We start from the raw sequence: 115343 nt of genomic DNA, 5'->3' as shown, positions 1-115343 counted from the left end.
ATAATTTTAATTCAGAAGCAGAATATTTAGATAGATATCCTGGAGATGGTTATGTAGATATTTTTGGAATGGATAATTATGGAGATTTTAATAATCAAGGTCTTTTTGGAGTAAATAATGCAAATGCAAAACTTCAAATACTAACAACTTTAGCAGAAGAAAAAGTTAAAATTGCTGGTTTTACAGAAACTGGTTATAGAGTAACTAGTAGCAACGCTCCTATTGAAAATTTTTTCTCAACAAATATGTATAATGCAATTACAGAAAATAATAATCAAATTGCTTTTATGATGTTTTGGAATAATGATAGTAATGGTTATTACACACCTGCTCCAGGTTTGCCAGACACAGGCGATTTTATTGAATTTGCAAACAAGCCAAAATCGCTTTTACAAGACAATTTACCAAACATCTATAAATTACCTAATTAAAATGAGTATCAAAAAAACATTACTAATCGTTGTTGTCTTTACTTTTTTTTACGCCTGTAAAAGTACAAGTGTAAAATCAAAAGTTAAACCCACTAAAATAGAAAGAATTACTGTTAAAGATTCTAAATTTTATAAGGGTGAAAAACCTTATTATTTTGTCGGAGCAAATTATTGGTATGGTCCATTATTAGGAGCTAAAAATACTGGTGACAGAAAACGTCTTATTAAAGAGTTAGATTTAATGAAATCCGCAGGAATAGATAATCTTAGAATTTTAGTTGGAGCAGAAGGAGATGGAGGAGACTCAAGAGTTCACCCTGCTTTACAGCCAAAACAAGGTGTTTACAATGAAGATTTATTAGATGGCTTAGATTTTCTGATGGCAGAAATGCGTAAAAGAAATATGTATGCAGTTTTATATTTAAATAACAACTGGATTTGGTCTGGAGGTATGTCTGAATATTTAAAATGGAATGATTATGGTGATATTCCAAACCCGTTCTTAGAACAATATTCTTGGGATGAATTCATGACATATACAAGTAAATTTCATAGCTGTGAACCTTGTAAAGAAGCTTTTTACAAGCATATTAAATTTATTATTGGAAGAACAAACCCTTATACTGGTATAAAATATTCTGAAGACAATATAGTAATGTCTTGGCAAGTTGCTAATGAACCAAGAGTTTTAATGACGCCCAAACACGAAAAAGCATTTGCTGGCTGGTTAGATAAAACTGTAAGTTTATTTAAAGAATTAGCTCCAAATACATTAGTTTCAACAGGAACAGAAGGGAAACATGGTTTTTTACAAGATACAGATATGTTTCAAAGGTTACATACTAATAAAAATATAGACTTTTTAGACATGCATATGTGGCCAAAAAATTGGGGATGGTATGATATTGAAAATGAAGAAAAATCTACATATGAATCTATTGATAAAGCAATAGAATACATGAACGAACACATTGTAGTTGCAAACAACATAAATAAGCCAATTGTAATGTCGGAATTTGGTTTTCCAAGAGCAAAAGAAAGTTTATCTCCTACAGCATCTGTGAAATATAGAAATATATTTTACAAAGCAATTTGTGAAGAAATAGTAAAAAGCAAGGCCAATAATGGTGCTTTAGCTGGCTTAAATTTCTGGGGATTTGCTGGTTTCGCAAAAACAAATCCATTAAATGGAAAATGGCAACATGGAGATGATTTTAGTGCAGATCCACCACAAGAACCACAGGGTTTAAATTCTGTATTTGCATCTGATGTTTCAACATTGCAACTCATTAAGGAAGCAAATATCAATTTAATTAAATAATTTAAAAAAGTCAAAAACTAAGTTTTTGACTTTTTTTTTATTAATTACTATTCGTAATAAAAGCAATTCTTCTGCTGTCTTTTGACCAACTTGGAACATTAATTGATCCTTGACCTCCATAAATATAAGCAATAATCTTAGGATCAGAACTTAAATCTGTAGGCATTAAACGCAAAGTACACTGTTTGTAAAAAGGATGATCACCAAAACTTATATCTGGTGGAAATGATATAAAAACAATCCATTTTCCATTTGGAGAAATGTGTGGGAACCAATCTTTATAATTGGTATCAAAAGTTAATTGTTTAGGGTTTTTACCATCAGAATCCATTCTCCACAATTGCATGTTTCCTGTTCTGTTGGAATTGAAATAAATATATTTTCCATCTGGTGAATATTCAGAACCATCATCTAAATCTTTTGTGTCTGTTAATTGAAATTCTTTTTTAGTGTCAACATCAATTCCATAAATATCATATTTTCCTTTTCTATGAGCTGTATAAATTAACGTTTTATTGTCTGGAGAAATTCCATGTAAATAAGAGTTTCCTATTTTGTCTAATGTTATTTTCTTTGGATTTTTTTCTCCTTTCGGATTCATAACATAAATTGAAGAATCTCCATAATCATCTTTATTATGATGACTGATTCCTAACAACTTCTCATCAAAAGAAAACACATGATCATTGTTATTTTTATTTGCAAAACCAGTTTCTATTTGTGAAACTTCTTTTGATTTTAAATGAAATTTATAAAGAAATCCGTTGGAATTATAAACCATTTCTTTGTCAGAATTTATCCAATTTGGAGCTTGAATAGAATGTGCAGAATGCAAAATAGTTTTTCTTAAACCTGTTTTTATATTTAATATCTCTAAGTTACTACCAATATAATATTGATAAGGTATAAAATCTTTTTTAGCAGGTGTTATGATTCTTACATTGGTAAAGTTTATTTCTATTGGTTTTTTTGATGTAATAAATAACCCAACAAAAACTTCATTAAATAAATGTTTGTCTATAATTTTAATTGTTGAAAAAGGGTCTCCAAATTTAGCAATAGATAAAATATAATTATTTCCTATCCTTTCTAACTGAATAACATTTGGAACATAATTTTCTATATTTACTTTCTTTGATTGATTGTTTTTATCATCATTAAAGTTTAAAAAATAATTTCCTTTTTCATCAATAAAAGCAGAAATATTTGAGGAGTTTAAGCTTAAATTGTTACGAATATTCCAACCAATTTTAACATCAAAATTTATATTTGTAATAGTAAAATGTGCTCTTAATATAAAATCTCCTTGTATAGATTTATATAAAAAATGAGAAGATTCTTTTTTATCGGTTTTTAAAAAATTGTAAGATTGGTTTCTCTTAATGTAGACAAAATCTGCTTTATTTTTTTTATTGTTAAAGCTAGTTTTATTTTCAAAAACGCCAAAATTTTCATCAATCATAAATACTAATTTTATATAAAAAAAACCTCTATAAAAATTTATAAAGGGTTGTTTTGGAATATAAAAAAGGTTACTTTTTTATAAATTTAAATTGCTTTTTATTATCCGTAGTTAAAATATAAATTCCTTTCGAGAAACTAGAAACATCAATAGATTTTATGTCTTTAGTATTAGAAATCGATTTAACTGTTCTACCCATAATATCGCAAATCTTAATAGATGTAGCTTCTAATTTACTATTTTTAATAAATAAATTATCAGATACTGGATTTGGGTACATAACTATTCCATCTGCATTAATGTCTTCTAAACCAGCAACTGTTGGAGCCGTAATAATTAATAAGTTCTGCTTATCCGTAAATGATGCCCATGAAGGATCATGTAGAGATACATAAACTCTGTATAATTGATTTGTTAAATCTGCACTAGCAGTTGTAGCTTCAGGTATTAATAAAGTTCTAGTAACATCTGTTCCATCTGAATCTGTTGCTGGTGCTGGGTTTAAATATTCAGCAATTATTTCACCTCCATTATCATCGCCAATCCAGTCCCATTCATTATCATATTTTCTAACGGCAAATTTTAAAATACCTTCAGCAAGTAAAGTATAATTAACAGAAACCTCAATACTTTCTCCTGCTTCTACTGTAGCAGAAGGTGTGCTAAGAAATGTAACAGTATTTAAAACTGTACTAGCTGCATTAATTGTAACAGTATTATTAGCTTGAATACCATAACTATTTAATTGAGCTAAACTTGTACTTCCATCTTTCAATTGCAACATTACAGCATAAACTTCAGGTGCAATATCTGCACTTGTATCAGCTATTCCAGTTAGAGTTATAGTTTCATTAACGGTAGTTGCTGTTGCTGCAATATCAACAGATATTGTGTGCCAATTTACACTTGTATTCCAATCAATTTCTGAACCACTGTTTTGTGATTTATACAAAGCAATTTCAATAGTCCCTGCAACAGTTGAGGTATAATCAAAAGAAATGTTTAATGTTCCTCCTAATTCAATAGGATTATTGCCCATACTAAAATTAGTAATAGTACCTGTTTGTGCATTAAGGCTTAAAACACTTAACATAAAGATAAATAGATAAAGTAATTTTGTTTTCATAAGATTTTTATTTTTAATAAGTTAATAGTTACTAAATATAATAAAAATAATGCAACCGATTGTTTTTTTGCAGAATAATATATGAAAATGATAATATACTTTAGATTATAACAATATGAAAATAAAAATTATTTTAGCTCAAAACTCGTTTCATGCACTGTAATAGAACTTCCACCAACAAAAACTTTAAAATCTCCAGGTTCAACAATGTATTTTCCATCATTATTATAAAAACCTAAAGTTTCTTTATTTAAAGTAAAATTAATTGTCTTTGTTTCCCCAGCTTTTAATGCTGTTAATTCAAATCCTTTTAATTCTCTTACAGGTCTTGTTATACTTCCAAATAAATCTCTTATATAAAGTTGTACAACTTCTTTTCCATCAACAGAACTTGTGTTTTTAACGTTTACAGAAACGTTAATGTCATTTCCAATTTCAAAAGATGTTCCGTTTAATTTTAAATCAGAATATTCAAAAGTTGAATAACTTAAACCATACCCAAAAGGATATAAAGGTGTTTTTTCAACATCCATATAATGAGACCAAAATACATTACCATCTTTATCAATAGGTCTTCCTGTATTTTTATAATTGTAATAAATAGGAACTTGACCTACATTTCTAGGAAAAGACATTGGTAATTTTCCACTAGGATTATAATCTCCATATAAAACTTGTGCCACTGCATTTCCTGTTTGAGTTCCTAATTGCCAAGCTTCAACAATTGCAGGTATGTGTTTATCTGCCCAAGTTATTGCCAATGGTCTACCATTATTTAACACTAAAACAATGTTTTTATTTACCTTATAAACTGCTTCTAATAATTCTTGTTGAACACCTGGTAATTGAAGGTTTGTTCTACTTCTTCCTTCCCCTGTTTGAAAACCATGTTCTCCTAAAACCATTACTACAACATCAGATTGTTTTGCAATTTTGATAGCTTCGTCAAAATCACTTTTATCTGTTGTGTTTACTACCACTTCATTAAGAAATGATTGCTTACCTATAAAAAATTCTGCTCCTTTTGCAAAGGTTAATTCATTGCCTTTATAAGCTTGCATTCCTTCTAAAACTGAAACTGCTGTTTCATCATCAGATGCAATTCTCCAACTTCCTAGAGGACTCGTTTTATCATTAGCCAAAGCACCAATTAAAGCAATTTTTTGACCTTCTTTTTTAAGTGGTAATAAATTGTTTTCATTTTTTAATAAAACAATCGATTTTTTTGCCATATCTAATACTGCTTCATGATGTTTTGGATTTCCAATCATTTCTTTTTCACGAGCTTCATCACAATATTTATATGGGTTTTCGAATAAACCAAGTTCGAACTTAACACGTAAAATTCTACGAACAGCATCATCTAGAATAGCTTCTTTAACAACATCGTCTTTTACTAATTGTGCTAATTCTTCTATATAAACATTCCCTTCCATATCCATATCAGAACCTGCTATAGATGCAATTTTTGCTGCTTCACGTTTGTCTTTTGCATGTCCCCAATTAATCATTTCGTTTATAGAAGCCCAATCTGAAATCACAAAACCATCAAAATTCCATTTTCCTTTTAAAATATCTCTTTGTAAAAATGAGCTTCCTGTAACAGGAACTCCATTTATTTCATTAAAAGAATTCATTACAGTTCTAAGATTGGCATTTACAGCTGCTTTAAATGGTGGTAACACAATATTGTGTAACGTTGATGTTCCAATATCTACTGTGTTATATTCTTTACCTGCTTCTGCAAAACCATAAGCCGCAAAATGTTTTGCACATGCTGCAATTGTATTTGTTGCTGATAAATCATTACCTTGAAAACCATGAACACGTGCTTCTGCAATTCTACTTCCTAAAAAAGGATCTTCTCCTGCACCTTCCATAACTCTTCCCCAACGTGCGTCTCTTACAATGTCTACATTTGGTCCAAATGTCCAATTAATTCCAACTGCAGAAGCTTCTGCTGCTGCAACTTCTGCCGATTTTTTTATAGCTGCTAAATCCCAACTTGCAGCTTCTGCTAATGGAATTGGACTTAGTGTTTTATAACCATGAATTACATCAAAGCCAATAATTAACGGAATTCCTAAACGCGATTCTTCTACAACAATTTTTTGAACTGCTCTTACTTCTTTAACGCCTCTAACAGACAACATAGAACCTACCCAGCCTTTGCGTAAATGTTCGTATTTTTTTTCTGCACTTCCACCTTCTGGAATAGGACCAGTTACATCCCAAAAACCATTATATTGATTCATTTGACCCACTTTTTCTTCAATAGTCATTAATTGTAAAAGTGAATCTACTTTACGCTCAATTTCTTGTTTTGTATTTATTTTTTTTTCTTGACCTTTTATAGTTTTACATTTCATTGAAACTAAAATAATTACGCTCAATATTAATAGTTTTTTCATTTGTATATTTATTTAAAAAGTTTGATTGTAAAAATTACCAACCTTTATTTGTAATGATTTTTTTAAACCATAAAGCAGATGCTTTTGGAATTCTTTTTAGTGTTTTATAATCTATGTAGTTAATTCCAAAACGAACAGAAAAACCAGAAGCCCATTCAAAATTATCAAAAAGACTCCATGCAAAATAGCCTTTTAAATTGATTCCATCTTTAATTGCTTTGTTACAGGCTTCTAAATATTGTCTGTAATAATCTAATCTTTCTAGATCATTAACTTCTCCATTTTCTAATTTGTCATTACAAGCAAAACCATTTTCTGTAATATAGATATCAGGGTTATGATAACGTTTGCTAATCCATTCTAATAAATTATAACATCCCCAAGGCACAACAGCCCAATTAAATGCAGTTAATGGCCAGTTTTTATCTTGTGATAAAATTACATCTTGATCTTCAGAAATACCTCCATTTCCATAAACACTACTTTTTTTTCCTGAATGATCATCTTCTGCTGCATACATGGTTGTGTAATGATTTAAGCCAAAGAAATCTGAAGAATTTTTAATCAATTCTTTTTCTTCGTCTGTAAATTTCGGCAATCTATCTCCAAGTCTATCTTTCATTACTTGTGGATAATCTCCAAAATATATTGGATCTGCAAACCATCCTAAGAAAAATAGTAAAGCACGTTCTGCAGCTTCAATATCTGCAGGTTTGTCTGTAAATGGTTCTCTCCAATCGCAATTATTTGTAATTCCAATGAAACCTTTTTGATGTTTAAAGCTTGTTTTATAAAGTTTTACAGCTTTTGCATGGGCTAAAATTAAATGATGTGCTGCCAAATATGGTTCTGTATTAGAAACTCTTCCTGGAGCAAAAACACCTTGTCCATACCCTAAAATTGCAACAACCCAAGGTTCGTTTATAGTAATCCAATTTTTAACACGATCACCAAATCTTTCAAAACAAAGTTTTGCATATTCTTCAAAAACATCAACAATATCTGGTTTTAACCAACCATCATTTTCCATTTCAAGAGCCAAAGGCAAATCCCAATGATATAAAGTTACCCAAGGCACAATATCGTTCTTTAATAATTCATCTATAAGATTTGAATAAAATTGAATGCCCTCTTCATTTACTTTTCCTTTTCCTTCTGGCATAATTCTGGCCCAAGAAATTGAAAAACGATAGGCTTTAAAACCTTGCGATTTTAACAAGGCAACATCTTCTTTATATTTATGATAATGATCTATGGCAATATTTCCGTTTTCGTTATTTTTTATTCGGTTAGGAATAGTGCAAAAGCTATCCCAAATAGAAGGTCCTTTTCCATTTGCATCATGAGCTCCTTCAATTTGATAAGCTGAAGTTGCAGTTCCCCATATAAAATCATTTGGAAATTTAATCATATAGTAATTAGGTGGTTAATTGGTTTAGTTTTCTGTAGTAAAAGTTGATAGAGGAAGATTCGCATTATTAAATACGTTTGACTGGGAAGTATTTTTCCAAGCAAATCGAACATATTTTGGGTTTTTAACTTTTTTTGATGAAAGGAGAATTTTTTCATCTTTTAATTTCGCTTTAGCAGTATAAAAAACTTTATTATCATCAGATATTTCAAATAATGATTTTTTATCTTTTATGCACAAACCCTCTGCATTTTTAAAATAAAGAATTGCTTTTTTTCCTTCAAAATCTATCTTATCTATTTCTGGACTTTCTACTAATCCACTAATTTTTTGATAGTGATTTTTCAATGCTATATTTGCCAATCTAACTCCAACTGTTTTTTTATCTTTTGGATGAATATCATCAATAGTTGAAACATCATCTATAATTACCATTCCTGTTTTATCAACAGCTTTAGAGACAACTCTTTGTGCGTTTCTAACCTCTGCTCCACCAAAATGATCATCACCATATTTATAAGGTGCAATTTGAACAAAGTAAAAAGGGAATTCTTTTTTCCATAATTTTCTCCATGAGTTTATTAATGTAGAAAATGTTTTATCGTAGTTTTTTGCACCAACATTACTTTCTCCTTGATACCAAAGAGCGCCAGCAATATTATAACCAACTAGTGGATTTATCATTGCATTAAAAGCACGTGCAGGTTCAGTTGGTCCCCACTCAACAGGTTTTAACTTTTTAGCGGCTTCATTTACTAAAGAATTATTTTTTATAGCTTCTTCTGGCATCCAAATTTCTGCTGGAGTTCCTCCCCAAGCAGAAATTATTAATCCAACAGGAATATCTTTATATTCTTCCTGGATTCGTTTTGCAAAAAAGTACGCTATTGCACTTGAATTTTTCATGGTTTCTGGCGAAGAAACTTGCCAGTTTGCAGGCATATTTTGTTGTAGAGATGTTGCCGATATTTTTGGAACATTAAAAAAACGAATATTAGGCTGATTTGCTTTTTCAACTTCATCCATGTTTTTAATTATCCAAGAAGCAGACATTTCCATATTAGATTGTCCTGAACACAACCAAACTTCACCAATTAAAATATCTTTTAAAACGATTTCATTATAACCTTTTATTGATACTGTATATGGTCCTCCATAACTAGGAGTTTTTATAATTAGCTCCCATTTTGCTTGATTGTTAGTTTTTGTTTTATAAATTTCATTGGTCCAAGAAGGCTGAATTGTAACTTCTTCATTTGGATTTGCCCAACCCCAAAATTTAACCTCATCATTTTGCTGTAAAACCATATGATCTGAAAAAACACTTGGTAAAATTACATTTGCCAAAGAAATTTGGGATAAAAAAAATAAAAAATATAAAATCTGTTTCTTCATTGATTATTGATTTAATACCTGTTTAAAAAAAGGTAACAATTGTGTTGCAATTTCTTTATGATCTTGAATACTTGGATGATAATTACAACCATTTACAAGAAGCTCATCGAACTCGAAAATCTTAATTTCTTTGTCTTTAAAATGGTCTTTTACATTTTTTAAACAAGATATTAAAGTCGTGTTTTTATCACCAGAAACCATTGGGCTATTTAATAAAACAACTTGGGTGTTTGGGTAATGACTGTAAATCGTTTCAACAAAATTAATGTAGTTTTCAGTGTATTTTTCTTCATTAAAAGGCAAGCGATTTTTAACTCCATCTCCATCAGACATGTCATTTGTTCCTAAACAAATACTTACCATATCTGGTTGAGTTTTAAAAGCGTATTTTTTTGAACTATCTGTATTTAAATACAAGTTTTCGTAAACTTGAGGCATAATTGGTTCCTCAATATTTTCATCATTCCAGTTTCTATACATTCCCATTCCTGAAACTGAACTTAAAATAAAATCTGCATTTAATGTTCTTGCCAATCTTGGGCCATAAGCCAAATAAGCATTGTGTTGATCTATATATTCACCTTCATTACAATCAATATCACTATTATCTGCCAAAGCACCACAGGTTATAGAATCGCCAATAAACTCAATTAAAAAAGGTTTTTCATCCGTTGAAATTAAATCAAATGCATCAAATCCATGAAAAATTATGTTTCCACTAGAAGCTTCTGTTGCTTTATAAATTCCTATTTTATTGCTTTCTTTTTTAGGTGTTTTTAATGTGATTTTTTGAATACTATCTCCTTCTAATTTATATCTTTTTTGATATTCATCATTTATTGCAATCACAAAATAGTTGCGAACGGTGTTTTCTGATTGTACATATATAGTTACAGAATCTCCTTTTACAGTAAATTCTGCAGATGATGCAGAACTAATTAATGCAGTTTTGGTATCAGAAATTTTCTCAAACCTTCCTGAATATTTTATTAACTTGTTTGTTGAATTGTACATTTTTTGACTTTTTTCTTTGCAAGAAAATAACAGCAAGAGAAAAACGATTGGTAAAAAAGATTTAGACATTTGTTATATATTTTAACAGGATAAAATTAAGATAAATATTTGCTGAATTTTTACAGTAAATTATCAAAATTTGGTATTATTTATACATTTAAAAATAAAACTTATTTGAATCGTTGTATTGATTTAAATTCTGATTTAAATTTACTTGGTGTAATATTTTTAGATTTTTTAAAAAATCGATTAAAATTTGCAATGCTATTAAAACCACATTTATAGCCTATTTCTCCAATTGATAAATCTGTTTCTACTAAAAATTTTGTTGCGTAACTAATTCTTGTATCATTTGTAAACTCGATAAACGTTTTTCCTGTTCTTTTTTTTATAAAGCGATTAAAAGAGCTTTGACTCATATTTACCAAATCAGAAATTTCATGTAAAGAGATTTTTCGCGCATAATTTTCGTTTAAAAAATCATGCACTTTTTTAATTTTTTCACTGCCTTCAAATTGGTTGTTTCTTTCTATATTAGTAGAAAGTATAAGTTGGTTTTTTGAATTGGCTAGTTCTTCAAGAAGTTTTAAAAGTTTTACAAAATCATCAATACCATTTTTTGATGAAAGTGCTTTTATTTTTGACATTAAATGTATGGCTGTTTTTTCATCAAAAAGCACACCTTGTTTAGATCTTGCAAATAAATCTTTTATAGGTTTAAAGTTTTTTAAAGAGAGTAATTTTTCACTAAATAAATTTTCATGAAACTGAATGGTAATTTCATAAATTTTATTTCTTTTACAGTTATATGTTTCCCAACCATGCTCTAAATTAGAACCTACTAAAACGAGTTCAACATCGCCAATTTCTTCCATAGAGCTTCCTACAACTCTTCTAATTCCTCTTCCGTTTAAAATAAAATTTAACTCGTATTCTGGATGAAAATGAATTGGAAAATCAAATTTTTGCTTTACGCGATCAATTATCAAGAAAACATCTTCTGGTTTTAAGAGTGTAATTTCTCGATTAATATTTTCGGTCATTTTAGTGTATTCAGGGTTACTTTTTGTTGTAATTATAAGAATTTATTTTCTTTTTAAAATATTTACCATGTCTAGATGGTGTGTAAGTTTCAAAATCTTCAAATAATTTTGGCGCCCATTGTGCATCAAAAACCCAAATTACATAAGAAATTTCCTTTTCATCACAATAATTAGTTATTGCATCTCCATAAGTGTCATCATCATTAATAACAGGTTGGTGAGAACCTTCATCCTCTGTATGAGAAAACCCTATTTCTGTAAGAATTACAGGATATTTTTGTTTTACAAATCCCCAATCTTCTGTCCATTTATCTTCCCAAGGTTGTTCTCTTTTTTGTGGATAAGGATGACTTACATATCCAATTCCTGTTGCATTTATTGGGTTTTCTTTTACTGGCGTTAAATCATAAGCCCAATTAAAACCAGCAACTAAAGGTATTCCTTCTCCACCATTTGCTCTAATAATTGTAATCATTTCTTCATTCATTTCTTTCCATTCTAGCCAAGAAATTGTACCTAAAGTGTTGTTATACATTGTTGGCTCATTAAACAATTCGTAAAAAGCAACGGTTTTATTTTTACCATATTTTACAGCTATTGTACGCCAAAAATCAAATGTTTGTTTTAGAGTTGTGTCATATCTATCATGATGATACATTTGGGTTTTTAAATTACCTATACTATGCCAATCAATAATAACGTGCATTTGTAATTCTGTTGCCCATTTTATTCCATCATCTAAAAGACTTAAATAATTTTCTTTCCCTCTTTCTGTCCAAGCACTTGGATGCACAGGAAAACGAACAATGTTTCCTCCCCATTTTTTTATTTCTTTAAAGTACGATTTTTTCCACTGATTTTGTTTTTCAAGTTTATCAGGATCACTAGTGTTATATCCTCTAAAAACAATTGTGTCATTTTTTTCATTGATAAAACTATTGCCTTTTACAGAGATTCTATCTAAAGTTTTTTGTGTAAAAGCAATATTAAAAGTTAAGCAAAAACTAACTAAAAGAATAAATTTATTTTTTGAAATCATTTGTATTTATATTATACGTTACAAGTTATCGGAATAATTTTCAATTGAAAAATAAATCTTTGAATTTGATTAAATACTAAAAGAAATTGACAATATTGTATATTATTGTAAGACACTGCACTATGTTTTGAGGTAAAGTTTGTATGTAAGAGTACCAATCTTATAAATTTTTGTGCTGTAATTTGATGCGATCATGCTTTCAGTACTATTATTATGATAATTTCTTATATTGAGTTTTATGATTAGCTGCTTTAAAAGTAGCTGTTAAAAATTAGCTACCCTTTTATATTTGGTTTTTTTTTATTTGTTTAATTTTTTATTATTTTCTGTTTATTCCACAATAATTATTTGAATTAAACAAACTCATATTAATTACTTTAACAAAAAACTTAAAATAAAAGAAAAAAAATCAGGTTTTCTTATTATATATTTTATATTTGTGCAATCGATTACATCTGTATTTTAGAAAAGATAAATCTAGAAATGAAGTAGCTGTTTTAGAGTTAGAATTAACTAAAACTGTAAATTCTAGAACACTTAGAGAATATATAGTAAATGGAAAAATCCATATGATTTAGCAGTTGTAGCTATAATTTTATCAAGTAAAGCTAGCTATTTTTATAAACGGATATATTTTGTATTTTGATGGTGGGTTTTTAACAAAAATAGGTAATCCATTAAACGAAGTTTAAAATTTTAAAAAAGAGATAATGAAGAAAAGTTTTATAAACGATAACTTTTTATTAGAAAATAAGTACGCTGAAGAATTATACCATAATTACTCTAAACAACAACCAATAATAGATTATCATAATCACCTATCTCCACAATTAATTGCAGAAGATAAAGTATTTGATAATTTAACTCAAGTATGGATAAATGGCGACCATTATAAATGGCGTGCAATGCGAACTTTAGGTATCAATGAGAAATTTATTACGGGTGATGCTTCTGATAAAGATAAATTTATGAAATGGGCAAAAACAGTGCCTTACACCATGCGTAACCCTTTGTATCATTGGACACATTTAGAGCTAGCACGTTATTTTGATGTGTATGATTTATTAAATGAGAAATCTGCAGAAAAAATCTACGAACAAGTTTCAGTAAAAGTAAACACAAAAGATTATAGCACACAAAATTTATTACGCAAAGTAAATGCAGAATATGTTTGTACCACTGAAGACCCAACAGATACTTTAGAATATCATCAACAGATTAGAAAAAATAATATTGATATTAAAGTTGGTACCTCTTTTAGACCAGATAAAGCTATTTTAATTTCTAATGATGGTTATAACGACTATATCAATGCTTTAGGGAAAGCCTCAAATTTATCAATAAATAGTTTTGATGATTTATGTGATGCTTTAAAAAATAGAATTGACTTTTTTGATAAAAACGGATGTAGCGTTTGCGACCATGGTTTAGATCAAATTTATTTTGAAAACTTTACAGAAAGTGAAGTAAAAGCGATCTTTAAAAAGAAAAGAGAAGGCAATAATTTAACACAAGATGAAGCTTTAAAATTCCAAAGTGCACTTCTAATATTTTTAGCAGAAACCTATCATCAATATGGTTGGGTGCAACAATTTCATTTAGGAGCTTTAAGAAACAATAATGCACGTATGCATCGTATTTTAGGGCCAGATACAGGTTGGGATTCTATAGGCGATTATCCACAAGCACAAAAATTATCAGCATTTTTAAATGCTTTAGACAGTAAGGATAAATTAACCAAAACAATCATTTATAACTTAAACCCTGCCGATAATGAAGTTATGGCTACTATGATTGGTAACTTTAATGATGGGAGTGTTAGAGGTAAAGTTCAGTTTGGTTCTGGATGGTGGTTTTTAGATCAAAAAGATGGAATGACCAAACAATTAAACGCTTTGTCTAACATGGGTTTAATAAGTTGTTTTATTGGAATGCTAACAGATTCTAGAAGCTTCTTGTCTTTTCCAAGACATGAGTATTTTAGAAGAATCTTATGTAATCTTTTAGGTGATGAAATTAAAAGAGGAGAATTACCAAAAGAAGAAATGGAATGGATTGGTAATATGGTAGCAGATATAAGCTACAATAATGCGAAAAACTATTTTAAAATATAAATCAAATAAAAATTTTTAATATATGCGTTTTAAATTTTTTTTATTAATAATTATGTGTGTAAGTGTTATTTCTTGTGAAAAATCAAGAGATACTAAAGTGCTTTATTTAGCGCACACTTTACCCCAAACACACCCAGTGCATAAAGGTATTTTAGAGTTTCAAAGATTATTAGAATCAAAATCAAACGGAAAATTAAAGGTCAAAATTTTTCCTGATGGTCAATTAGGTTCTGAAAGAGAAAGTTTAGAATTATTGCAAATTGGAAGTGTTGCTGCAACTAAAGTGAGTGCATCTATATTGTCTAATTTTGTGCCAGAATACAATGTTTTAGGAATACCCTACTTATTTAAAGATAGAGAACATCAATTTAGTGTTTTAGAGGGACCTATTGGAAAATCAATTTTAGAAAAAGGTTCTAAATTCTGGCTACGTGGATTATGTTATTATGATGCAGGAAGTAGAAGCTTTTACACAAGTACCAAAGCTATTAGAACACCAGGAGATTTAAAAGGACTTAAAATAAGAGTACAAAATAATCAAATGGCAATTAATATGGTAAATTCTATGGGAGGAGCTGCTACACCTATGGCCTATGGAGAATTGTATGCTGCAATTCAACAAGGAGTTGTAGATGGGGCAGAAAATAATCCTCCATCCTTTGTTTCTTCAAATCATTACGAAATAAGCAAATATTACACGCTCGATGAGCATTCTTCTGTACCCGATGTTTTATTGATTGGAACAAAATATTGGAATAAATTATCTAAAGAAGAAAGAGTTTGGGTGCAAGAAGCAGCAGATGAATCTGCACAAGCACAAAAAGAATATTGGAGAGAATCTGTTAATGAATCTATGAAACTAATTAAAGAGAGAGGTGTAGAGGTTATTATTCCAGAAAAATCTTTGTTTGCTGAAGAATCAAAAAATGTTGTTGTAGAATTTATAAAAGAATTTCCAGAGATGGCACCTTTAGTAAATGAAATAAAAAATAATTAAAATGAATACATCTAAACTTATTTTTGATAAGGTTAATAAAACTCTCGAATGGTTTATGATAACTATTTTTGCTTTATTAGTCTTAGACGTTTTATTTCAAGTATTTTCTAGATACCTGATGGGTACTTCTTTCACTTGGACCGAAGAATTTGCAAGGTTTTCTTTAATCTGGATGACTGTTTTAGGTGCAGCATACCTTAATGCAAAAAGAGAGCATTTATCTATGGATTTTTTGTATCAAAAACTATCACTAAAGAATAAAAGAAAAGCCTCAATAATAATTGAAGTATTTGTGTTTCTTTTTGCACTTATAGTAATGGTTATTGGTGGTTTAAATTTAGTTTACACAACATTACACTTAGATCAATTATCTGGAACTTTACGTATTCCTTTAGGTTATGTATATGCTGTATTGCCATTTAGTGGTTTTTTAATCATGTGCTTTTCTGTTTACCACATGGCAAATATTTATTCTAATAAAAACAATATTTAATTATGAGCATCGAGATAATAAGTATTATCGTTTTATTTGTAAGTTTCTTTGCGCTTTTACTAATAAAAGTGCCAGTTGCATATAGTATTGGAATTTCTACAACATTAAGTCTTTTATTAAATATCGATAAACTGCCAGGAATAACAACGATTGCTCAACGAATGACAACTGGTATTGACAGTTTCGCTCTTTTGGCAATTCCATTTTTTGTTTTGGCAGGAGAAATTATGAAGCAAGGAGGTATTGCAAATCGACTTATTAATTTTGCAAAATCTTTAGTAGCAAGTCTTCCTGGAGGATTAGCGTATGTAAACGTTTTGGCATCAATGCTTTTTGGAGCTATTTCAGGGTCAGCAGTAGCTGCAGCTTCTGCAATAGGTTCTATTATGACAGACAGAATGGAAGAAGAAGGATATCCAAGAGCATTAAGTGCTTCAGTAAACATAACCTCATCAACTACAGGATTATTAATTCCGCCAAGTAATATTTTAATTGTTTATGCATTAGCGAGTGGAGGTACTGCTTCAGTTGCAGCATTATTTATAGCAGGTTATTTACCTGGAATATTACTAGGTTTTGCAATTATGGGCTATATCGCATTTATTGCAATTAATAGACGTTATCCAAAAGGAGAACGTTCAACTTTTTCAGAAATTTGGACCTATTTTAGAAAAGCCTTTTTTAGTTTATTATTACTAATAGTAGTTGTGGGTGGAATTGTAGCAGGAATTTTTACAGCAACAGAAGCTTCTGTAATTGCTGTATTATATGCTGCAGTATTATCTTTAGTTTATGGCGATATCAAAGTAAAAGATTTTCCAAGTATATTATTGTCTAGTGGAAAAACCACTTCAGTAGTTATGTTTCTAATATGTACTTCTATGGCAATGTCTTGGTTGTTTTCTTTTGAAGGAATTCCAGAAATGATCAGTTCATTTTTATTGGATTCTTTAAACAACAAATTTGCCATCTTTTTAGCAATTAACATCATCTTATTGATTGTTGGAACCTTTATGGATATGACACCAGCAGTCTTAATATTCACACCCATATTTTTACCAGTAGTAACAACATTAGGGATGGATCCTGTTCATTTTGGGATTGTAATCGTATTAAACTTATGTATAGGTATCTGTACACCTCCTGTAGGAACTTTATTGTTTGTTGGAAGTGGTGTTGCTAATGTTTCAGTCACAAAAGTAATAAAGTCATTAGTGCCTTTTTTACTAATCATGATAGCTGTACTAATGCTAATTAGTTTTATACCAGAAATCTCAATGTTTTTACCAAATTTATTTGAATTATAATATATAAGAAATGCAAGAATTAATAGAAAAAAAGAAAGTTTTAAATAGAGAAAATGCAAATCTAAAAGTAGTTTCTCCTATAAAAATAATTCAATTTGGTGAAGGTAATTTTTTAAGAGCCTTCATTGGTTATGCTTTCCAAGAATTAAATAAAGCAGTAAATTTTAATGCTGGTATTGCTGTAGTTCAGCCAATTGATAAAGGTTTGGTAAAAATGCTAAACGATCAAGATGGCTTGTATACCTTGTTTATGAAAGGTGTTAAAAAAGGTGAAGAAATTCAAGAAATTGAATTGATTGATAACATCGTTAAATGTGTAGATCCGTATTTAAATTTCAAAGAATATTTAAACTTAGCAAAAGAAGAATCTTTAGAATTTATAATTTCTAATACAACTGAAGCAGGTATTGCTTACGTGGCTTCAGACACATCAGAAATGCAACCACCAAGCTCATTTCCTGCAAAATTAACATTGCTTTTACACGAACGTTTTACACATTTTAAAGGCGATAAAAGCAAAGGATTAACCATAATTCCTTGTGAGCTAATCAATCATAATTCAGAAACATTAAGAGAAATCATTATAACATATATTTCTGATTGGAATTTAGGCGATGATTTTAAAACATGGATTTTAGAAAGCAATTCTTTTCATAGCACATTGGTAGATAGGATTGTACCTGGTTATCCAAGAGCAGAAATAGAAGAATACAATGCACAATTAGATTATAAAGATAATTTAATTGTTTCTGCAGAAGCTTTTTTACTGTGGGTTATTGAAGGTGGTGAAGAGTTAAAAGCAAAATTACCATTCGAGAAAACCAAATTAGATGTAAAAATTGTGGACGATATGCAACCCTTTAGAACAAGAAAAGTTCGTATTTTAAATGGTGCACATACTTCATTAATTGCTTTTTCTTATTTATATGGAAATAAAACTGTTAAAGAATCTGTAGATAATGAATTTACAGGAGGTTTAATCAATCAAATTATTTTTGATGAAATTATACCAACATTAGATTTTGATAAAGATCAAATTGAAGAATTTGCTCATGAAATTTTAGACCGTTTTAGAAATCCTTTTATCAAACATAACATATCAAGTTTAGCCTTAAACTGTATTTCTAAATTTAAAGTTAGAGTTTTACCTAGCATTTTAGAATACATTAAAATTTATGATAAACTACCGACAAATTTAACTTTTGCTTTTGCTGCATTAATTCGATTTTATAAAGGCACTTACAATGGAGAAGGTTTGCCTATAGATGATAATAAAGAAATAGTTGAAAATTTTGTAGAAATCTGGAAGCATAACGATTACACTACAATAACTAATGCTGTTTTAAGTAATGAAGAATATTGGGGAGAAGATTTAACTAAGGTTAAAAACCTAAGTAATGCAATTTCTTTTGCTTTAGAAGAAATAGATACAAATGGTGTTGAAAAAGGTTTTGAAAATTTCAACAAAAAATATTAAAAAATTTAGCTAATATATAACTATTAGGATGCAAAATAAAATAATAAAAGTAAACTCATCAGACAATGTAGCTGTAGCTTTGGTAAATCTAAAAGCTGGAGAAATTGTTTATTTCGAAGGAGAGAATATCACTATTTTATCAGACACAAAATCGAAACATAAAATTGCATTACAGCAATTTGATTCTGGAGATAGAATTATTATGTACAGTGTTTTAGTGGGGTCTGCAAATGGAGTTATTAAAAAAGGAGATGTTTTAACTACGGAAAACGTAAAACATCAAAGTGAAAAAGTATTTGGTAAAACAGCTTCATTTTCATGGACAGCTCCAAATGTTGATAAATGGAAAGAGAGAACTTTTATGGGCTACCATCGTGAAGATGGGCAAGTTGGTACAGAAAATGTTTGGCTATTTTTTCCCTTGGTTTTTTGTGAAAATAGAAACATAGAAACTTTAAAAGAAATCTTTGAGAAAGAACTTTTAAAACAACAACAAAGTCCACATCAAATGCTATTACGTTCTTTAGTGAATAATGGTGGATTAGATACTACAGTTGCAGAAACATCAACCAAAGTTTTTAATAATATTGATGTTAAGTTTATTACACATCCAGGAGGTTGTGGAGGTATTAGACAAGATTCTGAAAGTTTAGCAAGATTGTTAGCAGGTTATGTAAATAACCCTAATGTTGCAGGAGCAACAGTATTAAGTTTAGGTTGTCAAAATTTACAAATAAATATTTTTAAGGATGCTTTAAAAGCTATAAATCCTGATTTGAAAAAACCTGTTCTAATATTTGAGCAGCAACAAATGGGAACTGTGGACAATATGTTATCAGTTATTATAAAAGACTCGTTTGAAGCGATAAAAAAAGCAAATAATATAGAGCGTAAACCAGCTCCTTTATCAAAATTAAAAGTAGGTTTAGAATGTGGTGGTTCTGATGGTTTTTCAGGAATATCTGCAAACCCAACTTTAGGAGCAGTTTCAGATTTGTTAGTTGCATTAAAAGGTACAGCTGTTTTGGCAGAATTTCCAGAATTATGTGGTGTAGAACAAGAATTAGTAAACAGATGTGTAGATGATAAAGATGGAGAAAAATTTTTAACTTTAATGAAAGCTTATGAAAAATCTGTGATTGATGCTGGTTCTGGTTTTGACATGAATCCATCACCAGGAAATATTAAAGATGGCTTAATAACGGATGCAATGAAATCTGCAGGAGCAGCTAAAAAAGGAGGAACATCTCCAGTTGTTAGTGTTTTAGATTATGGAGAATACATTACAGAACCAGGTTTAAACTTATTATGTACACCTGGAAATGATGTAGAAAGCACAACTGCATTAGTTGGTTCTGGTGTAAATATGGTATTATTTACCACAGGTTTGGGTACGCCAACAGGAAACCCAATTGCGCCCATTATAAAAGTTTCTTCTAATACAGAACTTGCAGAAAGAATGCCTGATATTATTGACATTGAAACAGGTGCAGTAATTCGTGGTGAAAAGTCAATTGAAGAAATGGCTGAAGAAATGTTAGAGTTTATGGTTGAAGTTGCAAGTGGAAACATACAAACCAAAGCAAAACTGTTAAATCAAAATGATTTTATTCCTTGGAAAAGAGGTGTATCACTTTAAATCAATTTGATTTCCTATTTTAAATAAACTACTATTAATCCCCTAAAAATAAAAAAAGCCTTTGAAATTTTCAAAGGCTTTTTTAATAGAATAATTTTGTCTCGTCACAATTATTTATTTTACTCTTTAATAATTATTTTATTTACAGCACTATTCTCTCCATAAAATTTGATCAAATAAGTTCCTTTTTTAAGATGAGATAAATCTATTTTCTCAGTATTTATTTCGATTGTTTTAACCACTGCACCAAGCATATTATATACTTGTATTTTACTTATTTTGTTTGGAGAAGACAGTCTTAAATAATCTTTAACGGGATTTGGATATAAAACTAACGCTGATAACCCTAACTTTTCAACATTAAGAGCAGCTGTTGATTTTACACTCATATAGTAAAGATTTGTAGTAACATCTTTAGTAAGGGTATAATTACCTGCAGGTATTATAAGATCTAACACTCCATTTACAATGTCTTTTTTCTCTCCATTTAATTTTATAGTACCATTAAAGCCATCGTTAAAAACTAAAATCATTTTACTTTCTTCAGTAGTTGCAAATGAAATACTTGTGCTAGACTCCATTTTTAAACATTGTGTTAACGTAAGATTATTATAATGGGCATCACCTTTAGAAGTTGATAAATTTCCTGCAATTGTATAAAAAGTACTTGTTGTTCCAGATGTTGTAAAATTATGTACTTCATCTCCAGGAGTGCTTCCTGAATCTCCTCCATCATCACCATTTCCAGAACCTTCTCCATCACCTTGAACAGAAACCAAATTAGTTTTGTAATTTGTTAATAGAGCTTTCAAAGCAGAATTTACAGAGGATGATGTATCTTCAGAAGCATTGTTAAACGTAAATTTTAAGTCACCTCCCTGAATTCTTCCAGAATACTGTATCACATTATCTTTTGCATTTTCTGGTGAATCTGGACTATATGAATACATTATAGAAGCGTTTGTATCAAAGTTATTGTAAGAATTTGCTCCGAAATTAGATTTTATAGTACTCTCAATCGTTTCGTTTCTTGTTGATGCAACATAGGCATCAAAATCTTTTGTACCATCAAATGCAGCAGAACTAGCATCACCATAAGCTATAAACCTATTTGCTCCAGAAATAAAATTATTAAAAGCTTTGATGGTACCACCATCTTCTTTTGAAAAAGTTGGGTAATTATTGTAATCATTCTTTTGTGTTCCTGTATTAAAAACATCAGATCCTTGCATAGAAGTTAACATCGGAAATTTACAGTTTCTAAAATAATTTGCTTCTACAAATACAGAGGAACCTTCTGTTGAGCCAACACCATATTTAGAGTTTCCATCATAATAATTATTATAAACATGTGCAGAATAAAAACGTACTCTTGGATGACGTGAATCTGAATGATCAAACCAATTATGATGATATGTTATGAATAAACCTTCTGTTGTTCCTTCACTCAAACCCAATAAATTTGCTTTTCCAGAATCCCAAAAATGGTTGTAAGAAAATGTAACATAGGTTGATTTTTTACAATCTAAAGCACCATCGCCTTTTGCTTGATCAGCATCTCCTCCTGCATCACCATAAAAGAAATCGTTGTTATGAATCCAGATATAATCATTTCCTTGTTGCAGGCCAATATTATCTCCTTCATCGCTATTGCAATTCATAGTTGCAATGTTTCTAACTTCTACATTAGACGCATTTTTAATACGAATTCCCCAACCATCAGCAACAGCATCATCACCAACACCTTCTAAAGTAATATAACTAGCAATATTATTGTTGTTTTCTATAACAATATCACCTTTATCCATATATGCTAAATCAGTTATTTGACCTATTAACCTTATAATTAAAGGTCTATTGTCTGAGCCTTTTTTATACCCTTCTAAGATAGTTTCTAAACCTATACAAGGATTTGCATTCGCTCCATTTACATCTAAAGAAATTGTATTTTTCGTGTTTTGTGTAATATATAAAACAACAGCGTTATCTTTTGGAGTACCATCTATTTTATACGCACCAGGAACTCTACTATTAGAAAAAGCAAAACCTGTTCTATCATAAGCTTGTACGTTAATTACACTTGAAATTGTAGCGGTTTGCTCAGTTCCAGCAATAACGGGTGCTACTTTTAAGGTATAAGTCCCAGCTTTTAATCCTAAGGCATCTGCTCTATAGTAGGTTCCATAATTACGAATAAGTTGTGTATCTATTTTAACATCGGTTTTTCCTTCACCAGTAAAATACACATTATAACTTTCTGCGTTGGCAATAGGTTCCCATTTTATAAATCCAGATTCTAACCAACCTTCAGCTTCTGTAATATTCACAGATTGTGAAAATATTGAAGCAGTTGTTCCTATAAACAACAATAAAGTAAGTATATTTTTTTTCATGTTATTTTATTTTTTTGATTAATGTAATCGATTACGCAATATTAATCAATTTTTTAGTTCTAAAATTATTGTTTTTTTAAATTTATCTGAAAATGAATTAATTAACTATTTTATTTGGCTTTTTTTAATGAAAGCATGTATTCTGTAATAATTTTTTAAAAATTTAACATCAAAACCACCTAATAATAGGAATACTATTTTTTGGCACTAATAATTAGTAATATCTCATTAAAGCTATTAAAAATTTAACAAATAATATTTTATAGTAAAAAAAGTTGCGAATTTCTTTTTTTAGAATATATTTGTGTAATCGATTACATTTTAAATACTTTATTATGAAAAAAAATTACACAATTTTTATTTTTTGCTTACTATTTATTTCCTTTTTTACAAAAGGACAGATTGTAGGTGCAATTAACTATGATTTTACAGATGGATCAATTATTTCAGCTAATGAAAGTACAGATGGCAAGCTTACATTAGCTGGTGATTATACTTATCATGGATCAAGTTATGGCCTTCAGCTGAAAGTTGATCAAGAGATCAATATTACTGTAGATGGAAGTTGTACAATTAGATTTCTAGGATCCAAACATTCTGGATTAAATATGATAGGTACTGCAAATACTGAGGGAGATTTAGGTACAATAATAACTAAAGTGGCTGTCGACAAAGTAGATACTTTTGATTTTGTATATTCAGGAACAGCAACCACACTTAACTTTAAAACAGTTGCAGGTACTGGAAATGATGTTTATTTACCATTAATTACTGTAATTCCTGTTCAATTAGGGAAAGACTTTACAGCAGTAGAAAAGAATATTTCCTATGCTTTTGATTTACGAGATGAAAGTATTATTTCTAGCACATATCCTGGAAACGTTTATGAACAAGGTTTGTTTAAAATAGATGCAGGTTGTTGCAATGCTTACTCTTATCATGGAACGCAACATGGAATTAATTATAAAACAGGAAATAAAATAACGTTGCAAGTTGCTGGGAATAGTAAAATTCGTTTAGGTGGCGATCAATATTCTGGAGGAACAATTATAGCTTCTAGTGAAACTGGTGCGTTTGATATTACTTCACAAAATCATCAAACAGGGGCAACATATAGTGATGGAACTCCTGTTTGGGTAGATTTTACATATGTTGGTTCTGCAGGAACAGTAACTTTTGAAGCTGCTGGCTCAAGTCAAAATTATTTGCCTTTTATAGAAGTTTCTCCTATTCCTTATAATGTAAATTTAACTCCTTGGGTTCAAAAATCTGGAACAGTAACAGTAAATGGTACTCAAATAGATTTCATTTCTGGTGTAGATGCAACAAGTAATGCAACTGTTTCTGTGAGTGCAGGCACTGTTTTTAGTGCAACAAATGAGCTGGCAACTTTAGAAATTGATTTGGGAGGAAATTCCTTATCTTCATATATACCAACAGTTACAGGAGATATTGCTTCTGCAATTATTAATAATGATGAAATAATACTTGCATTTACTGATATCAATACAGATCCAGTTTCTTACAAATTTAAAATTACAGATAACAGTGTAGTAGTTACAGCAGAAGCTGGAAAAACATATACTTATAATTTTTATGATGGTTCAGCATTGCCACAAACAAGTTATTCAACTTTAAGATATTCATCATTTGTAACTAGTGATGGTATTTTAAAAATAAACAGTAATACAACAGATGAAGAATTACAATTTGGATATCATGATGCAACTCATGGAGGTGTGTTTTACTCAGGAAACTCATTCGATGTTATTGTTGCAGGTGATGCAATTATTACTTTTATTGTTGATCAATATGGAAGTGCAGAAGATGCTATTTTAGAATTTACAGATTCAAATGAGAATGTATTAGGTTCTATAGCAGCACAAAATATTGCTGCTGGTGTAGATGCTTTTGCTAGTAGTTTTTCTTATACAGGTAATGCTGGAGTAATTACTGCAACTTTAAAAAGTACTAATTACTCAACATCAGAAATTTATTTACATGGTTTAACCATAGAAAATGCTGCAGCTGTAGATCCTTCTAATGGTAAAATTGATGTTTGGGATTTTGGAGCAGAACAATTAGATGAAGCTATTTACAATAATAATTTAGATGAAACTGCTATAAATGCTTGGTATGATTCAGGTATAACAGCAGGATCTTCTGGAAATGTATTACCTTCTTTTACGTCTGGTGTTTTAAGTTGGATTGGTGGTGGAAATGATAGATTAAGAACATCAAATACAAACCTAACAAGATATGATGAAAACATAGGATCAACAGGATATTCAGGTAGAGTTTATGTAAATGGAGGTGGAGCAACTGGCAGATATATGAGCTTAACATTAAGTGAAAATGATGAAGTTTCTCTTTGGATGCTAACACAATCTGGAACTGGAAACATACATTTTGAATATGTTGCAGATCCAACAGCGCAAGATGATCAAGTTGCAGTAGGTTCTGATATTCAAGAAGTAAAATTTGTAGCAAAATCTGCAGGAACGTATCATATTTATGATGATAGCGATAAACCAAGTTATTACAGAATTTACAGAAAAGACGCAACTTACAAAACTTTAACGGGTACTGTAGATGTTTCTGCTGCAACAGGTTTAGAAAGTAATTATTCAATTGTTTTTACAAATGAAGCTGGTAAATCTTGGTCTACTCAAGTTTCTGGAGGAAGTTATAGTATCGATTTACCAGAAGGATATACGTATAATTTAAGTTTAACAGATGCTAATGGTTATGTAATTAGTAGTGATACTTCTATCGAAATAATTTCATCAACAACAACTTTTGATATTACAATTATTCAAGTAGAATTATATACTGTTACTGGTAATATTACAGGACTAGGGTCTGAAATTTCTAACTTAACATTAAAATATACGCCAGATCCTTCTGCAAATAAAGTTTTTATTCCTTCACCAATAATAGATGTAAATGCAAACACGTATGCTGTTATATTAGAACCAAATGTAACATATACAATTACTGCAGAAGGTGTAAACGATTTTTCTATACCTGCAAATACAATTACTTTAGGTAACTCTAATACTACTTCAGATATTATATTTCAAGAAAAAACAAAATACGATATAACAATTAATGCTCCTGTTTTAGAGACTACTCAACTAGCGAAACTTACTTTAACATTTACCAATTTAAACGAAACAGGATACAGCTATTCTTTTTCTGATGTTACTGCTATTCGTTTACGAGATGGAGTTTATAGTATTAATTATGATGGCTTAGATGAATATGCCTTAGAACTGGCTTTAACATCAAACTTAAATGTTTCTGGAGCTAATGAGTCTAAAACGTTATCATTTAATCCTGTAAAAAATTGGACTTTCGATGATAAAGTAATTACAAACGCAACACCTTATTATAAAGGTTTAGCATTTACAGGCTCAATATCAAATGAAATTGCAAAAGGTCATTTGGTTGGAGGAACTGATGCAACAATTTCTATTCCTTTAAAACCTGAAGAAAAAATGATAATAACGTATTATTATGAGGCAGATTTTTCTATTGATGGAGGAGCAACAATTACCACATCTAGTGGAAGTACATCAAACTTAGAAACTACAGAATTTATATACGAAGGAAACTCTGCAGGAATTGCAACTATCACTTTTAATGCAAGTTCATATATTACAAACATCGCTGTGAAAACAATTGTAGCGTATGCACCAATAATTAAAGTAGGTGCAGACAAAGATTACCAAACAATAAATGCTGCTTTAAATGCGATTGCAGAAATGGATAGGCCAAATAGTGAGAGAGTTACTGTAATGATTGATCCAGGAAATTACGAAGAAATGATTGTTATCAATAGTGAAAACGTAACTTTAAAAAACGCATCTTCAAATCCAAGTATTGCACTAGCAAATAAAGGTGTAGATATAGATGCAAATGCAGTAAGAATAACATCTTATTATGGTTATGGATATCATTATTACAGCCAAGGAAATGATAATAAATGGAATGCAGAAGTCTTAGCGATAAATAAAGCAAATGGTTCTCAGCCTTATAACAATGTTTCTGGTTCTACAAATGGTTCTTATTGGAATGCTACAGCTGTAATTTATGCAAATGGTTTTGTTGCAGATAATATTATCCTAGAAAACTCATTCAATCAATACATTTCTAAAAAAGAATCAGAAGATGTTGTTGTTTTAGGAAGTGGTAATAAAGGCACAAGACCAACTACAATAGGTAGTACAGCTGTTCAAGATAGAAGTTTTGTAGAAAGAGCTGCTGCAATTGGTATTGCAAATAATACAGACAAAGTAATTTTAAATAACTGTAGAGTTGTGGGTAGACAAGATACATTTTATGGAGGTTCAGGTTCTAGAGTTGTTGTTTACAAAGGTGCAATGATGGGTGCAGTCGATTACATTTTTGGAGGTATGACAGCTGTATTTTATAAAACTGATTTTGTTTTAAATACAAGTGATGTTTCTAGTGATGCTGCATATATTACTGCAGCACAACAAGCTAGTGGTAGAGGATTTTTAATGTATGAATGTACAGTAAAGTCAGCAATTCCTAGTGTAGAAACAGCTTCTACAAACAGCTCAAAACCTGGATATTTTGGTCGTCCTTGGTTAGCAACAACGAGTGAGGTTGTTTTTTACAACACAACGATTGATGAATCTTCTTTTCCTGGTTATGAGGGAGAATCTTTAATATCTCCAGTTGGTTGGACTAGTACTTTAGGAGGAGAATCTGCATTTATGTATGAGTATGGAACCACAGAAAACGCAACAGGAGTTGATAATTCTGGTAATAGAGCTTCTTGGTCTACTGTTTTATCAGCAGCAACTTTAACAGACGGAACAGCTATTACAACGTTCAATTTTACGAAAGGAAATGATGATTGGGATCCTATTAATGAGCTGAACACATTAAGTTCAAATTCTTTAAATTTAATTGAAAACAAAATTAAAGTAAGAGCATTTAACAATAAGGTTTATATATCAAATATAAATTCTGACTCAAAAGTTAGAGTTTATAGTATAACAGGAGCTTTAATAAAATCTTTAGATACTAAAAAGGATGTAAATTTTACAATTAAAAATGGTCTTTGGATTATTGCTGTAGAGAACATTGATGGAAAAAAAATAACGAAAATTTTATCACACTAAAAAAATAACTTATTAATTAAGAGTGAGTTTTTTAAAATACTCACTCTTAATTATATTCATAGAAAAAATGTTAAAAAAACAATAGATTAAGTTTTTTTTCATAAATTAGGCAATCGATTACATTAATTAAATATTAACTAAAAACTCAGTACAAATGAAACAAAAATTACTTTTTTTAACTTTATTATTAGTAGCTAGTGTTGCTACAACCAATGCTCAAACTAAAGTTTGGGATTTTGGAGGAGATCCAAATTATACAAGCGCAGCTCAAATTGCAATGTGGCCAATAGTTGCTTATAATGCAGCTGAAGGTGAAACCGTTAAAAAGGATAACTTATTTTTAGTAGGTGACAGTGAGGGTAACAAATTTGGTAAAATTGAAAATTCTGGAGGTAAAACTTGGGATGCAGGAACCGCAGATGAATATACAGCAGTTAACCGTTTTAAATTTGATGGAGGATCAAACCCTGATGAAAATAATCTTAATCCTACTCATAGTCACCTTTACTTTAACGTTTCTGGACCTGTTACTATAAAGATTTGGTACAGATCAGGAGGTAGTGATAAGCGTGAGTTATACGTATCTGATGAAACTAATGTAATAGCCTCAGTTTCAAAAGAAAGTGATGACGCACCTTATATTCTTACTGCAGAATATACTGGCTCAGGTGAAAAAATTAGTATTTATGACTCCAATTCTTTTAACTTATATAAAATAGAAGTAACTGGTGCAGGTGCAGATGTTCTTGCTGTTGATAAAGCTTCATTAGTTACCACTAATATAAATGCTAATGGGCAAAGAATTTTTGTTACCAATGTAGATGCTGAAACAGAGATTAATATTTTTAGTATTACTGGAGCTTTAGTAAAGCAAATAAAAACGAATAGCAATACAGATTTTACCATGAAACCTGGATTGTGGATCGCCCGAATTAAAACAAGTAAAGGAGAGAAATCTATAAAACTAGTAACCTATTAGACAAAAATTTAAAAAAAGGGATATGTTCTAAACATATCCCTTTTTTATTGAACTTAGTAAAAACAAAAAATATCTCATTGATAATGATCAAATTAAACAAAAAAAATAATTTTATTTTAATCTTATTTTTATCAGCTATTATAGCTTGTGGAACAGATGCTGACCAAGAAATAGACAGTTCTCTGGTTACTTCAATAACCATTGAAGGGAACACAATTACAGATGGTGGAACATCTCAATTAACTGCAACTGTTTCACCAGCAAACGCCCTAAATCAAGAAGTTATTTGGAGTGTTACTAAGCCCTCAGTTGCTTCAGTTTCACAAACTGGTCTTCTAACAGCAGTTTCGAATGGGGAAGTAACAGTAGTTGCAAAAGCTTCAGATAATTCTGGTATAAAAGCCGAAAAAAGCTTTCTTATTTCTGGAGTTACAGTGGCAGCTATTCCTGTTGAAACTATTACTATTATTGCTGTAGATATTACCAATGGAGCTTCACAACAATTAGCTGTTAATATTTTACCATTTAATGCAACAGATAAAACTGTAACATGGTCTATTTCTGATACTGCTATTGCTGAAATTTCAAGTGATGGTTTATTAAGCCCAAAAGCAAATGGCACAGTTACAGTAACTGCTGTAGCTACTGATGGAAGTGGGGTTTCTGGTGATGCTCAAATAAATATTTCTGGAATTAATGCAAATCTTCAGGGAGCAGTTGTTAGTACTCCAGAAGAACTTTTAGCTGCAATTGCAACTGTAGCTGCAGGCGAAAATATATATGTTATAGATGGTAATTATACGTTTAATTCTACAATAAATTTATCTCAAAATGGAAGTGCTTCAAATCTAATATCATTATTGGCACATCCAGATAATACTGGAAGACCAAGTTTTAATTTTTCTTCAATGTCAGAAAATTCATCCAATAGAGGTATCTCTTTAGCTGGTGATTACTGGTATGTAAAAGGTATAGATGTAGTTGGTGCTGGAGATAATGGTATGTTTGTTAGGGGAGATAACAATCTTATAGAATTTTGTTCTTTCAGCGAAAATAAAGATACAGGTTTACAAATTGGTAATGGTGGTAGCAACAATACCATTTTAAACTGCGATTCCTTTTTTAATGCAGATTCTTCTTTAGAAAATGCTGATGGTTTTGCATGTAAATTAGATGCAGGAACAGGCAATAAATTTATAGGCTGTAGAGCTTGGCAAAATTTAGATGATGGTTGGGATGGTTATTTAAGAGGTAATGATAATATTACTACAACTTACGAAAGCTGTTGGGCTTTTAACAATGGTTATTTACAAGATGGTTCTAAAGGGAAAGGTGATGGAAATGGATTTAAATCGGGTGGAAGTGATGATAAATTATTGAAACACAATGCTATATATACAAACTGCATCGCTGCTGGAAATATTTATGATGGTTTTGATCATAATAGTAATAGAGGAGATATAGAGATATACAATTCTGTAGCTTATAAAAATGGTAGAAACATCAACTTTAGTGGTTCTAACATTGCTAATTCTTTAACAATTAAAAATACAGCGAGTTTTGCTGGTGAAAGTGAAGATAGTTATAGAGCTACAACTCTAGATATTACCAACAATGGTTGGCAAGATGGTATTACAACAAATGCTAGCGATTTTGTAAGTATAGATTTAACGTTGTTAAGCAGTCAAAGAAATGCTGATGGTACTTTACCAAATATCGATTTCTTAAAATTAGTTTCTGGAAGTGATTTAATTGATGCTGGAGTTGATGTTGGACTTTCCTTTAATGGCTCTGCACCAGATATTGGAGCTTTCGAAAAAGAATAAAAAATAACTAAAAATCACTAAAAAGGATTATTCCTTTTTAGTGATTTTAAAATATTCAATATCAGCATAACCTCCAAGATTTGCTTTTTGAGTACTTACTGAGAACAACCCAACTTTTGCTCCTATCCATTTCCCTTCTTTTGCTTTAAATGGCTCACCAATTTCTTTAAAATCTATTCCATTTTCTGAATATAAAAATTGACACATGGCATTGGGTGATGAAACGATTACTTTAAAATAAGCTGCATTTGTTTTTAATCTAACAATTTCATTAGTTTTTTCTTTTCCATTTTTTATGGCTTCCAAAGCTTGTGTTTGCTTTAAAATATACCCTTTTTCATCATGAGAAATACTTAAGGTAGCATAATCCATTCCCATAATAATTAAACCCGCAGTTTTACCGGTTTTGGCTTCTTCTGGAAATAATGATATTTTTGTTGATGCTGTAAAATTTGGTGCTGGAAATTTTTGCAACAATAAATTAGGGACCATCCAAAGATTAGAAGAATCATCTACAGATTTTATAGAAAATAATCTTAAAAAATTATTTCCAGGTAATTTTGCATGCCAAACAACATCGGAATTTGCTTGCCATTGCCATTGTAAGCCAATATTAAAATTATCAAAATTATCTGTTTCAGCAGGAGTTTCTATAGAATAAGTTTTGCTGATAGTTGGCTTTTTCGATGTTGAAACAGGTTCACCAATTCCATTTCCATCAAAATCAGTTCCCATAATTGGCCAATCATTTTTCCATGACATAGGTTGCAAATGAACAATTCTTCCATAAGCATTTAAATCTTGAAAGTGATAAAACCAAGACTCTCCATTTGGTGTATCTACCCAAGCTCCTTGATGAGGTCCATTGATATTGGTTGTGCCTTGTTCTAAAACTATTTTTTCTTCATAAGGCCCATAAATATCTTTAGAACGTAAAACCAATTGCCAGCCTGTAGCTACACCTCCAGCAGGAGCAAAAATATAATAGTAGCCATTTCTTTTGTAAAACTTTGGACCTTCTATGGTGGATTGATTTTTATGCCCATCAAAAACATGAATTCCTTGATCTATAACTTTAGTACCCTCAGAATTCATTTTGTTAATTGTAAGTAAACTTTTTACACCTCTTCTGCTTCCAGCATAAGCATGTACTAAATAAACATCTCCACTATCATCCCAAAGTGGAGAAGGATCTATGAGTCCTTTTCCTTCCATTACTAAAATAGGTTTATCCCAAACACTCCAAGGATTTTTTGTTTTAACCATATAAATACCAAAATCTGGATCTCCCCAATAAATATAAAATTCATTTTTATGATACCTTATACTTGGTGCCCAAACACCATTTCCATGTTGTGGTATATTAAAAATTGTTGCTGGTAATTGTTGCTGAATTGCGTAATTGACTAACTCCCAATTTACCATATCTTTAGAATGTAAAATAGGTAAACCTGGAGAAGCATTAAAGCTTGAAGCAGTCATGTAATAATCCGTTCCCACTCGAATTACATCTGGATCTGAATAATCCGCATGTAAAATAGGATTTTTATAGCTTCCATTACCTAAGTCTGCCACCCAAACTTCTGATAAATAATTTTCAGGAAGAGTTATATTTTTAGCTACGCTTTTTATTTTAACTAAAGAATTGGTATACACTTCAATATTGGTATAATTTTTATCTAAAGTATTTAAATAAGCATCTACTTTTTCAGGATTTAGTTTATTTTTAATTTCCCATTCATCAGGCATTCCATCTTCATCAGAATCCTTTTTACTTTTTTCTGATGTTAAAATTGGCCAACCACCAACTTCTTCTTGGGAGTCTATAATTCCGTTTTTATAAGAAGTTTTTCCTTCTTTGGTATCTTTAACAACTCTTAAATCTGCACGATCTCTAAAAATACTAGCACCTGCATTTTCAAGAACTTTAGTATAAGCTTCTACTGCTAAAGAAGTTTTGATATTGTTAGCTATTGAAATTTCTTTTTCTAGTTTTGTTGCTTCTAGATCATCACATTGTACACCACCATTCCAATTATTTTTGGTAATATTTTCATAACCAACCACGAAATTCCCATCCACATAAAATTTACCATATGGTTTTGATGGACTTACAATTCTATCTAATTTGGAAGAGGTTGTAGCAGGTCCTGATTTAAAGTAATTATTTATCATATTATAGGTTCCGCTTTCACCTCCATAAATACTGTTATCTCCCCAATTATAAATTACGTTATTTCTGAAATCTACAAATTCATTTTCTGAATTTGCTGTCGTTTTTGAACCACTAAATCTAGGATTTCTACTATTATTATTTACAATTAAATTATGATGAAAAGAGGCATTTACACCTCCCCAAATACCTCCATAACCATGAGCACCTTTGTTATGAACTGAATTATTTAAGGCTTCAGAAATAATACACCATTGAAGGGTAAAGTTTTTATTGTTATAAAAAGAGGCATTTTCATCTGTTCCCCAACTTATAGAACAATGATCTATAATTACATTCTTTGAGTTTCCACAACCTAAAGCATCTCCCTGAATCTTATTTACATCTCCCATTCTAAATCTTAGATAACGAATAATTACGTTATCTCCTTTAATGGTAAAAGGGTATCCTTTAATGGTAATTCCTTCTCCAGGGGCAGTCTGCCCTAAAATACTTACATCTCCTTTTCCTTTATTAATATCTAATTTTGATTTTAATTCGATAGTTCCAGAAACATCAAAAACAATAATTCTAGCTCCTTTCTTTACGATTCCTTTTCTTAGGCTTCCTTCACCATCATCATTTAGGTTGGTTACTTTATAAATGAAGCCACCTTTACCTCCTGTTGTATATTTCCCAAAGCCTTCTGCTTCAGGAAAAGCTAAATTTTGAGCATTATTAACATTGCTAAAAAGTAATAGTATTGTTGCTGTAAAGAAAATATTTTTTATCATGTTAAGCCTAATTAAAAGAGGTATGCATTTTTATTTTGCATACCTCTAATTATTTATAAATTAATTCACTAATTTTAGTTTATTGTCTCCATCTTGGATCTCCAACTTCATTATCTATAATGGTTTGATTTGTTATTGTAAAATCACCATTTGCTGCATCTACATAACCAGGGTCTAATAATGTGTAAGTTCCTGAACCGTCAAAAATTGTTTGTGTAGTATCATAAAATCCATCTGCATTAAAATAATTATTATTTGAAAAAGTTGGATTTTGATCTGTTCTACTTTGGTCTGAATAACCTTCTGATGCAGTATTTGTGATTAAGGTATTTTGAACCGTAATTTTATTTTCTTGAAAACGAACATACATTAATCTTCTACTTGAAGAGTCTGAAATTCCATTTAAAGTACAGCTACTCATAACAACGTTGCATATCAAACCAGATTGTGTTGAAGTTCCAGCATCATCTATTCTAAAAAAATCACGACCTGGAGCACAGTTGTTAAACGTGCTTGTATTTACATCAACATTTAATACATCCGAATTTCTAAAGTCAATAAAATCTCCACCATTAGTTACTACATTGGTTACAATTGAATTCTCTACTGTTAATGTGTTTAGAATCCCATCTGTTGTATTTCCTCTAATAAATGAACGGTCATAATCATGAACATTACATCCGCTAATTAAAAGAGAATTATAGTTACCTACATCTCCATAGCTTACAGCATCTACTAATTGGGTAGCTGTATCTCCTGTAATATCTAAATCAATTAAACTAAAATTTGTAGCTCCAGAAGATACTGAAAATCCTATTTTTAATAAAGGTTTGTCAAAACTTCTTAATCCTCTAATTGTTATAGATTTACCTATAGTTGCTGTACCTATTTGCGCTGTGTAATCTCCAGGTTCTAAAACTAAAATAGCATCTGGAGCTGCATCTGCAATCATTTGAAATAAATCATCAGTAGGTGTTACTAAAATACCAGTTCCAATATCTATACCTGTAGTAAATGTTAAAACACCTCTAGTTTTTGCATTATTTAAAAGCAAGGCAGTATAATCGGTTTCTGCACTTAAACCAGTTACAACAGCTATACCATCTATTTTTTCTTGATCAGTAATGTTATAAACTATATTTCCAGGTGTTAAAGATATTTGAGTAACATTACTATTTGGGGTCCATCTAAAAGTTGCCTCTTTTGCTAAAACATCACCAGGTTGAATTGGTAGAAAAATTTGTTCTGTTAAAGTTGTTGCTGTTACTAAAGCGTAAGTAGAATCGTCTAAACCTCTAGAACTTATAGCCTTTACTCTAATAGAATAAACAGTTTCACCTTCTAGTGCAATTTGATAAGGTAATTGATCTGCAGTAATTTCTGCTGTTTTAAAAATAGTACCAAAAGAAGGGTCATCTGCGCTAACCTCAATTAGAAAATTATTTACATTTTCACGAACAGTCCAATTTAACTCAACAGTAGTTTGATTTCTAACTCTAGCAGTTAATGCTACAGGAGCAAATTCTCTATCTATCTTTAATTCTTCTAATACATCTACATCATAACTTCCAGTACAATTACCAAAAGTCAAGGTTAATAAAATAACGGTTAGCCCTTTTAAAATATTTTTTGTTTTCATAATTGATTATTTTTTATATTATTTTTAGTAACCGTAATCGTTTTGTAATTTACCATTACTTCCATCAATAAAAGTTTGCCAAATAGGCCAAAATTGTCTATCATCTGGGTTAACACCTACTTTAAAAAGAGAGTTTACTTTCTCATCTTCTAAAGTGTTCCAATTAACTTGAGAATAATCAGCTCCTGGATCATTATTTTCTCCTCTATTTAAACCATAGATATCTAATGTTTCATTATCTGCCTCATATTTGTAATATAAAACAGTAGGAACGTTTGCATACTCTCCAGTACGATTTTTTAAGTTAAACATTTTCTGTTTCCCTTCTTCTAAATTTTTACCTAATAAATTCCAACGAATTAATGCTTGTTTACGCTCCATTTCTCCAGTAAACTCATATTTATGCTCCTTAACAATGGCATTAAACATTTGGTCTTTACTTCCTAGAGCATTTACATAAGCATTTACTTTTTGTGCTTGATCTGCTGATGAAAAAGCTCTACTTCTAAGTTGTTTTAAATACGTGGCAGCAGAACCAGGACCTTCTAATTCGTTTGCAGCTTCTGCTGCTATTAAAAGAACTTCTGCATAACGCATATAAATTTTATTAAGGCCATCATCATTTGTAGAAGTTACACGTCTTGTCATCCATTCGTATCTATATTTACCAAAATACCAAGTTTCCATATTATCCAATTCTTGTTGAGCAATACCATCTACAGGAACTCCCCATCTATAAGGAACACATGTAATGTCTCTTCGTAAATCTGATTCATCATAATCATAAAAAGTTGTAGGAAGTGGACCTGCTGTTCCTCCTCTTGGTTGAGCTGTGTATTGATCTGCACCTGCATGTCTTACAGCGAAAGAAAAAGCAACACGTCCTCTACCAGCTGCAAAAGGTATTTCCCAAAGAGATTCTCCTCCAGCATTTATATTTTCTTCGTTGTATTTTCTCCAAAAGCCTTCAAAAGATGGCTCCAAAGATGCTCTTCCACTAGAAATTACTGCTTTAGTTTCATCTAGTGCTAATTTGTACATTTTATCAACAGATAAATCAGGATCATTACTTCTTCTTATTCCATCAGGATATTGTTGAAAACCACTAGCTACCATTGCTATTTTAGCTCTAAAACTTTTTACAAAAGCTTTGTTAATTCTTTCAACAGTTGTTGTAGCTGCAGTTTCATTTGGCCACGCAACTAAAGTTGCTGCTTCTCCTAAATCTGCTATTAACCTTTTATAAATAGTATCTCTACTAGATTTTTCTATATATAAAGTTTCAGATGTAATTGGTTCAAAACGAGCTGGTACATCTCCCCAAGCTTTTGTTAAATCTGCATAATAGACTGCTCTTAAAGTTAAGGCTTCTCCTAATAACTGACCTAATTCATTTCCAGGTTCTGGGTTTCCATAAGTTCTTATTCCTCTAATACAAATATTTGCACGTTCTATACCATTATACATTTGAGCCCAGGCATTGTTGCTCGTGTTCATTTGTGTATTTGTAGGAGTAGCATCATATATACATAAATCTGCTGCTGCATCGTTTTCTTTATCAGAGTTATTATTCCATTCACTATCAGTATTAAAACCATAGTATGGAATAAAACGACCTCTATAAGAATTTGTTTGTCCAAAGGGTTCTTTAATGCCATCTACAGCTCCTTCAGCTAAACCTGCATTAGAGAAAATTATAGATTCGTCTAGCGTTGATTGTGCTGGAGCGTCAAAAAAATCACCATCTTCACAAGAAACAAAAAGTAGAGCGATAAATATTCCAGAAATTATTAATATTTTTTTCATCTTTTATTAAATATTTTTTAATTAAAAATTAAGATTAACACCAAAAACTATTGATCTACTTCTTGGAAATGCTGAATAATCAACACCAGGTGTTAGTGGAGTTTTTCTTCTTGTTGATACTTCTGGATCTGGTCCAGAATAATTTGTAAGAATAAAAACGTTATTAGCAGTTGCATAGAATCTTAAATTTGAAGCTCCAATTTTTGAAGCTACTGTTGGTTTAAGAGTATATCCTAAAGTAAGTGTATTTAATCTTAAGAAAGAACCATCTTCTACAGCCCAATCACTAAAAACGTAATTTTGTGAATATGGAGACCATAAAGTTGTGTTTTGATTTAAAGCTGCTAAGTCTGCAGGCTCTGTAACTAATTCACCAGTTGTTGGATTTAAATTTGTCCATCTAATACCATCAGACATTTCTGTACTTAAGTTTCTATATTGTCCATTTTGATTAGAGGTAGTAAACTCTACCTTATTTGCATTGTAAATGTCGTTACCAACAGTATAGTTAAAAGCAGCTGAAAGATCAAAACCATGTGCATTTGCATTGATTACAAAACCTCCTGTAACCCCTGGATTTGCATTACCTATTAAAGTAATATCATTTTCATCTACAATTCCATCTGGAGTTCCATCTGGACCGCTAATATCTTTTAGCTTCATATTACCTGGCATTGGATCTCCAACAATTCCACTGTTGTTAGCAACTCCAGAATTTAATGTATAACCTTGTGTTAATGGATCATATGTAAAGTCTGATATTTCATAACGACCATCACTCATATATCCATACATTTCTCCAATTTCTCCACCCTTTCTAATTTTGAAATCAAAAGGGATTTGAGATGATGCCCACCCAGAAGCGAAATTAAAATCCTCTAAAGAACCTAAAGAGTTAATACGGTTTTTGTTAACACTTGCATTTAAGTTAAAACTTAACCCATAATTTTCTTTTTCTATAGCTGTAATATTAAGTGATGCCTCAAAACCAGTATTTTGTACTTCTCCAATATTTTGAAACTGAGTACTATAACCTGTTCCTGGTACTGGAAATTCAAATAATAAATCTGTAGTTAAGTTTTTGTACGCTTCTATAGAACCACTAACTCTATTATTTAAAAAGGCGAAATCTAAACCAATATTTTGTGTAACTGTAGTTTCCCATTTTAAATCTGGGTTTGCTAATCTATTTGAAGCTGCCCAATAATTATTAACATTATTTATATAAGTAGTTGATGATGATTGAAAATTCTGTACAGTTTGTCCTGTTGGAATATTGTTGTTTCCAGCTTCACCATAACTTAATCTTAATTTAAGTGCGTTAATCCAAGTTACATCTTTTATAAAGCTTTCTTCGTTTATTTTCCAAGCTACAGCAGCTGATGGAAAGTAACCCCAAATATTGTCTCCTATAAATTTGCTAGATCCATCTGCACGAAAAGTAGCTGTTAAAAGATATTTATCTAAAAAACTATAGTTTGCACGACCAAAGTAAGAAAGTAATTTATCATCTGGACTGTAATAATTATCTACAGATGCCACTCTGTTTCCTTGTGATGTTAGTTTTAAAGCAGTTTCAAAATCAAAAAACTTTGGAAAACCTTGTATTTCAGAGGTAACTTCGTTATTATTTGTAACAATTAATTCTTGACCTACTAATAATTTTAAGCTGTGATCTTGACCTATAATGTTTTTAAAATCATAATTGATTGTATTTGCATTTCTAAATCTTACTCTTTTTTGATCACTTAGAATAATAGAAGGCAATCCTTGATCGTCTACTGAAGGTCTATTTCTTGCGTAATATGTAGATCTTCCGTAAAAACGATAATCAGTTGTATTAAAATTATCTAAACCAAAATCTGATTTGAGTTTTAAGTTTTCAATGATTTCCCAAGAAACACTTCCAAGTAAATTAAAATTCTTTCTTAATTTTCTTCTTTGATTATCTGCTACAGAGATAAATGGATTTGTTAAATAGTTAGCCAAAGCTTCATCTGTATCTACTGTTGTAACTCCAGGAATTGGAATTGGTGAGTATCCAACAGCATCTTTTAATCGAGAATCTTGTGAAGAAACCTCATTTTGTTCGTTTGCTCCACCTCCATTTACCTCTGTATCTGAATAACGAATTGTAAATGCTAAATCTACTTTATCACTTGCTTTACTTTTTAAAGATAAAGACAAATTGTTTCTTTTAAAATCTGAGCCTAACATGATTGTTTTTTCATCATATACAGCGTAATTAAAATTAAAATTTACTTTTTCGGATCCGCCTCTAATAGATAAATCTCTACTTTGAACCTCTCCTAAACCACCGTAAATTTGTTGCTGCCAATTGTTTCCTTGCAAACCATTATATTGATCTCTATCTTGATAAAGACCAAAAACACTTTCGTAAGAATCTAAACGATCTCTAAGAAGAGAGTATTCATATTGCCATTTTACGAAATCTTCTGCATCTTGAACGTCTATAACTTTTGAGATTTTCTTAAAGCCGTGAAACATGTTAAAATTAACACTTACCTTCCCTAATTTACCACTTTTTGTGGTTACAATAATAACTCCATTTGCTCCTCTAGAACCATAAATTGCAGTTGAAGAAGCATCTTTTAAAACAGTCATATTTTCAATATCAGAAGAACTAATATCGCTTAGACTATTAACAGGAAATCCATCAACAATAATTAATGGAGAGCTGTCTTGTGTTAAAGAACCACCACCTCTAACTCTAATGTTAATTTCAGCATCAGGTGAACCTTCTGTAGAGCTAACTTGAACTCCAGGTAAACGACCTGTTAATGCTTCAGCCACATTAGAAATTGGTTGTTTTTTAATATCATCACCTCCAATAGTAACCACAGATCCTGTTAAATCTGATTTTTTTGAAGAACCATAACCAATAATTACAATTTCATCTAATGATTGTAAATCTGTTGCTAAACCAACATTTATAGTACTTCTTCCATTAATACTTACTTCTTTGGTTTTATAACCTAGATAAGAAAATATTAATATATCTGTTGATTTATTTACTATAATTTCAAAATTACCATCGAAATCTGTTTCAGTTCCCTTTGTTGTACCTTTAATGATAATAGAAACTCCAGGAAGTGTTTCTCCTAACTCACTATCTGTTACGTTACCAGTAACTTTAAAGTCTTGAGAATATACATTTGTTCCTAATAATGCTATAAAAATAAAAATACAGACTTTAGTAAATTTGCTTAAGAAATAAAATTTCTTATTAAATTCTAAGGGTACATAATGGTTATTGTAATTTCCCATAAATAGTTTAATTAAAATGGTTAAATAATTAATAAATTTATAAAAACATAAAAAATGAATTCTACTGAATTATTTTAAAATGCAATTTAAAATGTAATCGATTGCACAAATATATATATTTTTTTTTCTTAACAAAATATTTTAACTATAAATGTTATAATAAGTTAAAATATTAAGCATCTATAAAATAATAACTAATAAATTATAGATATAGCAAATCTTAATAAACAGTCTTTGTAATATCTATATATTATTTTTGCTATTAATAACGTAGGAAAATTAAATCTTTAAAGATGATTTTCTTGCAATTAATGTAGGGGTTAACACAACGTGTTTTTCTAATTTTACTTTAACTTCACTCGCAACTTCATCAAGAAACATACGTGCAGTTATTTTACCCATTTCCATTGGTGATTGATCTATAGAAGATATAGAAAGTTCCATAAACTTTGTAAATGGTTCATTACTAAAGCCAACAACACAAATATCTTCTGGAATTCTCAATCCACTTTCTTTAATCTCCTCAATAGCTCCTAGTGCAGAAAAATCACTAGAAGAAAAAATAGCGTCTGGAGGATTATCCATTTGTAACAAAAGTCTCGTTTTTTCTCTACCTTCTATAACTTTACTAAAAGTTTCCACAACTAAACTTTCATCAAAAGGTATATTATTATCTAAAAGTGCTTGTTTATATCCTAAATATCTATTTTTAAAAATTTCTAAATTACGGTTATTTGATAAATGAGCTATACGTTTGCAACCTTGCTGTATTAAGTGACTTGTTGCTTCATAACCACCTTTAAAATCATCAATTGTTATAGAACTAACATTTTTTATGTCTTTTTTTCTATCAAAAAAGATAAGAGGTACGTTTTTTTTAACAAGATTATTAAAGACAGCATTCTTTTCTAACTTTGCATTCGAGATAGACATTAAAATTCCATCTACTTGTGCGTTTAAAAGAGAATTTATATTCTTTATCTCTAATTCTTGTTGATCATGAGTTTGACAAATAATTACATGATAACCTTCTGGATATAATTCTTCTTCAATTCCACGAATTACAGAACTAAAAAAATTGCTATCAATTCTTGGAACAATTACACCAACATTAAAACTTTTACCACTTTTAAGAGCTTGAGCAAGTTTATTTTGCTCATAATTCATTCCTGAAGCAGTTTTAAAAACTAATTCTTTGGTTTTTTCACTTATTTTAGGATTATTATTTAAAGCTCTAGAAACAGTTGCTGCAGTAATGTTTAGTTTTTTAGCAATATCATAAATTGTTGTTTTTTTTGTCATTCTATTAATTTATAATTACAGTTACCCTAAAATTTAAAAACGTTTATTTGTAAAATAATAGGGTGTTATTATCAAAAAATTTTTCAAGCTTATAATAACGAGGCGAAAATACTATATTATTTAATATTAAAAACGAATTATTATTCTCGGAATTCTATCCTATGCTTTTTTGCTCGAAAAAATTGCATATAAGTTACAAATTAATATATTTGTAATCGATTACATTATTTAAACTAATAAATTTCCTTCTACTATGTTAAACCAATATTTTTCAATCAAAACTCTTAAAGTAAATTTTTCCATTTTACTTTTTTTATTCTTTTACATTTCCTGTAAGCAAGAACCTAATAAAGCGTTAACATCTAATTCTGTTTGGGATAAAATGGATACTATTGTTGCAAGTGTAAAAGAACCTACTTTTAATGATAAAGTTTTTAATATTATTGATTTTGGTGCTATTGCTGATGGAGAAACCTATAACACAGAGGCTTTTGCAAAAGCAATTCAAAATTGTACTAATAGTGGAGGAGGTACTGTTTTTGTACCAAAAGGAAAATATATTACAGGTGCAATTCATTTAGAAAACAATGTTAATCTTCATTTAGAAGAAGGTGCTGAAATTTTATTTAGTACCAATCCAAAGGACTATTACCCTTTAGTTGCTACCTCTTATGAAGGTGTAGAACTCATGAATTACTCTCCATTAATCTACGCAAACAATAAAACAAATGTTGCAGTAACAGGTAAAGGAGTTTTAAACGGACAAGCTTCAAACGAGAATTGGTGGGCTTGGTGTGGTAAAGAAGTTTATGGTTGGGAAAAAGGTTCACCTATGCAAAGAGATAGCCTTAACCTTCCTAGATTAATGAAAATGGGAGATGATGGTGTTCCTTTAAAAGATAGAGTTTTTGGCGATAATCATTTTTTACGTCCAAATTTTATTGAGTTTTATGAATGTAAAAATGTGATGCTTAAAGGTGTGAAAATTATAAATGCTCCTTTCTGGATTATTCATCCTTTTAAATCTAATAATGTAATTGTAGATGGAGTAACTGTAGAAAGTCATGGGCCAAATAATGATGGTTGTGATCCAGAATATTCTAAAAACGTAATTATAAAAAATTGTACTTTTAATACTGGTGATGACTGTATAGCTATTAAAGCTGGTAGAGATGGAGATGGAAGAAGAGTGGCTATAAAAACAGAAAACATTGTTGTTCAAAATTGTAAAATGATAGATGGTCATGGAGGTGTTGTAATTGGAAGCGAAATGTCTGCAGGAGTTAGCAATGTATTTGTAGAAAATTGTACGATGGATAGTCCAGAATTAGATAGAGCAATTAGAATTAAAACAAACTCTAGAAGAGGAGGAACTGTAGATGGCGTTTATGTAAGAAACATTGAAATTGGTCAAGTAAAAGAAGCGGTTTTAAAAGTAAACATGCATTACGCAACTTACACAAATCAAACAGGTGAATTTATACCTAAAATAAGAAACATTCTATTAGAAAATGTAAAAGTTAAAAACGGTGGTTCTTTCGGAATTTTAGCAAATGGTTATGAAGAATCTCCAATCGAAAACATCACTTTTAGAAATGTAAAAATTGATAAAGTTGATGAAGCTTTTTCTTTAAAACATGTAAAAAATTTAAAATTAATAGACACCTATATCAATGGCTCTTTAATGCAAAGCCCTGATTAAAAAAAAACATTTAAAGTGTATAAATTAATTATTTTTTGGTTTTTATTTTTGATGTGCTCATCAACAGTATTTGCTGTTCAAGAAATTAAAAAAGATACAAGTTACACAGTAAATAGTTCGTTTTTAAAATACAAAAAGAAATTCCCAGCAATAGAAATTGTAAAAACAAAACGGTTTAAGAATGTAACTGAAAAAGCAACTATTACATACAAAACTTTAGAAAACAGAAACCTGTATTTAGATGCTTTTATCAATGATTCTGATAAAAACCCTGCAGTAATTTTAGTTCATGGTGGAGGGTGGAAATCAGGGAATAAATCTCACATGAAACCCTTAGCTCAAGTTCTTGCTTCTAAAGGATATTCTTGTTTTGTAATTGAATACAGATTGTCTGATGAAGCAAAATATCCTGCAGCAATTTTTGATGTAAAAAAAGCAATACAATTTATCAAAGAAAACGCAAAAGAATTTCATGTAGATACTACTAAAATTGCAATTTTAGGTGCTTCATCAGGAGCGCAAATGGCAACATTAATTGGCACAACAAACAATAATTTAAAGTTTGAAGAAAATCATCAAAACCAAGTTTCATCAACCGTAAATGCTATCATAAATTTAGATGGAATACTAGCTTTTAAACATCCAGAATCTAAAGAAGGAAAAGTAGCAAGTTTATGGTTAGGAGGCACTTTTAATGAAAAACCAACAGTTTGGCAAGAAGCATCTGCATTAACACATGTAGATGAAAAAACGCCACCAATTTTATTTATCAATAGTCAATATGAACGGTTTCATGCTGGTAGAGATGATATGATTAAAATTCTAGATAAAAACAATATTTATAATCAAGTAGAAACATTTCCAAACAGTCCTCATACTTTTTGGTTATTTCATCCATATTTTAATAAAACAGTTCATTACATAACTAAATTTTTAGACAAAACTTTAAAAAATAAATAATGAAAACATTACAATTTATAGCAGTATCATTTTGCTTTTTAGCAATTGTTGGATGCAAAAATGAACCAAAAAAGGAAACTATAAAATCAGAAAAGGTTGCTGAAAAAGCTAAAACTTACGCAGAAATTTCAATAGCTGAAGGAGGAAAATGGATTGATGGAACTAGAGGTCATGAAGAATATGATGGAGGAACATCATTTAAAAACGTAACAAATTTAAGAGTTCCAGATAAACATACAGACCATACTTGGTATATTCGTTATGAAGGTCCAGGTTGGGAAAGCAATAAAGTAGGTTACAGATTGTATTTAGATTGGCGAAATGCAATTGATATTTTTGGTAAAAAAACAGATTCTATGGTGCTATCTAAAGTTGGGCAAGATGGGTTTGATTCTTACCATGAACCTGAAGCTTGGGGACAAGATATTTTAAAAGTTGGTAGTGGATTAGGTGTTGGTTCTATTGGTAGATTAGTAAATGATAAAATGTTTCATTTTAAAGAAGTAGATTCTACTTTTGCTTCTATAGAAAATGGCGCAAAACAATCTTCTATCACTATAGATTACCATGGATGGAAAACAGCTGATGATAAAATCGATTTAAAATCTACATTAAGTATTCAGCCAGATTCACGTATTACAAAGCACACTATAATTCCATCAAAAGAAATTAACGGAATTGTTACTGGAGTAATAGACCATAAAGTAGCGTATTTTGCTAAAGAAAGTGATAATAAAAAATGGGGATATATTGCAACTTATGGTATACAAACTTTAGTGCCAGATAATTTAGGAATGGCTGTTTTTTATAAAACAGATGATGCTTCAGAAGTTAAAAAAGGGGAGTTTGATTATTTAGTTGAATTTAAACCCACAACAAAACCAATAGAATTTTATTTTTTAGGAGCTTGGGAGCAAGAACCTAATGGAATTAAAACACAAGAAGAATTTCTAAAATACTTAGATGATAAATTGTTAGAACTAAACAACAATAATAAATTTTAGAGATGAAAAGTTTGTCTCAAAAGAATATTTCTGTCATTTTTTTCTTTTTTCTTTTGGTTAGTTTTAATGTAAAAGGGCAAGAAAAAACATACACTATACAAGAATGTGTAAATACTTTTTCTGAAGATAAAACAGTTAAAACCAAAGTTGGTTATCAATATTGGTTTGCGGATAAAGATTTTTTAGACGGACGAACTATAAAAATGAGTGTTGTTGCTCCAGGAAAATCTACACATGCACCTCATAAACACATAGAAGATGAGTTTTTTTATGTTTTAGAAGGTACTGCAAAGTTTTATTTAAATGGTAAAGAGGTTATTGTAAAAGAAAATACAAGTTTATACTGCCCATCTTTTAGTATGCATGGAATAAGCAATGCAGGAGTAACAGAATTAAAATATCTAGTCATCAAAAAATATCAAAAAAAATAAAATCTTTAAGATGAAAAAAATAATAATAATAGTTTTAGTAGTTTTTGGTCTTTTTACAAGTTGTAAAAAAGAAGTAAAAAAAACAGAAACAAAAGAAGATTTAATAGTTTCTAAAGATTTAAAATGGTCAGAAAGAATGGCGTTGTCAGAAATTAATCGTTTTCCAGATCCTACTTTGCTAGATTTTAATAAAAAACCAAAATGGACTTATACCCCTGGTTTAGTTTTGCAGGCTATATCTAGAGTTTATGAACAAAATAAGAATCAAGAATTATTAGACTATATCTATAAATATACTGATAAAATTATTGAAGAAGATGGTACCATAAAAACATATAAAATGTCTAATTATAACTTAGATATGATAAAATCTGGAGATATTATTTATTATCTATACAACAAAAAAAATGAGCCAAAACTTTTAAAAGTTATGGATACGCTTCACAAACAATTAGAAGGGCAACCAACTACATCAGAAGGAGGTTATTGGCATAAAAAGGTATATCCATATCAAATGTGGTTAGATGGTGTATATATGGCAGAACCTTTTCATACAAAATATGCAACTACAATTATTAAAGATGAAAATGTTAGAAACAATATTTATGATCATATTGTGAAGCAATTCGATTTAATAGAAAAGCACAGTAAAGATAAAAGTACAGGGTTGTATTTTCATGGTTGGGATGAAAGTAAAGAACAACGTTGGGCAAATAAAGAAACAGGACTTTCGCAACATTTTTGGTCTAGAGGAATGGGTTGGTATAGCATGGCTTTAGTTGATGTATTGGATTATTTACCAAAAGAACATGAAGGTTACAATAAACTTATTGGCTATTTAAACGGTTTTGCAGAAGCAATTGTAAAACATCAAGATGCTAAAACTGGTACTTGGTATCAAGTAGTTAATTTACCAAACAAAGAAGGGAATTATATAGAAGCAACAGGAACATCAATGTTTACTTATACTTTAGCAAAAGGTGTTAATAAAGGATATTTACCAGCAAAATATTTAGAAAATGCAAAAAAAGCATATCAAGGAATTTTAGATAATTTTATTTCTGTTGAAGAAAATGGAGTTGTAAATTTAAATAGATGTTGTGCAGTTGCAGGTTTAGGAGGAAACCCATATAGAGATGGAAGTTTTGAGTATTATATTGGCGAAAAAATTAGAGCAAATGATCCTAAAGGAACAGGTCCTTTTATAATGGCTTCTTTAGAACTAAATAAATAAAAACAATTTTATGACATCTATAAATGCAGCATTATGTTCTTTTGGTATGAGTGGCCATCTATTTCATGCGCCTTTTATTGATGTAAATCCTAAATTAAATTTATATGGGGTTTTAGAACGCACAAAAAATGTAGCTGAAAAAAAATACCCAAACATCAAAACATTTCGTTCTTTAGATGATTTGTTGAATGATGATGCAATAGATTTGGTTATTATAAACACCCCAAATTTAACACATTTCGATTTTACTAAAAAAGTAATTGAAGCAGGGAAACATGTTGTTGTAGAAAAGCCTTTTACAGTTACAACTGCACAAGCAGAAGAACTAATTGCTTTAGCAAAAAGTAAAAATGTAAAGCTTTCTGTATATCATAATAGAAGATGGGATAGCGATTTTAAAACGGTTCAAAAAATACTAAACGAAGGTGTTTTAGGTGATATTGTTGAAGCTGAATTTCATTATGATCGTTTTGAACCAGAATTAAGTTATAAAACGCATAAAGAAAAACCCACAGAAGGTGTGGGTAGTTTGTATGATTTGGGTTCGCATTTAATAGACCAAGCATTACATTTATTTGGGATGCCAAAAAGCGTTTTTGCTACTTTAAATAGTTTTAGAAACAACTCTAAAGTGGCAGATTATTTTGACGTAAAACTGTATTATAAATCACATTATGTTACTTTAAAATCTAGCTATTTTGTTCTAGAACCACTTGCAGCCTATAGCATTCATGGTAAAAATGGTTCTTTTATAAAATCGAAAGCAGACATACAAGAAACAACACTTCAAAAGGAAATAAAACCCGATTCTAAAAACTGGGGAATTGAGCCAGAATCTCAAAAAGGGATACTTCATAGTATAAAAAATGGAGAATCTAAAAAAGAATTAGTATCCACAGAAAAAGGAGATTATATGGAATATTATAATCTTATTGCAGAGGCTATTCTAAATGATAAAAAATTGCCTGTAAGCGCAAATGAAGCAAAAAATGTTATCAAGATTATTGAAGCTGCTTTGTTAAGTAATCAAGAAAAAAGAGTTGTAGATTTATCATAAACAGCCCTTTTTGTAATTAAAAAGGGAGTGAAAATAGATAGCAACTAAAGTATAAAGACAAGTATAAAAGACAAGGTTATTATTACCCGAAATCTTTTATTCGAAACGTTTTTTTATACTTATCACATGTCAAAATAAAAAAGATATAGAATTTCTTAAAATACCTTTGGTTAGTTTAACCGTAAAATAATTCTATTTAAATTTAACATCATAAGAAAATGAAACTGATAGAAAATACTTTAAAATTCATATTTTTAATAATTGCTTTAACGTTTAGTGAATCTCTTTTTTCACAAGTTCATAATCAATCTTGGAAAAATATAATTCATCAAAATAAAGATGATTGGTTTAAAACGAATGAAGCCAAAGAAATTGCAGAAAATGTATTATTGTATCAACGTGAAATTGGGGGTTGGCCAAAAAATATTCAGATGCAAAACCCTTTGTCTGAAGCTGAAAAACAACATTTAAAAGCATTAAAATCTAGTACAAAAGAAATTACTACAGATAATGGAGCAACCATTCAAGAAATGCTTTTTTTATCTAAAATGTATGCGCAAAATAAAGATAAAAAGTATGAAAATGCATTTTTAAAAGGACTGGATTATCTGCTAGCAGCACAATATGAAAATGGAGGTTGGCCACAATTTTATCCTCTAAAAAAAGGCTATTATACTCATATTACGTATAATGATGATTCTATGGTAAATATTTTAAATTTATTAAAAGAGATTAAAAATAACACCAATTTTTACGCTATAAAACCTGCTGATGACGTACTTAAAAAAATAGAAATTGCTTTTCAAAAAGGTATTGATTGCATCTTAAAAACCCAATACAAGCAAAATGGAATTTTAACTGTTTGGTGTGCGCAACATGATGAAAATACTTTGCTGCCTGCAAAAGCAAGAGCGTATGAATTACCTTCTTTAAGTGGTGCAGAATCTGCAGAAATTGTAATGTTGTTGATGTCGATAGAAAACCCATCTAAAGAAATTGTAAACGCAGTTGAAAGTGCTGTTTCATGGTTTGAAAAAGTAAAAATTACTGGTTTAAAGGAAGTGAAAACCTATAATGAAAAAGGGAGAATAATAGATAAAAAAATGATTCCTGATGAAAATGCTCCTGCAATTTGGGCACGATTTAGTGAATTAGAAGATAACACGCCTTTTTTTTGTGATAGAGATGGTATTAAAAAAGCTACGTTAGCAGAAATTGGTTCAGAGCGCAGAAATGGCTATGCTTGGTACAAAACAACTCCACAAAAAGTATTAAATAAATATCCAAAATGGAAAGAAAAGATTTCTAAAAGTAAAACTGTAAAAATTAAAGATGAATATAATGTTACTGTTTCTAAAAACGGAAAAGGAGATTATACAACTATTCAACAAGCCATAAATAACTCCAAATCTTTTCCTTATAAAAGAGTTACAATTTTCATAAAAGATGGGATTTATTATGAAAAAGTAAAAATTCATGAATGGAATTCAAACATTACTTTAGTTGGTGAAAGTAAAGAAAAAACCATTATTACTTTTGATGATTATTTTGATAAAATAAATTTAGGTAGAAATAGCACTTTTTTTACACCAACACTTTTGGTAGAAGCAAACAATGTACTCCTTAAAAATTTAACCATAGAAAACGCAGCAGGAGAAGTTGGTCAAGCTGTTGCTTTGGCTGTTTCTTCAGATGAAGTTGCTGTTATTAATTGCAACCTTTTAGGCAATCAAGACACGTTGTATGCTTCAGGAAAAGGCAAGCAATATTATAAAGATTGTTACATAGAAGGCACAACAGATTTTATTTTTGGAAGTGCAACTGCGTTTTTTGAAAACTGTCAAATACATAGTAAAAAAGATTCTTACATTACTGCTGCATCAACTTTAAAAGAGAGTGAATTTGGCTATGTTTTTAAAGATTGTAAAATTACATCCGATGAAAATGTTACCAAAGTTTATTTAGGAAGACCTTGGCGAATTTATGCAAAAACTGTTTTTATAAACAGTAATTTAGGAAAACATATTTTGGCTGTTGGATGGCATAATTGGTCAAAACCAGAAGCAGAAAAAACTACATTTTATGCAGAATTTAAAAACTTGGGTGATGGATTTCATCCAAATGAAAGAGCAAAATGGTCTCATCAGTTAAATGATGATGAAGCAAAAAAGTATACTCTTAAAAATGTTTTAGGTACATTTAAAAATTCATCAAAAAAAGAATGGTATGAAAATTTATAAAATAGGATTTCTAATAGTATTAATGATTTTTTCTTCCTTTAAAAAAGAAGATTCAAAAAAACAAATAAGTATTTATACAATTGGCGATTCTACAATGGCTGATAAAATAAACCCCGATGAAAATCCAGAGCGTGGTTGGTGTCAAGTTTTACCACAGTTTTTAAATGATAATGTTGTGGTAAAAAATCACGCAGTAAATGGTAGAAGTACTAGAAGTTTTATTGATGAAAAAAAATGGGATGCTGTATATCATCAGCTAAAAAAAGGCGATTATGTTTTTATTCAATTTGGTCATAATGATCAAAAGGAAAAAGATCCAAAAAGATATACAAATCCAACTACAGCTTACAGAAATAATCTTATAAAATTTGTTAATAAAAGTAGAGAAAAAGGCGCAATTCCTGTTTTATTTACTCCCATTGTTAGGCGTAATTTTAATGAAGAAGGTACTTTAGTAGATACGCATACGATGTATCCTTTTGTAGTTCGTTTTGTTGCAAATGAGCTTAATGTTCCTTTTATAGATTTGCAATATTTAACTGAAAAACTTGAGGAGTCTTATGGTGTAAAAGGTTCAAAAAAATTGCATTTACATTACCAACCAAATGAAACTTCATATTATCCAAAAGGGAAAGAAGATAATACACATTTATCTGTTTTAGGAGCAACAGAAGTAGTTAAATTGGCAGTTTTGGAGTTGAGTAAAAATGTAAAAAACTTTAGTAATTTCATTAAAAAAGACTAATAATATGAAGTATTTTAAACCATTATTAATTGGCTGTTTTTATATGATGATTTTTTCTATTCAAGCTCAAAGTACTGAATTCAATTTATGGGAAGATGAAATACCAAATTCTATAAAAAATGAAAATTATAAAGAAATAAAAATTTATAAAGATTCCATTTTAGATAAAACGAGTCAGGTTTCTGAGCCAACAATTACTGTTTTTAAGCCAATAAATCCAAATGGAACAGCTGTAGTTATTTTTCCTGGTGGTGGCTATAAACATTTAGCAATAAATAAAGAAGGAACTAAAGTTGCAGAATGGCTAAATTCTTTAGGAGTTACAGCATTTGTTTTAAAATATAGATTACCAAATGATGCTGTTATGGTTGATAAATCAATTGCGCCATTGCAAGATGCACAAGAAGCAATTCGTTTTGTAAGAAGAAAATCGAAAGAATTTAATCTTAATGAAGATAAAATTGGAGTTTTAGGATTTTCAGCTGGTGGACATTTAGCAGCAACGCTTTCTACACAATTTAACAGAAAGGTGTATTCTTTAAGTGATGAAACAAGTGCAAAACCCAGTTTTTCAATACTAATTTATCCTGTAATTTCTATGGATGAAGCTATCACTCATCAAGGATCAAAAAATAATTTATTAGGGATTTCACCTTCTAAAGGAAAAGCAGCAAAATTTTCTAATGAAACTCAAGTTGATAATACTACTCCAAAAACTTTTTTAGTACATGCAACAGATGACAAATCTGTTCCAGTAGAGAATAGTATTCACTATTATTTGGCATTAAAAGCTCATAAAATTCCAGTAGAAATGCATGTTTATGAAAAAGGAGGGCATGGTTTTGGTTTAGGAAAAGAAAGTACTAGTAAGTTTTGGATACAAGCTTGCGAGAAATGGTTAAAAAGTAATGCGCTTATTAAAATATAACCTGAAATTTAAAATGATAGAAGTAACTTCATCAACATAGGAATAACTCACCATATTTTTATGGGAGTTGCATTCTAGTTTCTTATAATTGATTTTTAGTGTTTTACTAATTGATAATTTAATTCCTTAAGTTTTGTATTATAGAAAAAGCATCGTAATTATTTACGATGCTTTTATATTTTAAATATAATTTATGAACTATTTTTTCTGAAAATATTTACTAAAAATTAAGAATAACACTCCACATAAAATCCAAGCAGGTAAGGTTACAAATGATAAGAAAACATCAAACTGAATAGATATAAAATAGAAGATTCCAAAGCTAATTGCCCAAGCCCAAAATACAGCATTGTTAAAAGATAAATTTGCTTTTTCTGCATAGTTTTTAATAATTCCAGCTTTTTTATGGAAGAAATGTTCAAAAACGATAATTGCTCCAAATGGTGCTAAAATAAATCCATATAAGGCTACAAAACCTAACAGTTTCATAGCAAATGCTGGAAATAAACCTGCAATTGTAGCAACTGCACCTGCTAAAATAGTAACTTTTGCAGTTGATAATTTGGGTAAAATTGCCTGAAAAGCTAAACCTGCTCTATAAATAGTTGGGTTTGCAGTTGTCCAACCCGCTAAAACTACAGCTATAATACCGAAAACACCAATGGCATTATAGGCCATTGGTCCAGGAGCTACAGGTGGTGCATTTCCATTATCTAAAAATGATAATGCTTCTGGAGATTTTAAATAGACTGCATATAATAAAGCTGCTGCAATCCAAGCCATATAATGACCTACATACATACCAGCTGCTGTTGTCCAACCTGCTTTAGCTTCTTTTGCAAATCTAAAAACTGATAAATCAGACATTCCAATGTGCATTGCTCCATTCGCAAACCAAGACCAAATAACAACGTGCCAAAATGTAAATTTTGTTTGTCCAGGAAATGGTTCTCCACCATCACCCCAAATTGCCCAAAATTTAGAAAAACTATCTACACCTAATTGATTTAGAGCTACAATTCCACAAGCTACAAATGCGAGTACAATAACTGGCGACATCCAATTTGCAGCTTTCGTTACTGTATCATAACCTTTTGCAGCAATTATAGAAATTGCGGCTCCAATAGCGATTACAATTATAATCCAAGTCATTCCATTAGGTAACGTATCATCTAATTTTGGCATTGGCATATCAAAAGGAATACCAACTGCAGTTGCAGAAACTGTAATCATAGAACCTGCAAGAAAACAGAATAAAATTCCATTTGCTAAATTATAACCTGTTACTAATTTTTTTCCGCAAATTTTTTCTAACTGAAAGTATAAAGTTAGTCTATTTTTAACAGCGATTTCTGCTGTTAAAAAACGCCAACTTAAAACGGCTAAAAGATTTCCAATAAGTAAACCAATAATTAAATCAAAAGCACTAACACCAGCTGTTAAGAAAAGTGGTCCAATCATAAATTCGGTTCCTGCAGCATGCTCTCCAGCATACATACCAATAAAATTTTTCCAACCTTTTAATTTGGATTTTGGTACAGGTTCTCTTTCAAATTCACCACCAGCAATTTCCTCTATTTGGCTTTGTTCTATGCTTACTTGACTCATAAATTTGTTTTTTGATTGATTATATTAAATGATTTGGAAAATCCTCTACTTTTTCACAGCAAATTTGTTCCATTACCTGTTGTAATTCTGTTTTTAATAAAGAGATTGTATGATTTCCACCATTTTTACCTAAAGCAGCAACTCCATACATAAACGAACGTCCCATAAATGTAAATTTTGCTCCAGAAGCTAAAGATCTTGCTACATCAACACCAGAACGAATTCCACTATCCATCATTACTTCTATTTGATTTCCATATTTTTCGGCAATAGAAGTTAAAGGTTTTATGGTAGATTCTCCTGCATCTAATTGTCTCCCTCCATGATTTGAAACAATAATGCCATCTAAACCTAAACGAATTGCTTGTTCTGCATCATAATGAGAAGCTACACCTTTTAAAACAATTTTACCTTTCCACATATCACGAATTGGCTTAATTTTTTCTTCATTTAAACGTCCAGAAAATGTTTGATCCATAAATTTACCCAATTGTTTTAAATCTAAATCCTTAGGCATATATGGTAGTAAATTTGCAAATCCTGGAACTCCATGCTTTAATGTTTGTAAACTCCAATGTGGTCTTCCAAATGCTTGTAAAATATTGCTGATGTTCATTTTTGGTGGCATTGCCAAACCGTTTCTAATATCTCTTGGTCTAAAACCGAAACTGGGCACATCACATAAAATAACTAAAACAGGACATTCTGCAGCCTCTGCTCTTTTTAAAATATCGTCTCTTAATTCGTCTTTTGTAGGATGATATAATTGAAACCAAGCTTTACCTTCTGTAATTTCTGCTGCACGTTCTATACTAGTTGTAGTAACTGTACTTAAAATAAAAGGAATGTTATGATCGAAAGCAGCTTTGGCTAATATTTCTGGAGAATTTGGCCACATTAAACCCTGTAAACCAACAGGAGCAATTCCAAAAGGAGCATCGTATTCAATACCAAATAATTTTGTTTTAGTTGATGAACCTCCATGATTTCTTAAATAATTAGGCTTTAATTGTACTTCTCTTAATTCTGATGTATTTCTATGAAGATTTACATCTTCATTACATCCTCCATCTAAATATTCGAAAGCAAATTTTGGTATTTTTTTTCTTGCTTTATTTCTTAAATCGTCTATAGATGGATAACGTGTGTCGATTTTTATTGCCATAATTTATTTTTTATGATAAAAATTTTGCTCTTAATTTTTCTACTTAATTATCATTAATAGGAACCATTTCTCCTAGAAAATTTCCGTGAATATGACCAATAATGGTTATTAATTTATATCTCTGATGGATAAAATATAGTTTATTTTTCATTCTTCTATTTAACGATAAAAGGAACATGCTTTTTTAAAGCATAATTCTTTTTTAAGAATTTTGAGTTTAGTTTTGAGTCTGAGATTGCAATTGCTGCACCTAAAGCAGAACCTAAAGAGGCTTTTGTAGTTCTTAATTTCATACCTCGTAAATAGTAAGATAATAATTTTATATACAAATCATTATCTGTAAAACCACCATCTACATACAAGCGATCAATTTGTTGAGTATCTGCAATTCTCTTAATACCTTGTACTTGAAGTTGCACTAATTCTATCATTAATTGATGATAAGCGTGTTCAAATAAATTATAAGAATAACTTGTTTTATTTGGCATATTTTCATCTGTAATAGATTTCCACTTAAAACAGTATTTAAACTCTTTTATAATTTCGAAATATACATCGTAATCAAATTCTATATTTTTATGATAGTCTTTATCAACATGAAAATTTTTTGATAATTCTTCTACCTGAAGCTTGTATTCATTTCCTAAAAATAATCGAGAAGATTTAACTGGTTTTCCATTAATTCTCATATAATTTATGCAACCAGCTTCTGTTTCATCTACTGTTAACGGACCATCTGAAAACGGATTTAAAGCAATAGACCAAGTACCTGTAGAAACCAAAACGAATGGTTTTTTTACACTTCTTACATAAGGAAGTAAGGCAGAAGAACTATCGTGAATACCAACACCAACTTTAATTCTTGTACCATTATAATTCATATTAATACTTGTTTCTGTAGAAACAATTGGAGGCAAAATTTTGTTGATTCCTTCCTTATAAACCCAATTATGATAGTCTTTGGTTTCATAATTCCATAAAGAAGTATGGCAGCCAATACTTGTATATTCACTAACAGGAATTCCTGAAAAAACAAAACTTAGATATTGTGGTAAATGTAAAGAATACTTGATTTTTTTAAAAATTTCTGGTTTGGTATGCTTTAACCAATATAATTGCATGCCAGAATTTAATAAACCTGATTTAGGTGAACCTGTTGTTCTTGTAATTTCTAATTCTGGTTTATACTTGTTATAAAACCCATCTTGTAAATCTGAGTCGATTTCTTTTGTATAATTATATAATGGGGTTAATGGATTTCCGTTTTCATCAATATGTACAAAACTTGCACCATAAGTAGAGAAGTTAATGGCTTTGATTGTAAATTCTTCACTTTTTAGAACTCTGTAAAAAACCTCCTTTAACCAAGTTTGTAATGCTGCTAAATTTTCTGTAGGATAACCGTCTTCATCTTCAATTTCTTCAAAACTGGTATACTCCCTATATACTTCTTTGTATTTATTGTCAAATAGAAAAAACTTTTTATTTGTTTTTCCTATATCGAAAATGGCAGTTACTTTTTGCTTCATAATTAAAATATTATAACCCTGTTGCTATTGTGTGTTTACCTCTTTCTTTTATCAAAGTTTCTCTTACTGCTAAGTTTCTATAACTTTGAATTGGATTAATAGCACCACCATTTTTTAGTCTTGCAGCTGCTAGCAAAGGTCTTACATCCGTTCTAAAAGCATTTTGTAAAATTTCTTGACATTTTGTTACATCGTTTTCTAACTGAGCAGTTCTTAACTCTTTTTGATCTACCAATAACGCTTTTGCATACGCTTCTTGAATCGCTTCTAAAGATTGCAATAAATCTTCTAATGGATCTTTTATGTTATGACTGGCATCAATCATCCAAGCCAAGTCTGGATTTTGCGGATTGCTTTCCATACCATAAACAAGCTCGTTAAAAATTAAGAACAGGGCATAAGGTTTAATACTTCCAACAGTTAAATCGTCATCACCATATTTACTATCATTAAAATGAAAACCTCCTAATTTACCTTTCAACATTAAAATAGAAACAATTTGCTCGATATTTGAGTTTGGTAAATGATGTCCTAAATCTACTAAAGTAAATGCTTTATCTCCACAGCCATTTGCTAACATTAAAGAAGCTCCCCAATCTTGAATTACAGTTGAATAGAAATTTGGTTCATAAGGTTTGTATTCGATTAAAAGTTTCCAATCTTCTGGTAAACCTGCATAAATATCAATTAAGCTGTTTTGTGTATTTTGAAAAGCAGTTTGAAAATTATTTTGTCCAGGAAAAGAAGAACCGTCTGCTAACCAAACTGTTAAGCTTTTAGAACCTAATTTATCTCCAATATTAATGACATCTAAATTATGCTGAATAGCTTGATCTCTAACAGCTTTACTTGTGTTACTTAAAGAACCAAACTTATAACTTTCTTTTGCATTTTTTTGATCTTGAAAAGTATTCGAATTTACAGAATCGAATTTTATATGTAAAGCATCTGCTTGTTCTTTAATTGCTTTATAATCGGTTGGAATATCCCAAGGAATATGCAAAGAAACAGCTCCAGCAGTCTGAGTTAAAGCATGCAAAATTCCTACATCTTCTATTTTTTCTTGTAAAGTTGATGGTTCTCCATAAAATGAAAAACGACCAAAACGTGTTCCTCCTGCACCTAAAGCCCAACTTGGAACCGCTACTTGAAACTCTGATAATTTTGATAAAATAGCATCTACATTATGACCTTTAGAAGTTAAAGAGTCTGCTAAAAAGTTATAACTATTATTTTGAGAAGCAAGACTTTTTTTATTGTCGTCTTCTATATGTTGTTCTGTTAATTTCATAAAGTTCATTTCTAATAAAAAACTTCCATAAATTTTTTCTCTATGGAAGTTTTAAAAATAATATATTTTAGATAATCTTAATTATCTTACAAAAGCATTTGCCATTCCACCATCAACATTAATAATGTTTCCAGTAGATTTATCCAGAATACCTACTAGAGAAAAAACTCCGTTTGCAATATCTTCTGGTCTAATAATTTCGTTTAAAAGATTTCTTTTTGCATAAAAGGCTGGTAATTCTTCTACAGTAATTCCGTTTGCTTTTGCTCTACCTTCTGCCCAAGCACCTTCCCAAATTTTACTTCCTACAATAACACCATCAGGATTTACGGTGTTTACTCTAATTTTATCTTTCCCTAATTCTGCTGCTAATAAACGAACCATGTGTTGTTGAGCTGCTTTTGCAGTTCCATAAGCCACATTGTTAGGGCCAGCAACCAAACCGTTTTTACTTGCAATAGCAATATAATTTCCACCTAAACCTTGCTTGCGCATAATTGCAGCAGATTGTTTTGCTAAATCAAATTGACCTTTTACTAAAATACTTTGTAAAATATTCCAGTCTTTATCAGTTGTATCTTCTAAAGATTTAGAAATTGCTAAACCTGCACTGTGAACCACAATATCTACTCCACCAAATTCTACACAAGCTTTGTTGTAAGCAGATGCAATGGAATCTGGGTTTGTAACATCGCAAATTGCGTAGGTAGAAACATCTCTTTTATAAGTAGCATTCGCTTCTTTTAAACTTTCTTCGTTAATATCTGTTAACACAACATTTGCGCCTTCAGCAGCTAATTTATCTGCAATTGCTTTACCAATTCCACCACCAGCTCCAGTAACAAATGCTACTTTTCGAGATAAGGGTTGTTCTTTTGGCATACGTTGTAACTTTGCTTCTTCTAGCAACCAATATTCAATATCAAAAGCTTCTTGTCTTGGTAAAGATGTGTAAGAAGTTATTGCTTCTGCACCTCTCATTACATTAATTGCGTTGGTATAAAATTCATTCGCAACCCTTGTAGTTTGTTTATTTTTTGCAAAACTAAACATTCCAATTCCTGGATAAATAATTATTACAGGATTTGCATCTCTAATTCCTGGACTATTCTCTTTTTTACATGTATTATAATAATCTACATATTCTTGTCTATAGGCTTCAAATGCTGGTTCTAATTTACTTCTAATTACATCAGTATCTGATAAGTCTTCATTTTTATCTAATGATAAAACTAAAGGCTGAATTTTGGTTCTTAAAAAATGATCAGGGCAAGAAGTTCCCATTGGTGCCAAACGCTCTAAATCATTACTGTTAATGTATTCTAAAACAACATCTGTATCAGAAAAATGACCAATCATTCCATTTTCTGAAGAGCACAAACCTCTTAATATAGGCATAATTTGCGCTGCTTTTTCTTGACGCTCTTTTGCTGGTAAACTTTCAACTTTTTGTCCGCCAAAAACTTCATCATTTTCTTTTATTTTTTTCTCGATAAATTCAGAAGCCATTTCAATAACCTCTAAACTATTTATGTAAGATTCGTAAGATGTATCTCCCCAAGTAAATAAACCATGAGAACCTAAAACGATTCCTCTAATTCCTGGATTATCTTCTAAACATTTTTCTAACTGCAAACCTAAATCAAATCCTGGTTTTTGCCAAGGTACCCAACCCATTGTGTCTCCCCAAATTTCTTTGGTTACTTTTTCACTATTTTCAGCAGCAGCAACTGCAATTAATGCATCTGGATGTAAATGATCTATATGTGCAAATGGTAATAAACCATGTAAAGGAGTATCAATTGACGGAGCTTTACTATCTAAATCATAAATACAGTGATTGAATAAACCAACCATTCTATCTTCATCATGCAAACCTTGATATACATTCTTTAAATCACGTAATCTGCTAGTGTACAAACCAGCAATTCCTGCTCTGTTTAGCGTTCCAATATCTCCACCAGAACCTTTTACCCACATTACTTCAACATCTTCATTTGTTAATGGATCTTTTTCAATTGTTTTACAGCTCGTATTTCCTCCACCATAGTTGGTAATTCTCAAATCTGCTCCTAAAATATTTGAACGGTATAAAAATAAGGCTACTTGATCATCTCCTAAAGCGTCTGCTTTTTCCTGATTCCATAAATAATCTACGTACTTGAATGTTTTTGTACTATTTTTCATAAACTTAATTAGTGAATTAAAAAGCTAAAATATTTTAAATTATATATTCTCCTATCCTGTACTGTACTGTAGAAAAAAAAATGTAATTATTTATATTGTTATACTAAAGTTATTGTTTTTTATAGAATTTACTTTACTTTGTGTAGAGATAATAAATATAAATAACTAAAAATAAAGATTCTATATATGTTCAGTTTTATTAACATTAATGATAATTCAAGAATACCAAAGTATCAACAGATTGTAAATGTTATTATTCAAAATATTTCGAACGGTAATTTAGTTATTGATCAAAGAATACCTTCAATAAATAAATTTAGTGAAGAATTTTATTTATCAAGAGATACAGTAGAAAAAGCATATAATATTTTAAAAGAACGAAATATAATTTCCTCTGTAAGAGGTAAAGGATATTATATTACTAGAACAAAACTAATATCTAAAGTAAATGTTTTATTTTTAATAAATAAGCTAAGTTCATACAAGCTAAAAGTTTACAATTCTTTTATAGAAAATATTGGGGCTAATTCTCATACAGATTTACATATTTATCATTGTGATGAAACTGTTTTTTTAAATTTAATTTCTAAAAATAAAGCTGCTTATGATTATTTTATAATCATGCCACATTTTAAAACAGATGAATTTGTTCATGTAAGTTATACAGATAAAGTTATAAAAGCTTTAAAAGAAATTCCGAAAGAAAAATTAGTTATTTTAGATAATTTTAAAGAAGGTGTTGAAGGTGGTTCTATTGAGATTTTTCAAGATTTTGAAAACGATATTTATACAGCTTTAAATGAGGCTTTTCCTAAAATGAAAAAGTATAAGAATCTTACGCTGTTTTATCCAACAATAACTATTTATCCTTATCCAAAAAGGATTTTACATGGTTTTAGAAAATTTTGTTTTGAGCATTCAATTGAATTTGAATACCTAGAAGAGGTATATGAAGATATTATTATTAGAAAAGGAGATTTATTTATAACAATTCAAGAGTCTGATTTAGTTAGTTTGGTAAAAAGAACTAGAGAAGAAAATTTTGAACTGGGTAAAGATGTAGGTATTATATCTTATAATGATACACCTCTTAAAGAATTATTAGGTATTACTGTGGTTTCTACAGATTTTAATATTATGGGAGCAACTGCAGCTAAAATGATTTTAGAACAAAAGAAAGGGAGATTTAAAGTTCCTTTTAATTTTATTGATAGAAAATCTCTTTAATTTAATTAGTAATTATCTCTATTGATTAGTTTCAAAAACTCTTCATTTGAAATAGTAAAACAACTGCCATACTTTGCGCCTTTTGTAGAAGATATTTATACTGAAATATTTTTATTAAGTTTGATTCGTCTGGAATTTCAGTTTTGTCCAACCAAGTTCCATTTACGTGTCTAAAGAAATCGTCTGTAGGTTTTACAGAAGTATCCATATTTTCTAATACAATACCTGCTGATTTTTCTTCATTTATTTTTTCTTCTTTACAAGCTACAAAAGCAAGTGAAGCTATTGCTGCTGAAAAAAACACTTTTTTAATAGTTTTCATTGTTTTTAAATTTTATTAATTAATTATTAGTTGTTTTATTTTAATGATGTTACAAATTTTAACTTTTTAAATTTACACAAAACTATGTGTTATATAATCAGACGTTTATAATTTTTAACAATATATATTTGGTTTTACTGCTTTCTTGTAAGATATTGAGATTAATTTCGACTAAAATTATACTTAAATTAAGAAACAATGACAGAGAATTTAACAAAAGAAACATTTTTAGAAAAAGTATTCAACTTTGAAAAAAATAAAGACTGGAAATTTGAAGGAAACAAACCTGCATTAATAGATTTTTATGCAGATTGGTGTGGCCCATGTAAAGCATTAGCACCAGTTTTAGAAGTACTTTCTGAAGAATATAAAGACAAAATAGATATTTATAAGATTGATACTGAAGCAGAACAAGAATTAGCTGCAGCATTTGGAATTAGAAGTATTCCATCTATGTTATTTTGCCCAGCAGAAGGCGAACCACAAATGGCAAATGGAGCTTTACCAAAAGCCGAATTAGAACGTATTATTGCTGATGTTTTAAAAGTGACAAAATAGCCGATCCTAACCTTCCAAAAGGGAAGGAACTCTAACTCTTATCAAATAATACAATTCCGAAAATTTAATTTTTCGGAATTTTTTTTGTCTTAAATTTATACATAATATTCTTATACATAAGAAAATTATGTATATTTGATTTTAATATATGTTGATAAAATTTTAAAGATGCCTTTTTAAGCATCATAACTTTCGAAATTTATCTAACGCTAGGAATAATAAAGGTACAAAAATGGGAACACAAAAATTATACAAAGGCTCTTTACAAACCATCATTTTAAAATTATTAGAAAGTAATGATAAAATGTATGGATATGAAATTACTCAAAAAGTAAAAGAGCTCACAAAAGGCGAACTAAACATTACAGAAGGCGCTTTGTACCCAGCTTTGCACAAGTTAGAAGCTGATGGTTTACTAGATGTTGAGGTTGCAAAAGTGGGCAACAGGTTGCGTAAATATTACAAACTTACAGAAAGTGGGAGCAAAGAAACTGTAAATAAATTAGCAGAAATGCAAGAGTTTTTAAAAACGATGCAACATTTGGTAAATCCTAAATTTAGCTTGGAATAAGATGGAATTAACTACACAACAAATACAGAAAATAGAGCATTATTTAACTAAAAATAGAGTTGATTTTGTTGATATCCGTTTGGAGGTTTTAGACCATATTGTATCTGACATAGAGGTTTTAATTAAAAAAGAAAATATAGAATTTGATACTGCATTTTATAAAGTTACAGATAAATGGAATCTTCAATTAAAACAAACGTCTAGTTTTTATTTTGGAATTATGTATTCTGAATCTAAAATTGTTGTTAAAAAAGCAGTAGAAGTTTTTAAACCTTATTTCTTATTATATTTTTCAGCATACTTTTTACCCTTTATTTTATTAGAATTATTTCCTGTTCAATTAAGTAATAGTTTAGCAAGTTTTACAAATGGTTTTTTAATTATTACTTTATCTCTTGCTATAATTTATATGTTATTTATTATTGAAAAAACTAGTCAATCTAAAATAAATACAACGTATCGTTTTATTTTAAAAACGCAATTTTTAGGAATAATTTTGCTTGTTTTAGGACTACTTACAGAAATATATAAGACTTCTACAGAAATAAATCCAGTATATACAGGTTTTATGTGCGCAGGTTTTTCTGTAGTTTTTATCTGTAATCAATTTTACAAAAAACACAAAGAAGCAATAAAAAAATATAATATTTCATAAGTTATGGAATTAACAAAAGAACAAATTAAATTTATAGACCATCGTTTAGATAATGAAGGCATAAAATATTGGGACATCAGAATAGAAATGTTAGATCATGTAGTTTTAGATGTTGAAAGCATTTTAAAGCCAGAAAATTCAGCATATGAATTTAAAGAAATTGTACAACAATCATTTGAAAAATTAGGTTGGAAAGAGAATTTTAATGGTGGAGGTTTTGATACAGTATATCTTGAAAAATTAAAATATTTCAACAATAAAACTCAAAACGAAATTAGAAAAGTATTTATAGAAGAGGTTAAAAAAACACAAACAATAATTTATACATTGTTGTTTTTTAGCTATTTATTCATTGTGAGAAATAATTCAGTTATCGTAAATTACACTTCTATTTTAATGATTATTGTAGTTGCAATTTTTTTTATTGGTTTTCTTTTAAATCTTAAGAGGTTAAAGTCAGCTAAATTTAATGCTTTACTACTTTTTACCTCATTACCTCTAGGTATTTTTAATATTTTTATGTTTACTCCAAAAACATTTTTTGGTTATGAAAAGTTAGCAAGTTCTTATACAGCGTTAATTTTGAGTTTTACTTTACCGTTTTTAGTAATTATAATAAAGCTTTTATATCAAGAAATTAAATCAGCACAAAAAACTTACAATAACTTAATTGAGTAATGAAACTAACAAACCTCCAAATAGATAATCTCTACAAATTTACGCGTCAACATTATGTATATCATTATGATGTGCAAACTGAATTGGTAGATCATTTAGCAAACGATATCGAAGAAATTTGGAAAGAAAATCCAAAAATTACTTTTGAAAACGCAAGAGACAAATCCTTCAAAAAATTTGGCATTTTTGGTTTTATGGATGTTATTGAAGCCAAACAAAAGCAAATGAATAAACGTTATTGGAAAATTTTGTTGCGTTTTGCAAAAGAATGGTTTACGTTGCCAAAAATTATAACAACTTCCTTAATTTTTCTGGGTTTCTTTTTTCTGCTTCAAATAAAATATTCAGAATATATTTTTTTAGGAACACTTTTAATTTTGATCATTTTTGAAATGATTGCCATTTATAAAATAAGAAAAGAGCACAAAAAGAAGGAACAAGAAAATGAAAAAATTTTCTTGTTAGAAGCCATGATTGGTACTACAAAAAATGGTTTTACAGGCATAACTATGGTTAATCTATTTAATTTTATCAACCTAACAAGTTTTAATTTTTCGGGATTAGAAACTTACTGGCTTGTTATAATTTCTTTCGTGATCACTTTATTATGCATTTTCTTTTACGTTTCTAATTATGTAATTCCAGAAAAAGCAGAAGAATTATTGCAAGAAACCTACCCAGAATATAAAATGGTAAAAAGTTTGTAACAAAAACAATTAACCAACTACTTATAATCAAACTAATTAACTAAACCTATGATTTCACATTTTTTAAACCTAGAATGGAAACAATATTTTAGATCTGCAAATTGGCAGAAAAGTATTTTTCTAAATATTCTTCTCATATTTTTTGCGCTTTGGTTTATTGTTTCTTTTTTAATACTGGGTATTTCAGGATATTATGGACTTAAAGAAATGTTCCCAGATCAAGATCCATTAGTAGTTGTAAATTCATTTTTAATGTATGCCATTGTTGGTGATTTAATCTTCAGATATTTAATGCAGAAATTGCCTGTCATGAATATTAAACCTTTGCTAACATTACCAATTAAAAAGAATAAAATTGTTCATTTTATTTTAGTAAAATCATCGTTCTCATTTTTTAATATTATGAGTTTGTTTTTTTACATTCCTTTTGCAGTTGTTTTAATAGTGCAAGACTATAATGTAGTAGGAGTTTTAGGTTGGTTATTTACTATGATTTTATTGATACAATCTGCCAACTTTTTAAACTTTTTAATCAACAAAAATAATGTTGTTTTAGGAGTTTTGGTAGCGTTGCTTTTAGGTGGTTATTTAGTGCAATATTTCGATATTTTTAACTTACCTGCATTTATCGGTTATGGTTTTGATTTTGTGTATCAATACCCAATTACTGTAATTCTTTTCGTAATAATTTTGGTTCTTTTATATGTTACAAATTATAAACAACTGCGAAATGAAGTGTATTTAGATGCTCTAATATCAGAAAAAACAAAAGAAGTAAACGCATCAGATTTATCATTTACAGAAAAACTAGGAGATTTAGCGCCATTTATTAAAAATGATTTACGTTTAATGTGGAGAAATAAGCGAACAAAATCTGGTATTTGGATGTTGGCTCTTGGCTTGGGCTATGGTTTAATTTTTTACACAAACCCAATGTATGCAGAAATGCAAGTAATGTATGTTTTAGTGGGAATTTTCTCAACAGGAACATTCTTAATTAATTTTGGGCAATTTATTCCTGCTTGGGACAGTAGTTATTATAAAATGTTAATGAGTCAGAATTTTAAATACGAACGTTATTTAAAATCAAAATTTACAATTATGACAATTAGTGTGGTTGCCCTTTTCCTTTTAGGAATTCCTTATGTATATTTTGGATGGAAAATTTTATTAGTCCATTTTGCAGCCATGATTTATAATATTGGTGTAAATACACATGTAATTTTATATGGGGGAACTTTTAACAGAAAAAAGATAAATTTAGATGAAAAAGCAGCCTTTAACTTTCAAGGAACAGGAGCAGTTCAGTGGCTTATAGGTTTGCCTTTAATGATTTTACCAATGATAATTTTCGGGCTTATTAATTGGTTAGTAAGTTTTGAAATAGCAGCCTTAACATTGGCAATTTTAGGCTTTATAGGTATTGCATTGCATAAAAAGTTAATGGCAGCCATCACCAAAAAATACATTACAAACAAGTATGTAATGATTCACGCATTTAATCAAGAAAACTAAACACATAATGATACAAACTACGCAACTTTCAAAAAAATACGGAAAAGCAGAAGTATTACATATAGAATCTTTAGAAATACCAACAGGACAAAGTTTTGGTTTGGTTGGTAATAATGGAGCAGGAAAAACTACTTATTTTAATATTTTGTTAGATTTGATAAGACCAACTACTGGCGCTATTGTAAATCACGATATTCAGGTAAACGAAAGCGAAGCATGGAAATCTTTTACAGGTTCTTTTATTGATGAATCTTTTTTAATTGGTTATTTAACTCCAGAAGAATATTTCGAATTTATTGGCGATTTAAGAGGAATGAACAAAGCCGATGTAAAAACCTTTCTAAGCAAGTTTGATGAGTTTTTTAACGGAGAAATTACAGGTAAAAAGAAGTTTTTAAGAGATTTAAGCAAAGGAAATCAGAAAAAATCAGGCATTGTTGCTGCAATGATGGGAAACCCACAAGTGGTAATTTTAGATGAACCTTTTGCAAATCTAGACCCAACAACGCAAATTCGATTAAAAACAATTATCAAAGAATTAACTGAAAATAGAGAAGTTACTGTCCTAATTTCTAGTCACGATTTAACACACGTAACCGAAGTTTGCGAGCGAATTGTAGTTTTAGACAAAGGAAATGTGGTAAAAGACATAGCAACATCAACTGAAACTTTAAAAGAACTAGAGAGTTATTTTTCGGTATAAGCACGCTATTCTTAATTTATTACTATTTTTACACTCTTATTTATACTATTTTCGTTAGAAATTAGTTGTAAATAAGAGTTTTTAGTTTTAAAAAACATTTTTTTAATTTAGATTTATCTGTGTGAAAAACACTCAAAAAATAGTTGTCATTTTTATACTTTTTGTAGCTATATATTCTTGTAGCACCAAAAAGGATACAGTCATTAACAGAAATTATCACGCCTTAACTACAAAATATAACGTTTTATTTAATGGTGAAAAAGCCTTTAACGAAGGTATTGATGGTATTAAAGAAGGTTATAAAGACGATTATTTCGATATTTTACCAATTGAACCTGTAGAGTTTGAGGAAGATAAAATTGTAATGCCCAAATTTAATAATGGTCCAGGAGCAGGTTTTGGTGGAAATAACAAAAATAATAATAATGCAAATAAAGCATTAACTCCGTTTGAAAAATCCGAAGAAAAAGCTGTTAAAGCTATTCAACTTCATAAAATGAATATTGATGGAATTGAGAGAAATAGCCAAATGGACGAAGCCTATTTATTGCTTGGTAAAAATCGCTATTACTCACAACGTTTTATCCCTGCAATAGAAGCTTTTAATTATGTAATTCTTAATTATCCTAATGCTAGTTTAATTTCAGAAACTAAAATTTGGAGAGCAAAAACGAATGTAAGATTAGATAATGAAGAGTTTGCCATAGAATCTTTAAAACTACTTTTACAAGTAAATGATACTGTAGAAAAAAATTTGCCAGCCGAAATTAAAGAAAAAGGACACACAGCTTTAGCAATGGCTTACACAAAAACAGATAGTCTTCAAAAAGTTAAAAAACACTTACATTTAGCGACAAGAACTTTAAATGATGAATATCAAGCAGCAAGAAATTTATTTATTTTAGGTCAACTGTATGCATCTGAAGATAAAAAAGATTCTGCCAATGTAGTTTTTAGAAGATTGGCAAACTTTAAAAAAGCTCCTTATAAATACAAAATTCATGCACGTATAGAAATTGCTAAAAACAGTAAAAAAGATTCTACTATTGTTTCTTTAATTGCTGATATGAATAAACTGATTAAAGACAGAGATAACAGACCTTTTTTAGATGAATTGAATTATCAAGTTGGGTTTTTACATGAAAAAAACGATAGTTTAAAACAAGCAATTGCCTATTACAATAGTTCGTTAAGAGCTAAAAATGCTGGTGATAAACAGAAAACATATACGTACGAAAAATTAGGAAACATCTACTTTAAACAAGATGCTTATCAAAAAGCAAGTTCGTATTATGATAGTGTTTTACAAGTTACAAATGATACGTTAGATATCAGAATTAGACGCATCAAAAGAAAACATAAAAACTTAGCTTCTTTAATTAAGTTTGAAGATATTGTTACTGAAAACGATAGTATTATAAAAATTGCATCCTTATCAAAAGAAGAGCAAACACAATTTTTTGAAAACTATATAGAAAAAATTAAAAAGGCAGATGAAGATGCTGCACAATTAAGGTTAAATCAAATGGCGTTTGGTAACCTTAATAATGGTTTAAATTCTGCTGATCAAGGAAAATGGTATTTTTACAACAACCAATCTTTAAGTTTTGGTAAAACCGAATTCCAAAAAATTTGGGGCGCAAGAAAATTAGAAGATAATTGGAGATGGGCAGAAAAAGCAACCATTGGTGGAGCAGCAAAAGATTCTGCGCAAGTTTCTAAAATAAATTTAAAATACGATTTGAATACCTATTTAAGCGCAATTCCTACAGAACAAGTTGTCATAGATAGTTTAGTAACAAGCAGAAATCAAGCTTTATATGAATTAGGGTTGATTTATAAAGAGCAATTTAAAAATCAAAATTTAGCAAAACAAAGGTTGGAAAGAGTTGCTTCTTTACATCCAAATAAAGAGTTAATCTTACCCATAAACTGGCATTTATATCAAATTTATAATAATTTGGGTGATGCTCAAAATACCGAAAAACATAAAAATGTTATTCTAACAAAATATCCAGAAACAAAATTTGCACAGATAATTTTAAATCCAGAAATACAATTCGAAGAAGAGCAAATTGAAGAAACTGAAGTAGAAAAAACCTACAAAGAAATTTATTATTTATATAAAGAAGATAAATTTCAAGAGGTTATTACAAAAATTGATGAAGTTTTACCAACCATTCCAAAGGCAGATTTAAAACCAAAATTCGAGCTTTTAAAAGCATTTGCTATTGGTAAGTTTCAAGATAAAGAAGCCTATAAAACTGCTTTAGAGTATGTAGCAGTAAGTTATGGTAATACAGAAGAAGGTAAAAAAGCAAAAGCAATTGTAACACAATTGACCAAATAAATGTCAGAAAAGCAGAAAGAAGAAACTTCTAAAAACAAGAAGCCAAGAAAAATGGAAAGAAATGTAATTGCAAAAAACACAACCATAAAAGGAGAAATAATTTCTGATGGAGATTACAGAATTGATGGTGTTTTAGAAGGAGATTTAAAAACAAAAGGAAGAGTTATTATTGGTTCTGGAGGCGTTGTAGACGGAACTGTAGAAGCTTCAAATACAGATATTGAAGGTACGTTTTCTGGAAAATTAATTGTAGAAAAAATTTTAACAGTAAAAGCAATAGCAAAAATTTCTGGAGAAGTTGTAGTTGGTAAATTATCTATAGAGCCAGGAGCAGCTTTTAATGCTTCTTGCACTATGAAAGCTATTGTAAAAGAAGTACATAAAGAAGATGGAAAAAAATCAAAAAAAGAAGGAGACAAAAAAGCCTTTAAATAAAGCCATTCAACTTTCTGGGGCTGGCTTGCAAATGGGACTAACAATTTATCTTGGTTTTTTGTTAGGAGAATGGTTAGATGTTAAATTTGAAACTACTTATTTAGAGCAAACAGTTACACTTGTCGCGATTTTTATATCAATTTATTTACTAATAAGACAAGCGAAAAAAATTAATGATTAAGAGCATTTTTCTTTATTTTGTAACATTCTCTTCACTTTTTTTGTTGAGTTTTTTTTTGCATCAATATTATCTTGATGTAAATGAGTTTGTATTGCCTTTTTCTTTACAAAAAGTATATCTGTTTCATGCTGGTTTTTCCTTGTTAATTTGTGTTAATTTTAGGCTGTTAGCAAATGTTGATAAAGTATTCCCTCAGCTTGGTTTTATCTACTTAGGATGTTTGTTTTTTAAAATTATACTTTTTTGCGTAGTCTTTTATGAGTCACTCTTTAACGATACTATTTTAACAAAAATCGCCAAAATTTCGTTGATTTTACCCATGTTTATTTTTTTATTAACAGAGGCTGTTTTCATCGCCAAAATTTTAAATAAAAAAGATTAATAAAAAAGGCTTGTGTTTTTGAATAATTACATACCTTTGCGCCGAATTTAGAAAGCGTATTTTAACAATGGAGATTGCACAAAAATCAATCAAATTTCTTACAATAGCGATAATAGCACTTTTTTCTGCTACAATTTTTGCTTCGGAAATAGATAAAGAAACAGGTCATCAAAATGATGATGGTCGAGTTAATACTGGTGAAGAGGTAAAAGCTTACATTCAGCATCACCTTAAGGATTCTCACGATTTTTCGTTTTTTTCTTATACTTCAGATGAGGGTGAAAGAAAACACTTTGGTTTTCCATTACCAGTTATTTTATGGACAAGCGAAGGTTTGGTGACTTTTATGTCATCAGAATTTCATCATAATGATGATGGCCATGTAATTGTTGATAAAAAAGGATTAAAGTTTGCTAAAATTCATTCTAAAATTTACGAATTAGAAAACGGAGCAACTTCTGTTTCTTTTGATGAAACACATCATGCAACAAATGCAGCTAAAGTTTTAGATTTCTCAATCACTAAAAGTGTTGTAGGTATTTTATTTGCTGGTTTTTTAATGCTTTTAGCTTTTTCTAAATTAGCAAAACAATACAAAACTAGACAAATACCAAAAGGATTTAGTAGAGTTTTAGAGCCTTTGGTGATTTATGTTAGAGACGAAATAGCAAAACCAAATATTGGAGAGAAAAAATATAAAAAGTTTATGGGCTTTTTATTAACTGTATTTTTCTTTATCTGGATTTTGAATTTATTAGGCTTAACTCCATTAGGGTTTAACGTAACTGGGCAAATTGCAGTAACTGTAGGTTTAGCGTTGTTTACAATGGTAATTTATATGTTTAATGGTAGCAAAGATTTCTGGGCACATACATTATGGATGCCAGGAGTTCCATATGTATTAAGACCAATATTAGCAGTAATAGAATTAGCAGGTTTTATTTTAATTAAACCATTTTCATTATTGGTGCGTTTATTTGCAAACATCACAGCAGGTCACTTTGTTGTAATGAGTTTAATTGCATTAATGGTAACAATGAAAGAGGCTTTTGGGCCAGTAGCCTCTACAGGGATGTCTTTAGTGTTGGCATTATTTATAATGGTTATTGAAATTTTAGTAGCATTTTTACAAGCATTTATTTTTACGATGTTATCATCGTTATTTATTGGAATGGCTGTAGAAGAGCATGAGCATCATTAATAAAATGTTAGATTTGTAATAATCTAGGTCGTTTTATTAATTCTGATGAAAATCGGAATCTCTTAAAAGGAGAACATAAAAGAGAATTAGTATTTGTTTAATTATTATATAAAAATCAGTTAGTATGTACAATTTAATTGGAGCAGGATTAATCGTAATCGGAGGTGGTATTGGATTAGGTCAAATTGGTGGTAAAGCAATGGAAGGTATTGCTCGTCAACCAGAAGCATCTGGAAAAATTCAAACAGCGATGATCATCATTGGTGCCTTATTAGAAGGATTAGCATTTGGTGCATTAATCTTAGGGAAATAATTCCTTAAAAAAGTAAAAAACACATTTTATAACGGTTGGTTATAGAATGTGTTTTATTTCTCTTTTTAAGAGAACAAAATTATCCAGAAAAACTGAAAGGTGTTTTTCTAATTAAACAAAATAAATAAATAATTAGTTTATAGAATGGAAACTTTATTAAACGATTTTTCACCAGGTTTGTTTTTTATGCAAATTGTTATCTTAATAATTTTATTATTTTTGATGGCAAAATTTGCTTGGAAACCAATTTTAAAGTCTTTAGATGAAAGAGAATCTGGTATCGAAGATGCTTTAGCAGCTGCAGAAAATGCACGTAAAGAAATGCAAAATTTACAAGCAGACAATGCAAAGTTAATAAAAGAAGCTAGAGCAGAAAGAGAAGCAATGATGAAAGAAGCTAGAGAAATCAGCGATAAAATGATTGCGACTGCTAAAGAAGAGGCAAAAGAAGTAACAAGCACTTTGATTGAAAAAGCTCAAGCTTCTATTCAACAAGAAAAGCAATCTGCATTAGCAGAATTAAAGAAGAATGTTGCAGAATTATCAATTAGTATTGCAGAATCTGTAATTAAAAAAGAATTATCTAATAAGGAAGATCAATTAGCTTTAGTTGAAGGAATCTTAAAAGAAGTTACTTTAAAATAATTTTATGAAAGACGCAAGAGCAGCATTACGTTACGCTAAAGCAATTTTAAATCTTGCAAAAGATTCTAAAGATGAATCTGCTGTTAATTTAGATATGCAGTTAATTGCTTCAACAATTGCAGAAAATAAAGAATTAGCAGTTGCTTTACAAAGTCCTATAATTAAATCTGGTGATAAGATGAATGTCTTAAAAGCCATGTTTGCAACCAAAGTAAATAATATTACTTTAGGATTATTTAATTTATTGCAAGAAAATAAAAGAATCCCAATGTTAGGGTCTATTGCAAAACAATATACGCTAATCTATGATTTTTATAAACATATACAAGTAGCTAAAGTTACAACTGCTGTGCCTATTTCACCAGAAATTGAAGCGCAAGTTTTAGCTAAAATTTTAGCTTTAACAGGCGAAAAAGCTAATTTAGAAAATGAAGTAAATCCTGCAATTTTAGGAGGTTTTATTTTACGTGTTGGAGATGTGCAGTATGATGCAAGTATTTCTAACCATTTAAACGAATTAAAAAAGGAATTTGACAATAGTCATTATATTTCAAAACTATAAGTAAAGTTTAAAAGTTTTATATAAAAAGTAATCGACTTAAAAAGATTTAACTTTTTATATTTAATATCTAATATCAAAATAAATGGCAAGTATTAAACCAGCTGAAGTATCAGCAATTTTAAAAGAACAACTAACTAATTTTGAAGCTCAGGCTTCATTGAGTGAAGTAGGAACTGTGCTACAAGTGGGTGATGGTATTGCTCGTGTTTACGGTTTATCTAACGTACAATATGGTGAGTTAGTAGAATTCGAAAACGGGTTAGAAGGTATTGTTTTAAACTTGGAAGAAGATAATGCAGGTGTTGTATTATTAGGTGCTTCTACTTCTGTAAGAGAAGGTTCTACTGTAAAAAGAACAGAACGTATTGCTTCTTTAAGAGCAGGTGAAGGTATTGTTGGTAGAGTTGTAGATACTTTAGGAAGTCCTATAGATGGAAAAGGTCCTATTGAAGGAACTACGTATGAAATGCCATTAGAAAGAAGAGCACCAGGAGTTATCTTTAGAGAGCCAGTTACAGAACCATTACAAACTGGTATTAAAGCTATTGATGCTATGATTCCTGTTGGTAGAGGTCAGCGTGAGTTGATTATTGGAGACAGACAAACTGGTAAATCTACAGTTGCTTTAGATACTATTTTAAATCAGAAAGAATTTTACGATGCTGGTAATCCAGTATATTGTATATACGTAGCTATTGGTCAAAAAGCTTCTACAGTTGCAGCAATTGCAAACATGTTAGAAGATAAAGGAGCTTTAGCTTATACTACTATTGTAGCAGCAAACGCATCAGATCCTGCAGCAATGCAAGTATATGCACCATTTGCTGGAGCTGCAATTGGAGAATTTTTTAGAGATACAGGTAGACCAGCTTTAATTGTTTTTGATGATTTATCAAAACAAGCAGTTGCATACCGTGAAATTTCTTTATTATTAAGAAGACCTCCAGGACGTGAGGCATATCCAGGAGATGTATTTTATTTACACTCAAGATTATTAGAAAGAGCTGCAAAAGTTATTAATGATGACAAAATTGCTAGTGAAATGAACGATTTACCAGATTCTTTAAAAGGAATTGTAAAAGGTGGAGGTTCTTTAACTGCATTGCCAATTATTGAAACACAAGCAGGAGATGTATCCGCATATATTCCAACAAACGTAATTTCGATTACTGATGGACAAATTTTCTTAGATGGAGATTTATTTAACTCAGGAGTAAGACCAGCAATTAACGTAGGTATTTCTGTATCTAGAGTTGGTGGTAATGCACAGATTAAATCAATGAAAAAAGTATCTGGTACTTTAAAATTAGATCAAGCTCAATATCGTGAATTAGAAGCGTTTGCAAAGTTTGGTTCTGATTTAGATGCAGCTACAATGAATGTAATTTCTAAAGGACAAAGAAACGTTGAAATCTTAAAGCAAGCACAAAACGATCCTTTTACAGTAGAAGATCAAATTGCAATTATATATGCAGGTTCTAAAAACTTGTTAAAAGATGTACCTGTAAATCAAGTTAGAAAATTTGAGAAAGATTACATCGATTATTTAAACGCAAAGCATAGAGATGCCTTAGATATTTTAAAATCTGGTAAATTAACAGACGATGTTACAGCTACATTAACAGCTGCAGCTGCAGAAATTTCTAAGCATTTTAATTAGAAGTTAGGTTTTAGATTGTAGGTTTTAAACCTATAGCTAATAACTAATTACTAACAACTAATTACTTAAATATGGCAAATTTAAAAGAAATACGTAACAGAATTACCTCAATTAAATCTACAATGCAGATTACTTCTGCAATGAAGATGGTTTCTGCTGCAAAATTGAAAAAGGCACAAGATGCAATTGTTGCAATGCGTCCTTATTCATCTAAATTAACAGAACTATTACAGAATTTAAGTGCAACTTTAGATAGCGATTCTGGTGGAGATTATTCTGTACAAAGAGAAGTAAATAAAGTATTGTTAGTTGTTGTAACTTCTAATAGAGGTTTGTGTGGTGGTTTTAACTCATCAATAACTAAAACTGTTACAAGAACAATTGCAGAGAAATATGCTGATAAACAAGTAGATTTATTCGCAATTGGTAAAAAAGGAGGCGATGTTTTATCTAAAACTCGTAAAGTTGTAGAAAACAGAAATGATATTTACGACGATTTAAATTTTGATAATGTTGCAGAAATAGCTGAGCATTTAATGGATTTATATGTTTCTGGAAGCTATGATAAAATTGAATTGGTGTACAATCAATTTAAAAATGCTGCAACTCAATTGCCACAAGTAGAACAGTTTTTGCCAATAAAACCTATTGAAGGTGGAGATGTAAATGCAAACTCTGATTATATTTTTGAGCCAACTAAAGAAGAAATTGTTTTAGCATTAATTCCAAAGTCATTAAAAACACAATTGTACAAAGCAATTAGAGATAGTTTTGCTTCTGAACATGGTGCAAGAATGACTGCAATGCACAAAGCAACTGATAATGCTAAAGATTTACGTGACGATTTATTGTTAACGTATAACAAAGCAAGACAAGCTGCAATTACGAATGAAATACTTGAGATTGTAGGTGGTGCTGAAGCATTGAAAAATTAAGAATTTTAAATATTTTTCAGAAAATATTTTATACTATAGGAAAGAGCTTATCAATTTTTGATAAGCTCTTTTTTTATATCTTGGCATAAGATTTGAAACTGATTTAGAAATTATCAATATGAAAACAGGGAAATTTTTTGCAGTTTTATTAATTATACTAGTTTTTTATAATTGTGCAACTACTCAGTTCGAACAAAATCCACCATTTACAATTACGTCTGCAGTGTATAATAATTGGTATGTAGAATCAACAGCTAATAAGGGAAAAATTGTAAACATTGGATATGATTCTAAATATGTGGTAAAATTCGATAGTATTTATTTTTCCAAAAGAGCAGAAAAACTTACAATGAGTAAAGTAAAAGATAAGAAAATGATTTCTGCTATTTTTTCATCAACAGAAAAACCAGCTATAATTTTGCATGAAAATAGCACAAAAGAAATACATAATCCACTTCCAGAACTTAAAAAAATGCCTTTTGAGTTGAAGAAAAATGAGGCGATTATCAGCTATAAAATAAAAGATAAAACAAAATACTTTAAAATAAAATCTATTAAAAAAGGGAAAACAATTTTTTATGATTCTATTCCCAAACAATAGAAAATCAATTAGTTAGTCCATTCTTTTTAGAGTGGATTTTTTTATGGCACACAATTTGATTATTTATAAGCGTAACCATTAAAATGAACGCTTATGAAAGCCTTAAAACTACTTTTCACGATTATAATTACAGGAACAATCTTAAGTTCTTGTACAACAATTACCAATGATGGTTTTGTGGAATATCAACCAACATTAGAAGAAGTTGTTTCTGGATACGATTTATGGTATGTAGATTATCATAGAACAACTGGAACAGGAGATATTCCTTATGTTTCTAGAGCATTTACGTTAAGTTTTATCAATGGTATTTTATATGCCAATAATAATATAGTTGATATTGGAAGAACTGGAAATGGTTTAGGAATTGATGTTGGAACGTATAATTCTTTTAACGGTTTGTTAGAAACAAATCATGATTTAGATGGTTTTAACGATTTTGAAGTAACAATTTTAGCGAATAACGAAATAGAAATCTACAATTATAATCAAAATGTAAGCTATTATTTAATTGGTTACAATGTTAATAATTTCGATTACGATCAGTTATTTTACGAAAACATAGAATACTTTTTACAAGAGTATGTGGCTTGGGAAAAAGTTGATGCAAGAGGAGGAACTCCAAACGCATTTGACGATGAAAATTATTTAGAATTTACACCAGATAATTTAACAACTTTTAGGAGTTCTCAAGATAACTTTGGCACACAAATTGCAAATATAAATTGGGATTATGTAGGAGGATATGAAGTATTTGATGTGACAGGTTTTGAAGACCTAAAAATTTTAGCATTAAATTATGATAATGGAGATATAGAAGAATTTGAATTGAGCGTTATTAATGATGGAAAGGTTAGTTTATATCATTACAATTCAGAGACAACATACGATTTTTCTGGAAGAGGATTTATACAATACTTAAAAAGTGAAAAAAACGTTAAAAGTGCCAAAGAAGTTGTAAGGAATAACAACAGAAAACGTACTAAAGTAGAAAGAAAAACAAAGGTTAGAAGAAATTTAAAATAAAGTTTGGTTAGTTGATTTTTGGTTGGTTATTTCTCAATAACCAATTGAAAGAGGAACCACCCTGAGGAGGGTGGTTTTTTCTTGTTTAAAACTTTTTTTGAATACGTAATAAGTCATTCTAATATTTAATTGTTTTTATGATATTTTCAAGGTAAATTGGTGCAGAATATCAACATTAATAGTAGCATATATTTTTATGATAAAAACAGCATTTATAACAGGCGCAACTTCAGGAATAGGAAAAGCAACAGCAGAACTTTTTGCAAAAAATAATATTCGGTTAATTCTTTGTGGTAGAAGAACAGAAAGACTAGAAAAATTAAAGCAAGAACTTAGTAAGCTTACAGAGGTAACTACTTTACAGTTTGATGTTTCTAAAAGAGAAGAAGTATTATCAACAATAAAATCGCTTCCAGAAAATTTTAAACAGATTGATATTTTAATCAATAATGCTGGGAATGCACATGGATTATCAACCATACAAGATGGAGATATGGATGATTGGGATGCTATGTTAGATATTAACGTAAAAGGATTGTTATATGTGTCAAAAGCAATTATTCCTCAAATGACTGCTAGAAATAGTGGCTTTATTGTGAATATTGGCTCTATTGCTGCAAAAGAAGTATATCCTAATGGAAATGTTTATTGTGCTTCAAAACACGCTGTAAACGCTTTAAATAAAGCTATGAGAATCGATTTGAACAAACATAATATTCGTGTTTCAGCAATACATCCTGGAGCTGTGGAAACTGAGTTTTCTGATATTCGTTTTAAAGGTGATACAGAAAAAGCAAAAACGGTTTACGCAGGCTATAAAGCTTTGCAAGCAGAAGATATTGCAGATATTATCCATTTTGTGGTTACAAGACCTTATCATGTAAATATCGAAGATTTAGTGGTGTATCCAACAGCACAAGCAACACCAACAATTTTAAATAGAGATTCTTAGGATGATCAACAAACGCTTACTTATCAAAAATCTACTATCTCATAATGATGAGAATAGTTTTTATGATAAAAAGCAAAAATTATCCTTAGATTCTAAGGATGGAAAAGCCAAGTTTTTAAAACATATTTGTGCGCTTTCAAATTCAAATCCCGCCAATAATTCTTATATAGTTATTGGTATTGAAGACGTAGAAAATAAAATAATTGGAGTTGATTTTTTTGATGACAGCAAAATTCAAAACTTAGTAAATGCATATTTAAATAATCCTCCAAAAATTGAATATGAAAACGTGCCTTTTCCAAGTTTACCACGTCATAAAGTGATTGGTTTGGTTACTATTCATCCTAACAATCTAATTACATCTCTTTTAAAAAATGCTTGGAAATATAAACGAAAAACCATTTTTTACAGAAGAGGAAGCAACTCTATGCCTTTTTTAGGAGAAGGTTTCGAATTGAGAAATACTAATAAAGAAATTGTTGAATCTATTGAGAAAAATGCTAGAAATAATATTGAACTCACTCTAAATGGTGTGTTTGATTTTATAAATAATCACAAACCAGAATACAACCCTCAATACAAAGTTTTTAATGAACAATTTGTATTGTGTTGGGCAGGTGAAAAGAAAATAATACAACATCAAGAATTTTTTTCTAGAGTAGATATTGAGTTAATTAACGAACAAGTTCGATTATTTTTTTCTGCTTTAGACGAAGTTCAAATTAGTTATAATAAACATTCTTTTATAATTACAGAATATATTTTACTGGGTATTGAAAAAGAAGAAACGCATTATCCATTAGAAAAAACCATCATCAACTTTAAGAATAATGGGAAACATCATATTGTAAAAGAGTTCTTGTTTCAGCCACCTAAATATAATGCTACTATCATTAATCATATATACACAAATTGTAACAAAATAGTTTCTAAAATTACTAGTGATACTCCACTTTCAGTTAGTGAACATGAAGATGTTTTTAGATTGCCTACCAACTATTTATTGTGTTATTTAAATGGGTTTTTAGAGGCTTCAGAGTTGCTTAAAAAAGCAAAAAACTATATTAAAAATTTGCAGGATAAAACTACCTACGTAAATTACAAAGAGGTTATGAGAGTAATTCGAAAAGTAAAATATAATTAAGATTTTTTACACTTTTAATTAAAAGATTAGTCTTTTTTGAAACCTTTTAAATTCAGTTTCGTTTTTAAGAATAGAAGCAACCCACAAGAATGTCTAAAGAAATTAACTTTTTAGTTATCGAAAGTAAAAATGGCAACCAAAAGGCACAAATAAAATTGTACGATTTGCATTGCAATGCCATGTTTGCTATTTCTTGTAGATATTTAAAAAATAATGAAGAAGCTAAAGATGTAATGCAAGATGGTTTTTTAAAAGCATTTTTAAATTTAAAGAACTATGTTGATGGTACCAATTTTAGTAGTTGGTTAAAAATGATCATCATTAATACCTGTATTGATGCTTTAAAAAAGAAAAAATTAGAAACGATTTCTTTAGAGAAATATCCGTTAGAAATTTCTAATGATGATGCTTGGAATTTCGATTCAAAAATTAGCAAACAACAAATTATTGAAGCAATTGAAAAACTAGATTTAAAATATCAATTGGTTATAAAATTGTATTTGATGGAAGGTTATGATCATCAAGAAATAGCTGCTATTTTAAAAATACCAGTAAAAACATCGAGAACCCATTTAAGAAGAGGAAAATTAGCTTTGAGAAACCTTTTAAAAGTAGAAAAATATGGAACGTGATATAAGAGATTTATTTTCTAAAGATGATGTTGATAAAATGAAAATTCCAAAAAATCATCGTGAAGATTTTGTCAAGAAGTTAGAGGAAAATCAACCTAAAAAAGAACGCAGAAAGAGTTATAAACTCTTAAAAATTGTTGCGTCATTTTTACTGATAATTACGTGTGTTTTTGTTTATAAAAACACAGTAGCTTCACCTCAAAAATCGGCAATTGAAATACAGATGCAAGCTATTGAAAAAGACTATTTAAGCTCTATAGATAAAGAATGGAATAGTTTTAAGGAAATTGCAAAAGACACGTTTTTGATAAAAAAATATGAAGAAAAATTAAAAGAATCAAAAGCAGATTATCAAAAAATTACAAAACAATTAACAGCGTTTCCAAACAATATAAATGTGTTACAATCTTTAATCGATAATTTGCAGAGACGTTTGCAGTTAATCAAAGATATTAAAGAACATATTAATGAGTTGAATCAAAAAAACATCAGTAATGAAACCATATATATATAGTATTTTATTTCTATTTTCAGTTACTATTTCTTTTTCACAAACTAAAGAAATTATATTAAAAAAGAGTTTTAAGGTTGATGAAAACACCATTTTAAATTTAGATTTGGACAATGCAGATGTTCATATTATAGCTTCAGCAGATGGTAAAATTCATTTTAATTATGAAATTACTTTTTACAATTATTCAAAAAGAAAAATAAATAATCTTTTGGATGAATCTGTAATAAAGACTTCTAAAAAGAATAATCAAATATTTTTAGAAGCTAAAAACTCAAGATATTTAAATATTGATTTAATGTATAGACCTAATGTTGATTATAAAAATTTCGAAAACCCAATTAATAAAGTTTATAAAGATTATCTTAAGAATTACTTTAAAACTTTGAGAGATATAGAAAAATTACATATCACAAAGGATTCTTTAATAGAAGAGATTGATTTTAGTTTAGGTAGTGATTTTAATAGTTATATTAAAAGAAATATTGATAATTATCCATTAAGCAAACCTTTAAAAACCGATAAAAAAATACAAAAAAAGTTTGTAATTGCTGTTCCAACAAATGTTCGGTTAAGAATAAATGCTATTGAATCTGATATTAAATGTGATTTTGATATAACAACAGAATTTAGAATGGATAGCTTTAAAGGTAATTTTAAATTTAGAAGAATAATTGGGAAAAACAACAAAATAACTTCCTCAAATGGTATTTTAGAGACGGATGGAATAAGAAATACAAAAATTGACCTAAGAGATATGTCAAAAGTAAATATTGGTTCTATTTCTAAATCTAATATAAAATTAGAATCTTCTAGAGTTCAAATTGGAGAAGTAGGAGAAAATGTTGAAATAAATGATTTTAGCAGTAAACTTTATCTTTATAATTTCAACGAAAACTTCACAAAATTTAATTTAACAGGAGATTATTCTGAACTAAATTTCTATAAAGTAGTGGAAAATAATTTCTCTATGGATATTTTTGGTCATAATACTGTTTTAAATATGAATAATACAAAAACTTCTTTTGGCGTAAATAAAGAAAAAGAACTTATAAAAATACTTCAAAAGAAAAGAAAAGAAAATGAGCCTTTTTTAGGGAATATAGAAGTTGTTCTTAAAAACGGAATTTTAAATATTAAATAGATTAAGCTAAAATTAATTTATTATTTACAAATAAAAACCCAACTTAGAAAGTTGGGTTTTTTGCTATTTAAAAATATTTAAAATTTCTTAAAGGTCAAACTTAATTCCTTGTGCTAAAGGTAATTCGTCTGAATAATTAATGGTGTTTGTTTGTCTTCTCATATATACTTTCCAAGCATCAGAACCAGATTCACGTCCACCACCAGTTTCTTTTTCGCCACCAAAAGCACCACCAATTTCTGCACCAGAAGTTCCGATATTTACATTGGCAATTCCACAATCTGAACCAGCATAAGACAAGAATTTTTCTGCTTCTTTCAATTCATTTGTCATAATTGCAGATGATAAACCTTGTGCAACACCATTTTGTTTTGCGATGGCATTTTCTACTTCTCCAGCATATTTCATCAAATATAAAATAGGTGCAAAAGTTTCATGTTGTACAATTTCAAAATGATTTTCAGCTTCAATAATTGCAGGTTTTACGTAGCAACCAGATTCATATCCTTTTCCTTCTAAAACTCCACCTTCAACCAAAACATTTCCACCTTCAGCTTTCGCTTTTTCAATAGCAGCTAAATAGGTATTTACAGAATCATGGTCAATTAATGGGCCAACATGATTATTTTCATCTAAAGGATTCCCAATTTTTATTTGTTTGTAAGCACCCACAATTGCGTCTCTTACTTTATCATAAACAGATTCGTGAATAATTAATCTTCTGGTGGATGTGCATCTTTGTCCACAAGTACCAACAGCACCAAATACAGCTCCAGGAACTACAACTTTTAAATCTGCAGTTGGTGTAATAATAATGGCATTATTTCCACCTAATTCTAATAAAGATTTTCCAAAACGTTCAGCAACTTTTGCGCCTACAATTCTACCCATTCTTGTAGAACCTGTTGCAGAAACTAAGGGGATTCTGGTGTCTTTTGTCATCATTTCACCAACTTTATAATCACCATTAATAATTGATGAAATTCCTTCTGGTAAATTATTTTCTTTTAAAATTGCTGCTATAATATTTTGGCAAGCAATTGTGCATAAAGGTGCTTTTTCAGAGCCTTTCCACACACAAACATCACCACAAATCCAAGCTAAAGCTGTGTTCCAAGCCCAAACAGCCACAGGAAAATTAAAGGCAGAAATAATACCAACAACACCAATTGGGTGCCATTGTTCTCTCATTACATGACCTGGTCTTTCAGAAGGAATCGTTTGTCCATTTAACTGGCGAGATAAACCCACAGCAAAATCGCAGATATCAATCATTTCTTGTACTTCCCCATAACCTTCTTGTAAAGATTTTCCCATTTCATAAGAAACCAATTTTCCTAAAGGTTCTTTTAAATCTCTTAATTTATTACCAAATTGGCGTACAATTTCGCCTCTTTGTGGAGCAGGTTTATCTCTCCAAACAGTAAAAGCGTTGGTAGCTTTTTCCATTACTTTATCGTAATCTTCTTTGCTTGTAGTTTTTACTTTTCCTATTAGTTTTCCATCCACAGGAGAAAAACTCTCAATAATTTCTCCGTTAGAAAAATTATCTTGTCCTGTAGAAGTTCCGTTATTTATATCTTTAATTCCTAAATCTTTTAGCGCTTTTGCTATTCCGAAATTATCCATTTTGTAAATCGTTTTTTTGTTGCTTAAAATAAAAAATGTACCTGTTAAGGTTTCCATTAAAATGTCTTTCCCTTAAAAAGGAAATCTAAAAATATAGGTTTTTAGAAAAATTTTTTTCTCAAAAAAAATCTTTATTTTAGAGCTTCGAATTTACGAATAATTTAAGACTTAATTAAATTAAACAGAAATAACTATTTTTGTTTGATATTAAACAATATTTTATGAAAAAAGCACTTTTTATTATTGCAACATGTATTATTTTCTTTGGATGTAAAAACTCTACAGAAGTTACATCCAAAGAAAAAAAAGATGATTTAAAAGTAAATGATTTTGCTATTATAATTCATGGTGGAGCAGGTACTATTTTAAAGAAAAATATGTCTGATGAAAAAGAAGCTGAATATCAACAAAAACTAGAAGAGGCTATAAAAGTTGGTCATACAATTCTAAAAAATGGAGGAACAAGTCAAAAAGCAGTGATGAAAACCATTCAGGTTATGGAAGAATCACCCTTATTTAATGCAGGTAAAGGTGCTGTTTTTACACACGAAGAAACCAATGAATTAGATGCTTCTTTTATGGATGGAAAAACGTTAAATGCTGGAGCTGTTGCAGGTGTTAAAAATGTAAAAAGCCCAATTGAATTAGCGATAAAAGTAATGACAGATTCAGATCATGTAATGCTTTCAGGAGAAGGAGCATCGATTTTTGCAGCAGAAAAAGGTTTGGAAATTGTAGATCCAAGTTATTTTTATACAGAAAATCGTTTTAAATCACTTCAAAGAATAAAAGATAGAGAAAAAACAGAATTAGATCATGATGATAAAAAAGCTGCTTTTTATGATGCAGATATTAAAGACAGTAAATTCGGAACAGTAGGTTGTGTGGCTTTGGATAAAAATGGAAATATTGCTGCAGGAACATCAACAGGAGGTATGACCAATAAAAGATGGGGTAGAATTGGAGATGCACCAATTATTGGTTCAGGAACGTACGCAAACAACAAAACCTGTGGAGTTTCTTCTACAGGTTGGGGTGAATATTTTATAAGAAACCAAGTTGCGTATGATATTTCTGCACAAATGGAATATAAAAATGTCTCCTTAAAACAAGCCACTCAAGATGTAATTCAAAATAAATTAACCTCACTTGGTGGAACAGGTGGAGTTGTTGCTTTAGATAAAAATGGCAACATGTCTTTTGAATTTAATACAGCTGGAATGTACAGAGCATCAATGGACGATAAAGGCAAATTAATTGTAAAAATTTACAAAGAATAAGCCAACCATTTTTCTGGCAAAGGTTCTAAATTAATATTTTTAGGAACAGAATTTAATTTTTTCTTTATCCCTATTTTAGAAACTTTAGTAATCGATAAATTAATATTATTCCTTTCGTTAATTACTTCTAAAACATCTCTGATAGATTTTTTAGCACATAGTACTAAACTATTCATCATTGCATTAGATTCTATAGATAAATCATATAAATCAACATAAAATTTAGGTTCATTATCTTGATTTATAATCCATTGTGTAGGTTTTCTTTTGGGGATTTCTAAAACTGTTTTAGTTCCGCTCAAAGTTCTATATGTTGTCTCTATAAGCTTCATTTCGTCATCTTTTATGTCCATCAAATTCGTAGCAATCATTTTCAAAAGAATTTATTTGTATTAAACTTTAAAAGGAGGGCAAATATAATTATTTAACGAGTATTGTTCTTTTGTTTTCGTTAAATCGTTAAAATTTATCGCCAAATTGTTAAAGTATATACGATGTTTTAGGTTTTGGTTTTTTAAAATTGGTATTTAATTCCTGAATAAATACCCAAGTTAAAAGGTGCGAAACCGTTAGCTTCTGTTTTAAAAGTGTTAAGTTGTACTTTAAACATCGGGTTTATGTTTAAAGACCAATTTCTATTTAAGAAATAATTAAAATCGAAGCCTAAATTTCCACTAAAATTAATGTTATTTAAGTTTGTTAATTCACCTGTTCTGGTTGTGTTAAAGGTGTTTAAAACCACTTTATTTTTATCTAAAAAAAGCGAACTAAAACCTGTAACTAATTGTGCTTCAATTTTAGTGTTGTTAGAGAAGTTGTATTTCATTTCTAGGGGGATTTCTATGTAGCCGAAATTTTGTGATAAATTTCCTGTACTTTTTACAAAGTTAGTAAATAAATTAGACATAATGCTCAAATTTTCAGATACAGAATTGTTAAAGGAAACAGCACCATTATCTTTAAAAGCCACAGATTGCAAGTTTGCAATTTCTGAAGGGTACACAGCAATTTGATTGTTAGAATATTTCATTTCTTGCAGATGAATTCCAGATTGAATCGTCCATCTTTTATTGAGTTTGTAACCAACTTGCAAACCGTAAGAAAATGAATTTTCGCCAGTTGTTGTATTGGCTAAATCCTCTGCAATAGGAGAAGTATTAGAAAATGAATTAGACTGTAAAACTCCAAAAGTAGGAGCTACAGACCAATTTTTTACTATTTCTTTATTCTTTATTTGTGTTTCTTTTGTTGCTAAAAAAGCATTAAAATCCATTTTTTCAGAAGCGTTTTTAATAGTAATATTTTCAATATATATTGTTGTTATTTGTTGATTTGAAGTCAGATTTGCATCAATATTAAAAGGTTTTAAAAATGTTGTTTTTGCTGGATTTTTACGTGCAACAAATTCTTTTTTAGTGTTGTTAGTATTCGATTTTTCTTCTTTTATTTCTGTTTTTACAAATGCATTTTGATTCGTTTTTAAAACTTGTTCAACTTTATTATTTTGTAAAATTAAAGTATCAATTGTAGTATTTATTAAAGGTTTTTTTGTTGGGCTTGTTGTAATAACTTCATCAATTTTAGGAATTATGTGTTGGTTTTCATTCGTAGAAAATGGATAGAAAAATAAACCTAACACCAAAATTGCTGCAGCTGCACCAGAAAATAGCCAAAAAGGAAGAACTCTACGTTTCTTTTTTTTGAGCTTGGTTTCTATGGAATTCCAAACTTTTTTATTTGGAGAAACCTCAAGGTTTTTCAGTTGATTTTTAAATAAATCATCTATTTTTTTATCCTCCATTAAAGTATTTTTTTTTGATGGATTTCTAATTTTTCTTTTAAAATTTTTCTGGCTCTGGAAACATTCGACTTTGATGTGCCTACAGAAATATTTAATAAACTGGCAATTTCTTTATGCGAATAATCATCAAGAACAAAAAGATTAAAAACCAATCGATATTGGTCAGGTAACTGCTGTACACATTCTAGCAAAACATCTATATTAAAAACGGTGTTTTCTAAGGCTGAATCTTCGTTTTCTATATTTTCGGCAACTTCTTTTACAATTTGTAAAGGCGCTTTTGATCTATATGTTTGCAGGGCTGTATTTATGGTAATTCGTTTTAACCAACCTTCAAAAGAACCTTTGTGATTGTATTGTTTAATTTTATCGAAAATTGTTAAAAAACTATCTTGCAGATTGTCTTCTGCATCTTGATAATTCCTAGAATACTTTAAGGAAACAGCAAAAAGTCTATCAGCAAAAAGTTGATAAACTTTAGATTGAGCAGCTAAATCTTGCTCACAACATTGCTGTATAAGTTTTTTAAGTTCGATGATTTTAATTTACAGGAACTACAACTTCTTCGAAAATATTTTCACCATTTGCATCAACACCTTTGTAAAATTTAAATAAATAATCTTCTCTTTGTGTTGCAGTTACAATAAGTTCGTATTCTTTTTGTGTTTCCATCTCTGTACAATTTTCATCTGCATACACAATAGCTCTAACTGCCACAATTCTTGCTGTATCTTGGTATTCATAATAAATATTATCAAAATTATAACAGCCATTTAATAATGTATATTTTACTTTAACAGTGTCTTTTTCGCCAAAGGTAAAAGATGCAGGAACTGTATATTCATCAATTGGTAAAATTTCGTAGCCATAATTTACTTGATCGTCGTTATTTAAACATGCGTAAAAAAGGAATAAACCTGCAAATAATAATAAGATTTTTTTCATAATATAAGTTTTAATGTTATTGTTTTTTTTAATTTATTAATAGTTTATTTGTGTATTCCAGCCTTCTAAATTTAAAATTATTGAATTTTCGTTTTCTTTCAATTTTTGAATATCAAACGTAAAATCTTTCTCAAAAACAGCTAAACAAGCTTCATTATTTTCAAGCAAAATCTTAGTGTTTCTTTGAATAGGATTCGATTCTAAAATTTGATTTTCGTCCACCAAAGTTGCTTTCCAACTATTTTCACTACAACCACTTGCGCTAATTGTTATGGTTAAAGAATTATCAGCTAAAACTACATTATTAATAGCGTAATTATTTGTTTGTGTATCGTCAAATAAATTTTTGTCGATAATTACACATTCGTTGCAAATATCTAGCGTTTTTTCTGCTGATTCAGAACATGCAAAAAATGCAAAAAAAGTAATAAAAAAAATGCTATTTAGTTTCATGCTGGTAAATTTTCAGATTTTTTTTTTAAATTTTAGTTTAAATTAATATTTTATTTAACACTACATACATTAGATACAAAAATTTTAAAAAGGTTGCGTGTATTAATCTTATTTTTGTAGCATAAAGATTTTTTAACAAAAACGCTATATTCACATTCCATTTTTACAGGAATAACAAGTGAATGAAACCCCAACAAAAATGTGGTGGTAATTTTTAGACTTTATGCAAAAAAAAATATTTAACATACAAACTCAAGAAGAGTTTACAGCAGTTGCTTTAGAGATTTTTAAACATCAGTTTAATAATAATAAAGTGTATCGTTCTTTTTGCGATTTATTATACATTCATCCATCAGATGTTACTAAAATTGAACAAATTCCGTTTTTACCAATTCAGTTTTTTAAAACGCGAGAAGTTCTTTCATCCAAAGAAAAAATAGCAGAAATTTTTACAAGTTCTGGAACTACAGGGAGTATTACCAGCAAACATTTAGTAACCGATATTAACTATTATAAAGAAAGTTATTTAAAGGGATTTGCACATTTTTATGGAAATATAGAAGACTATGTTGTGTTGGCTTTATTACCAAATTATTTAGAGCGAAAAGGTTCTTCTTTAGTTTTTATGGTTGATGATTTAATTGCGAAATCTAAAAATTCAGAAAGCGGATTTTATCTAAATAACCTTGATGAGCTTGCAAAAAAACTCATCAACTTAGATAAAAATGGACAAAAAGTTTTGCTTATAGGAGTTTCTTTTGCGTTGTTAGATTTGATTGAAAAACATCAATTTAATCTTAAAAACACCATTGTTATGGAAACTGGTGGTATGAAAGGAAGACGAAAAGAGTTGATAAGAAACGAATTGCATCAATTGTTAAAAAGTGGTTTTAAGGTTGATGAAATCCATTCAGAATATGGAATGACAGAATTATTAAGTCAGGCATATTCTAAAGGAAATGGCATTTTCGAAACCCCAAATTGGATGCAGATTTTAACCAGAGATACAGAAGATGCTTTAACTATTTTAGATAAAGAAAAAACTGGCGGAATTAATGTAATTGATTTAGCAAATTATAATTCCTGCTCATTTATTGCAACTCAAGATTTAGGAAAAGTTCACAAAAACGGAACGTTTGAAATTATAGGTCGTTTTGATAATTCTGATATTAGAGGCTGTAATTTGATGATGCTTTAAGAAAGGGAGAAAATAGATTTAAGAGTAGAGAAAAAAGAAAAAAGAAAACAGGATAAAAGAGAACCAAGAACCAAGATTCAAGAGAATATAGATTTCGCAAAATCTATGTTTTCTATATCTTTAAGTGGTATTTTTTTAGTTATAAGAAACAAGAATAAAGGGAAAAGAGTAAAGAAACAAGAATAAAAAAAATGATGAAATTTAAATTACTTGAAGATTTTAAAGACTTTGCTGTAAAAGGAAATATGATTGACATTGCTATTGGTGTTATTATAGGAACTGCTTTTAACAAAGTTGTTAATGTTTTAGTTAAAGAAGTTTTAATGCCTCCTTTAACATATTTAACAGCTGGCGCAAATTGGGAAAATAAAAAATATATCATTAGAGAAGCAGTTATTACAGATGGTACAACTAAATTTGAAGAGGTTGCCATTGGTTATGGAAAATTAATTGAAGCAGGTGTAGATTTTCTAGTGATTTCTTTTACTGTTTTTATGGTGGTTAGAGTAATGAATTCGATGAAGAAAAAAGCAGAAGATCCAAAAAATAAAACTGTGGCAACTCCAAAAAATATTGAGTTAATGAACAAGACAAATGAGCTTTTAGAAAAGCAGAATGCTTTTTTAATGAAAGTTTTGGCAGAGAAAAAGTAAAATCAAAAAAAATATTTATTTTAAAAGAGTTAAAGAAGAAAGGTATTAAGGTCTTTATAAATTTATATCAGTATTATTTTTGGTTTAAAAATTATGAACATAGAGATAATTGGGTTTTTGGCAGGTCTTTTTACCACAATTGCCATTGTTCCTCAAATAATAAAAGCATATAAGACTAAAAAGGTTGCTCATTTATCACCTGTTTTTTTCTCTATTTTATTAATTGGTGTTTTTCTTTGGGCATTATATGGTTTTTTAAAGGAAGATTATCCAATAATAATCACAAACTCTATTTCCTTTCTATTAAATGGTTATATGTTGTTTCTATATTTTAAGTATAAATAGATGTTTAGATCCTAACATTCATCAACAGTTAAAGTTGATTCTATATATTTACTAAAACAAAAAAGCGCTGAATTTTTAAATTCAACGCTTTTTTTTAAAACAATATTTTTAAAGGTTACTCAACAATCAATAAATAATTTGTCTTTTTTCCTCTTTGTAAAAGCACATATTTATTAGCGATTAAATCATCAGTAGTAATTATAAAATCTTCTTTTACCTTTTCTTTATTCACAGAAATTGCATTTTCTTTTAATGCTCTTCTAGCTTCTCCATTCGATTTTAAAAAATAGGTTTTGGCAGCCAAAGCAGCAATCATATCTAAACCTTCAGTGAATTCTTCTTTTGGAATGGAAGCCATTGGTACACCATCAAAAACATCTAAGAAAGTTTGTTCGTCTAAAGATTTTAAATCAGAAGCTGTAGATTTTCCGAACAAAATATTCGAAGCTTTTAACGCGTTTTCATACGCTTCTTTTCCATGTGTTAAAATGGTAACTTCTTCTCCTAATTTTTTCTGTAAAGAACGTAAATGAGGATTTTCTTGATGTTCAGCAATCAAGTTTTCAATAGTTTCTTTATCTAAAAAAGTGAATTTCTTTATAAAATTTTCGGCATCCTCATCAGACGAATTTAGCCAATATTGGTAAAATTTATAAGGAGATGTTCTATCTGCATTCAACCAAATATTACCACCTTCTGTTTTTCCGAATTTTGTTCCATCTGCTTTGGTAACTAAAGGAACTGTAATTGCATACGCTTTTCCTTGCGCTTTTCTACGAATTAATTCGGTTCCAGTTGTAATATTTCCCCATTGATCTGAACCACCCATTTGCAACTTGCAATTTTTATGCGTGTATAAATGGTAAAAATCATACCCTTGAAATAATTGGTAAGTAAATTCTGTAAAACTCATTCCCACAGAAGATTCAGAGCTCAAACGTTTCTTCACAGAATCTTTGGCCATCATGTAATTTACAGTAATGTGTTTTCCTGTATCTCTCACAAAATCGATTAAAGAAATATCCTTCATCCAATCGTAATTGTTTACCAATTCTGCTTTGTTTTCTGCAGCATCATCAAAATTTAAAAAACGCTCTAAATTTTCTCTAACTCCAGCTACATTTTTTGCCAAAGTTGCTTCATCTAATAAATTACGTTCAGCAGATTTTCCTGAAGGATCTCCAACCATTCCTGTTGCTCCACCAATTAAAGCAATTGGGTTATGGCCAGCAATTTGAAAGTGTTTTAAGATAAAAATTTGCACCAAACTTCCAATATGTAAAGAGTCTGCAGTTGGGTCAAAACCAATATAACCAGCTGTTTTATTTTCCAATAAATATTCTTCAGTATCTGGCATTATATCACTTAATAATCCTCGCCAACGTAATTCCTCAACAAAATTTGTCATTATAAATAGATTTTTTTTAAACGGTTACATTTCTTTTAATGCCAAACGAACATCAACATAAAACTAGTAACGTATTTTTTATGGCGACAAAGATAAACTTATCAATCAAAAAACTATAAATTAGCAGTATGATTTTAGTTACTGGAGGCACAGGTTTAGTGGGTTCGCACTTATTGTATCATTTAAGTTTAAAAAATGATAACATAAGAGCTATTTATAGAACAGATTCTTCTTTAGAAAAAGTAAAAAAAGTGTTTTCTTTTTATACGGATGATGCTACATTTTTCTCGAAAATAGAATGGTTTCAAGCAGATATTACGCAAGTTCCTGCAATGATTCCTGCTTTTGTGGGTGTAAAACACGTATATCATTGTGCTGCATTTATTTCTTTTAATCAAAAAGATTATAGAGAAATGAGAAAGGTAAATATTCATGGAACTGAAATTATTGTAAATCTTTCTGTGGATGCCAAAGTTGAGAAACTTTGCTTTGTAAGTTCCATTGCTGCTGTTGGTAAATCTTTAGATGATAATTTAATTGATGAAGAGTGTGAATGGAATAAAGAGCTAGATAATAGTGGTTATTCTATTACCAAATTTGGTGCAGAAATGGAAGTTTGGAGAGCCAGCCAAGAAGGAGTGGAGGTTATAATTGTAAACCCTGGCGTAATTTTAGGAAGCGGATTTTGGAACGCTGGTTCAGGCAAGTTATTTAGCCAAGTTTATAACGGTTTTAAATATTATACTGAAGGAATTACAGGTTTTGTGGCTGTACAAGACGTTGTAAAACCCATGATTCAATTAATGAATTCAACTGTAAAAAACGAGCGTTTTATTTTGGTTTCAGAAAACAAATCTTTCAAAGAAATTTTCTTTTTAATTGCAGATGGTTTTGGTAAAAAACGACCATCAATAAAGATAAAACCTTGGCAAACAGCTATTTTTTGGAGATTTAGTTGGTTGGTTTCAAAAATAACAGGAATTGCTCCTTTAATCACTAAATATTCAGCGAAATCAGCTCATTCTGTTTCTAAATATTCATCAGAAAAAATTAAAAATACAATTAATTATGAATTTGAACCTGTTGATAAATCGATTGAAAGGGTTTGTGAAAACTATCCTAAAGAGTAGGCTTTAAAGAATCTTCTTGTATTAATTTTTTTCTTGTTTTTAAAGAGTCTTTAGGAATTTTATTCGTTTTAAAATCTTTAATTTTTTTAATAGAATCGGCTCTTAAAGAATCGGTTCTTTTCTTGATTTCATCAAATACAGATTTTTGCTTTTCTAAATTGTTTTTTGCGTTCGTAAAAATTTCTTGATACAAATCAATTTTAGACATGTAATATAAATTACTCGTTTGAAAACGAAGAGAATCAATTCCAAAACGATCATAAACCAAAGGCATATAGTTTACTCTTTTCTCTAAATTTTTATTGTTCATATATTTTGCAGAAGTAGCAATCGACATTTCTTGCACCAAAAGACTCATGGTGTCTTTAGGAATTAAATCTTCTGGTTTTTCAAAAATGGTATTACTTGTGCAAGAAACCAAAAAAATAAGTAAAAATATATAAAGTGAATTTTTCATATTATCGATTAAAAGTAATTCGTTTTCCTTTAATATTATCATTAAAAACACCATTATTATACATTAAATTTCCATTTATAAATGTATGTGTTATGGTTGATGAAAATGTAGTTCCTTCAAAAGGAGACCAGCCACATTTGTATAAAATATTATCTTTAGAAACGGTTTGTGCTTTATTTGCATCAATTAAAACCAAATCTGCATAAAAACCTTCTTTTATAAAACCACGCTTTTCTATTTGAAATAATTTTGCAGGATTATGACTCATTTTCTCCACCAATTTTTCAATCGGAATTACGCCTTCTTTTACTTTTTCTAAAAGTGCAATAACTGCATGTTGTACCAAAGGTCCTCCACTTGGAGCATTCATATAATTGTTACTTTTTTCAGCTAATGTGTGTGGTGCATGGTCTGTTGCTAAAACATCAATTCTGTCATCTAACAAAGCTTTCCATAAACCTACTCTGTCTTTTTCTGTTTTTACAGCAGGATTCCATTTTATATGCGTTCCTTTTTCCTCATAATCTTTATCATTAAACCATAAATGGTGCACACAAACTTCAGCTGTAATTTGTTTTTCTTCTAAAGGAATATCGTTTCTAAAAAGGTGTGTTTCTTTTTCGGTTGATATATGAAAAATATGCAAACGTGCTCCAGTTTTTTTCGCTAATTCTATGGCTTTTGAAGACGATAAATAACAAGCTTCTTCGCTTCTAATAATTGGATGGTATTTTAATGGAATATCTTCTCCGTATTTTTCTACGTATGCTGCTGTATTTTTTCTGATGGTTGCTTCGTCTTCACAATGCACAGAAATAATCATTTTTGTTGATGAAAAAATCTTCTCTAAAACAGCTTCATTATCTACCAACATATTTCCTGTAGACGAACCTAGGAAAAGCTTTATGCCTGCTACTTTTTTTGGATCGGTCTTTAATAATTCATCTAAATTATCATTCGTTCCACCAAACATAAAAGAGTAGTTTGCATACGAGTCTTTAGCTGCAATTTTAAATTTATCTTCTAATAATTCTTGTGTAGTTGCTTGAGGAACTGTGTTTGGCATTTCTATAAAAGTAGTAATTCCGCCAGCAATAGCAGCTCTACTTTCAGAAGCTATATTTGCTTTGTGAGTTAAACCAGGTTCTCTAAAATGCACTTGATCATCAATAAAACCAGGAATTAAGTACTTTCCATCAGCATTAATAATTTCTACGTTTTCAGTCGGTACAATTTCCAAAGAAATTTGTTTTATAATTTCGTTTTCAATCAAAACATCACCTGTAAAAGTGGTATTTTCATTTACTATTGTTGCATTTTTTATTAAGTACGATTTTGTCATTTTATAAATTTTATTTCACTGATAAAACTAATAAAGGTTTACACAGTTAAGAAATTACATGTTATTTTGGTAATCCCTTTAATCTCATTTTTATCACACCAAAAAGCGCTTCAGAAACAATATTTCCGCTCATTTTTGAAGCTCCTAAATCTCTATCAGTAAAAATCACTGAGACTTCTTTAATGGTAAATTTATGTTTCCAAGCTTTAAATTTCATTTCAATTTGAAAAGCATACCCAATAAATTTAATTTTATCTAAATTGATGGTTTCTAAAACGTTTCGTTTCCAACAAACAAAGCCAGCTGTGGTATCAAACACAGGAATTCTTGTTATAAAACGCACGTATTTTGAGGCAAAATAAGAAAGTAATAGGCGCTTAATATCCCAATTCACAACATTTACTTGGTTATTTACATATCTAGAACCTACAGAAACGTCTCCACCATTTTTATGACATGCATTATACAGACGAATTAAATCCTTTGGATTGTGAGAAAAATCGGCGTCCATCTCAATGATGTATTCATATTTTTTTGCCAAAGCCCATTTAAAACCATGAATATATGCAGTGCCTAAACCATTTTTACCTTTTCTTTTTTCTATAAAAAGTTTTGTAGGGAATTCTAGCATCAATTTTTCTACAATTGCAGCAGTGCCATCAGGAGAATTATCATCAATTACTAAAATATGGAATACTTTTTTTTGATTGAAAGTAGCTCTTATGATAGCTTCAATATTTTCTTTTTCGTTATAAGTGGGAATAATAACTAAAGCGTCTGACATAAATTAATTTTCAGTAGTAAGAAAACAAATATACATTAATTAATGACTAATTTTGCGGGTATCATTCATAAATGAAAATTAATTGCAGGCAGTAGAAAAAATATCATTGGCTAATAATTGGATAACAGGAATTTTTCTGTTTTTGTTTTTGAGTATAGTTTTGTTAAAATTATTAGATTCAAAAAGATTAAAGGAAAGTTTTTTTACATTTTTTAATTTGAGTTTTTTAGAAGATGAAGATACTGAACCAACCAATTTTTTTGATCCATTTCAGATTGTCATATTCTTTTTTTCGATAGTAGTTTTGTCGTTACTAACCCATAAGATTATCGTCTTTAAAATTGTTAATTTTCAAAATACTTTTTCTACATTTTTACAAGTATTTATAGCTTTGCTTATTTATTTCTTATCAAAAAGAATATTAGAATATTTTTTATCACTATTATTTTTGATTAAAAAGGGGATTCATTTTTTTCTCACCTCCAAATATAATTACTTATATAGTTTATCTTTTTTAACATATGTAGCTTTAATTATAAATGAATATGCTGCTATTAATGAACTCTATATATTCTATTTTACTGGCTTTCTGTTTGTAACAAGATTTATCTTTTTTGCGATAAGAAATAAAAAGCTGATTTTTAACAAGTTGTTTTATTTTATTTTGTACATTTGCACCTTCGAAATAGCACCGCTATTTGTGCTCTCTAAATTGATGTTTTAAATACAAAATTAACAGTCTATGAAAGTGAAAACGATATTGGTTTCTCAACCAGCACCAAAGACAGAAACATCTCCTTATTTTGATTTGTCTGATAAGCAAAAAGTAAAAATTGATTTTAGATCTTTTATACATGTAGAAGGTATTTCTGTTAAAGAAGTTAGAGCAGAAAAAATCGATTTAAAAAACTTTACAGCTATTATTCTTACAAGTAGAAATGCAGTAGATCACTTCTTTAGAATTGCAGAGGAAATGCGTTTTAAAGTGCCAGATGCCATGAAATATTTTTGTCAATCAGAAGCAGTTGCTTACTATTTGCAAAAATATGTGGTTTATAGAAAGCGTAAAATTTACGTTGGGAACAGAACATTTACCGATTTAACAAAATTAATCAAGAAACATAAAACTGAAAAGTTCTTATTGCCTTCTTCTGATAAATTAAAGCCTTTAATTCCTGAAGAATTAGATAAACTAGGTATTTCTTGGAAAAGAGTAGATTTATATAGAACTGTAATTAGTGATTTGTCTGATTTAGAAAATGTTTTTTACGATGTTTTGGTTTTCTTTAGTCCTTCTGGGATAGAGTCTTTATTCCAAAATTTTCCAAACTTCAAACAAAATAATACAAGAATAGCTGCTTTTGGTAACTCAACAGTAAATGCTGTTACAGAAGCTGGTTTAAAGTGCGATATTATTGCACCTTCCAAAGAAACACCTTCTATGACAATGGCTTTAGATAAATATATTAAAGAAGCAAATAAGAAGTAAACTAGATTTAGTCTTGTTTATTTTTTTTTACAAGTTATAAAACCAAGCAGAAATGCTTGGTTTTTTTTGTTTTTATATTTTCTATTGTTATTGCCTTTTTAAAGCTAAGATTGATAATAATAATAATAAGTCAAAACTTATTTGTCAAGTATAATTTTCAGCATTTTAAATCATAAACTATAACTTGCGTTTAAAAAAACAAAATATTATATAAAGAGAAATGAAAAGTGTGCTTTCCTAAAGATATAGTTCGAAAATTCTAATAGAATTGATTAACAAGCGTTTGCATTATTAGATCCTAATATAGATGAGAGTTTCTAGTTAGTCTCATATTTGCTTTCTAAAAGTATTTAATTACATTCATAAGAATGAGTCATCGAATCTCTGGAGCCATTTAATTTTTAAAAAAATTAAAAAAAAAGGACCGATTTAATATAAAATCAGTCCCTTACAAATTCAAATAATACTATATAATTAATTTTTTCGAACTTCAATATCATCTACAAAATATACAGCGTCTTTAACAGACCCTAAATCTAAAACTAACCTACTGGCAGGATCGTTATTTGTAAATGTCCATTCAATTTGTTGCCATTCAGTACCAATATCATAGTTGCCAGAATACAAAGCGCCTGTTGTCGAATTTGTAGAAAACCTCATGTTTCCTCCTGCTGCTGATTTTATCCATATTTTAGCGGTATAAGATGCATCAACTTCAACAGTCATTGGGTCACTTGCAAATTGTGTTCTCCATGCATCTTGTCCTGCTCCAATTGCTTTAAGTGCTCTTGAACCTCCATGAACCTCTGTAGTCTCTACAGTCATTAAATCTGCACCATTAAATTCACCCCAATTTGTAAAATTGTCTGCGTCTCCAAGTTCTAAATCTCCATTAGCAATTAAATTTGGAGCAGGAGGTGGTCCTGATAGTGTACTAACCACAGTGATGTTGTCTACATGATAAATAGCTCCTGTAGAAACTCCCATATCTAAAACTAATCTAGTTGCAGGATCGTTATTTGTAAATGTCCATTCTATTTGTTGCCATTCTGTGCTTATATCGTAATTTCCAGAATATAAAGCTCCTGCAGCAGAGTTTGTAGAAAAACGTATGTTTCCACCTTCAGATTCTGCTTTGATCCAGATATTAACAATATAATCTACACCAATATTTGTTTCAGTAGGATCGCTTACAAACTGTGTTCTCCAAGCATCTCCACCTGCTGCTATTGCTTTAAGAGATCTGCCTGCATAAGGTTTATCTGAAGCTATTAAACCATCTCCTCCGTTAAATTTACTCCAGTTTGTAAAATCATCACCTGAACCTAATTCAAGTGTTCCATTTGCTACTAAATTTTCCCCAACATAAAATATAGATTCTGATTCAACAATACCACCTGATGTAGTAACTTCAATAGTTGCTAAGGTATTATTTTGTGGCCCACTAGGCACTGTTAAAATTAATTCTGTAGCTGAAGATGAAACAACGTTAGCATCAAAACCACTAACTTTTACGGTTTCTATATTGTTTAAATTAATACCTGTTATTGTAACATTTTCTCCTGGTTCTGCAGCTGTTGGTGAGATAGTAGAGATTACTGGATTAGGTCTTTGTAAAATTTCCATTTCTGAAGCAACTCTATAATTTTGAGCCATAGCCAGTGTAACTGGAGTCATTCCTGGAGGTGTATTTTTTGGGATTACAAAAGAAATAATATTTTCATTTAGTTGAAATTCTACTTGCTGTTCGCCTAAGAATACAAACTGCACAATGTCAAAATCATTACCCTGTATAGTTATAGTTTCTTCAGGGTATTCTATATTTGGAATAATATCTGTAATGGCAACATTTCCAGTGCCAACTAAAATATTATCATTATTCTCTTCACAACTAACTAAAATCGATAGCGATGCTAGAATGATTAGATAAAATAATTTATTTATATATTTTTTCATAATGAATTGTTTTAAAATTTAATTACCAACCTGAATTTTGTTGAACACCTAATTGATCTACAAAATTTTGTGGGATTGGCCATCTAACGTGTTTGTCCTGAATATTAGTAGATGCACTTGGGTTGTGTAGCCTTACTCTTTCTCTAAGTATTCCTAGACGATTTAAAAAAGCCCAACGATGTCCTTCATGACCAAGTTCACGAGCATGTTCTTCAATGATGTTTTCTAAATTTATTGTTGTAAAGTTTCCTGTAGAATTTCCATAAGCTCTTTCTCTAAGTGCATTTAAAGCTTTTAATGCTGCTCCTGTATTATTACTTCTGAAATATGCTTCAGCAGCTATAATGTATGCTTCAGATAATCTATTAACAATTATATTTCTAAATCCTTGAGCTTCAGACGCTAGTCTTCCGTAAGTTCCATCTTCCCAAGTTTTTGTTGTAGTTGGCTCTAAATAGCGAGCTTCTCTTTCATTAGATGCCCAGTCTTGGAAATAAGGGTGGTCTACTGTTAAAACATCACCTGCTTGTAAGGTAGAGCCTCCAGATAAACTAGTATCTATATTATCTGGATCGTCAATAGTCCACTCTGATTTATGCCATGCACCAAGACGTCCATCTTCATTTTCAAATAAAGTCCAGTAGTATTTAGATGGAGACAAACGAGACCATGGACGTCCTCCCTGTTCTAAAGTTCTTGCTACACCAGGTACTCTATCATATAAAGGAACATACATCTGTACAGTACGCTGTGGTCTGTTTTGATCTGCTTGGTTAAACACCCAAGAAAATATAATTTCAGGGTTATTTTCTTCTCCAGTTTTACCACCATCTAATCCAAAGATTGCATCTAATGGTTGTAATTGCAATCCATTATTCATTACTTGTTCTGCTGCTGCTGCTGCTGCTCCCCAATCTTCCTGCCACAAATAAGCTTTAGCTAATACTAGGTTTGCAAACTCTACAGAAGGAACACCTACATCTCCATTTTCTAACCTAGTTTTTAGTAATGGAATTGCAGCAGATGCATCAGCGACTATTTGTTGTAATAATTCTGCTCTTGATGACAATTCTGCTGTAAACACTATATCGTCAACAGATTCTGCTAATTCTGTAATTACAGCATTTTCCCAACGTTCCGCTAATTGTAAATATAAGAATGACCTTAGAGCATATGCTTCTCCAATAATCTTATCTTTACGTTCTTGTTCTGAAGAGTTGTTTGGCTGAAAATTATCACCAAATGCAATTACGGTATTACACCTATCAAGAGATAAATAAAGCCCATTAAAGATATCTTCTAAAGAACCGCTTAGCGCATCAAACCCGTTTCCGTATTCCATCATACCAAACATACCACCAGCGTTAACATCTACCATATTAGTTCCAGATGTTACAATATCTGTTCCACACTGTTTGTAGAGTGATATTTCATTATTCTCATGCAAAGATCTTGCTCTTTCATAGACTGCTAGCATAGAGGTTTCAAGTCCCTGAAGACTTGCAACTGCAATATCAGTTGGCAATCTATCTCTTTCAGTTAAGTCTATGATATCACTATCACAAGCATTTATTAAAAATGTAAGTGATATAATAGCCAAGTAAATTTTTAAGTTCTTCATAATTTTTATTTTACTTTCTTAAAATGTTATTGATGTTCCAAATGTCCAGTTAGATACTATTGGATAGGCACCAAAACCAGCTTCTGGGGAATAAGCGTCTTCAAAGTCTGTCCAATATTTTAAGTTGTTACCTCTAACATATAGAGATAAGGCTTTAAATGGTGATTTTTTTATAAGATTAGTTGGTAAATTATAGCTTAAAGATACATTTCTTAAAGCTAAGAAAGAAGCATCTCTAGTTTTTACTGCATCTCCTCTAGTTCCTGTCCAGTCCTGACTTCCAACTCTTGGAAATTCACTAGAAGGATTTGCTGCTGTCCAATAATTAATTGCAAGTTGATTATTTCGACCATTAAAACCTCCGTAGAAATTATTTACTCTTGTAACTCCTTGAATAGCTTCTAGTAAAACAGAAAGTTCAAAACCTTTGTAGCGTATAGTATTGGTAATACCTCCATACCAATCTGGATTAGGATTCCCTAGGAATAATCTGTCCTCACCGGGTGTAATAGCCCCGTCATTATTTACATCTAAGAATTTAGCATCACCAGGAACTTGATTAAATACTGCTGCTTCAGCAGATTCTTCTGTTTGCCAAACTCCTAAGAATTTGTAATTATAGATTACACCTATTGGTTGTCCTATAAACCATCCGTTTGCTTCATCATTAACAGGGTTTCCATCTGCATCTGTACTATTTCTATTTAATCGGACAATTTCATTTTTATCCATAGACCAAGTTAGACCTGCGCTCCATGAGAAATTTTCAGTATCAATAATATTTGCTTTTAAATTGAAATCAATACCTCTGTTTTGAGTTTCCCCAACATTAGTAATGTAACTTTCGTAACCATTAATAATAGGAATTAATTCTGGTAACAATAAATCTGTAGTTGTTGTACTATATATATCTATAGTACCACTTAAATTATTATTAAATAATCCAAAATCTAAACCTAAATTGATTTGTTTACTAGTTTCCCATTTTAAATAAGGGTTTGCCAATGTGTTTTTTGCATACCCTACAATGTTTGCCTCTACAACATCATCTACTGTACTTGGATCTCCATCTTGGTCTTGAAGAACCGTTGTTCTTACTACTGATGGTGTTGCTAAATATCTATAGTTTCCAATTCTATCATTTCCTAACGTACCAAAAGTTGCTCTAAATTTTAGAGTATTTAAAAAGCTATCTGTATTCCAGAATTTTTCTTTATTTAAATTCCACGCAAATGAAAGTGATGGAAAATTACCATATTTATTTGTACTTCCAAATTTAGAAGAACCATCTCTACGTAAAGTAAATGTAAAAATGTAACGACTCTCAAAGTTATAGCCTAATCTTCCTACATAATATACAATTCCATCTTCATCTGTATCCCAGCTAAATCTCTGGTCTTCTGTAGCTGTGTCATCAATTGCATTGTAACCTAACAAGTCAGTTGCTAACTTATCTGAAAAAGCGTCGAATTGTTCGAATGTGTTTTTTTGAAAACCATATACAAACGTTGCATCAATAGCATGTTTTCCAAAATCTTTTTTATAAGTTATAATGTTGTCAACTAAATAATTCACTTGATTTTGTCTTTGTATTTGTGCTGTGCTAGGGTCTCCATCAGAATAGTTACTAGAAGTAAATCTTCCATAAAACTGACTTCTATCTTCAGCAAAGGTGTTTAATCTGTAACTAAGGCCGTCTAAAATTTTGTATTCAAAATATGGATTTATATATGCACGTGTTACAAAACGATCTACTATAGATTCATTATACCTGTGAAATGGATTGATTTGAAATTGATCATCACGTACAAATTTTGTGAAAGTTCCATCTTCATTTACAACATCACCCAAAGGAGTGTTATTAAAAATTGGAACAAATGGAGCAAAACCTCCATTTTGATTGAACTCACTAATTGTGTTACTAGTTTCATCAGCAAAAGATTTTGTTAGTTGAACCCTAGCACCAACAGTCACTTTATCAGAAGGATTATATTCTCCATTAAAACGTAATGAATATCTGTTATAATCTGAATTAGTAACAATACCTTGCTCTTGGTATAAATCACCATTTAAGTAAAATTTCAATTTTTCTGATCCTCCAGATATAGCGATACTTGCATTTTGAGTCGTTCCTTGTTTAAGTAATAGTTCCTGCCAATCTACTTGATTTCCGTTTACATAGTTTGTAATTTCATTAGGATCTAATACAGCATTTACAGTACTTCCCTGTCCAGAATCAAATAAGTATTTTATGTATTCATCACCATTCATGATATTAACTCGAGTATTTACAGTATTAATACCTGTTGATGCATTTACTTTAATAGTAGGTTTACTAGCACTACCACTTTTTGTAGTAATTAAAACCACACCATTTGCAGCTCTAGAACCATATATAGCTCCTGCACCAGCATCTTTTATAATATTAATACTGGCAATATCATCTGGGTTTAGTTCGTTTATGTTTCCTCCTGGTAGAGGTACACCATCTACAACAATTATAGGTTGATTTGCCTCGCCTACAGATCCTGCTCCTTCACCTAAAGAATTATTACCTCTAATTGTAAAGTTTACGCCAGAACCAGGTTGTCCATTACCTCTTGTAACTCTTAAACCAGATACTTGACCTCTTAATGATTCTACAACATTTGGAACTGGTGTTTTTTCTATAACAGCTATATCTACTGTTGAAATTGCTCCAGTTACATTAGATCTTTCCTGTGTACCATATCCTACAATTACGATTTCATCTAATTGTGAAATATCTTCATTTAAAGTAACATTAATTACTCTTCTGCCATTTACATTGATAGTTTTAGTTACAAAACCAATAGAACTAAACTTTAATGTAGCATCTGAAGGAGCATTAATTGAGTAATTTCCATCAAAATCTGCAGTTCCTCCATTTTTTGTACCCTCAACTAGAACAGTTACTCCAGGGAGAGGTAAGCCCTCATTATCAACTATTGTTCCAGTTATAGCAATATTTTGAGCTGATAAACTAAAGGTAAATAATAAGAATAATAAAGATAAAATAGAACCTGTATTACATCCTTTTTTCGATTGAAGTTGATTATTCATAATAAAATTTGGATTTATTAAATTTATTCCACTTTTTTTGTGGAGTTGATAAATATATTACAATGATAGAAATAAAAATCCAAAAATGCAACCGATTGCGCAAAATAATTTTACAATGATAAAAAATAAGGTCGATAACAGTGCTTTAGTAGTAAAGAAGTAACTTAATTTGAATAAAAAAAATAAAATTTTATCAATATTTCTTTAAAAAATATTTAAAAATTACAAATTAACAAACATTCTTCTTTGTTATAAAAATATTAAACTTCAATTGTTATCTCATTAATCATCAGATCTATACTTAGTTTTTTTAATAAAATAAAAAGTAAATTTTAAAGTATTATATATCAAATATTTGAAAAAATCATATTTGATTTAAATATTTTCTTTATTAAATTTCGTAAATATAATTGATGCTTTTTTAAAATTTAAAGGGATACAACAGGGTTTAAAATAAAAAAAATCCGTTATTTTTTATAACGGAATTTTGATAAAATTTAAGAAAAATTACAATTATTATATATTCCCCTTTAAACCTTCTACAAAACCATTGTAAGAAGCTTTTGTGTTAAAATCATTATCATAAAGTAATGGCCAGTCATTACCATTGTTAAACCTCCAACTATCTTGATCTCTAAATCCCCATATAGTAATTCCATATTGTTGATTTGCGGGAACGGTTGTTGTATAATAATAAGCTGTATTTTGATATTGTGTAGCTTGTTGTGCAGCTCTTTCTTGAGTAAGATTAGTAATATCACTATTAGGATTTGCTCTCACGTCAAGCTCTGATGCATGAACTAATAACCCAAGATCAGAAATTTGCTGAATTGCTAGGGGAATATCTGATGTTGGCCAATCGTAGTTGAAGTGCATTTGCATTCCCACACCATCAATTGGAATATTATTCGAAATCATATCGTTTACAAGAGCTATTATCTTAGCTCTTTTTACTGGCTCTCCAGCAACATTAAAATCGTTATAAAATAATTTTACATCTGAATCTGCTTCTCTTGCCCAAGTGAAGATTTTATTAATGTAGTCTTCTCCAATTCTTTGAGTAAAAAGAGAACTTCTAATAGCTCCTCCATCAAAATATTCATTTACAGCATCCCAACCTGTAACAACTGAATTTCCTTCAGCATCTTTTTCTAATGCAAAATGTGCAACCGTTGCTTTTACATAACCTTGAATTTGAGCTTCAAACTCGGCATCTGTTCCTTGAAAACTGCTTAGCCAACCAGGAATTGATGAATGCCAAACTAATGCATGACCATGTACTCTCAAATTGTTTTCTTTAGCATATGCCACAATTGCATCTCCATCACTCCAATCGTAAGTGTCTGGACTTGGAAACATGTTTGCCATTTTCATGTCATTTTCTGCAGTTATGCTATTATAATCATTTCCTAAAACTTCTCTAAATTTTGCATTACCAGCTGAAGAAGATGCTAATTTTGTAGCAGAAACAATGTTACCAATTTTAAAATTAGCAAAATCTTTTAAAAACTCAGGGTCTGAACCATTGCCTTCAGGATTTGTTGGTCCACCAACTATAATGCGAGTTACAACATTTTCATCATCACTACATGCAGTAAGAAGCATTACCAAAATTAAAAGTGGTATAATTTGTTTGAATTTCATGGTTTGAATTTTAATATTTTATATTCCAAAGATGCAAAAAAAAAACTAAATAAACAATCGGTTGCGTAAAATATTAATTTTTTGTCAAATTATAGTTAATACCCATTTCTAAACCTCTTATTTCTGATAAGCCTTTAAGTCTTCCTATTAATGAATAACCTGGATATAATTCTTTACCTTCTATACTGTGTAAAAATCCATGGTCAGGTCTCATTGGGATACTTTTCTTTCTTGTTTGCATGATTTTTATAATTTTCTCAACAATTTTTTCCATACTGGTATCGCCTTCTAAATGGTCAGATTCCTTAAAGTTACCATCAATATCTTTTATAACATTTCTTAAATGCAAAAAATGTATTCTATCTGATGTCGTTTCTAAAATATCCAAAAGGTCGTTTTCAGGATGCGCACCTAAAGATCCTGTACAGTAGCACAATCCATTGGCAATACTTGGAACTTGGTTTAGAATAAGTTGTAAATCGGCTTTTGTACCTACTATACGTGGTAAACCTAAAACTGAATATGGAGGGTCGTCAGGATGAATGGCCAATGCAATACTTGCTTTTTCTGCAATAGGTGTTACTTCCTTTAAAAATAAAATTAGATTATTTCTTAAAGTAGCTTCATCAATATTTTTATATTCTTCTAAAAGTTTTAAAATTTGGGTGGATGTAAAGTTTTTTGTACTTCCTGGTAAACCTAATAGCACACTTCTTGATAGCTTACTTTTCTCTTTTCTTGACAATGATTGGCCATACAACAGTGCTTTTCTTATTTCTTCTGGTGTGTAATCTGCTTTTGCATTGGGTCTTTTCAACAAAAAAACATCAAAATACACAAAAGCATCTTTATGAAAATATAAAGATTTTGTTCCATCTTGATTCAGGTAATCTGTATGTGTTCTTACCCAATCTAAAACAGGCATAAAGTTATAGGTTATGACTTCTATGCCACACTCAGCTAAATTTTGAATGCTTTTTTTATAATTTTCTATATATTTCTCGTAATTTTTGGTACGTTTTTTTATATCTTCATGAACAGGTAAGCTTTCTACAACTTTCCATTCTAAGCCTTTATCTTCAATTAGTTTTTTTCTTTCATTAATGTCTTCAATTTCCCAGACATTACCTACAGGAATTTCATGTAATGCAGTTACAATTCCTTTAACGCCACATTGCTTAATGTTTATTAAAGATGTTTTGTCATTTGGGCCATACCAACGCATGGTTTTGGTCATAAAAATCATAATTATCTTTTTTTAAAAACCGATACTGTTACCACCGTCAATTGGAAGCACGGTTCCTGTAACGTAACTAGATTCACTTGATGCATAAAAATAGACAGCATCTGCAATTGTTGAGGGTTCACCTAAATATCCAAGAGGAGTTCTGCTTAATATTTTATTTTTACGTTGAATATCATTATCTAAAGCATTTGTACTCATTTTTGTTTTAATGAATCCTGGAGCTACACAATTAACCCTAATATTAAATTCTGCCAATTCAACAGCCATTGCACGTGTCATTACTTCTATAGCACCTTTACTTGCAGAATATGCAATAACTTTAGGTAAACCATATTGTGATGCCATAGAGCTAATATTTATAATACTACCACCACCGTTTTTTTTCATCACTTTAACAACCTCTCTACTAACAGCAAAAACACTTTGCACGTTTATATTCATAATGTTTGCAAAATCTTTGTCTGTAACCTCTGTAAATTCTTTTTTCTGATGTATGCCAGCATTGTTTACTAAGATATCTATATTGCCATTATTAGCTATTTCTTTTATCATGTTTGGTATACCTTCTAGGTTTCCTAAATCAAATAAATAGGGTATAGCACCAATTTCTAAAGCAGCACTTTCTGTTCGCTCTTTGTTTCTTCCAACTATATATGTTTTTATTCCGTTTTCACAAAGCTTTTTTGCAGTTGCGAACCCTAACCCTGAATTTCCTCCAGTTACTATAGCTACTTTACTCATTTCTTATTGTTGTTATTATTATTTTACCATTGCGATTTTATTCCTGGAGCATAAGGATGTTTAAGTGTTTGAAAATAATTTAAAGATTTATTAGGTTTTTCTACACCATCAGGAAGTTTCATTTTAGAGAATTGTTGAAAATATAATAAACAAGAATCTCGCCACCATTTTGCTTCTTTATATTGAATATTAAGCATCATTTGTATTTCTTTAAAACGACTCTCATCTACATATTGTTCCATTAAATTCCAAGAAGAAATCATGTTTTCAGCTTCATTTACACCTTGTTGATATTTTAAAGCTATATTATTCCAGAGTGTTTTTCCATTTTTTAGTTTATAATCCCAAGGTAAATGGTGAAACCAAAGTAAGTATATTTCTGGGGTAGTAGAAACGTTATTAAACATTTCTTCAACTTCTGGTGCATATTGTGCTGTAGCATTGCTGCCTGTTTTAGTTCTGTTAAAACCAACTCCTTTTTCATTTGCTTTATGATAATACACTGGGTTCCATTCTGGTCTAGATAAATTACCAACCCAAGGACCAGGACCATAATGATGATTTGTAGCCATTATATGATGCAAACCTAATGGTGTCATATAATTTACTACTGTTTCACGAGAGTCAATCATCATATTTTTTATAGGATTTACAAAATCATTTTCATTTGTAAACGTCATTCTTAACCATTCATCTGCAATGCTTTTAGCATCTAAATAAGGATTCCATGCTAATCTTCCAAAACCATACCAGTTAGATTGCAAGAAGTGGTTCCCAGTCCAATTAATATCATTTCCAATATTTGATACTCCAGAAACTCCCGTTAATTTTTTATTGTGTAAAGAACCATCAATAACTTTGGCTACAATAGAACCCTTGCCTTTTCTGTATGTATCTGCTTCTAAAACTTCTTGAAACAATTTAGGTTGATATACCAAATGTGTTGCACCACCCATATATTCTTGAGTAATTTGAAACTCTATCATGAGGTTTGTATTTGGCATTGCACCAAACATTGGGTGAAAAGGTTCACGAGGTTGAAAATCTATAGCACCATTTTTTACCTGAATAATTACATTATCTTTAAATTTACCATCATAAGGTACAAATTCTGTATAGGCTTGCTTTGCTCTGTCTGTTGGGTTGTGTTCTGAGTATACAAACGCTCTCCACATAACAATGCCTTTAAAAGGAGCTAAGGCATCTGCAAACATATTTGCGCCATCAACATGGTTTCTATCATAATCTTGAGGTCCTGGTTGTCCTTCAGAATTGGCTTTTACTAAAAAACCACCAAAGTCTGGTATGTATTTATAAATTTCCTTTACTTTTTCATTCCACCAATTTTTTACATCTTCATTTAAAGGATCTGCTGTTTTTAAGCCACCAATTTCTATTGGAGCAGAAAAACGTGCAGTAAGATAAATTTTTAATCCATAAGGACGAAAAATATCTGCCAATGCTTTTACTTTTTCTAAATACATTGGGGTTAAAATTAAAGCGTTAGAATTTACATTATTAACAACAGTTCCATTAATGCCAATAGAAGCATTTGCTCTTGCATAATCTAAATAACGTGGGTCTTTAAAATCGGGTAATTTATGCCAATCAAAAATAGAAAAACCAGCATAACCTCTTTCTACAGTTCTATCTAAATTGTCCCAATGGTTTAAAATACGAACATCTACTTTTGGAGAATCTATAATTTTTATTTGCTCAATAGGTTGGTTGGTTTGTAGTTCTCGTAAAAATCTAAAAACACCATAAAGAACACCTGTAGCTGTTTTAGCTGTAATTACAATTTTTTTATTGCCATTAATTTCTATTTTTTTAATAATAAAACCATCTTTCTTAATTTGTAATACATCTTCTTTTAAATTTTTTTGATGAATATCATTTAGGTTAGATATTGTACCAATAATTAAAACGTTATTAGAAGCCTCCTTGTCCAAAAAATAATCATCTCCAAACAATCCTGAAAAACCTCTTTCTAGCTCTTCAACACAGGCTTTAATAGTCTCTGAATTCCCAAAGCTGTGTATATTTTTTATTTGTGATAAATATTTTTTCTTTAAGGTTGAATTTTCAATGTCTGTATATTGCAACCATAAATTATAACCATTATTTTTTATAGGTGTTTTAGTTGATGTTCTTTTTTGTGAAAAAGAAATAGCAGAAAAAAAAACGATAAAAAAGTACGTACAAAATCTTTTTAAATTTAGCTTCATTGGTTAATCTGGTATAGAATTGTTTGCGAACTTACTAAAAATTTTATAATTTCGCAACCGATTGCATAATAAGAATTTTATTAAACAATAATTATTTAGATAAATGAAAGTTTGAAATTGAATTTGTAATTTATTTAAAAAAATAAAAGCAACTAATAAATTCCTTTTATTTCCATCATATTTATATTTTATTGATTTTTATAGAGTTAAGTCAGTTTAAAAAGTTTTTATTAATAGTAATTATAATTTGTAATTAATGTTAAGAAATTTAAAAATCTATTATTGTAAAGCTAAGATTAACCCTAAATTTTTCTAATTACATCAATTTAAAATAAACTTAACTAAAGATTAATTTTTTCTAAAAAAGTAAAAAATGAAATTCAACGCTGTAATTTTAATAGTTTTTTTAAGTATCTGTAGCATAATAAAAGCTAATGCCCAACCAAGTGGAGGTCCTTATGGACCATTGCAAAAAACGTACATAATACCTAATATTTCAGGAATGGTTTACTACGTATCTCCAACAGGAGATTTAAATGCAAGTGGTAAAACAATTAATACGCCTACAACATTAAAAAATGCGATTGCCAATGTAGTTACTGGAGATGCTATTATTTTAAGAGGAGGCATTTATAGAGTAGGAGATTTAAAGCTAAACCAAAGTATTTTAATGCAACCCTATAAAAATGAAAACCCAATAATTAAGGGAACGTATGTTGCAAGCAATTGGGAAGCAGGAGGTAAAACACCATATACAGGAGAGCAAGAACTATGGAAAATTAAATGGAAATATCTTTTTCCAGACAAACCAGATGATTGGTGGAGAAGTGAAAGAGCAGGAAGAGTAACACCTATGCACAGGTTTAATAATGATATGGTTTTTATTGATGGCAGATTTTTACAGTCTGCTGGTTGGTTAGGAGAGTTAGATGAAAACCATTATTATATAGATTACAAAGCAGGTTATGTTTATTTAAATACCAATCCTACAAATAAATTAGTAGAAATAACAGCCTTTAATAGAGGATTGATTATTACACCAGATTTTGTAAATGGTAAAAAGGCAGACCATAAAGGGCCAACAATTAAAGGAATCACTTTTACGCAAAATGCATTTCATGTGATTGCTATTGAAGGGTATTATCCAGAAAAAAAATTAGATGAAAAAGAATTTGGTAAAGGGGTTGTAGGTACCACTTTTGAAAACTGTACCATTTCTTATGGAGGGCGTGTTGGAGCTTTTATGTTAGGAGATAAAATAACCATGACAAATTGCTTGGTAACAGACACAGGCACAGAAGGGATTTATATTGTAGCTTCTAGTGATGCATTGTTAGAACGCAATATTTTTACTAAAAATAATATTGAAAATATTTATGGATATTACGCTTGTGCAGTTAAAATTTTTAATCAAACACACAGAGTAACTTGTAATGATAATTTGGTAATAAATTTAAAAAACTCAGTAGGTATTTGGTATGATGTTGGTAATGAAGATGGTGTTTTTACCAACAACTGGGTGCAAAATGTAGGTAGTAATAATTTTCCTTTCGATCCCAATAAAGCTTGGCCAGGAGACAATGGTTTCTTTTTTGAAATATCTAGTAAAGCCATAGTTGCAGGCAACGTTTTTGTAAATAATGATCGTGGAATTGCTATTTTAAATTCAGCAAATGTAAAAGTTTATAATAATACTTTTGTTAATAGTTTGGCTGTTTTTATGCGAACAAGAAGAGGAGAAAACGAAGATCATTTTGGTTGGCATGTTTCCACAGGACCTTCCTCTACAGAAAGAATTAATCATGAGTTTGTAAACAATTTACTTGTGGGAGATAAAAACTACAACAAACCATTACTTTCAATTGGGCAAATGCCAGACCAATGTGACCAACAAAAAATACCCGCATTAAAAATTTTAGATAACAATGCTTATGTTAGACTAGGAGATAGTACAGAACCATTAATTTGGTTAAATCAAAAAATTGGTAATGAGTGTGAATCTTCTTTTAAAAACGTTGAAGAACTAAATAAAAAAGTGACTAATTATGAAACCAAAGGTATCAGTCTTCTTAACTATTCTGGGCCACTTTTTAAAAGTTTAGATTTATATAATTTTAAATTAGATGCTAATTTCTTAGGAAATAATGCAGCAAAGACAATACCAAATGAAATACAAAAAGTAAATACTATCAATACTAAAAAAGGAAAAACATACATTGGAGCATATCAAAATTAATAATAGCTTTTTCAGTCAAAAATTAAATCAATTTAAAAAAAAGATTTTTTTTTAGGCTTTTTATTTTTATTGGCATGCAATACTGCAGAACAAACTAAATCTATAAAATTAGCACATAGTTTAAGTGTTTCACATCCTGTACATGAAGCTATGGTTTTTATGGCAGATAAAGTAGCTGAAAACTCCAATGGAAAATTAACAATAAAAATTTATCCAAGTAGTCAGTTAGGATCAGAACGTCAATGCCTAGAATTATTACAAATAGGCAGTTTAGCCATGACCAAAGTTTCTGCAGCAGTTATGGAAAATTTTTCGCCCAAATTAAAAGTATTTGGTTACCCTTATTTATTTAGAGATAATGAACATCGTTTTAAAGTTTATGATGGTGAAATAGGGCAACAATTATTATTAGAAGGTGAACAGTTTTGGTTACGTGGCTTAACCTATTTTGATGCAGGAAACCGTTCTTTTTATACCAAATCTCGTAAAATAGAAACACCCAAAGATTTAGAAGGATTAAAAATTAGGGTAATGCAAAGCCCTACAGCTATAGAAATGGTAAAAATACTTGGTGGGGCTCCAACCCCAATTTCTTGGGGAGAGTTGTATACAGCTCTTCAACAAGGAGTTGTAGACGGAGCCGAAAATAATTTGCCCAGCTTTTACACCTCAAAACATTATGAAGTTTGTAAGTTTTTAACAATTGATGAACATACTTCTATACCAGATATTTTAGTAATCAGCACTATTATTTGGAATCAGTTAAACCCACAAGAACAAAAATGGTTAATGGATGCTATGAAAGAAGCCACTATCTATCAAAGAGAATTGTGGAGAAAAGCGGAAATAAATGCACTAAAAATTATTAAAGAAGCAGGTGTACAAGTTACTAAACCAGATAAAACCAAATTTGAAGAGCAATCTAAAAAAATGATAGAAAGTCTTAAAGATAAAAATATAGAATTGTATAATTTAGTAATGGAAATTAAAAAGAATAATTTATGAAAATAAGAATAAGTTATAGCTTTTTACTTTTCTCTATTATATTATTTTCCTGCTCAAATAGTGAAACTATTAAAATTAAAAAAGTAGCAAATACTAAAAATATTCCACACTTAATTAAACAAAAAAAAGCATCACAATTAATGGTAGATGATAAACCATTTTTAATTTTGGGAGGTGAATTAGGTAACTCAACTTTTACAAGTTTAGAGAGCATGGCTCCTGTTTGGGGTAAGCTAAAAAAGATGAATATCAACACAATTTTAGCTCCAGTTTACTGGGAATTAATAGAACCAAAACAGGGTAATTTTGATTTTAAATTATTAGATGATTTAATAACTGAAGTACGTGCACATAACTTCAAATTAATAATATTATGGTTTGGTTCTTGGAAAAATAGCATGTCTAGTCATGCACCTTCATGGATTAAAACCAATTATCAAAAATATCCATTAGCCAAGAGTAAAGAAGGTATAAGTCAAGAAATTTTATCTCCATTTAGCAAAGAAAATTTGCAAGCAGATTTAAAAGCGTTTAGTGCTTTAATGCAACATATTAAAGATGTTGATAGCACAGACAGGACTATAATAATGATACAAGCAGAAAATGAAATAGGTATGTTGCCATCTGCTAGAGATTACCATTCTTTAGCAAATGAAAAAATTTCTAAAAAAATACCAAAAGAATTTGCAGATTATCTAATTGAAAATAAGCAAAATTTAAATCCTGAATTTTTAAATGTATGGCAAAAAAATGGTTTTAAAACATTTGGAACTTGGCACGAAGTTTTTGGAAAAGGAGAGCAAACTGATGAAATTTTTATGGCCTGGTATTATGCAAAATTCACGAATGAAATTGTAAAAGCGGGTAAAGAAATTTATCCTTTGCCAATGTTTGTAAACGCTGCTTTAAACAGACCAAATGCAAAACCAGGAGAATACCCAAGTGCAGGGCCTTTGCCTCATCTTATAGATGTTTGGAAAGCTGCAGGAACATCTATAGATATGTTTTCTCCAGATTTTTACTTTCCTAATATTAAATATTGGTGTGATTTATATACAAGACAAAACAATCCACTATTTATTCCAGAACATCAATTTGATAATACTGTATCAGCAAAGGCATTGTTTACTATTGGGCATTATAAAAGTTTAGGTTTTTCACCTTTTGCTATTGAGCAAATTCCAGAGTTAGATCTGCTGCCAAAAGAAGAAAAGCTAGCAAAAACTTACAATGTTATTAATCAAATTCATCCAATTTTACATCAAAATCAAAATAAAGTAGAAGGAGTTTTATTGAATAATGAAAATAAAAAAACCGTTTTTACTTTAGGAAATTATGAGTTTACAGCAAGTCATACCTACAATTTAGGATGGGAAGCAAACTCTAGTTCTAACAATTGGGAACCTTCAGGAGCAATTATTGTACAAACAAAAGAAAATGAATTTTATTATGTTGGTTTTGGAGTTTCTTTTACTTTTAAAAACAAGAAAAATTTAAATGGAAAAGTAGGAATTTTAAAAGCTGAAAAAGGGTATTTTGAAGGAAATCAATGGAAGGTTTATCAACATTTAAATGGAGATCAGACTCATCAAGGAAGACATATTCGTTCGTTTTTAAATGATGTAAATATCCAAAGATTTGAATTGTACACATATGAGTAATATATAACTATGCTTAAATACAAAAAAAAAGTTGATAGTAGTTTAAGTTGGACTTTAACAATCTTACTTTCAGTAATGGTTATAGATGTAATTTGGGGTGTTTTTACAAGATATGTAATGACAGAACAAAGTTCTTGGACAGATGAGCTTGCCCGTTTTTTAATGATATGGGTAGGTGTTTTAGGAGGAGCTTTTGCTTCAGGACAAAATAAACATATTGCCATAGATTTAATCTCAAACTACATAAAACCAGTAAACAGAGAGCGTTTAAGAATTTTTGGAAACATTATCATCATAATTTTTATCTCTGCTATTTTTTTGGTTGGCGGTTTACGCTACGTTTACATTTCTTTTTATTTAGGACAAAGATCTCCAGCACTTAATATTCCTATGGGTGTTGTGTATAATATATTTCCAATTGCAGGTTTTATAATTATTTATTACAGAATTTGTAAAATTAAAAATAAAGACATTTAATAGATGGAAGTAACAATATTAGTACTCAGTTTTATTGTTTTAATAGTATTACGCATACCTGTTGCTTGGAGTATTGGCATTGCAGCCGTTATTACTATTTTAGCTAGTGGAATGCCAGTAATACCTGCATTAACAACAATTGCACAACGTGTTGTTACTGGTTTAGATAGTTTTTCCATTTTAGCCATTCCATTTTTTATTCTTGCTGGGCATATTATGAATAGGGGAGGAATTGCCAAAAGGCTTATTAATTTTGCCAAAGCTATTGTTGGAGCATTACCTGGAGGTTTGGCACATGTTAATATTGTTTCTGCAATGTTATTTGGTGCCATTGCAGGTTCTGCTGGTGCAGCTGCAGCAGCTATTGGTAGTTTTATGAGTGATGAAATGGAAAAAGAAGGATACAATAAAGAGTTTGGTGTTGCTGTAAATGTTACTTCTGCAACAACAGGGCTTATTATTCCCCCAAGTAATATTTTTATTATTTATTCCTTAGCAAGTGGTGGTGTTAGTATTGGGGCTTTATTTTTAGCAGGCTATATACCTGGTATTTTAACAGGATTATTTTTAATGATAGTTGCTTATATTTGGGCAAAACGTAAAAAGTATCCAACAGGAAATGCAAGTTCTTTAAAAAATATTTTTACAACATTTTTGCAAGCATTACCAAGTTTGTTTTTATTAATAGTAGTTATAGGTGGTATTGTAGCAGGAATATTTACTGCCACAGAAGCATCATCTGTTGCTGTCTTGTATTGTTTATTGCTTTCTTTTGTTTACAAAGAAATAAATTTTTCTGATTTAAAAACAATACTAACAGAATCATC

94 protein-coding genes (2 of these 94 cut by a window edge) are annotated in these 115343 nt (G+C 29.8%); 57 read left to right on the top strand and 37 right to left on the bottom strand.

Going from position 1 to position 115343, the window contains the following annotated elements; all coding sequences use genetic code 11:
- Both LPB03_RS10210 and LPB03_RS10205 read left to right on the top strand, forming a co-directional pair.
- A protein-coding gene (locus LPB03_RS10210) for a glycoside hydrolase family 26 protein (protein WP_065319515.1) crosses the window boundary here: on the top strand, nucleotides 1–431 show its final stretch. Its footprint begins 805 nt before the window's first position; 431 of the gene's 1236 nt are visible here — the last part of the coding sequence; its start codon lies beyond the left edge, outside the window; its stop codon occupies nucleotides 429–431.
- Nucleotide 432: 1 nt separating this feature from the next.
- On the top strand, nucleotides 433–1752 hold the full coding sequence (locus tag LPB03_RS10205; RefSeq protein ID WP_083187208.1) for a glycoside hydrolase 5 family protein: 1320 nt from the start codon (nucleotides 433–435) through the stop codon (nucleotides 1750–1752).
- 40 nt (nucleotides 1753–1792) lie between these two features.
- On the opposite strand, the gene LPB03_RS10200 is transcribed toward LPB03_RS10205, so the two are convergent.
- The 8 genes from LPB03_RS10200 to LPB03_RS10165 all read right to left on the bottom strand — a co-directional run bounded on the left by LPB03_RS10200 (nucleotide 1793) and on the right by LPB03_RS10165 (nucleotide 12653).
- Nucleotides 1793–3214 (bottom strand): TolB family protein, encoded by a 1422-nt coding sequence (locus LPB03_RS10200; protein ID WP_065319514.1) that lies wholly within the window; start codon nucleotides 3212–3214, stop codon nucleotides 1793–1795.
- A gap of 70 nt (nucleotides 3215–3284) precedes the next feature.
- Complete coding sequence (locus tag LPB03_RS10195) at nucleotides 3285–4340, bottom strand: T9SS type A sorting domain-containing protein (protein WP_083187205.1); 1056 nt, start codon at nucleotides 4338–4340, stop codon at nucleotides 3285–3287.
- A 128-nt stretch (nucleotides 4341–4468) separates the two neighbouring features.
- On the bottom strand, nucleotides 4469–6751 hold the full coding sequence (gene bglX, locus LPB03_RS10190; protein ID WP_065319512.1) for a beta-glucosidase BglX: 2283 nt from the start codon (nucleotides 6749–6751) through the stop codon (nucleotides 4469–4471).
- A gap of 34 nt (nucleotides 6752–6785) precedes the next feature.
- Complete coding sequence (locus LPB03_RS10185) at nucleotides 6786–8162, bottom strand: GH1 family beta-glucosidase (RefSeq protein ID WP_065319511.1); 1377 nt, start codon at nucleotides 8160–8162, stop codon at nucleotides 6786–6788.
- Between the two features lie 24 nt (nucleotides 8163–8186).
- On the bottom strand, nucleotides 8187–9557 hold the full coding sequence (locus LPB03_RS10180; protein WP_065319510.1) for a sialate O-acetylesterase: 1371 nt from the start codon (nucleotides 9555–9557) through the stop codon (nucleotides 8187–8189).
- A 3-nt stretch (nucleotides 9558–9560) separates the two neighbouring features.
- Nucleotides 9561–10571: an SGNH/GDSL hydrolase family protein gene (locus LPB03_RS10175; protein ID WP_139058966.1), complete on the bottom strand. Its 1011-nt coding sequence runs from the start codon at nucleotides 10569–10571 to the stop codon at nucleotides 9561–9563.
- 170 nt (nucleotides 10572–10741) lie between these two features.
- Nucleotides 10742–11614, bottom strand: a complete 873-nt coding sequence (locus tag LPB03_RS10170; RefSeq protein ID WP_065319508.1) for an AraC family transcriptional regulator — start codon at nucleotides 11612–11614, stop codon at nucleotides 10742–10744.
- 16 nt (nucleotides 11615–11630) lie between these two features.
- Nucleotides 11631–12653, bottom strand: a complete 1023-nt coding sequence (locus LPB03_RS10165; RefSeq protein ID WP_065319507.1) for a glycoside hydrolase family 5 protein — start codon at nucleotides 12651–12653, stop codon at nucleotides 11631–11633.
- 710 nt (nucleotides 12654–13363) lie between these two features.
- Between LPB03_RS10165 and uxaC the strand changes: the two genes are divergently transcribed.
- From uxaC to LPB03_RS10135, 6 genes are read left to right on the top strand one after another with little or no spacing between them, the layout of a single operon-like run.
- Nucleotides 13364–14767, top strand: a complete 1404-nt coding sequence (gene uxaC, locus LPB03_RS10160; RefSeq protein WP_065319506.1) for a glucuronate isomerase — start codon at nucleotides 13364–13366, stop codon at nucleotides 14765–14767.
- A 22-nt stretch (nucleotides 14768–14789) separates the two neighbouring features.
- Complete coding sequence (locus tag LPB03_RS10155; protein WP_065319505.1) at nucleotides 14790–15764, top strand: TRAP transporter substrate-binding protein; 975 nt, start codon at nucleotides 14790–14792, stop codon at nucleotides 15762–15764.
- 55 nt (nucleotides 15765–15819) lie between these two features.
- Nucleotides 15820–16257, top strand: coding sequence for a TRAP transporter small permease (locus LPB03_RS10150; RefSeq protein WP_231953087.1), 438 nt, complete (start codon nucleotides 15820–15822; stop codon nucleotides 16255–16257).
- 2 nt (nucleotides 16258–16259) lie between these two features.
- Entirely contained in the window at nucleotides 16260–17564 is a 1305-nt protein-coding gene (locus tag LPB03_RS10145; RefSeq protein WP_170324214.1) for a TRAP transporter large permease, read from the top strand.
- A 10-nt stretch (nucleotides 17565–17574) separates the two neighbouring features.
- Nucleotides 17575–19041: a tagaturonate reductase gene (locus tag LPB03_RS10140; RefSeq protein ID WP_065319503.1), complete on the top strand. Its 1467-nt coding sequence runs from the start codon at nucleotides 17575–17577 to the stop codon at nucleotides 19039–19041.
- A gap of 28 nt (nucleotides 19042–19069) precedes the next feature.
- The gene (locus LPB03_RS10135) at nucleotides 19070–20680 is read left to right on the top strand and encodes a UxaA family hydrolase (protein WP_065319502.1); all 1611 of its coding nucleotides are present in this window, start codon (nucleotides 19070–19072) and stop codon (nucleotides 20678–20680) included.
- Between the two features lie 119 nt (nucleotides 20681–20799).
- Here the strand turns inward: LPB03_RS10135 and LPB03_RS10130 are convergent, their stop codons facing one another.
- Entirely contained in the window at nucleotides 20800–23073 is a 2274-nt protein-coding gene (locus tag LPB03_RS10130) for a pectate lyase family protein (protein WP_065319501.1), read from the bottom strand.
- A gap of 335 nt (nucleotides 23074–23408) precedes the next feature.
- Between LPB03_RS10130 and LPB03_RS10125 the strand changes: the two genes are divergently transcribed.
- The 3 genes from LPB03_RS10125 (at nucleotide 23409) to LPB03_RS10115 (ending at nucleotide 31034) form a co-directional block, all read left to right on the top strand.
- On the top strand, nucleotides 23409–28229 hold the full coding sequence (locus tag LPB03_RS10125) for a pectinesterase family protein (RefSeq protein WP_065319500.1): 4821 nt from the start codon (nucleotides 23409–23411) through the stop codon (nucleotides 28227–28229).
- Between the two features lie 154 nt (nucleotides 28230–28383).
- The gene (locus LPB03_RS10120; RefSeq protein WP_065319499.1) at nucleotides 28384–29208 is read left to right on the top strand and encodes a T9SS type A sorting domain-containing protein; all 825 of its coding nucleotides are present in this window, start codon (nucleotides 28384–28386) and stop codon (nucleotides 29206–29208) included.
- An 83-nt stretch (nucleotides 29209–29291) separates the two neighbouring features.
- Nucleotides 29292–31034, top strand: a complete 1743-nt coding sequence (locus LPB03_RS10115; RefSeq protein WP_065319498.1) for a right-handed parallel beta-helix repeat-containing protein — start codon at nucleotides 29292–29294, stop codon at nucleotides 31032–31034.
- Nucleotides 31035–31061: 27 nt separating this feature from the next.
- Here LPB03_RS10115 and LPB03_RS16955 read toward each other — a convergent pair whose 3' ends face one another.
- The 5 genes from LPB03_RS16955 to LPB03_RS10090 form a co-directional block, all read right to left on the bottom strand.
- A complete protein-coding gene (locus tag LPB03_RS16955) occupies nucleotides 31062–33980 on the bottom strand; it encodes a family 43 glycosylhydrolase (RefSeq protein ID WP_317039010.1) in 2919 nt (972 codons plus the stop codon).
- 79 nt (nucleotides 33981–34059) lie between these two features.
- Complete coding sequence (locus tag LPB03_RS10105) at nucleotides 34060–35619, bottom strand: DUF5123 domain-containing protein (protein ID WP_065319497.1); 1560 nt, start codon at nucleotides 35617–35619, stop codon at nucleotides 34060–34062.
- A gap of 24 nt (nucleotides 35620–35643) precedes the next feature.
- A complete protein-coding gene (locus LPB03_RS10100) occupies nucleotides 35644–37425 on the bottom strand; it encodes a RagB/SusD family nutrient uptake outer membrane protein (protein WP_065319496.1) in 1782 nt (593 codons plus the stop codon).
- 21 nt (nucleotides 37426–37446) lie between these two features.
- Complete coding sequence (locus tag LPB03_RS10095; protein WP_083187202.1) at nucleotides 37447–40713, bottom strand: SusC/RagA family TonB-linked outer membrane protein; 3267 nt, start codon at nucleotides 40711–40713, stop codon at nucleotides 37447–37449.
- 279 nt (nucleotides 40714–40992) lie between these two features.
- Nucleotides 40993–42015: a LacI family DNA-binding transcriptional regulator gene (locus tag LPB03_RS10090; protein WP_065319495.1), complete on the bottom strand. Its 1023-nt coding sequence runs from the start codon at nucleotides 42013–42015 to the stop codon at nucleotides 40993–40995.
- Nucleotides 42016–42268: 253 nt separating this feature from the next.
- Here LPB03_RS10090 and LPB03_RS10085 point away from each other — a divergent pair, with 253 nt between their 5' ends.
- From LPB03_RS10085 to LPB03_RS10045, 9 genes are all read left to right on the top strand, one after another.
- On the top strand, nucleotides 42269–43717 hold the full coding sequence (locus LPB03_RS10085; RefSeq protein ID WP_065319494.1) for a glycoside hydrolase family 28 protein: 1449 nt from the start codon (nucleotides 42269–42271) through the stop codon (nucleotides 43715–43717).
- Between the two features lie 15 nt (nucleotides 43718–43732).
- Nucleotides 43733–44677: an alpha/beta hydrolase gene (locus LPB03_RS10080; RefSeq protein WP_231953086.1), complete on the top strand. Its 945-nt coding sequence runs from the start codon at nucleotides 43733–43735 to the stop codon at nucleotides 44675–44677.
- Entirely contained in the window at nucleotides 44677–45681 is a 1005-nt protein-coding gene (locus tag LPB03_RS10075; RefSeq protein ID WP_065319492.1) for a DUF4861 family protein, read from the top strand. Before LPB03_RS10080 ends, LPB03_RS10075 begins: the two co-directional genes overlap by 1 nt.
- Nucleotides 45682–45683: 2 nt before the next feature.
- Nucleotides 45684–46112 (top strand): cupin domain-containing protein, encoded by a 429-nt coding sequence (locus tag LPB03_RS10070; protein ID WP_065319491.1) that lies wholly within the window; start codon nucleotides 45684–45686, stop codon nucleotides 46110–46112.
- Between the two features lie 10 nt (nucleotides 46113–46122).
- Nucleotides 46123–47346: a glycoside hydrolase family 88/105 protein gene (locus LPB03_RS10065; RefSeq protein ID WP_065319490.1), complete on the top strand. Its 1224-nt coding sequence runs from the start codon at nucleotides 46123–46125 to the stop codon at nucleotides 47344–47346.
- A 10-nt stretch (nucleotides 47347–47356) separates the two neighbouring features.
- The gene (locus LPB03_RS10060; protein ID WP_065319489.1) at nucleotides 47357–48403 is read left to right on the top strand and encodes a Gfo/Idh/MocA family oxidoreductase; all 1047 of its coding nucleotides are present in this window, start codon (nucleotides 47357–47359) and stop codon (nucleotides 48401–48403) included.
- A 218-nt stretch (nucleotides 48404–48621) separates the two neighbouring features.
- The gene (gene pelA, locus LPB03_RS10055; protein ID WP_083187199.1) at nucleotides 48622–50643 is read left to right on the top strand and encodes a pectate lyase; all 2022 of its coding nucleotides are present in this window, start codon (nucleotides 48622–48624) and stop codon (nucleotides 50641–50643) included.
- The gene (locus LPB03_RS10050; RefSeq protein WP_065319488.1) at nucleotides 50630–51388 is read left to right on the top strand and encodes a rhamnogalacturonan acetylesterase; all 759 of its coding nucleotides are present in this window, start codon (nucleotides 50630–50632) and stop codon (nucleotides 51386–51388) included. Before pelA ends, LPB03_RS10050 begins: the two co-directional genes overlap by 14 nt.
- 4 nt (nucleotides 51389–51392) lie before the next feature.
- On the top strand, nucleotides 51393–52316 hold the full coding sequence (locus LPB03_RS10045; protein WP_065319487.1) for an alpha/beta hydrolase: 924 nt from the start codon (nucleotides 51393–51395) through the stop codon (nucleotides 52314–52316).
- A 198-nt stretch (nucleotides 52317–52514) separates the two neighbouring features.
- On the opposite strand, the gene LPB03_RS10040 is transcribed toward LPB03_RS10045, so the two are convergent.
- The 5 genes from LPB03_RS10040 to LPB03_RS10020 form a co-directional block, all read right to left on the bottom strand.
- Nucleotides 52515–53924, bottom strand: coding sequence for a purine-cytosine permease family protein (locus LPB03_RS10040; RefSeq protein WP_065319486.1), 1410 nt, complete (start codon nucleotides 53922–53924; stop codon nucleotides 52515–52517).
- 19 nt (nucleotides 53925–53943) lie between these two features.
- Nucleotides 53944–55089 (bottom strand): alpha-hydroxy acid oxidase, encoded by a 1146-nt coding sequence (locus LPB03_RS10035; protein ID WP_065319485.1) that lies wholly within the window; start codon nucleotides 55087–55089, stop codon nucleotides 53944–53946.
- A 155-nt stretch (nucleotides 55090–55244) separates the two neighbouring features.
- Entirely contained in the window at nucleotides 55245–56618 is a 1374-nt protein-coding gene (locus LPB03_RS10030; RefSeq protein ID WP_065319484.1) for an FGGY-family carbohydrate kinase, read from the bottom strand.
- 10 nt (nucleotides 56619–56628) lie between these two features.
- Entirely contained in the window at nucleotides 56629–57909 is a 1281-nt protein-coding gene (locus LPB03_RS10025; RefSeq protein ID WP_065319483.1) for a sugar isomerase, read from the bottom strand.
- A gap of 81 nt (nucleotides 57910–57990) precedes the next feature.
- On the bottom strand, nucleotides 57991–60096 hold the full coding sequence (locus tag LPB03_RS10020; RefSeq protein ID WP_065319482.1) for a bifunctional aldolase/short-chain dehydrogenase: 2106 nt from the start codon (nucleotides 60094–60096) through the stop codon (nucleotides 57991–57993).
- Between the two features lie 186 nt (nucleotides 60097–60282).
- Between LPB03_RS10020 and LPB03_RS10015 the strand changes: the two genes are divergently transcribed.
- On the top strand, nucleotides 60283–61323 hold the full coding sequence (locus tag LPB03_RS10015; RefSeq protein WP_065319481.1) for a GntR family transcriptional regulator: 1041 nt from the start codon (nucleotides 60283–60285) through the stop codon (nucleotides 61321–61323).
- A gap of 31 nt (nucleotides 61324–61354) precedes the next feature.
- Here LPB03_RS10015 and LPB03_RS10010 read toward each other — a convergent pair whose 3' ends face one another.
- A complete protein-coding gene (locus tag LPB03_RS10010; RefSeq protein ID WP_065319480.1) occupies nucleotides 61355–61645 on the bottom strand; it encodes a hypothetical protein in 291 nt (96 codons plus the stop codon).
- A 198-nt stretch (nucleotides 61646–61843) separates the two neighbouring features.
- On the opposite strand from LPB03_RS10010, the gene trxA reads away from it, so the two are divergent.
- From trxA to LPB03_RS09890, 24 genes are all read left to right on the top strand, one after another.
- Complete coding sequence (gene trxA, locus LPB03_RS10005) at nucleotides 61844–62203, top strand: thioredoxin (protein WP_065319479.1); 360 nt, start codon at nucleotides 61844–61846, stop codon at nucleotides 62201–62203.
- A gap of 232 nt (nucleotides 62204–62435) precedes the next feature.
- Nucleotides 62436–62774 carry a PadR family transcriptional regulator gene (locus LPB03_RS10000; RefSeq protein WP_065319478.1) on the top strand — a complete coding sequence of 113 codons (339 nt, stop codon included), beginning with the start codon at nucleotides 62436–62438 and terminating at the stop codon, nucleotides 62772–62774.
- Nucleotide 62775: 1 nt separating this feature from the next.
- On the top strand, nucleotides 62776–63429 hold the full coding sequence (locus LPB03_RS09995; protein ID WP_065319477.1) for a hypothetical protein: 654 nt from the start codon (nucleotides 62776–62778) through the stop codon (nucleotides 63427–63429).
- Nucleotides 63430–63432: 3 nt separating this feature from the next.
- On the top strand, nucleotides 63433–64107 hold the full coding sequence (locus LPB03_RS16755; protein ID WP_065319476.1) for a hypothetical protein: 675 nt from the start codon (nucleotides 63433–63435) through the stop codon (nucleotides 64105–64107).
- Nucleotides 64107–64814, top strand: coding sequence for a hypothetical protein (locus tag LPB03_RS09985; RefSeq protein WP_065319475.1), 708 nt, complete (start codon nucleotides 64107–64109; stop codon nucleotides 64812–64814). Before LPB03_RS16755 ends, LPB03_RS09985 begins: the two co-directional genes overlap by 1 nt.
- 48 nt (nucleotides 64815–64862) lie before the next feature.
- Nucleotides 64863–66329 carry a DUF5687 family protein gene (locus LPB03_RS09980; RefSeq protein WP_065319474.1) on the top strand — a complete coding sequence of 489 codons (1467 nt, stop codon included), beginning with the start codon at nucleotides 64863–64865 and terminating at the stop codon, nucleotides 66327–66329.
- Nucleotides 66330–66336: 7 nt separating this feature from the next.
- Nucleotides 66337–67032 carry an ABC transporter ATP-binding protein gene (locus LPB03_RS09975; protein WP_065319473.1) on the top strand — a complete coding sequence of 232 codons (696 nt, stop codon included), beginning with the start codon at nucleotides 66337–66339 and terminating at the stop codon, nucleotides 67030–67032.
- Nucleotides 67033–67153: 121 nt separating this feature from the next.
- Nucleotides 67154–69382, top strand: a complete 2229-nt coding sequence (porW, locus tag LPB03_RS09970) for a type IX secretion system periplasmic lipoprotein PorW/SprE (RefSeq protein WP_065319472.1) — start codon at nucleotides 67154–67156, stop codon at nucleotides 69380–69382.
- A complete protein-coding gene (locus LPB03_RS09965; protein ID WP_065319471.1) occupies nucleotides 69383–69817 on the top strand; it encodes a bactofilin family protein in 435 nt (144 codons plus the stop codon).
- On the top strand, nucleotides 69771–69998 hold the full coding sequence (locus LPB03_RS09960; RefSeq protein WP_065319470.1) for an AtpZ/AtpI family protein: 228 nt from the start codon (nucleotides 69771–69773) through the stop codon (nucleotides 69996–69998). The genes LPB03_RS09965 and LPB03_RS09960 overlap by 47 nt, the downstream gene beginning before the upstream one ends.
- A complete protein-coding gene (locus LPB03_RS16855) occupies nucleotides 69991–70380 on the top strand; it encodes a DUF6168 family protein (RefSeq protein ID WP_065319469.1) in 390 nt (129 codons plus the stop codon). The genes LPB03_RS09960 and LPB03_RS16855 overlap by 8 nt, the downstream gene beginning before the upstream one ends.
- Before the next feature lie 67 nt (nucleotides 70381–70447).
- A complete protein-coding gene (atpB, locus tag LPB03_RS09950) occupies nucleotides 70448–71581 on the top strand; it encodes a F0F1 ATP synthase subunit A (RefSeq protein WP_065319468.1) in 1134 nt (377 codons plus the stop codon).
- Nucleotides 71582–71705: 124 nt separating this feature from the next.
- Nucleotides 71706–71894 (top strand): ATP synthase F0 subunit C, encoded by a 189-nt coding sequence (gene atpE / locus LPB03_RS09945; RefSeq protein ID WP_065319467.1) that lies wholly within the window; start codon nucleotides 71706–71708, stop codon nucleotides 71892–71894.
- 144 nt (nucleotides 71895–72038) lie between these two features.
- On the top strand, nucleotides 72039–72539 hold the full coding sequence (locus tag LPB03_RS09940; RefSeq protein WP_065319466.1) for a F0F1 ATP synthase subunit B: 501 nt from the start codon (nucleotides 72039–72041) through the stop codon (nucleotides 72537–72539).
- A gap of 4 nt (nucleotides 72540–72543) precedes the next feature.
- The gene (gene atpH / locus LPB03_RS09935; RefSeq protein WP_065319465.1) at nucleotides 72544–73101 is read left to right on the top strand and encodes an ATP synthase F1 subunit delta; all 558 of its coding nucleotides are present in this window, start codon (nucleotides 72544–72546) and stop codon (nucleotides 73099–73101) included.
- An 82-nt stretch (nucleotides 73102–73183) separates the two neighbouring features.
- On the top strand, nucleotides 73184–74761 hold the full coding sequence (gene atpA, locus LPB03_RS09930) for a F0F1 ATP synthase subunit alpha (protein ID WP_065319464.1): 1578 nt from the start codon (nucleotides 73184–73186) through the stop codon (nucleotides 74759–74761).
- 71 nt (nucleotides 74762–74832) lie between these two features.
- Nucleotides 74833–75696 carry an ATP synthase F1 subunit gamma gene (gene atpG, locus LPB03_RS09925; protein ID WP_065319463.1) on the top strand — a complete coding sequence of 288 codons (864 nt, stop codon included), beginning with the start codon at nucleotides 74833–74835 and terminating at the stop codon, nucleotides 75694–75696.
- A gap of 118 nt (nucleotides 75697–75814) precedes the next feature.
- The gene (locus LPB03_RS09920) at nucleotides 75815–76297 is read left to right on the top strand and encodes a hypothetical protein (RefSeq protein ID WP_065319462.1); all 483 of its coding nucleotides are present in this window, start codon (nucleotides 75815–75817) and stop codon (nucleotides 76295–76297) included.
- A 93-nt stretch (nucleotides 76298–76390) separates the two neighbouring features.
- The gene (locus tag LPB03_RS09915; RefSeq protein ID WP_065319461.1) at nucleotides 76391–77323 is read left to right on the top strand and encodes a hypothetical protein; all 933 of its coding nucleotides are present in this window, start codon (nucleotides 76391–76393) and stop codon (nucleotides 77321–77323) included.
- A 196-nt stretch (nucleotides 77324–77519) separates the two neighbouring features.
- On the top strand, nucleotides 77520–78275 hold the full coding sequence (locus LPB03_RS09910) for an SDR family NAD(P)-dependent oxidoreductase (protein ID WP_065319460.1): 756 nt from the start codon (nucleotides 77520–77522) through the stop codon (nucleotides 78273–78275).
- Between the two features lies 1 nt (nucleotide 78276).
- Entirely contained in the window at nucleotides 78277–79419 is a 1143-nt protein-coding gene (locus tag LPB03_RS09905; protein WP_065319459.1) for an ATP-binding protein, read from the top strand.
- Between the two features lie 89 nt (nucleotides 79420–79508).
- Nucleotides 79509–80051: an RNA polymerase sigma factor gene (locus tag LPB03_RS09900; RefSeq protein ID WP_065319458.1), complete on the top strand. Its 543-nt coding sequence runs from the start codon at nucleotides 79509–79511 to the stop codon at nucleotides 80049–80051.
- The gene (locus tag LPB03_RS09895) at nucleotides 80041–80565 is read left to right on the top strand and encodes a hypothetical protein (RefSeq protein WP_065319457.1); all 525 of its coding nucleotides are present in this window, start codon (nucleotides 80041–80043) and stop codon (nucleotides 80563–80565) included. Before LPB03_RS09900 ends, LPB03_RS09895 begins: the two co-directional genes overlap by 11 nt.
- Complete coding sequence (locus LPB03_RS09890) at nucleotides 80546–81706, top strand: hypothetical protein (RefSeq protein WP_065319456.1); 1161 nt, start codon at nucleotides 80546–80548, stop codon at nucleotides 81704–81706. The genes LPB03_RS09895 and LPB03_RS09890 overlap by 20 nt, the downstream gene beginning before the upstream one ends.
- A gap of 87 nt (nucleotides 81707–81793) precedes the next feature.
- On the opposite strand, the gene amaB is transcribed toward LPB03_RS09890, so the two are convergent.
- Nucleotides 81794–83335, bottom strand: a complete 1542-nt coding sequence (amaB, locus tag LPB03_RS09885; protein WP_065320102.1) for an L-piperidine-6-carboxylate dehydrogenase — start codon at nucleotides 83333–83335, stop codon at nucleotides 81794–81796.
- A 221-nt stretch (nucleotides 83336–83556) separates the two neighbouring features.
- On the opposite strand from amaB, the gene LPB03_RS09880 reads away from it, so the two are divergent.
- Entirely contained in the window at nucleotides 83557–84615 is a 1059-nt protein-coding gene (locus LPB03_RS09880; protein ID WP_065319455.1) for an isoaspartyl peptidase/L-asparaginase family protein, read from the top strand.
- Here LPB03_RS09880 and LPB03_RS09875 read toward each other — a convergent pair.
- The 5 genes from LPB03_RS09875 to LPB03_RS09855 all read right to left on the bottom strand — a co-directional run bounded on the left by LPB03_RS09875 (nucleotide 84603) and on the right by LPB03_RS09855 (nucleotide 87814).
- Nucleotides 84603–84947, bottom strand: coding sequence for a hypothetical protein (locus LPB03_RS09875; RefSeq protein WP_065320101.1), 345 nt, complete (start codon nucleotides 84945–84947; stop codon nucleotides 84603–84605). The two genes, LPB03_RS09880 and LPB03_RS09875, sit on opposite strands and share 13 nt — an antisense overlap.
- A 182-nt stretch (nucleotides 84948–85129) precedes the next feature.
- Nucleotides 85130–86416, bottom strand: a complete 1287-nt coding sequence (locus tag LPB03_RS09870) for an outer membrane beta-barrel protein (RefSeq protein ID WP_065319454.1) — start codon at nucleotides 86414–86416, stop codon at nucleotides 85130–85132.
- Nucleotides 86416–86934 carry an RNA polymerase sigma factor gene (locus tag LPB03_RS09865; RefSeq protein ID WP_317039015.1) on the bottom strand — a complete coding sequence of 173 codons (519 nt, stop codon included), beginning with the start codon at nucleotides 86932–86934 and terminating at the stop codon, nucleotides 86416–86418. The genes LPB03_RS09870 and LPB03_RS09865 overlap by 1 nt, the downstream gene beginning before the upstream one ends.
- A gap of 22 nt (nucleotides 86935–86956) precedes the next feature.
- The gene (locus tag LPB03_RS09860) at nucleotides 86957–87361 is read right to left on the bottom strand and encodes a hypothetical protein (RefSeq protein WP_065319452.1); all 405 of its coding nucleotides are present in this window, start codon (nucleotides 87359–87361) and stop codon (nucleotides 86957–86959) included.
- A 36-nt stretch (nucleotides 87362–87397) separates the two neighbouring features.
- Entirely contained in the window at nucleotides 87398–87814 is a 417-nt protein-coding gene (locus LPB03_RS09855; protein ID WP_065319451.1) for a hypothetical protein, read from the bottom strand.
- 223 nt (nucleotides 87815–88037) lie between these two features.
- On the opposite strand from LPB03_RS09855, the gene LPB03_RS09850 reads away from it, so the two are divergent.
- The 3 genes from LPB03_RS09850 (at nucleotide 88038) to LPB03_RS09840 (ending at nucleotide 90010) form a co-directional block, all read left to right on the top strand.
- Nucleotides 88038–89012, top strand: coding sequence for a LuxE/PaaK family acyltransferase (locus LPB03_RS09850; RefSeq protein WP_065319450.1), 975 nt, complete (start codon nucleotides 88038–88040; stop codon nucleotides 89010–89012).
- A gap of 194 nt (nucleotides 89013–89206) precedes the next feature.
- The gene (gene mscL / locus LPB03_RS09845; RefSeq protein WP_065319449.1) at nucleotides 89207–89665 is read left to right on the top strand and encodes a large conductance mechanosensitive channel protein MscL; all 459 of its coding nucleotides are present in this window, start codon (nucleotides 89207–89209) and stop codon (nucleotides 89663–89665) included.
- Between the two features lie 93 nt (nucleotides 89666–89758).
- Nucleotides 89759–90010 carry an SWEET family sugar transporter gene (locus LPB03_RS09840; RefSeq protein ID WP_065319448.1) on the top strand — a complete coding sequence of 84 codons (252 nt, stop codon included), beginning with the start codon at nucleotides 89759–89761 and terminating at the stop codon, nucleotides 90008–90010.
- A gap of 115 nt (nucleotides 90011–90125) precedes the next feature.
- On the opposite strand, the gene tyrS is transcribed toward LPB03_RS09840, so the two are convergent.
- Complete coding sequence (tyrS, locus tag LPB03_RS09835) at nucleotides 90126–91418, bottom strand: tyrosine--tRNA ligase (protein WP_065319447.1); 1293 nt, start codon at nucleotides 91416–91418, stop codon at nucleotides 90126–90128.
- A 128-nt stretch (nucleotides 91419–91546) separates the two neighbouring features.
- On the opposite strand from tyrS, the gene LPB03_RS09830 reads away from it, so the two are divergent.
- A complete protein-coding gene (locus LPB03_RS09830) occupies nucleotides 91547–92548 on the top strand; it encodes an NAD-dependent epimerase/dehydratase family protein (protein WP_065319446.1) in 1002 nt (333 codons plus the stop codon).
- On the opposite strand, the gene LPB03_RS09825 is transcribed toward LPB03_RS09830, so the two are convergent.
- The 3 genes from LPB03_RS09825 to LPB03_RS09815 all read right to left on the bottom strand — a co-directional run bounded on the left by LPB03_RS09825 (nucleotide 92538) and on the right by LPB03_RS09815 (nucleotide 95131).
- Entirely contained in the window at nucleotides 92538–93005 is a 468-nt protein-coding gene (locus tag LPB03_RS09825; RefSeq protein ID WP_065320100.1) for a DUF4296 domain-containing protein, read from the bottom strand. The genes LPB03_RS09830 and LPB03_RS09825 overlap by 11 nt on opposite strands.
- Nucleotide 93006: 1 nt before the next feature.
- On the bottom strand, nucleotides 93007–94347 hold the full coding sequence (locus tag LPB03_RS09820) for a dihydroorotase (RefSeq protein WP_065319445.1): 1341 nt from the start codon (nucleotides 94345–94347) through the stop codon (nucleotides 93007–93009).
- Between the two features lie 61 nt (nucleotides 94348–94408).
- Nucleotides 94409–95131 (bottom strand): polyprenol monophosphomannose synthase, encoded by a 723-nt coding sequence (locus tag LPB03_RS09815; protein ID WP_065319444.1) that lies wholly within the window; start codon nucleotides 95129–95131, stop codon nucleotides 94409–94411.
- Between the two features lie 82 nt (nucleotides 95132–95213).
- On the opposite strand from LPB03_RS09815, the gene LPB03_RS09810 reads away from it, so the two are divergent.
- Together LPB03_RS09810 and LPB03_RS09805 are read left to right on the top strand one after the other, a co-directional pair.
- Nucleotides 95214–95855 (top strand): DUF4271 domain-containing protein, encoded by a 642-nt coding sequence (locus LPB03_RS09810; protein WP_065319443.1) that lies wholly within the window; start codon nucleotides 95214–95216, stop codon nucleotides 95853–95855.
- A gap of 18 nt (nucleotides 95856–95873) precedes the next feature.
- The gene (locus tag LPB03_RS09805; protein ID WP_065319442.1) at nucleotides 95874–96620 is read left to right on the top strand and encodes a uroporphyrinogen-III synthase; all 747 of its coding nucleotides are present in this window, start codon (nucleotides 95874–95876) and stop codon (nucleotides 96618–96620) included.
- A 474-nt stretch (nucleotides 96621–97094) separates the two neighbouring features.
- Here the strand turns inward: LPB03_RS09805 and LPB03_RS09800 are convergent, their stop codons facing one another.
- The 7 genes from LPB03_RS09800 to LPB03_RS09770 form a co-directional block, all read right to left on the bottom strand.
- Nucleotides 97095–98576: a carbohydrate binding domain-containing protein gene (locus LPB03_RS09800; RefSeq protein WP_065319441.1), complete on the bottom strand. Its 1482-nt coding sequence runs from the start codon at nucleotides 98574–98576 to the stop codon at nucleotides 97095–97097.
- Nucleotides 98577–98598: 22 nt separating this feature from the next.
- Complete coding sequence (locus LPB03_RS09795; RefSeq protein ID WP_065319440.1) at nucleotides 98599–100197, bottom strand: RagB/SusD family nutrient uptake outer membrane protein; 1599 nt, start codon at nucleotides 100195–100197, stop codon at nucleotides 98599–98601.
- An 18-nt stretch (nucleotides 100198–100215) separates the two neighbouring features.
- Complete coding sequence (locus LPB03_RS09790) at nucleotides 100216–103278, bottom strand: SusC/RagA family TonB-linked outer membrane protein (protein ID WP_065319439.1); 3063 nt, start codon at nucleotides 103276–103278, stop codon at nucleotides 100216–100218.
- A gap of 516 nt (nucleotides 103279–103794) precedes the next feature.
- Nucleotides 103795–104922 carry an endo-1,4-beta-xylanase gene (locus LPB03_RS09785; protein WP_065319438.1) on the bottom strand — a complete coding sequence of 376 codons (1128 nt, stop codon included), beginning with the start codon at nucleotides 104920–104922 and terminating at the stop codon, nucleotides 103795–103797.
- 73 nt (nucleotides 104923–104995) lie between these two features.
- Nucleotides 104996–106168 (bottom strand): mannonate dehydratase, encoded by a 1173-nt coding sequence (gene uxuA, locus LPB03_RS09780; RefSeq protein WP_065319437.1) that lies wholly within the window; start codon nucleotides 106166–106168, stop codon nucleotides 104996–104998.
- Between the two features lie 12 nt (nucleotides 106169–106180).
- Nucleotides 106181–106909, bottom strand: a complete 729-nt coding sequence (locus LPB03_RS09775; RefSeq protein ID WP_065319436.1) for an SDR family NAD(P)-dependent oxidoreductase — start codon at nucleotides 106907–106909, stop codon at nucleotides 106181–106183.
- Between the two features lie 23 nt (nucleotides 106910–106932).
- A complete protein-coding gene (locus tag LPB03_RS09770; RefSeq protein WP_083187193.1) occupies nucleotides 106933–109137 on the bottom strand; it encodes an alpha-glucuronidase family glycosyl hydrolase in 2205 nt (734 codons plus the stop codon).
- A gap of 373 nt (nucleotides 109138–109510) precedes the next feature.
- Here LPB03_RS09770 and LPB03_RS09765 point away from each other — a divergent pair, with 373 nt between their 5' ends.
- From LPB03_RS09765 to LPB03_RS09745, 5 genes are all read left to right on the top strand, one after another.
- Entirely contained in the window at nucleotides 109511–111373 is a 1863-nt protein-coding gene (locus LPB03_RS09765; RefSeq protein ID WP_083187190.1) for a right-handed parallel beta-helix repeat-containing protein, read from the top strand.
- A 69-nt stretch (nucleotides 111374–111442) separates the two neighbouring features.
- Nucleotides 111443–112378: a TRAP transporter substrate-binding protein gene (locus LPB03_RS09760; RefSeq protein ID WP_065319435.1), complete on the top strand. Its 936-nt coding sequence runs from the start codon at nucleotides 111443–111445 to the stop codon at nucleotides 112376–112378.
- The gene (locus LPB03_RS09755) at nucleotides 112375–114039 is read left to right on the top strand and encodes a GH35 family beta-galactosidase (protein WP_139058962.1); all 1665 of its coding nucleotides are present in this window, start codon (nucleotides 112375–112377) and stop codon (nucleotides 114037–114039) included. Before LPB03_RS09760 ends, LPB03_RS09755 begins: the two co-directional genes overlap by 4 nt.
- 9 nt (nucleotides 114040–114048) lie before the next feature.
- The gene (locus LPB03_RS09750; protein ID WP_065319434.1) at nucleotides 114049–114516 is read left to right on the top strand and encodes a TRAP transporter small permease; all 468 of its coding nucleotides are present in this window, start codon (nucleotides 114049–114051) and stop codon (nucleotides 114514–114516) included.
- A 3-nt stretch (nucleotides 114517–114519) separates the two neighbouring features.
- On the top strand, nucleotides 114520–115343 hold the 5' portion of the coding sequence (locus LPB03_RS09745) for a TRAP transporter large permease (RefSeq protein WP_065319433.1). The gene runs 469 nt beyond the window's last position; only the first 824 of its 1293 coding nucleotides appear in the window; the start codon lies at nucleotides 114520–114522; its stop codon lies beyond the right edge, outside the window.

The sequence above is a fragment of the Polaribacter vadi genome, from assembly GCF_001761365.1.
In the GTDB taxonomy this organism is placed as follows: domain Bacteria; phylum Bacteroidota; class Bacteroidia; order Flavobacteriales; family Flavobacteriaceae; genus Polaribacter; species Polaribacter vadi.
This window is presented reverse-complemented; position numbering and strand designations above follow the sequence as displayed.

Coding starts and splice junctions, on each gene's coding strand:
- LPB03_RS10205 (WP_083187208.1), top strand. CDS start 433: ATGAGTATCAAAAAAACATTACTAATCGTTGTTGTCTTTACTTTTTTT.
- LPB03_RS10200 (WP_065319514.1), bottom strand. CDS start 3,214: ATGATTGATGAAAATTTTGGCGTTTTTGAAAATAAAACTAGCTTTAAC.
- LPB03_RS10195 (WP_083187205.1), bottom strand. CDS start 4,340: ATGAAAACAAAATTACTTTATCTATTTATCTTTATGTTAAGTGTTTTA.
- bglX (WP_065319512.1), bottom strand. CDS start 6,751: ATGAAAAAACTATTAATATTGAGCGTAATTATTTTAGTTTCAATGAAA.
- LPB03_RS10185 (WP_065319511.1), bottom strand. CDS start 8,162: ATGATTAAATTTCCAAATGATTTTATATGGGGAACTGCAACTTCAGCT.
- LPB03_RS10180 (WP_065319510.1), bottom strand. CDS start 9,557: ATGAAGAAACAGATTTTATATTTTTTATTTTTTTTATCCCAAATTTCT.
- LPB03_RS10175 (WP_139058966.1), bottom strand. CDS start 10,571: ATGTACAATTCAACAAACAAGTTAATAAAATATTCAGGAAGGTTTGAG.
- LPB03_RS10170 (WP_065319508.1), bottom strand. CDS start 11,614: ATGACCGAAAATATTAATCGAGAAATTACACTCTTAAAACCAGAAGAT.
- LPB03_RS10165 (WP_065319507.1), bottom strand. CDS start 12,653: ATGATTTCAAAAAATAAATTTATTCTTTTAGTTAGTTTTTGCTTAACT.
- uxaC (WP_065319506.1), top strand. CDS start 13,364: ATGAAGAAAAGTTTTATAAACGATAACTTTTTATTAGAAAATAAGTAC.
- LPB03_RS10155 (WP_065319505.1), top strand. CDS start 14,790: ATGCGTTTTAAATTTTTTTTATTAATAATTATGTGTGTAAGTGTTATT.
- LPB03_RS10150 (WP_231953087.1), top strand. CDS start 15,820: ATGATAACTATTTTTGCTTTATTAGTCTTAGACGTTTTATTTCAAGTA.
- LPB03_RS10145 (WP_170324214.1), top strand. CDS start 16,260: ATGAGCATCGAGATAATAAGTATTATCGTTTTATTTGTAAGTTTCTTT.
- LPB03_RS10140 (WP_065319503.1), top strand. CDS start 17,575: ATGCAAGAATTAATAGAAAAAAAGAAAGTTTTAAATAGAGAAAATGCA.
- LPB03_RS10135 (WP_065319502.1), top strand. CDS start 19,070: ATGCAAAATAAAATAATAAAAGTAAACTCATCAGACAATGTAGCTGTA.
- LPB03_RS10130 (WP_065319501.1), bottom strand. CDS start 23,073: ATGAAAAAAAATATACTTACTTTATTGTTGTTTATAGGAACAACTGCT.
- LPB03_RS10125 (WP_065319500.1), top strand. CDS start 23,409: ATGAAAAAAAATTACACAATTTTTATTTTTTGCTTACTATTTATTTCC.
- LPB03_RS10120 (WP_065319499.1), top strand. CDS start 28,384: ATGAAACAAAAATTACTTTTTTTAACTTTATTATTAGTAGCTAGTGTT.
- LPB03_RS10115 (WP_065319498.1), top strand. CDS start 29,292: ATGATCAAATTAAACAAAAAAAATAATTTTATTTTAATCTTATTTTTA.
- LPB03_RS16955 (WP_317039010.1), bottom strand. CDS start 33,980: ATGATAAAAAATATTTTCTTTACAGCAACAATACTATTACTTTTTAGC.
- LPB03_RS10105 (WP_065319497.1), bottom strand. CDS start 35,619: ATGAAAACAAAAAATATTTTAAAAGGGCTAACCGTTATTTTATTAACC.
- LPB03_RS10100 (WP_065319496.1), bottom strand. CDS start 37,425: ATGAAAAAAATATTAATAATTTCTGGAATATTTATCGCTCTACTTTTT.
- LPB03_RS10095 (WP_083187202.1), bottom strand. CDS start 40,713: ATGGGAAATTACAATAACCATTATGTACCCTTAGAATTTAATAAGAAA.
- LPB03_RS10090 (WP_065319495.1), bottom strand. CDS start 42,015: ATGACAAAAAAAACAACAATTTATGATATTGCTAAAAAACTAAACATT.
- LPB03_RS10085 (WP_065319494.1), top strand. CDS start 42,269: ATGTTAAACCAATATTTTTCAATCAAAACTCTTAAAGTAAATTTTTCC.
- LPB03_RS10075 (WP_065319492.1), top strand. CDS start 44,677: ATGAAAACATTACAATTTATAGCAGTATCATTTTGCTTTTTAGCAATT.
- LPB03_RS10070 (WP_065319491.1), top strand. CDS start 45,684: ATGAAAAGTTTGTCTCAAAAGAATATTTCTGTCATTTTTTTCTTTTTT.
- LPB03_RS10065 (WP_065319490.1), top strand. CDS start 46,123: ATGAAAAAAATAATAATAATAGTTTTAGTAGTTTTTGGTCTTTTTACA.
- LPB03_RS10060 (WP_065319489.1), top strand. CDS start 47,357: ATGACATCTATAAATGCAGCATTATGTTCTTTTGGTATGAGTGGCCAT.
- pelA (WP_083187199.1), top strand. CDS start 48,622: ATGAAACTGATAGAAAATACTTTAAAATTCATATTTTTAATAATTGCT.
- LPB03_RS10050 (WP_065319488.1), top strand. CDS start 50,630: ATGAAAATTTATAAAATAGGATTTCTAATAGTATTAATGATTTTTTCT.
- LPB03_RS10045 (WP_065319487.1), top strand. CDS start 51,393: ATGAAGTATTTTAAACCATTATTAATTGGCTGTTTTTATATGATGATT.
- LPB03_RS10040 (WP_065319486.1), bottom strand. CDS start 53,924: ATGAGTCAAGTAAGCATAGAACAAAGCCAAATAGAGGAAATTGCTGGT.
- LPB03_RS10035 (WP_065319485.1), bottom strand. CDS start 55,089: ATGGCAATAAAAATCGACACACGTTATCCATCTATAGACGATTTAAGA.
- LPB03_RS10030 (WP_065319484.1), bottom strand. CDS start 56,618: ATGAAGCAAAAAGTAACTGCCATTTTCGATATAGGAAAAACAAATAAA.
- LPB03_RS10025 (WP_065319483.1), bottom strand. CDS start 57,909: ATGAAATTAACAGAACAACATATAGAAGACGACAATAAAAAAAGTCTT.
- LPB03_RS10020 (WP_065319482.1), bottom strand. CDS start 60,096: ATGAAAAATAGTACAAAAACATTCAAGTACGTAGATTATTTATGGAAT.
- LPB03_RS10015 (WP_065319481.1), top strand. CDS start 60,283: ATGTTCAGTTTTATTAACATTAATGATAATTCAAGAATACCAAAGTAT.
- LPB03_RS10010 (WP_065319480.1), bottom strand. CDS start 61,645: ATGAAAACTATTAAAAAAGTGTTTTTTTCAGCAGCAATAGCTTCACTT.
- trxA (WP_065319479.1), top strand. CDS start 61,844: ATGACAGAGAATTTAACAAAAGAAACATTTTTAGAAAAAGTATTCAAC.
- LPB03_RS10000 (WP_065319478.1), top strand. CDS start 62,436: ATGGGAACACAAAAATTATACAAAGGCTCTTTACAAACCATCATTTTA.
- LPB03_RS09995 (WP_065319477.1), top strand. CDS start 62,776: ATGGAATTAACTACACAACAAATACAGAAAATAGAGCATTATTTAACT.
- LPB03_RS16755 (WP_065319476.1), top strand. CDS start 63,433: ATGGAATTAACAAAAGAACAAATTAAATTTATAGACCATCGTTTAGAT.
- LPB03_RS09985 (WP_065319475.1), top strand. CDS start 64,107: ATGAAACTAACAAACCTCCAAATAGATAATCTCTACAAATTTACGCGT.
- LPB03_RS09980 (WP_065319474.1), top strand. CDS start 64,863: ATGATTTCACATTTTTTAAACCTAGAATGGAAACAATATTTTAGATCT.
- LPB03_RS09975 (WP_065319473.1), top strand. CDS start 66,337: ATGATACAAACTACGCAACTTTCAAAAAAATACGGAAAAGCAGAAGTA.
- LPB03_RS09965 (WP_065319471.1), top strand. CDS start 69,383: ATGTCAGAAAAGCAGAAAGAAGAAACTTCTAAAAACAAGAAGCCAAGA.
- LPB03_RS09960 (WP_065319470.1), top strand. CDS start 69,771: ATGGAAAAAAATCAAAAAAAGAAGGAGACAAAAAAGCCTTTAAATAAA.
- LPB03_RS16855 (WP_065319469.1), top strand. CDS start 69,991: ATGATTAAGAGCATTTTTCTTTATTTTGTAACATTCTCTTCACTTTTT.
- atpB (WP_065319468.1), top strand. CDS start 70,448: ATGGAGATTGCACAAAAATCAATCAAATTTCTTACAATAGCGATAATA.
- atpE (WP_065319467.1), top strand. CDS start 71,706: ATGTACAATTTAATTGGAGCAGGATTAATCGTAATCGGAGGTGGTATT.
- LPB03_RS09940 (WP_065319466.1), top strand. CDS start 72,039: ATGGAAACTTTATTAAACGATTTTTCACCAGGTTTGTTTTTTATGCAA.
- atpH (WP_065319465.1), top strand. CDS start 72,544: ATGAAAGACGCAAGAGCAGCATTACGTTACGCTAAAGCAATTTTAAAT.
- atpA (WP_065319464.1), top strand. CDS start 73,184: ATGGCAAGTATTAAACCAGCTGAAGTATCAGCAATTTTAAAAGAACAA.
- atpG (WP_065319463.1), top strand. CDS start 74,833: ATGGCAAATTTAAAAGAAATACGTAACAGAATTACCTCAATTAAATCT.
- LPB03_RS09920 (WP_065319462.1), top strand. CDS start 75,815: ATGAAAACAGGGAAATTTTTTGCAGTTTTATTAATTATACTAGTTTTT.
- LPB03_RS09915 (WP_065319461.1), top strand. CDS start 76,391: ATGAAAGCCTTAAAACTACTTTTCACGATTATAATTACAGGAACAATC.
- LPB03_RS09910 (WP_065319460.1), top strand. CDS start 77,520: ATGATAAAAACAGCATTTATAACAGGCGCAACTTCAGGAATAGGAAAA.
- LPB03_RS09905 (WP_065319459.1), top strand. CDS start 78,277: ATGATCAACAAACGCTTACTTATCAAAAATCTACTATCTCATAATGAT.
- LPB03_RS09900 (WP_065319458.1), top strand. CDS start 79,509: ATGTCTAAAGAAATTAACTTTTTAGTTATCGAAAGTAAAAATGGCAAC.
- LPB03_RS09895 (WP_065319457.1), top strand. CDS start 80,041: ATGGAACGTGATATAAGAGATTTATTTTCTAAAGATGATGTTGATAAA.
- LPB03_RS09890 (WP_065319456.1), top strand. CDS start 80,546: ATGAAACCATATATATATAGTATTTTATTTCTATTTTCAGTTACTATT.
- amaB (WP_065320102.1), bottom strand. CDS start 83,335: ATGGATAATTTCGGAATAGCAAAAGCGCTAAAAGATTTAGGAATTAAA.
- LPB03_RS09880 (WP_065319455.1), top strand. CDS start 83,557: ATGAAAAAAGCACTTTTTATTATTGCAACATGTATTATTTTCTTTGGA.
- LPB03_RS09875 (WP_065320101.1), bottom strand. CDS start 84,947: ATGAAGCTTATAGAGACAACATATAGAACTTTGAGCGGAACTAAAACA.
- LPB03_RS09870 (WP_065319454.1), bottom strand. CDS start 86,416: ATGGAGGATAAAAAAATAGATGATTTATTTAAAAATCAACTGAAAAAC.
- LPB03_RS09860 (WP_065319452.1), bottom strand. CDS start 87,361: ATGAAAAAAATCTTATTATTATTTGCAGGTTTATTCCTTTTTTACGCA.
- LPB03_RS09855 (WP_065319451.1), bottom strand. CDS start 87,814: ATGAAACTAAATAGCATTTTTTTTATTACTTTTTTTGCATTTTTTGCA.
- LPB03_RS09850 (WP_065319450.1), top strand. CDS start 88,038: ATGCAAAAAAAAATATTTAACATACAAACTCAAGAAGAGTTTACAGCA.
- mscL (WP_065319449.1), top strand. CDS start 89,207: ATGAAATTTAAATTACTTGAAGATTTTAAAGACTTTGCTGTAAAAGGA.
- LPB03_RS09840 (WP_065319448.1), top strand. CDS start 89,759: ATGAACATAGAGATAATTGGGTTTTTGGCAGGTCTTTTTACCACAATT.
- tyrS (WP_065319447.1), bottom strand. CDS start 91,418: ATGACAAATTTTGTTGAGGAATTACGTTGGCGAGGATTATTAAGTGAT.
- LPB03_RS09830 (WP_065319446.1), top strand. CDS start 91,547: ATGATTTTAGTTACTGGAGGCACAGGTTTAGTGGGTTCGCACTTATTG.
- LPB03_RS09825 (WP_065320100.1), bottom strand. CDS start 93,005: ATGAAAAATTCACTTTATATATTTTTACTTATTTTTTTGGTTTCTTGC.
- LPB03_RS09820 (WP_065319445.1), bottom strand. CDS start 94,347: ATGACAAAATCGTACTTAATAAAAAATGCAACAATAGTAAATGAAAAT.
- LPB03_RS09815 (WP_065319444.1), bottom strand. CDS start 95,131: ATGTCAGACGCTTTAGTTATTATTCCCACTTATAACGAAAAAGAAAAT.
- LPB03_RS09805 (WP_065319442.1), top strand. CDS start 95,874: ATGAAAGTGAAAACGATATTGGTTTCTCAACCAGCACCAAAGACAGAA.
- LPB03_RS09800 (WP_065319441.1), bottom strand. CDS start 98,576: ATGAAAAAATATATAAATAAATTATTTTATCTAATCATTCTAGCATCG.
- LPB03_RS09795 (WP_065319440.1), bottom strand. CDS start 100,197: ATGAAGAACTTAAAAATTTACTTGGCTATTATATCACTTACATTTTTA.
- LPB03_RS09790 (WP_065319439.1), bottom strand. CDS start 103,278: ATGAATAATCAACTTCAATCGAAAAAAGGATGTAATACAGGTTCTATT.
- LPB03_RS09785 (WP_065319438.1), bottom strand. CDS start 104,922: ATGAAATTCAAACAAATTATACCACTTTTAATTTTGGTAATGCTTCTT.
- uxuA (WP_065319437.1), bottom strand. CDS start 106,168: ATGATTTTTATGACCAAAACCATGCGTTGGTATGGCCCAAATGACAAA.
- LPB03_RS09775 (WP_065319436.1), bottom strand. CDS start 106,909: ATGAGTAAAGTAGCTATAGTAACTGGAGGAAATTCAGGGTTAGGGTTC.
- LPB03_RS09770 (WP_083187193.1), bottom strand. CDS start 109,137: ATGAAGCTAAATTTAAAAAGATTTTGTACGTACTTTTTTATCGTTTTT.
- LPB03_RS09765 (WP_083187190.1), top strand. CDS start 109,511: ATGAAATTCAACGCTGTAATTTTAATAGTTTTTTTAAGTATCTGTAGC.
- LPB03_RS09755 (WP_139058962.1), top strand. CDS start 112,375: ATGAAAATAAGAATAAGTTATAGCTTTTTACTTTTCTCTATTATATTA.
- LPB03_RS09750 (WP_065319434.1), top strand. CDS start 114,049: ATGCTTAAATACAAAAAAAAAGTTGATAGTAGTTTAAGTTGGACTTTA.